Origin of the sequence: Asticcacaulis sp. AC402, assembly GCF_000495835.1 — a bacterium.
Classification (GTDB): Bacteria; Pseudomonadota; Alphaproteobacteria; order Caulobacterales; family Caulobacteraceae; genus Asticcacaulis.
In genome coordinates, this window is record NZ_AWGC01000012.1 from 55,634 (window position 1) to 169,745 (window position 114,112).

Below are 114,112 nucleotides of genomic sequence, written 5' to 3' on the forward strand. Positions count from 1 at the left end.
GGAAGGCCAGGCGGCCGCCGACAAACTGGCGCGCGACGCCATGGCAACGCTCTGCGCTGCCACCGTGGTGCTCACCATTGCCGCGCAACTGGCCATGCCGTGGCTGATGCACTTCATCAATCCAGGCTTCGCCGACACGCCGGACAAGTTCAAGCTGGCCGTCGTGCTGACCCAGATCGCCATGCCCTACCTGCCGTGCATGACCATCGTCGCCCTGCTGTCGGGCGTATTGAACGCGCGTGGCCGGTTTATCGTTTCCGCCGCTGCACCCACCCTGCTCAACCTGGTCATGCTGGCCATGGTCCTGCCGCAAAAGGACCCGATCCAGGGCGCCTGGTGGGCTTCGGCCGGCATCGTTGTCGCTGGTGTCGCCCAGGCGGGACTGTTGCTGTGGGCGGTGCGCAGGGTCGGCGCAAAGGTTGGCCTGGCCTTCCTGCCACGCTTCACACCCCAGATCCGCCAGTTGCTGTGGCTGGCCGTGCCGGGCGCTTTGGCGGCCTCCGCGACCCAGATCAATGTCTGGGTATCGGGCATATTCGCGTCTCAGGTCGACGGTGCCCGCACCTGGCTCACCGTGGCCGACCGCCTGTATCAGCTGCCATTGGGCCTCGTCGGCGTCGCCATCGGCGTGGCGCTGCTGCCAGCCCTGTCGCGCTCGGTCCAGTCGGGTGACCACGCCAAGGCCCAGCAGACCCTGGACGACGCCCTGATCTATTCCATGCTGTTCACCCTGCCCGCGACCGCCGCCCTGATCGCCATTCCCTTCTATCTGATCGACGGTCTCTACACCCGCGGCGAGTTCCTGATCCACGACGCCGAACAGACCGCCGCCGCCCTGCTGCACTACGGCTGGGGCGTGCCGGCTTTTGTGCTGACGCGCATCCTGAGCCCGGCCTTCTACGCCCGCAAGGATACTTTCGGACCGATGAAGTTCGCCCTGGTCAATGTGGCGGTCAATTTGGGTGTCGGGGTTGCTCTGTTCAACGGCGTCGTTATCGACGGCGTTCAGGTCGTACCCGAGGTCGGCGTACCCGGCCTGGCCATAGGCACCTCCGCAGGCGCCTGGGCCAATGTCGCCCTGATGTTGCTAACCCTTCTCAAACGCAAGGTCTGGCATTTGAGCCAACGATCCGGCTTGGCCCTGATCAAGATTGTCCTGTGCGGCGCCGTCATGGGTGTCGCCCTGGCCTTCTTTCAGGCCAACCGTGGCCTGATCGAGGCCCATATGGCGAAGGAATTCGCCATTGTGGGGGTTTGTTTTGCCGGCCTCTTCCTCTATATGGCCCTTCTCTTTGTCACCGGCGCGACCTCGGTTTCCGAACTGAAGGCCGTCATGCGCCGCCAGGGCTAGATCAGGGAATTAAGACGATATGCGTATTCTCTCCGGCATCCAGGCATCGGGATCGCTGCATCTGGGCAACTATCTCGGCGCGCTGAAAAAGTTCGCCGACATGCAGTCGCTTGACGCCACACGTTTCTACATGATTGCCGACCTGCACGCGATTACCGTCTGGCAGGACCCGGCCCTGTTGCTGTCGCAGACGCGAGAGATTGCCGCCTGTTATCTGGCTGCCGGGGTGGATCCAGCGTTGTCGACTATCTTTCCGCAATCGGCCGTTCCCCAGCATTCGGAACTCGCCTGGCTGTTCAACTGCGTGGCGCGTCTCGGCTGGCTCGACCGCATGACCCAGTTCAAGGACAAGGCCGGCAAGGACAAGGAACGCGCCTCGATCGGGCTCTACACCTATCCGGTCCTGCAGGCCGCCGACATCCTGCTATACCGCGCGACCCACGTCCCAGTCGGCGAAGACCAGCGCCAGCACCTGGAACTGACCCGCGACGTGGTCAAAAAGTTCAACCACGACTTCAAGACCGACTACTTCCCGGTGCCGGAAACCCTCTACCAGGGCCCGGGCGCGCGCATCATGAGCTTGCGCGACGGCACGGCCAAGATGTCGAAGTCAGACCCGTCCGACAATTCGCGCATCAACCTGACCGACGACGCCGACACCATTGCCGGCAAGATCAAGAAGGCCAAGTCCGACATGGACGCCCTGCCCTCCGAAGAAGCCGGCCTGGCCGAACGCCCGGAAGCGAAGAACCTGGTCGGCATCTATGCGGCGCTTTCCGGCATCACCAACCAGGCCGTTCTGGACGACTATGGCGGCAAGGGCTTTGGTGCGTTTAAACCCGCTCTGGCCGATGTGGTGGTCGACAAGATGGCGCCGATTTCGGAGAAGCTGCGCGCCCTGCTCAACGACCCGGCGCAAATTGACGCAGTCCTCGCCAGGGGCGCCGAAACCGCGCGCGAAGCCGCTGCCCCCGTGGTAAAGGACGTGAAGAAGATTTTCGGATTGTGGGGTTAAGTCATGAAAGCTGTCGCCGTACTCGCCCTATCCCTTATGGCCCTGGCCGCCTGCGGCAAGGTTGAGGAACAGACAAGCGTCGCAGCCTCGTCATCGAACGTCAACGGCATCATCACCAATACCAAGGTGCTGATGACGGACTACGCCATGCGAGCGGCCCTGGGTACCAATCCGAATACGGCAGCCTATGTCACCATCAAGAACGGCGGCGACAAGCCGGAGACGCTGCTGTCGGCGTCATGCGCCTGTGCGGCGAAGGCAAGCCTGCATGAGATGACCATGACGGACGGGGTCATGTCGATGGGCGAAAAGACCGGCGGTTTCGAGATCAAGCCAGGCGAGACTCTGGTGCTGGCGCCGGGCGGTAACCACATTATGCTCGAAGGCCTGACCGAACGCCCGGCGGAAGGCCAGACGGTGAACGTGACCCTGACCTTCGACGGCGCCGGCCCGATTACCTTAGGGATGCCGGTGTCGAACGCGCCGCTGGCCAAGACGGGAACGTCGGAAGAGCACGTGCATTAAAGCGCAATCCGATAAAGTGGACGCCACTCGCACGGGCGCTCCCGTTTTCGGGAAAATTGCGCGACAAAACAAAAAGTTAGAGCGGGATTTTGATTCCATCAAAACTCATCCCGCTCTAGGCGATTTACGCATCGGTGGAAGTCGGTGACAACGTTCAGCCCGACTTGAAGGAAATTGCCACAGCTGGCACGCGACTTGCGACCTGAGTCCGTACACAGGGGCGTCCCCGCCCGCGGAATCGTTCAACCCTATGAAACCCCTAGGTTTTTCAAAGTCAGCCCGCCCGAGCACCCGGCAAATTCCGCCGGGTAATGTGAATCCCTTGCCTAGACACGGCGGGTTTGCATGTCTCTGACCTCGATCATGAATATCGGCGTGTCCGGCCTGATGACGGCCCAGGACCAGCTGCGTGTCACGTCCGACAATATCTCCAACGTCAATACGCCGGGCTATATCCGTAAAGTGGCCCACCAGACCGCCGTCAATATCGGCGGCAAGGGCATGGGCGTCACGTCCGGCCAGGTCACCCTGGCCGCCGACCGCTACCTTCAGGCCGCTGCCATGAAGGCGTCCTCGACCGCCGCCGCCGCCGATGTCACCTATGAACTGCTCGACCAGATTCAGGCGCAGTTCGGTGACATCACCGACAGCAGCAACCTGTTCAACCAGGCGGCAACCGCCCTGTCTTCGATGGCCGAGGCGGCGGAAGATCCGACTTCCAACGCCAGCCGCCAGCAAACCCTCAGCAATCTGTCGAGCTTCCTCGCCGAGGGCGGGCGCATCTCGGCGCGCATCCAGACCATCCGCAGCGACGCCGACGCCCGCATTTCGTCATCGGTCAAGTCGGTCAACGACCTGCTCAAGAACATCAGCGACCTGAATGCCACCATTTCGGCCGCGACCGTGGCCGGTGACGACGCCACCGGCGCCCAGACCACCCAGACCCGGTACATCAACGAGCTATCCAAACTGGTGGATGTCAATGTCAGCCAGAACGAAAACGGCGGCGTCACCGTGCGCACCAATTCAGGCATGTACCTGGCCGGCGACAAGTACGCCACGCTGAGCTACCAGCCGACTTCGGGGGTCGATGCCACGACCAGCTTCGGCGCCATCGTCGTTACCGGGATCAACGGCGAAAAGCGCGACCTGGCCGACAACCTACAGTCCGGCGAGATCAAGGGCCTGATGGACCTGCGCGACAAATCGTCCGTGGCCGTCAACGGTCAGCTCAACGAGTATATGACCCAGTTCGCCGAACAGCTGAACGCCGCCCACAACCAGGGAACCTCCGTCCCGGCATCGGCCGTCCTGACCGGCAAAAAGCTGAGCCTCACGCAGGAAGAGGCCATGTCCGGCTTTGCCGGCCAGACCAACCTGGTGACTCTGGATGCGTCGGGCAACATCACGCACCGAATGGCGATCGATTTCACAGCCGGCACCTGGTCGATGGATAACGGCGCCACGACCGGCAGTTTCACGCCGGGCAGCTTCGCCAGCGATATGACTTCAGCCTTTGGCGGACACGCTACCATAGGCTTTGCCAATGGCCGCATGACCCTGAACGCCAGCGGCCTCAACGGCAATGCCGGCATTGCCATCGTCGATCCGGCCGCCGCCGGCACGACGTCGCCCTCCAACAAGCAGGGCCAGGGCTTTTCGCACTATTTCGGGCTCAATGACCTGGTCACGACACAGGTGCCGACCACCTACCGCACCGGCCTGGCCGCCACGTCCGACAGCGGCTTTTCCACCGGCACAGTCAGCTTTCAGCTGAAGTCCCCCAAAGGCGCTTCCCTGGCCAGTATTGATTTTTCGCCCGCCGCCGGCCAGACCATGGCCGACATGGTCAATGCGCTGAACAACAGCACGACCGGTGTCGGCCGCTATGGCACCTTCTCGCTGGACACCAACGGCCAGTTGAGTTTTCAGGGCTTCGGCACGCCCGCCAATACCCTGGCGATTAAATCGGACTCGACCTCGCGGCTGGGCACCGGCGCGACGTTTGGCCAGTTCTTCGGCGTCGGCGGCACATCGGCGACGGTTGCGTCCGGACTGGAGATACGCGCCGCTGTCTACAATGAGCCAAGGAACCTGGCCCTGGCTCAGGTCAACCTCAACACCACGGGGGGGCTGGGCGCCCTGGTTACGGGTGATGGCTCCAACGGTCTGAACATTTCCGACATCGCGTCGAAATCCACCCTCTTTGCCAGGAACGGACTGAACAGCGGCGGTGCCTCGACCCTGGAGCGCTACGGTTCGGACCTGGCCGGCCAGGTTGGCAATCTCGCTGCCAACGCCAAAAGCCAGAAGGAAAGCAACGAATCGCTGTTGGCCGAAGCTCAGTCGCGCCGCGACGCCTATGAAGGTGTCAATCTCGACGAAGAACTGGTCAACCTCACCATTTATCAGCAGGGCTACAGTGCCGCAGGCCGACTCATCCAGACGGCCAAGGACTTGTACGATGTCCTGCTTAACATGATTTAGGGCGCTTCCAAATGCGTGTCTCTACTTCTGCCACCTGGTCCAACGCCCTGAACAACCTGATGAAGGCTCAGGAGCGCCAGAACGCCGCCAATGACCGGGTGTCGACTCAAAAGGTCGCCACCGACCTGATGGGCTATGGACGGTCATCCGAAATCATCGCCGCCTACCAGGCGACGCTGGCCAAGACGAGCAGTTACATCGCCGTCAACAAGTCGGTGGCCGAGCGGTTGAACAGCCAGGACCTGGCGCTGAACACCACCAGCGAGGGCGCCAGCAACGCCAAGGAAGCCATCTTGAACGCCCTGGCATCGAACAGCGGCGCCTCGCTGATGGAAACCATACAGGGCGCTTTTTCGATCGCCCTGCAGGGTCTGAACTTCGAACACCACGGCCAGTACCTGTTCGCCGGCGGCAATGACAGCCAGGATCCGATCACGGTTGGCAGCCTGTCGGAACTGGCGCAGACCGATATCGACGACGTTTTCGCCAACGGCAATGTCAGGAAGACATCGCGCATCGACGCCAGCACAACCTTGCGCACCGGCATGTTAGCCTCGGAGCTGGGCGGCGACATGATGCAGTTGTTCAAGGATATCCAGGAATTCAACAGCGGTCCCGACGGTCCGTTCGGTACCCAGTTGACCGAAGCCCAGAAAGTCTTTCTCACTCAGAAATCTGGCCAGTTTTCCGCCGTCTACGACGAACTGGTTGAGCAGACCTCACTGAACGGCACACTGCAGAAACGCGTCGAAACCAGCCAGGGGGCGCTGGAAAGCCAGGCAAGTTCGCTGAACGAGCTGATCGGCTCGCGGACGGAAGCCGACATGGCCTCGGCCTACACCGCCCTGCAGCAGGCCCAGGTATCGGTCCAGGCGTCAGCCCAGGTCCTGTCCGACCTGCAGTCGTCGAGCCTGCTTAACCTGTTGCGGTAGTTTTTCTCCCTCCAACGGGAGGCGGAAGCGAAGGATCTATAGCGCAATCCGATAAGGTGGACACCACTCGCACGGGCGCTCCCGTTTTCGGAAAAATTGCGCGACAAAACAAAAGCTTATATCAAGCCTCATAAAGAATGACGCTTGATATTCGCATTTTTTCAGCTCAAGCGCCGCATGGCTCCTCGCAAAAGCTCGGGCGCCCCAGAAAGGTACGCTGGCGCGCTTGCCAACCCACGATGAGTCAAGGTCATCGTGGATTGGTATTGGAGCGAGATGGCGATTCCACCTGAAGTCATCCCGCTCTAAACAACCTTACCTAACAGGTTCAGAGCCTCGTCCCACAGCCATACCACGGCTGCGAGAGCATATTTGCCGCCGAAATAGACCCAGGTGCCGGCGCCGACGGCGACCGGAATCGACAACAGCATGAACAGTCCGTCGCGTTGCAAAACTGCCAGTCCGGTCAACACGACCGCGACGCCGGGAATGACATTGGCACCCGGCATCGGCAGGATCAGGATCAAGGCCATCACGAGGGTCTGGACGCCGGCATAGACCATGGCCGGTCGACGCGTCATCATGCGCATCCGAGGCTTGGCCAGGACTTCGATCTTGCGCAGCACCGCTCCGCAGGCGTTCAGGGCACCCCGCAGATGCTCGCCCTTGAAGCTCCATCTTTTGACGAAAGCCGGCATCCAGAGCGACCTCGCGCCGAAAATCATCTGCAGCGCCGGGCCGATCAGCAACAGGCCGAAAATGGTCGATATGCCTGGAATATTGGGAATGCAGATGGGCAGCGACAGGATCAGCAGGAGCAGGCCGACCGCCCGCCCTTCGAGCTGGCCCAGAAGCTCGCCCACGGATATGCGATCGCCGTCCAGCCGCGCCGCCAGATCGCAAATGATCCTGGACGCCGGAACATCGTCCGAACGCATCATGTGTTCCGTGAATCCCATGCCGCCGCATCTCCCGTGAGATTCCCCTCATAGGGTAAATGGTGCAACGGTTCGACTGATTTTTTGATTGTGTTCCGTCCCGAGGCTCCAGCACTGGCAATTTGCCGCCACTTCCCTTATTTACACGGCCATGAAGGCCTGCCCCATACCTCTGATCGAGTCCGCTGACCTGGATGCCGCCATCGCCGCGACGCGCGCAAGCGTCGGCCTTCCGGCCGGTGCGCGCGTGGTCGCTGCCATGTCCGGCGGGGTCGATTCGACCGTGGTTGCCGCCCTGCTCCATGTCGCTGGCTACGAAGTCATCGGCGTGACTCTGCAGCTCTACGACCATGGCGCGGCGCTGAAGAAGGCCGGTGCCTGCTGCGCCGGCCAGGACATCCACGACGCCCGCATGGCGGCCGAAAAGATCGGTATCGCCCATTATGTGCTGGACTACGAAAGCCGATTCCGCGAACAGGTTATAGAGGAATTCGCCGATTCCTACCTGCGCGGTGAAACCCCGGTGCCCTGCATCCGCTGCAACCAGAGTGTCAAGTTCAACGACCTCCTGCAAGTCGCCCGCGACCTGGGCGCCGAGGCCATGGCGACCGGCCACTATGTCGAGCGCAGCGACAAGGACGGCGTTGTGTCCCTGCGCCGCGCCAGCGACCAGAGCCGCGACCAGAGCTATTTCCTGTTCGCCACCACGCGCGACCAACTCGACTATCTTCGCTTTCCGCTAGCCGGCATCCCCAAGCCCCAGGTCCGCGACATCGCCGTCCAGCTGGGGTTGAAGGTGGCGCAAAAGCCCGACAGTCAGGACATCTGTTTCGTGCCGGAAGGCAAGTACACCAACCTGATCGACCGCCTGCGGCCACAGGGACGCGAAAAAGGCGCCATCCGTCATATCGACGGCCGGGTGCTGGGCAGCCATGACGGCATTACCGGCTATACGATCGGCCAGCGCCGCGGGCTGAATGTCGCGGTGGGTGAGCCGCTGTTCGTGGTCAGGATCGATCCCGACGCCAAGGAAATCCTGGTTGGCCCGCGTGAGGCCCTGCTGACGCGCGCTCTGACCTTGAAGGAAACCAACTGGCTGGGCAGCGAGGCCGACTTTGCCGCCGCCGCCGGATTGCGCAAGCCGGTGCTGGCGCGGGTGCGTTCGACCCGCCCCCCGGTCGCGGCGCGCCTGGTCCAGAGCTTAGCCGGTATAGAGGTCGAGTTCGACGACGCTGAAGAAGGCGTCGCGCCGGGCCAGGCCTGCGTGCTGTACGACGCCGACGACTCGGGGCGGGTGCTGGGCGGCGGCTTTATCGCCACCACGCGGGCAGCGACGATTTAGAGCGGGATGAGTTTTGATTGCATCAAAACACATTCCGCGCTGGCGCCTATTCCGCCACAGGCTCTCATGTGCGGTGGGACAACTGACCGATCGACAGCGCGCCGGAATTGACCTCGAGCGTGACATCACCGCGCTGCAGCACCGCCTGGCAGTGGGCGCAATGTACCACGGGCTGCAATTCATGACCGCAGGTGTGGATCAGGTCGGTCGACGGCACCGCATCCCCGTAGACGTTGCGCTTGCCCCAATCCATCATGTGCACAATAATCGGCCACAACTCATGGCCCTTGTCGGTGAGCAGATATTCATGCCGGCGCGGGCGGTCGCAATAGACTTGCATCTCGAAGACGCCATGCGCCACCAGGTGCTTTAGCCGGGCGGCCAGCACATTGCGCGCCATGCCCAGCGAGTCTTGCCACTGCTCGAATCGGGCGACGCCCCTGAATGCATCGCGAATAATCAACAGCGTCCACGGCTCGCCGACAATGTCGAGCGTGGCCGCAAGAGCGCAGTTTTGCTTGCTGTAGTCGGCGGAACGCCCCATGGTCAGTCGGTACTCATTTACTTTTGTGTTTATCTTGATCGAAGCTGTGCTCTGACGGCAGGCCTTGAACGCACGAGGGACTTCACTCCGTCGCTATGCCATAATAAGGTTATTGCGCGTTTCGGCTAGAAAAATCTTCCGTCTTCGGAACAAAAATCAGGACGTGAAAGCCAGCAGTCCGGCCAGGGCGCGTGCGGCCATGGCTTCGTCCGCGCGCACGAAATCCTGCTCGAAGGCGCCTTCGCGCCAATGGACCAGAACGCTGGCACCGCCTTGCAAACCCAAGATAAGGCTGTCGTGACGGGTAAGGATAGCGCCGGCGCAGTCGCTGGCATAGTCTCCGCAGTCTCTGTCGAACGTGCCGGGGGCGACGACCTGGAGATTCGGGGCGGTATTGGCCTGGGAGTCCAGGCTGGTGACGCGGATATCAAGCGCACCGTTGAGACGGACGTGGACGGCGACGCGGCCTGAGTCCTCCGCGACCAGATACAGGTCGTCGACCTGACCGTTGCCATCGAAATCTGCGGCACGCAGTTGGGCTTCGTGGGCGGCATTTCGCGGGCTGAGGTCGGGCGTAAAGGTCGCCGCCTGAGCCGAACCTGCGGCCAATGCCAAAACACACACCGCTGCGATGCTACGCACCATTCCGACACCTCACCTGTTGTACTTCCGGCGCCGAAATGTTCGTAAACGAGACATTAACGGCGTTCTCACCTGGTTCCCACGCAGGTTTGATGCCAGCCTTGCCACAGGTGAGGACGTGCGGCAATGAGAATCTGTTAACCATCTATACAGTTGATCGGATTGGAATTTCCATATTCGCCCCGGCCGGCGTCAGTCGACGGCGACCCCAAAAACAATCGGGACAGGTCGCCCCACTACTGCGCCCTACGGGACCAGCTTCACCGCGCCAATCAGGGCCGGCTCGGGTTCCGGCGTGATCGGATTGCCCTGGCTGTCGAGATTGTCCCACTGGCTGCGGGCGACAAATAGGAAGTAATCTCCGGTCACCAGGCCCTGCGTGGGTTGAGACAGCTGCTTCGACCGCAAGATCGTTTCGACCGCCAAAATTTGCGACCAGTCCTCACTCATGCGCAGCCGGACGATGCGGTTGGGCTGGAAGCCGTTCTGAATGGCAATGATGTCGCTGCCGTAGCGTGTGATGGCCGAAAAGCCCAGGGTCGAACCGCCTTCGGGCGGCAACAGGCGCACCAGGCTGCCCAGGGTCAGGTCAACTCGATACAGACCCGAGATAAAGTCGGCGACGATCAGCACAGTGGCGTCTTGGTTTTCCGTTAGCCCCGTGGGCGAGTCCATGTAGCCTTCGGGGATCAGCACCTCAAGCTCGCCCTGATAGGCGTTGAGCCGCAGGATTTCACCATGGCTGGTATCGGCGACATAGAGATCGTCGCGCCCCATCAAAAGGTGGCCGAACCGGCGGTCGGTCCCGTGGGTAAAGCTCTGCAGGATCTGGCCGTTGGCGGGATCGACGAGGACCACCTTCGACGAAATATTTAGCTTGGGGTCATAGCCCTTGGTCTGGCGCGTCGCGGCGGTCGTCGCCCAAAGCCGGTTGTCGCGCAGGCCCAGCCCGTAGGCGGCTACGCCAGGACGAAACGTTACCACATCGCGACTGCCGGCAGCGGTGAGGGCCGTCACCTTGCCGGTGTGGACGTGGCTGAGGAACATCTGTTCGCTGGCCGGCGCATAGGCCATGCTATCGGTCAGGCCAAATCCCGGAAGAGTCGCGGTGACACGCATCTCACCGACAGGACTTTGGTTGCTGACCAACTGGTCTTCCATGTCAGCATCCCAGAGGGCGTTGAATTCCGGGTGGCGGGCCAAGTCCAGGACGTAGCCGCGCCCGAGGTAATCGACCATCGTCGCCCTCGCCTCGGCTTTGCGCTTCTGTTGCAGCGACACCTGGGTCTGCAGCAGCAGAATCGAGGGCGAGTCGGGCAGGATGGCGGCGGCACCGCCAAAGCGTCGGGCGGCACCGGCCAGGTCACCGGCCTCCAGCGCCCTCATGCCGGCGATACGATGGTCGCGGAACTGGCCCAGTTCGGAATTGGGATCGACATTCTGCGCTGCCGCGCCGTTAACCATGGCAGCCAGCCACAGGCCGGCCCCCAATCCAAAAACCCTCCCCCAACGAACCTTCATAATCTGCCCTCTCATCTTACGCACCCAGTCTTCTTACGCACCCAGTCTTCTTACGCACCCTGTCTTCCGCCGTCTCTGGCGATCAGCTTGGGCGTCTCCTTGCTCTCGCCGTGCATGGTCAGCCGGATGGGAACCGCTGTTGTCGAACGCACGGTGCGCATCACAATGCGCGACTCGACGCCCGACACAAGGTCCGAGGCCAGCAACTTGTCGCGAAGAAAATCGTCATAGGCATGCATGTCGCTGGTCATAACGCGCAGCACATAGTCTTCGTGGCCGGTGACAGTGGCACAGGCTACGACCTCTGGCCAGTTTGTAAGGCAGGCTTCGAAAGCTTCGAGATTGGTCCGCGACGGCAGGCTAAGCTTGACCGAAACATAGACTTCGAACCCCAGGCCCAACTTGTCGGCGTCGAGCAGGGTGACGCGCTTCCTGATGACGCCCAGATCCTCCAGCCGCTTGATGCGGCGCCAGCATGGCGACGGCGACAGACCAACACGTTCGGCCAGGTCGGCTACGGAAAGAGAGGCGTCCTCCTGGATCAGGTCGAGAATACGCGCATCCAGTTCATCAATCAGGTCAGACAAAATTTACCCCAGCTACGCGATACACCAGCACCGATGACCACTATAGACCGCTTTTTTTGGAAATTTCTACCCCGTTAAGAAAATTTGGCGCGACGTGATCTATCCGTTGCAACCGCGGTGCAAATTCGTGAGCATGAGGGCTTGAACCGTTGGGGCTTATTGGTTATACGCGGTCCCCTTCGCGCAGGCGTTACTGACGCAGCGACAGACGGTTGGGTAGCTCAGATGGTTAGAGCGGTGGATTCATAACCCACAGGTCGGCGGTTCGATCCCGCCTCCAACCACCAAACTTCTTATAATGTAATCAATTTCTTAACCCCGTAGGGCACGAGATTAGGCACTGTCCAGAGCGGTTTGAGCGGGCCTTTGGTTAGAAGACTGACTTTCTCGGCTCTCCGCAATCTCCAGAGTGGGTATGGCAAACGCGACGTGCTGGGCCCGGAATTGGGCACTTGCTTTGCTCCCGGACTGTCAGGAATTCACCATTGCCCAGAGCTTGGTTACACCAAGCGAAGGAACGCGCTCATTCTGGACGCAGACTTCGCGTCAACGCGTGAAAAAAGGCAGCCTTTGTGGCATCCGCTGCCTGCTTACGGTTGAGTTAACCCTACCAGACTCACTTGGCCTTGGCAACGCGCGCCGGGACTTCAGCGGCCGGATGAGACTTGAAAAAGTCGCGCAGGGACTGGGCCGCTTCGGGCTGGTTCTCGGTGCAATCTTCCAGCAAAAAACCCATCAATTCGGAAAAGTGTGAAAAATTAGCGCGGTAGATAATCGAGCGGCCGTCGCGGTAGGCAGAGAGCAGCCCCGCCCCCGTCAGAATGCTGAGGTGGGTCGATGCTGTATTGGCCGGAATCCCATTGCTCCCGGCGATTTTCCCCGCCGCCATGCCATCAGGACCAGCACGGACAATTGTGCGGAAAACGTTCAACCGCCCAGGGTGCGCCAGGGCAAAAAGGTTAACCACCGCGTCATCGCTCGTCATAATTCTACCTAACAGGAACCGACCTCAAATCTTAATTTTTTACTATTACAAAACTGTGGAAACATAAAGGCGCCAGAAGAAATAACGTTGGTTCATCCCCATGTTAATCGATTGTTAAACCCAAAAAGAGCGTGACCCGCGGACCCGCGGAACACGCTCAGGTTTTGCCCTCACTTTATTGGGGTACGCAACACTTATACCAAGCCTCATAAAGAATGACGCTTGGCATTCGCATTTTTTCAGCTCAAGCGCCGGACTAGAGCAGGATGGCTTTAGGTAGAATCGCCATCTCTCTCTAGGTTTTTGTTTTGTCGCGCAATTTTCCCGAAAAGTGGCGTCCACTTTATCGGATTGCGCTATAGGCGTCCCCCATGGCTCCTCGCAGAAGCTCGGGCGCCCGAAGTACGTTCTCTGGCGCGCTTGCCAGTCCGCGATGAGTCAAGGTCATCGCGGGCTGGTATAAATGAAGCTACGACGCCAGACGCAGATGGTTCTCACCCATCCGTTCGAGGCGCAGGCCGATGCCTTCGCTTTCCAGAGCGGCGACTGAAAGATTGGCCAGGACATCAATGCGACCGGCCAGAACGTCGAAGACATCGGCATAGGCGGCGGCGATCGTCGCCGAAGACCCCATGACGTCGCACGGATCGGGCAGATGCCAGTCGACAATAACCGGGTTGTCCTTGAACTGAGGCGTACGCGAGCTGCCCCGGCGGTCCGGGCTCAGGCGGATAACAAAATCGAAAGCCGGATCGTGCTTGCCCATAATGGCCGTGATCGGCTTCGTCGCCAGGCGTGAAGCGTTGTAATTGATCTTGTGCAGCAGGGCCAGCGCATAGGGACTGATGGCCGCCACGGGATTGTAACCCGCGGACCACGCCTCAAATCGCCCGGCACCCAACCGGTTCAGGAGCGCTTCGGCCAGGATCGATCGCGCGGAATTATGTGTACACAGAAACAGGACATTAAACGTCCGCAAGCCACTTGTCGTCATATGCAACCACCCCTTGCCAGAAAAACTCTACAAGAACGAAGTTACCGATAAACTGTGAGGATCGCGTTGCGAAAGGCGGTTAATTTGACCTGAACGTCAAAATTTGTCCTGCGCCGCCTACCTGCCCGCGGGGGCAAAAAAGCCTGCCGCGAGAGGACGGCAGGCTTTGTTTCGATGCAGGTAGCCAGCGTGCCTTACGCGGCGACGGTGCCCGACTGATCGTGCGGGTCGCGCAGCACGTAGCCGCGGCCCCAGACGGTTTCGATGTAGTGATTGCCGTCGGCAGCGACGGCCAGTTTCTTGCGCAGCTTGCAGATAAAGACGTCGATGATCTTCAGTTCCGGCTCGTCCATGCCGCCGTACAGATGGTTCAGGAACATTTCCTTGGTCAGGGTCGTGCCCTTGCGCAGGGACAACAGTTCCAGCATCTCGTATTCCTTGCCGGTCAGGTGCACGCGGTTGCCCGAGACTTCGACCGTCTTGGCGTCAAGGTTGACGACGATGTCGCCGGTGCGGATGATCGACTGAGCGTGCCCCTTGGAACGGCGAACAACCGCGTGAATGCGGGCGATCAGTTCATCCTTGTGGAAAGGCTTGGTCATATAGTCATCGGCGCCGCCGCCGAGCGTTTTGACCTTGGTTTCGATCTCAGACGTGCCCGACAGGATCATGACCGGGGTATTGACCTTGCCCACGCGCAGTTGCCGCAGAACTTCGAGGCCCGACATGTCAGGCAGCGAAAGATCAAGCAAAATGAGATCGTAGTCGTAGATCTTGCCCAGATCGACGCCTTCTTCACCCAGGTCCGTCGTATAGACGTTAAAGCCTTCGGACTTAAGCATCAATTCGATGCTTTGCGCTGTGGCGCTATCGTCTTCAATCAGTAGTACGCGCATTTAAGCCCCTCCCGGCTTCGGTGGCAAAACAGGATTGCGGAGGCACATGCGTCCGCCCATAACGCATGCTAGACAGCAAATCCCTTAAGATTGGTTAAGCTTAACAATTCAAATTACGGCGTAGGGTGATTTGCGAATCGGCGGCAAGAGTCGCGAGTCAAGGTTTCTCTTTATTCACAGGATTGTTTGCGGCCGTTTTGGCCCCAGATCGGGTACTGAGTCTTTTGAATCACACACTGTGTTCGCAAAGACTCAATTACCGACGATGCGAGCGAAGCCTTCGCCAGTTGGCCGCGATGACTTTTGACTGCCAGGAAAAAGATCTGGGCACCAGACTCAGCTAAGTGCTGGCAAGCCGCAACTCAGCAAAAAATTATAGGTGCCGTCGTAAAAGGCACTCGGCCGGGTCTGGTCGGCATTGTCACCACGCGGCACGAAAATAACCATGCCCTGGCGAGCCCGGGTCAGGATAACACGGTAGGCATTTTTCAGGTAAAAGCGGCGGAAGCGGTCGTTGATTGACTGCCAGCGCGTGCCCTTGAAGGTCTGGCCGTGCCAGTTACCGAGGTAACGCAGGTCGGCGTCCCAACACACGGCCGTCCAATCCAGTTCCAGACCCTGGACATCGAACTCGGTGGCGACCTCTTCGAGGTAGAAGGACGAGCGAACGTCACTGCGGTCGTTGAGGAACCACACCGGCGGGTCGATGCCGGCCTTGATGTGGAGGCCTTCCGGCCGCAGGCGGTGGGCGCCAGACGAGGCGACGAGGCCGTAGCGCTCCGAACCGCGGGCCTGATCGCGCAGCCATTGTTTTGCCCGGTCGAGATCGCGGGTAAGTACCAGGGGGTATTTGTCGAGCCGGGCATGGGCAATGCGGGCGGCTTCGGCATCGCCATTAAGGAGATGAGAGATGAAGTCCGACAGGGTCTCGGCGCGAAAGGAGCGCATGGAGACGCCCAGGTGCAGGTCGTCGTGCAGGGTGACCTGACCTGAGGCGATAAAGGCGCGGGCATCGTTGTTGAGATCGTAGTCGGGCTGGACGATCTGGGCTGAGGCATGGACCTGCCAGTCGGGGAAGCGGTCGCGGATGGCGGCCATCCATTCCGACAGGCCGGCCTCACCGACATTGATCTCCTGACCGCCGCCGACCAGACAGATGACGGTGCACCAGTCGACGTGGCGGTCCATTACCTCCAGCAGGAATTCCGGCTCGGACATGTCGAAATCGGCAACGGCGCGTTTGGCCTGCATGAACTTGGAGGCCTGGGCGCGGGTCCAGGCGCGCTGGGCTTCGTCGAAAATGACGACGTGGTCCGACGGAACGTCTTCGTTGTGAACGTAGGCGTCGCGGAAATGGTGGATGTTCTGGATAAAGGCGTGGACGTTGCGGTGGGCGTCGGTCTTTCTGGCATGGGTGCGCGCTGCGTAGTCGCGGGCCAGGGCCTCACGCAGCACATCGACCAGGGGACCGTTGCCCGACAGAAAGGTGGCGTGCTGGTCGTCGAGACTTGCGCTGCGTTGGGTCGCAATGTTCAGGCCGGCCAGGGTTTTGCCAGCGCCCGGCACGCCGGTGACAAAACAGACGGCCTTTTTGCCTTGGGCCCGGCAGGTGTCGATGACATGGTTGAGCACCGTCTGGGTGCGACCCAGATTGATGGCGTCGGCGTCGCTGCGGGTAATGTCGGTGACGGCGTGGCTGGCATAGAGGCGGGTGGCGGCCTGGATGATGGTTGGGGTCGGCCGGTAGCCGCTGCTGAGCCATTGGGCGCTATCTATGTCGCTTTGGCGGCCGCGGCTGATCAGGCGGATGACGTCGGCAAGGTCGCTCACGGCGATCAGCAGAGGTTTGGCGACCTGGTCCAGCGCCAGTTCCAGTTGGTAGGGTTTCGACTCGGTCACCCAGGTGGGGATGAGGATGGGCACGATCGACAGGTGGTGGCTGCCTTCGTGGAAGTTCTTCAGGTCCAGGGCGTAGTCTTCGACCTGTTCGATGGCGTAGCGGTCGAATTGGTCGGAGCCGACCTTGAATTCGATGACGAAGACGCAGCCGCGCACGATCAGGACGACATCGGCGCGTTTGCCCATGCGTGGAATGGCAAACTCGAAATGGACGGTGAAGTCGGCCTCGTCGAGCAGGGCGGTGCGCAGGACGGTGACTTGTTGCAGCCAGGCGCGTTTCTGTTCCAGGTCGAGCGCGAAGTTATGGCCACGCGCCAGCTCACCCAGAATATGGTCGGCGGTGTCGGCGTAGAATTTGTCACGATCGGCGGAGTAGTAAGCGCGCATCCAACCCCCTGGGTTGCCGCCGGTTAAACCAGGTCAGGCGGGCCTTGCCAAGCTGTATCGGCGCCCCAATGTAGGAACCGGAGTCTGGCATGCCCGTCGAAACCACTCTGAACGGCTTTAATCCGCCGCGACCTGAAACTGGACGGACCCGTGCAGATCTGCATCAAGCCGCCGTTCGATTCCATGCCGTAGGCGCAGACGCCGCCGAACCACGGCAGCGCTGTGAGCATCGGGTGGGCGTGTTTGTGATGGGATAACCTTTCTTCTTCGCGTCTTCGCGTCTTCGCGTGAAACCTCTGCCCTGTCGGCAAAAGACCGAGCGGCTGAACCTTATCGAAGAAGTTTTCACGCGAAGACGCGAAGACGCGAAAAAGAAAAAGAAGGGATGACTTGCCCTTCGAATTTTATCTGACTAAAGTCAGAGAATGTTTAGCCAGATCGATCAGGTCCGCCGCTTCAACCGCGTCGTCTCGCAGCGGGCGGGGACGCTCGACCAGAGTTATCTCGGGCAGGGACGACCTCTGGGCGAGGCGCGGCTGTTGTTCGAGATCGGCCATGACGGCGGCAATGCGCGTGAGCTACGCGACCGGCTGGGGTTGGATTCGGGGTATCTCAGCCGGTTGCTGCGGGCTCTGGAAAGCCAGGGGATGATTGTGGTGACGCCGTCGGAGACCGATCGGCGCGTGCGCGATATCCAGCTGACCGATGCAGGGCGGGCACAAGTCGAGACCTATGACCGGCTGTCAGACGATCTGGCGTCGTCGATCCTGGCGCCGTTGGATGAGCGCCAGAAGGCGAAGCTGGTCGAGGCGATGGCACAGGTCGAGCGGCTGTATCGGGCGGCGGCCGTGACGGTGTCAGCGGAGTCGCCGGCCACGGTCGATGCAAGGGCGTGTGTCGATCAGTATATCCGCGAACTGAACCAGAGGTTCGATACGGGTTATGATCCGGATACGGCCGGACCCTTGGATGACAGCGAGTTTTTGCCGCCGGACGGGGTGTTCGTGGTAGCGCGGCTGGACGGCAAGGCCATCGGGTGTGGTGGACTGAAGCGGCTGGATGCAGAGACCGGCGAGATCAAGCGACTCTGGGTGTCGCCGGATACGCGCGGGTTGGGTTTGGGCCGGCGGTTGTTGGTTGAGTTGGAGGCGTTGGCGCAGCAGAGGGGGATGGCCAGGGTTTGTCTTGATACCAACGGAACGCTAGTAGAAGCGCAGGCCCTGTATCATGCGCAAGGTTATGTTGAGGTGGCGCCGTATAACGATAATCCGTACGCACAGCACTGGTTTGAAAAGCGGTTGTAGCTGGCCGCTGAGAGGACCCCTCCGTCTCGACGCGCTTGCCAATGGCCTTCGGCCTGGCTTCGCTTGCTCGCCACCTCCCCATTGAAGAAATGGGGAGGAGAAGGAAGTAAGAATTTCACTTAAATTCTCGACTGCCAATCAGCCTTGGAAGCGGTAGGGATTCTTATTCGCGCTTATTCGCGTTCATTCGCGGTTCCAAAATCTTAACGCCGTTAACCAATCTTAAGGCGTCGTTCACTATAATTGCCGGCATGTTGGATCTCGTTCAGATCGCCAGGACCGTCGAACCGATGCGCGTCTATGGCCGCGTTGCCGTCGTCAATGGTCTCCTCATCGAAGCCAAGGGCGGCCTGTCCTACATGCAGGTCGGGGCACGCTGCGAAATCATTCGCCGTAATGAAGACCCCCTCCCCGTCGAGGTCGTCGGCTTCCGCGAAGACCGCGCCCTCATGATGCCCTTCGGTCCCGTCGAAGGCGTCACCCCCGGCGCCGAAATCCGTATCTCCGCCGAAGGCTCCAAGGTGTTTCCGACCACCGCCTGGCTGGGGCGGATCGTCGACAGCTTCGGCACCGCCATCGACAGCCATGGCCCCCTCCCCCAAGGCCCGGACGGCTATCTGCTCAAGGCCGCGCCGCCCGCCGCCCATACCCGCGCCCGGGTCGGTGAGCGTTTGAATCTCGGTGTGCGCGCCATGGACGTCTTCACTACCTGCTGCCGTGGCCAGCGTCTGGGCGTGTTCGCCGGCTCCGGCGTCGGCAAGTCGGTGCTTTTGTCGATGCTGGCGCGCGAAGCCACCTGTGACGCCGTCGTCGTCGGTCTGATCGGCGAACGTGGCCGCGAAGTGCGCGAATTTATCGAAGAGACATTGGGGCCTGAGGGCCTGAAGCGTGCCATCGTCGTCGTCGCTACCTCGGACGAACCGGCGCTGAAACGGCGCCAGGCCGCCTACATGACCCTGGCCCTGGCTGAGTTCCTGCGCGATCAGGGGCTTGAAGTTCTATGCCTGATGGACTCGGTGACGCGCTTTGCCATGGCCCAGCGCGAGATCGGCCTGGCCACCGGCGAGCCACCGACGACCAAGGGCTATACCCCCACCTGTTTCGCCGAACTGCCCAAACTGCTCGAGCGCGCCGGACCGGGGCCGGTGCTGGCGGACGGCACCCAGACCGGGCCGATCACCGCCTTGTTCACTGTCCTGGTCGACGGTGACGACCACAATGAACCGATCGCCGATGCGGTGCGCGGTATTCTGGATGGTCACATCGTGATGAGCCGCAATATCGCAGAACGCGGACGTTTCCCGGCCATAGACGTGCTGAAGTCGATTTCTCGGACCATGCCCGACTGCCAGACTATTCCCGAACGCGAGGTTGTCCGCCAGGCACGCAAGGTGTTGTCGTCCTACACCAATATGGAAGAGCTGATCCGCATCGGCGCCTATCGCACCGGCGCCGACCCCGATGTCGACCGGGCCATCCTGCTGAATCCGGCCGTTGAGGACTTTCTGCGTCAGGGCAAGGATGAATATACACCTCTTGACGAGTCCTTTACCCTTTTGGCGGAAATTTTAAGCCAGGCTTGATTATAGGCGCGAACCGCCTCAAGTCGGGCAGCGAACCGATTTTCGCAGGAGCGTAGACCATGACGAAGTGGGCCAAATCCCTTATCCGTATTTCCACCTTCGAAGTCGAAACGCTCCAGAAACGCCTGGCCGAGGTGGTCACGCGCCGCACCCATGTCGAGATGAAGGTCGCGACGCTGGACGCCGAGTTCGAGCTGGAATGCGTCAAGGCCGGCAACGATGTCGGCATGGCCTACAGTCTGAACGCCTACAAGCGCGGCTTCAAGTTGCGCCGCGACGCCGCCATCGCCGATCTGGAACTGCTGGCCCGTGAAGAAGATGGCGTCCGCGACCAACTGGGTATGGCGTTCGAAGACCTGAAGAAGTTCGAACATGTCGCCGAGGTCACCAAGCTCCGCCGTGAGGCCGCCTTCAAGAAGGCCGAAAACGCCGCCCTCGACGAAGCCGCCCTGCGTATCAAGAGAGCTTAACATGGACCGGCGCGCGCTGATCGCAGGCGCCGCCGCCCTGACTCTGTCGACTCCGGCCTGCGCGGCTTATCCGCCCGGCCTGCCGCCCCTCAAATCGGTGTCAACCTACCCGCTCGGCGTCGCCGTGCGCCATCTTCATCTGTCCGATCCGGATTGGGCCAGGCTGGCTGTTACCAATTTCTCCCAGCTCACGGCCGAGTGGGAAATGAAGATGGAATACATGCTGCGCGATGATGGGTCACTGCAGTTCGATCGCGCCGACGCCCTGGCCGCTTTTGCGCGCACTTACGGGATGAAGGTCCATGGCCATACCCTGGTATGGTACGCTCAGGACGGGCTGCACTTCCAGAAGCTGAAGGGCACTCCGGACGCCTTCCTCAACGCCTATGTGGCCTATATCCAGAAGGTCACGGGTCGCTATGGTGGAATCGTCCGCGGCTGGGATGTGGTCAACGAGCCCATTTGGAACGACGGCCGTGGCCTGCGGCCATGCCTGTGGCGCGAGGTCCTTGGTGACGACTACATTGGGTTGGCTTTCGAAGCGGCGCATCAGGCCGACCCAGCCGCCGTGCTGTTTCTCAACGACTACAATCTCGAACTGACGCCCGCCAAGCGCACGACTTTCCTGAAGCTGTGCGAACGCCTGCTTAAGGAAGGCGCGCCATTACACGGCATCGGCACCCAGGCCCACATCAGCGCCGATCTGAACCCGGCCGCGATGATCGTCGCCATCCGCGACATCGCTTCACTGGGTCTGCAGGTGCATATATCAGAGCTCGATATTTCCCTGCGTGGGGACCGGCTGACCAATGTCGTCAAACCGCGCCTGGACCAGCTCAAGGTCTTCGAAGCGGTGATCAGGGCTTATAACGACGTACCGGCGCGCCAGCGCTACGGCCTGACGGTATGGAGCCTGCGCGACAAGGATTCGTGGTTGAATTCGAAGCGCGAACGCAAGGGGCCAATTGCCGACGCGCCGGTCCTGTTCGATGATCGCGGCCGCCCCAAGGCCATGGCCGAGCGGTTTGTAGAGATGGTGCGGTAATCAGATATCCCGGCGTTCGAAGCGCGGACGGAAGAATGGATCTTCCAGAATATTGGGCTCGCCACTTTCGACGGTCGAAGCCCGCGTCGGCGACGCGGCAGCTTCGGTTTCCGGCAGGGGCACGTCGTACTCGGCCTGGGCACGCGGTTGCGACGCCGGCGCCGTAACAGCCTGTGGCGTTTCCAGCTTTTCCTGGAACTGGCGCAGGAAGCTGAGATCTTCCGCGATGCTCATGATCGCCAGGAAAAACTCGCACGCCGCACGCCACAACATGACGCAAACCAGGATCGAAAGCCAGCCGACGATCAGCATCGGCAGGGCCAGGACCCAGCCCATGACGGAGCCGTCCTTCATCGCTTGACCGATCGCCACGCCCAGGACGGCGCAGGCGGAAATCAGCAGAATCCCCAGGCCACACCAGTAGATTATATGAACGATCGGCTTGGACAGCAGGCGGTTGAAGGTGAACAGGTCCAGCCAGATGTCGCGCGGCCGGGTCGAGCCGAAAACCTGACGGATAACCTGTTTCATATGCCTGGCCTTTTACGCGAATTGGGCGAACTATATTCGTCTAGAAGGCGCTTTTGCCCTGAATTGTCAAGGGGTTTGCAGGCGTCGAACTGAATGTTGGCATTTGTCCTTTCTTCGCGTCTTCGCGTCTTCGCGTGAAAAACTTCTCAGGTTCACGCGAAGGCGCGAAGGCGCGAAGACGCGAAGACGGCATGACGCCGCAGCCGTCTCATAGCCGCGAAATCAGTGCCCCTTGCGTCGCCCACGCTTCCGAGTGGAGGGCAATTTTTCACTATCATCAAGGGTCAGAATGGAGGCTGGGGTGAGCGATTCAGCAAAGCGTTGAAAGTCATCCAATCGTCCTAAAACCAGGGCCAATCGTAGCAGGCTTTCAAAACTGATCTGCCCGGTCCTTTCAAAGCGTTTCAACGAACCCAGGCTGACGCCTGAACGGAGACCAAGTTCGTCCTGCGTCAACGCTTTCGATAAGCGCAGTGCGCGAAGGCGAAGCCGCATTTCATCAAGAACATCGCTCGGGACAGATAACGAAAGCGCCAATAAACTATCTCTTAAAGCCAAATTTGGCGCTTAATAGATAATATAGTATCTGTTAAATGAAAAGCGTCAGACCTGTCCGACGGTTTTCAGGCGCACCTTGGGGTGGATTTCGTTCTGGCTCATCACCACCGTGTTGGCGCGGAAGCGTTCGATGATCGAGCGCACGAACGGGCGGATCTGGGGCGAGGTCAACAACACCGCCACCTCGCCGTTCATCGATACGCGCTCAAACACATCACGCACCGAGCGGATGAATTCCTGCAGGTGCGACGGCGCCATGGTCAGCTGGCGGTCCTCGCCCTGGCCGACCAGCGACGCTGAAAAGGCGTTCTCCCAATCGTGTGACAAGGTGACGATCGGCAGTGCGCCATCGTCGCCGCGGTTTTGCCAGCACAGCTGCCGCGACAGGCGCGAGCGGACGTGTTCGACAATCTGGCCGATCGACTTGGTGTGCGAGGCGATCTCGCCCATGGCCTCCAGGATAGCCGGCAGATCGCGGATCGACACCCGCTCCTTCAGCAAGGCTTGCAGCACCCGCTGGACCGTCGCGGTCGACACGACGGTCGGGATCAGATCGTCGACCAGCTTCTTGTCGTCGCCCGGGATGTCGCGCAGCAGCTTGGTCAGTTCCGAGTAGGAGAGAAGTTCGGACATATTGTCCTTGAGGATTTCGGTCAGGTGGGTGGTAATGACGGTCGCCGGGTCGACGATGGTGTAACCCAGGAAGGTCGCCTCTTCGCGCAGGGCATTGTCGATCCAGGTCGCTGGCAGGCCGAACGCCGGCTCCTTCATGTGCTCCCCTGGCAGTTCGACCTGGCGGCCGGAGGGATCCATGGCCATCAGCGCGCCGATGCGAACTTCGCCGGCGCCGGCCTCCATCTCCTTGATGCGGACGCAATAGCCCTGGTAGTTCAGGCGCATATTGTCGAGGATGCGCACCGATGGCATGATGAAGCCGTACTCCTGGGCCAGGGTACGGCGCAAAGCCTTGATCTGATCGGTCAGCTTTCGCCCGTCCAGGTCGTTGATCAGGCCCAGAAGACCCAGACCCAACTCGATCTTGACGTCATCGATAGCCAAGGCGGCCGAAATCGGTTCCTCTTCCGGCGGCAGGTGGCTTTGCTCGGTTGCGGCGATTTCCTGGGGCGTTGGCGGTTTCGGCGCCCGGCCAACCTTCCAGGCCAGCAAACCGGTCGCGATGGCGATCGCCGCAAAGAAGAAAATCGGCATGCCCGGGATCAAACCCATGACGCCCGACGCCGCCGATACCATGCCCAGCGCCACCGGGTTCATAGCCAGCTGGGTGACCAGGGCCTTGTCGGCCGAACCGTCGACCCCGGCCTTCGACACGAGAAAACCGGCGGCGATGGAGATGATCAGGGCAGGAATCTGGGTGACCAGACCGTCACCGATGGTCAACAGCAAATAGGTCTGGGCGGCTTCCCCGGCGTCCAAACCATGCTGCAGTATGCCGATCAACATACCGCCGATGATGTTGACCAGGGTGATGACGATGCCGGCGACGGCATCACCGCGGACGAACTTGGAGGCACCGTCCATGGCGCCGAAAAAGCCCGATTCCTGTTCGACCTCCTTGCGCCGCCGCTTGGCTTCGTCGCTGTCGATAAGACCCGAAGACAGGTCGGCATCGATGGCCATCTGCTTGCCGGGCATGGAGTCGAGGGTAAAGCGAGCGGCGACTTCGGCGATACGGCCCGAGCCCTTGGTGATGACGACGAAATTGACCAGCACCAGGATGGCGAACAGAATGCCCCCGATGATGTAATTGCCCTGGGTCATCATACTGCCGAAGGCATGGATGACGGCGCCGGCGGCTTCTTCACCTTCGTGGCCGTGCGAAAGAATGATCCGCATGGAGGTGATGTTCAGCGCCAGGCGAAACAGGGTCGTGACCAGCAGCACGGTCGGGAAGGAACTGAAATCGAGCGGCTTCTTGATGAACAGGCCGGTCATCAGGATCAGGATGGACGACGTGATCGAAAGCGCCAGCAGGATATCAAGGATCAGCGGCGGCATCGGCAGGATCAGGATCACAATGATCGAGATCACGCCAACGGCCATGATGATGTCGCCGCGTTTTATCCACCCGAGGATTTCGGAGAACTTGAACGGCACGGCCGCAGCGTTTGCCACTTAAGAACTCCAGACGCTTTACGAAGGGTTGGCTGATCGCGCGCCCGCAGGCGGGCGCTAGGCAAAACTTACCCGGTCGATGGTGAACAACGGGTTAAAGACCGGCGGTAAGGGCCTGTTGGAACAGCGGAATTGCAGGAGGCCAGGGAATTCTAAAACGCCATCCGGGCGCCGGCGACGACCGAGAAACCGGTCAGATCCTCGCCGATACGGGCCTCGCCGCGGAGATAGGCCTCAGCGCCATTGCCGAAGCGGGCTTCGACGCCCGAGGCGATGCGGGTATAGCTGCCCGACGCCTGGGTGGTCAGGGTGACCGGATCGGCGCCACCTGCCGGCATGAAGGCGGTAACCGCTGGATCGCCCTGGTCTTCGGCCAGGCCCAGCAGCACAAACGGCCGCAGCCGGACGACGCCGCGCATGTCCTCGGTGCTGAGGCGCACGCCGAGCCCAGCCGTTGTCACCGTCAGCGGCCGGCTGTCGAGCGACCCCAGACCGGAATCCAGGCCCACCACGTCGGTCTTGACCCGCGACGAGCTATAGGCGGCATAGGGTTCGACCGTGTACTCGCCCACGGGGAAGAGCGCCGCCAGCGATGCCGCCAGCGTGTCGACGGTGCCGTCGACGGGCCGGGCCGACAGAAAATCATCCGGCGTCATTTCCAGCTCGCCGCTGTAGGCCTGGAGGCTGGCCAGGATATGTTCGCCCGACGCCACGGCATAGACGCCGTAAAACGGCATGTCGTAACGGCTGCGGTAGAGTTCGTCCTTGGCGCGGCCATGGACCTGGCCGCCGGTCACGCCCAGTTGCAGGCTGCCCCAGCCGCCGGAGCGCTGGACGTCGCCACCGCCCTGGAAGCCGTCAAAGGCGAGGCGCACGGTCTGTTCCGCCGCCGGGGAATAGGCATCCGACGCTGTCGTGGTCATGTCGAAACGATTGCCGCCCCTCACCGCCCGGCCCCAGATCCGGCCTGACCAGCCGTCGCCCTCGGCTTCCGCCGCCAGATCGTGGGCGTCGGGGTAGAAATCCGTCAGGGAGACGGCAAAGGCACGGGTGTGGGCCGGAACGGTTGCCACCGCGCCGGTGTTCAGCGCAGCCACCACACCCCAGTCATTGCCGCCGACGATCTGACGGAAGCTGTAGTCGACGACATTGTTGGAGCTCAGCGCCGCCTGGGTTTGCGCATCGGCAGCGGCCGTGAAGGTCCCGCCGCCGCTGCCACCGGAAATGAGTACGATCGGAGCCGAGAAATAGATCCGGCTGGCGGCGGTGTTGCGGATGCTGACACGGGTCTGGCCCGAGGTCGAGCCTGCAGACAGGCGGTCGGACAGGTTGCCGTTGGAACCGAGATTGGCGTCGAAGCTGAGGCTGGAGCCGGCCGTGCCGGTATAGGCGCCGCTGAGGACAACCCGGTCGCCGGTCAGGCCATTGGCCATGGCGACGGAGCCGCTGTTGCTGAAGCTGGCTGCCCCAAGGGTGCCGGTGGCCGAGCCGGTGCCGATAGAAATGGCGGCGCGATTGTCGGCCGCGCCCAGACCGGTATAGCTGTTGCCGCCCACGGTGAGGGTGCTGCGGTTGAGGAAGCCCGCGCCGTTGCCGGTCAGGGCACCGGTCACGACGAACTGGCCGCTGTTGTCGACGGCGCCATTGACCTGGCCCCGGGCCCAGACCTGGCCGGTATTGAACAGAGGCCCGTTCAGGGTGCCGGTCGAGGTCAGGCCGCCGGCATTGTCGAAAAGGCTGGTCACCGTCACCGTGCCGGCATTGGTGACCTGCGATGCGGCGCCGTTGGCGATCTGGCCGGCCGAGAGGGTGGCGCCGCCGGCGATGGTGACACTCTGGGTCTGGGTCGAGATGTTGGTCAGGCCGGCAAGACCGGTGAAATTGCCTTTGACCGTCAGGACGCCGCGGTTCACGAAGCCGTCGCCGTTGTTGGTCAGAGCACCGGTGACCTCGAACACGCCGCTGTTGTCGACGGGTCCGAATACCTGGCCCTGGGCCCAGACCTGCCCGCCGGCAGCATTGAACAGCGGCCCGTTCAGCACTCCGGTCGTGACGACACTGCCGGCATTGTCAAAGCGGGTCGCCGCCGTCAGGGTGCCGGCATTGTCGATCCGCGACCCGGCCGCATTGGTGATCAGGTCGGCCGACAAGGTGGTGCCGGCGGCTGTGGTCACGCCCTGGGTATGGGTCGAGCTGTTGTTCAGGCTGGCCAGGCCGGTAAGGCTGCCGCCGGTGACCCGAAGTTGCGCCGTATTGCGGTTGGTGAAACTGCCGGCTCCCGTCACCGCACCGGCAATGGTCACCGTGCCGGCGTCATGGTTGTCGACCCCGCCGGTCACCGCACCGCCGGTCGCCATAACGGTCCCGATATTGTCGAACCAGCCGGAGACGGTGCCCGCCGAGTTCAGACTGGCGCTGTTGCTCACCGGACCACTCAAGGTTCCGGCCGCCAGATTGCTCACCAGGCCGGTATTTACCAGACTGCCGGACCACAGGCCGGCATTGGTGATGTTGCCGGCATTGCTGCCGGCAGCGGCGACACTGCCATTATTGCTGACCGTGGCGGACGCCTGGTTGACCAGGCTGCCGGCGTTCAAGGCCGCGCCGGACTGGACGAGCACCTCGTCGCCGTTGGTCAGTGCGCCGGTCAATCCGTAGCTGCCGCTGGTGACGGTCAGATCGCCGGCATTGGCGAAGGTCGAATCCGAGGTCACCGTGCCCGCGATGTCGAAGTCGCCACCCGCCAGGTTGGAAATGGCGCCATTGACCTGGCCGCCATTGGCGGTAAAGGCTGCCGAATTGATCACCCCACCACCTACCGTGCCGGTCGAGGTGAAGTCGCCGTCATTGACCACGCCGCCGGCCAGGGTGCCGGCATTGCTGACCGTTCCGGCGTTGCTCAGCGCCGCCAAGACCGTGCCGCCGTTCGCTACGCTCAGGGTGCCGTTATTGACCACCTGCTGGGCATGGATCTGGCCCGTCGCGCCGACCGTCAGGGAGGTATGGTTGGTCACTGTGCCCAGAGCATCCCCGACCGAGCCCCAGGCGGCCTCAACCACGACCTGGCCACCGCCGACGCTGTCGCTCAGCGTTATGGAACCCGGCACACCCGTTGTGGCGTTGCTGAAATTACCGGTGAAGGTGGCAGTGTGACCGAACGCGTCGATAGTGTTGCCTGCTGAGGCACTCACCGTGAAATTCTGGCCGTAGACTCCGCCCACCTGATCCATGCGCAAGGTGCCGCCTTCGAAGTCGGGCGTGACCCATTGCCCCAGTTCGCTGGCCAGGTAATAGGGCTCGGCGGTGTCGATCGGGCTTATGTTCAGAGCATACCAGAAGCCGTCGACACTGACCGAGTCGTCGCTGGGCGGGGCATAGAGGGTAATGGAGGTGAAGGGCGTGGCAGCGATCAGGCCGAGGTAGGACTGTTCGTTGGCGTCGGGCGTGGTGCGGATGCCGAACTGCTGCACCGGACCGCCGTCCAGCGAATAGTTCATGACGCTGGGCAGGCAGCAGGTCGCCCAATTGTTCACCAGGAACTGGAAGGCGCGGGTCTTGCGGGTGAAATTGACGGTGAAATAGGGGCTGCCCGGCGGCGTGGTGTGCAGGTGAAGATCACCGGACGTGCTGGCGATATATTGGTAGCCCGGCTGTACCGTCAGTCCGGCGGCGCCGACCTGGCCGGCCCAGACATTGGGATCGTCACTGTCGCTGAGCTGCTGGGCGTGGACTGGTGTCGCGGCCAGAAGCCCGGCTGCCAGGGCGGCCATCGACACCGATACCAGGCTGTACGTTTTCATCCGAAGGCTCCCCGTGCCGTGGTTTGTTAACCTTGGGTTAACCCTATCACGACATTGGAAAACGGACAATCATCAACTGTTGATGGTAAGGACTGACCGCCGAGTAACCTACAGGTCGTTCCGCAGTTTCGGACGCGGCCCGGTCAGACCGTCAATCTTCAGGTAGAATTTTCCGCGTTCAAACCGCGCCGGGGCGCGGGGTTGCGCGTCGATGATAACACTGACCGGCGGGATAAGTTGCGGATCTTCATCCCGGGTGATCTGTGTCGTGACGTCCAACTTGCTGGCGCGCGCGGACAGACCTTTGGCGAGCAAGACCGAAGCCGGACTGGTGGACCGTTGCCTCATGGAGTGGCCTTTCGCCTGTACGCGAGGCTGCGTGACAGTCACGTAGCTCACGACATCGCCGTTTATGGGGACGAACGGGCCCGATTGATAGGGCCACGGCCTCCGATAGTTTTACCGCTAGGCCCGCGCCGGCAGAAAGCGGCTGTTGCGCAGCAGGGCCGCGGTGATCAGCGACACCAGGACGCCGACCGAAAAGATTTCCACGAAGGTCAGTGGCAGGCGGATCAGGGGGTTGGCGTAGCTGGCCTTGAACGCCTCCATTTCGGCGGCATAGGCCGACAGCTTGTCGGCGGCGGCGCCGTCGGCCCGCATGCGTTCCAGCTCCATACGCGCCATGTCACCGATATAGTCGACGTCGGCGACCATTTGCGCCACTTCCCAGGCGAACACATAGAACAGGCCGGCGACCACAGAGATGCCGAGGCCAAGGCCCAGAGCCGGCCAGAATTTGATCACCCCGCCCAGTTCGACATCGCGGTGCCGTTTGACGGCGATGAAGACCGCCGACAGGGCGATCAGCATGGTCAGATAGCCGATAACCATGCCCCAGGGGTGGGGCAAGGGGGCCTTTAGGGTGACCGTCATCAGGAACAGCGGCGTACCGACGATGACACCGGCGATGGCGCCGTAGGTCAGGATTTTCTTGAGCATTTTGGATCTCCCTTGAGCAGCAGGTTGCGCGCGCAGGAGACAATGTGCAAGGGGCGCCGGCAATCGCCCGAAAGGGGGAATGGGATGAACGGCGGTGTTTGCGCGCCTGTAAATGGCAGGCCGGTGGAATCAAACGACGGAACACACGGACAGAAGCGGAAAGAAGCGGAATTCCGGGCGAACGATCTTCCGCGCGAAGCGCCTCCATGTCTGAATCGCGGCGCTGTCAGGAAGGTGTGAACGTGCCCGTTCGGAAAGCGCGAAAATCTTGAAGGCGCTTCGCGCGGGAGGTGCCGTTACCAAAATTCAGTTTCTTTCCGCTTCTGTCCGTGTGTTCCGTCGTTTGATTCCACGAACATCTGGAAAGTTTGTATCTATGGCAGGATACCGAGTTCCCGAGCTTTGTTGATGGCGTCCGTCCGACGCTTGGCTTCCAGCTTTTCGAAGAGCCGCGCGACGTGAGTTTTGACCGTATCGGGCGCAATATGCAGCCGTTCGGCAATCTCCTTGTTCGAGCGCCCGGCCGCCAGTTCCTGCAACACGGTCAGCTCGCGCGGACTGATGCCAAGGGTTTCAATCGCCTTCGGATTGCCATCGAACGTCACAGGTTTGGGCCGCGACAGGAGGCGTATGCCGACAAAGACGCCAAGCGCCAGAAAACCAAGTGCGATCAGGCCGATATAGATATCGCCGGCGTGCGACCGCACCAGGCGCTGATAATCGAGCCATTGCAGCGCCAGCGTTCCCGCCGCCAGCAAGAGGCCGTAGATGACCACGCGTTTCCACATGGCATGAGGAATAGGATGTGAAGGGCAGAGGTGCAAGCCGTCATCGGAAGGCCCCTCACCCGATCGCCCACGCTTTGCTCGGCTCTCGTCCTCTCCCCGCAAGCGGGGAGAGGTAAGTTTATCAAGCGCTACGCCGCACTGGCGCCCGATTGCGGCGCCGGAACAGAGATTCCCGCCGCGGAATATTCGTTTAGCTTGTTGCGCAGGGTCCGGATCGAGATCCCCAGGATGTTGGCGGCATGCGTCCGGTTCCCCAGGCAATGGGTCAGGGTCTCGATGATCAGCTTCTGCTCGACCTCGGCGACAGTCGAGCCGACAAAGGTCCGTGCCGCGCTCTCCGCGGCCAGGCTGACCCGGCCGACATAGTCAGAACCGACCGGCGCCACAGGGTTCAGCGGCTGACCGTCCGGCAGACGGATGGCCTCGGCGTCGATCTCCGAACCCGACGACAGCAGTACCGCGCGGTGCATGGCGTTTTCCAGCTCGCGGACATTGCCCGGCCAAGGATGGGCCTGCAGGCGGCGCCGGGCTTCCAGCCCGATTGGCTTCAACCCGATGGCATTGGCCTCGGAATATTTCTTGGCGAAATAGTCCGACAGGGCGACGATATCGGCCGGCCGCTCCCGCAAGGGCGGAATCGCCAGGTTGATAACGTTCAGTCGGTACAGCAGATCTTCGCGGAAGCTGCCGTCCTTCACCGCCGCCGTCAGATTGCGGTTTGAGGTAGCCAGGACGCGGATATTGACCGGCACCGGCTTGGCGCCGCCGACGCGATCGATGACCCGCTCCTGCAAGGCGCGCAGCAGCTTGGCCTGGAGCCGGGCGTCCATTTCGGAGATTTCGTCGAGCAGCAGCGTGCCACCGTCGGCCTCTTCGAACTTGCCGATGCGGCGCGCCATCGCGCCGGTGAAGGCGCCCTTTTCGTGGCCGAACAGTTCGGATTCGAGCAGGTTGTCGGGGATAGCAGCGCAGTTGACCGAGATGAACGGCCGGGTGGCGCGGCGCGACTTTTCGTGGACGTAGCGCGCCATGACCTCCTTACCGACCCCGCTTTCGCCGGTGATCAGGATCGAGGCGTCGGACGCCGCCACCTGGTCGGCCAGCTTAAGGACCGCCTGCATGGACGGATCATTGGTGACCAGCGGACGGCTGTCGTCTGACACAGCGGCCAGCACCGCTGCGATCAGCGCGGCGTCCGGCGGCAGGGGAATAAACTCCTTGGCGCCCGAGGTGATGGCGAAAGCCGCCTTGCGCGGGTCGGGATTGACGCCACAGGCGATCACGGTGATGAAGATGTGCTCGCGCTCATTGGCCTCGATCAGGCCCTTGATGTCGAGCTCATAATCGACCATCAGCAGGTCGGCGCCCTGGCCGCGACGCAGGGCGTCGGTTGCCTGGGCCGGGGTGTCGACATGGGCCACCTTGGCGCCGGTGTCCATGGCCATCTTGACCGCGACCGACAGCTGGCCGCTCAGCTTTCCAACGACTAACAGTCTCATGAGTTGGAGTCCTCGCTCTTGATGATTTCCGTCATGGTGACGCCCAGGCGGTCGTCGACAACGACCACTTCACCGCGCGCCACCAGGCGGTTGTTGACATAGATATCGATCGCCTCACCGACCTTGCGGTCCAGTTCCAGCACGCTACCGGCGCCCAGTTTCAACAGCTGTGACACCGACATGTAGGACTTGCCCAACACGGCGGAGATATTGACCGGGACATCGAAGACGGGCGCGAGATCGGCGGCTGCCTTATCGCCTTCGTCGTCGTGACCGCCGGATGGACCGGTATCCTCGAAATCTTCCAGACCCAGATCGGCCATGGGTTCTACACCTTGATGATGCGCGCCATGAGCACGCGATGAATGATTTTAGTGCCCGTCATGGCGGCCACGAGATTGATGGTATGCATCGGCTTCGAGCGCTTCGTGCAGCGCTTTTTCGAGCGCCTCGACGACCTGATGCGGATTGAATTCGGCGCGGCCGTCCGACCACACGATTTCGAAAGCGCCCTTCGGGAAGGACGGCTTGTCGCGGAATTGTATCTGGCCGGCGAAACCGGCATAGGCGCCGGCCTCCATGGCGGCAGCCTTCAGCTCCTCCGAAGGGGCATTGGCGTGGACGACCAGACGGGCGGTGGTTTCGATTTCCTGGCCCAGGGCTTCCAGGGTGGCGACGACCGGTGCTTCCGGAAAACGGTCGAGAGCCTCGGCGGCGATCTTTTGGGCGCAGATAAGAGCCAGGTCGACGCAGGCACGCTTGTAGTGGTTTACCATCTCATTGACGGTACCGAGCCCCTGATGGGCGGCATCAGCCAGGGCCTGTATGGCAGCGGCCTGGGCCATCTGGGCGCGGGCCATAGCCGAGGCCTCGCCGTCGGCATAGGCCTGAGCGCGAACGACTTCGACCTCGTCGGGGGTGAAGGCCTTTTTTTCGACGGCCTGACGCGCCAGCACCTTGCCGCCGTCACCAAAGACTGTGCCGAACTCGAACCTCTTATGGACGATCGGGGGGCTAGGGGACATGGTGGGTTCCGGCAGACATTCTTGTACCTCTCCGCGCTCTTCGCGTGGGGAGGGGGACCACGAGCCCGCGAAACGCAGTGAAACGCAGCGAGAGACGAGACTTGGTGGTGGGCCGACGTGCTATCGGACCTTGAGCCGATGGAGCTTCCGAAAGAAAGTCGCCCCACCACCAAGTCTCGTCTCTCGCTGCACTCTCTCCTCGTACGCTCCCCGCATGGCGGGGAGGCATAAGAGCAGAAGCGCCAGCGATCTCAATAAATAAGTTCATCATCGCCTCCCTGACCGGCCAGCATGATTTCGCCCTTGGCGGCAAGGTCCTTGGCGACCTGAACCATAGCCATCTGCGAGGCGTCGACGTCTTTCAAACGCACAGGCCCCATCGAATCCATATCGTCGCGCATGATCTTGGCAGCGCGTTCCGACATGTTGGACATGAACATGTCGCGCAAACTGTCCGAAGCGCCTTTCAACGCCAAAGCAAGCTGATCCTTCTCGACGGCCCGCAGCAAGGTCTGGACCCCACCCGGATCCAGCTTCGACAGGTCCTCGAAAACGAACATCAGGGCGCGGATACGTTCGGCCGACTCGCGGTTGCGTTCTTCCAGCGCGGCAACGAAGCGGCTTTCCGTCTGGCGGTCAAAATTGTTGAAGATTTCGGCCATCAATTCGTGGCTGTCGCGCTTCGACGTCCGCGCCAGGTTCGACATAAACTCAACTCTCAGGGTCTGTTCAATCTTGTCGAGGATTTCGCGCTGGACCGGCTCCATGCGCAGCATGCGCTGGACGCATTCGAGCGCGAAGTCTTCCGGCAGGGACGACAGAACGCGGGCGGCGTGGTCGGCCTTGATCTTGGACAGGACCACGGCGACAGTCTGGGGGTATTCGTTCTTGAGATAGTTGGCCAGGACGGCTTCGTTGACGTTACCCAGCTTGTCCCACATGGTGCGACCGGCCGGACCCCGGATTTCCTCCATCAGGGATTCGACTTTTTCCGGCGGCAGGAAGCTGCCCAGCAATCGCTGGGTCTGTTCGAAACTGCCCATGATGGTGCCGGACGACGACAGGCCGGCGACGAACTCGACCAGCAGTTCCTCAACCACGTTGGCGGCGACCGTGCCCAGCGACGACATAGCCTGGGAGATCTCCTTGATCTCCTCTTCGTCGAGTGCTTGCCACAGGGCAACGTGGTCTTCGCCAAGCGCAAGCAGTACTACGGCGGCCTTTTCGACCCCGCTTAAACGCTTGCTGTCATCAATGATATTCTTACGCATGCTGTTCAACTATCGTGCAGCCAGGCGCGCAGAATCGAGACCGACTGCTCGGGGTGACGGTCGACGAATTCCGAAACCTTCTTGACCGACGATGCCTTCACCTGACCTTCGATACGGGCGATGTCGATGCGTTGTTCCTGCTCCACGGTCGGAACCAGGCCGGTTGCGGCGATGTTATCGGCCGCCTGATAGCTGATCGACGGCCCCGTGACGGCCGCCCCAGCCAGAGCCGGCTGACCGGCGCCACTGGTGCCGGCCAACACGCCCGTGCCGCCGCCGTTGATGAACTTCAGCAGCGGGCGAGCGACCAGGAAGATAACCAGGATGGCGACCAGGAACAGCACGGCGACCTCTATCGCCCGCATGATGTCGTTCTTGTCGAAGTCGAACAAAGGTGCTTTTGCATCAGTGCCGGCGGCAAAGTCACCGCGGTTGAAGCGGATATTGCTGACGCGAACCTGATCGCCGCGAGTCTGGTCGTAACCGACGGCCGCCTGGACCAGTTCCTGGATGCGCTGCATGTCTTCGGCCGAGCGTGGCGCATAGGCGGGCGGCGTCTTTCCGTCGGCCGATGGTGTCTCGATACCATCGACGACGACCGCGACCGACAGTTTCCGGATCTCGCCCGGCCCCTTGACCTCGGTTGTCTTGGTGGTTGAGATTTCGAAGTTGGTGACTTCCGATTCCTGATTGCTGTTGTTGCCGCCAGTCGCAATCGTGGGCGCCTGCTGGCCTCCCGGCATATTGGCGGACACCGTCGTCTGGCCGGCAGAATTGGGATCGGAGGTGGTTTCGGTACCTGAATTGGTGCTCGTCGAGCGGACGACCTGGCCATCGGGGTTGTATTCGACCTGTTCGCGGGTGGTCGCGGTCTGGTCGATTTCGGCGGTGACCATGACGCGGGCAGCGCCTGGTCCAACCACGCCCTCGACAATATCCATGACGCGCTTGCGGACCGAATCCTCGATCTCCGACTTGCGCTGCGCCCCGGCGCCGCCTGTGGCGTTGTCGCCGTCACCGCCGGCGGCCAGCAAGTGGTTGCGGTCGTCCACGATGGTAACGTTGTCGGCCTTCAGGTTCGGAACCGCCGTGGCGACGACGTTGCGGATGGCTGCAACCGATTCACTGTTCAGTGTTCCCGCGGACAGGCCGAGAACGACCGAGGCGGTCGGTTCGTTGGCCGAATCCTCGAACAGTTCTCGCTTGGGCATCACGAGGTGGACACGGGCCGAGCTGATACCGCGCAGGGTGCGGATGGTGCGGGCCAACTCGCCTTCCAGGGCGCGCTGGTTGTTGATATTCTGGACCGCCTCGGTCTGGCCGAGCGCCGGCGCATTGTCAAAGATTTCATAGCCGACGCTGGCCTGGGTCGGCAGGCCCTTCGACGCCAGCATCATGCGGGCATCGGCGACCTGATCTCGGTTGACCATGATGGTCGAACCGTCGCCCCTGGCCTCGTACTTGATACCGGCCTGACCCAGGGCAGACGTAATCTCAGACGCTTCCTTGAGGTCGAGATTCGAATAAAGCAGGGACTGCGGCTGGGCGCTGATGTTCAGCACGATTGCCAGAATCACGGCTGCAATGCCGGCCGCAGCGCCCAGGATTGCCGTCAGCCGGCCAACACCGTACCTTTGCAAGCCGTTAAAAAAGGACTCCACGAGCAACCACCCTGTCACCAAATAAGCAGGGCGTCGTTGTTACGCGCCATGCTGACCTCGTGTCCTGAGTCTGAAATTCGCACGTATTTGATATCGGCCCCGGGACGAATTTCAGACTCAAAAGGGCACTCGGTGTTATTGGAACCGGGTGTCGTTCTTGATTTCGAAGTTCGTCTTGTGGGCCATATCGAAATCGCTGGTACTTCGAAATCACGACACTAGGCAGTAATTTCCCAGTGGCGGGTTAATGGCGGCTTAATAGGGTGCGTTAAGTTTTGGGAATTTTCCAATATCTTTGCGCGGCTTGCGTTATTTCTCTCACTGCAGACCGGTTTAGCTCACGTTAACGCCCGGGGCCTGACATCGTTGAGAGCGGGGCCACAACAGACGGTAGAAATTCGGCGGTATCTTTTAAGCCGCAGCGAAATCCGATCTCAAGCATCCAAACGATGGCCTATACCAAGCCTCATAAAGAATGACGCTTGGTATTCGCACTTTTTTCAGCTCAAGCGCCGCATGGCTCCTCGCAAAAGCTCGGGCGCCCGAAGTACGTTCTCTGGCGCGCTTGCCAACCCACGATGAGTCAAGGTCATCGAGGGTTGGTGTTACAATCCGACGCCCCTACCCGGGGGCGGATGCGGATGGCGGCCTTACGCAACCGAGCCACGTCCCGGTTTCGAGACGTGGCAATGATTTTCTTGCCTGAAACCGATGCCGGAGCCTGGAGCGCACTACGAAAAAGTGTCCAGCACGTTTCGGGATGCGCTCTAACGATATTGCTGAATGCGTGTGGTGCGCAGTCCTGCCATGCCATGGCTCTCGATGGCTTTTTGCCAGCACAGGAATTCTTCGGAAGTTATGTTGTAGCGGTCGCAGGCGTCGTCGAACGACAACAATCCACCCCTGACAGCCGCAACCACCTCGGCCTTGCGGCGGATGACCCAGCGTTCCGTGCCCGGAGGCGGCAGATCGTTGAGGGTCAATTTTGCACCCGTCGGACCAATCACGTACTTTTCGCCCTTTGCGTCGCGGCGTTGCTCTTGCAGCATGGCATTTTGCCTTGTGTTACCCATCACCAATTGAAGTGACTATAGACTGCCTGATTAAATATCCGCTTAATCGCCTTAGTAAATATGATACTAATGAGAAGCGTGGGCCGTCACTTGAATCCATTGATGATGACTAAATGGCAAAACTCCAAGATTAACGCGTGTTAACTGTATATATTTACTTTAGCTTTACCGCTTTAGAGCCAACAATTCCTGAAGCATCTCGTCCGACGTCGTTATAATTTTGGACGCCGCTGAATAGGCGCGCTGGGTGGTGATCAAGCCAGTGAACTCCTGTGCCAGGTCGACGGTCGACGCCTCCAGCGATGCCGGCGACAGGGTGCCGGAACCGCCCTCGCCCGGCTCGCGCAGGGTAAATCCACCTGACGCCGACGATACCGTGAAGGCATTGCCCGACACCGGGGTGAGACCGTTGGCATTTATAAAGGTGGCCAGGGCCACCTGGGCCAGCGGCCGTGTATTGCCGTTGTTGTAGATCGCCGTCACCACACCATCGACGCCGATCTCGACCTTGGTCAGCAAACCGAACTCAGTGCCGTTGGCGCTCATCTGCGAGGTCGTCGAGTCACCGGCCAGTTGGGTGATCTCCGAAACCGGACCCGTGCCGCTGAGGCCCAGGGCCAGGGTCTGGCCGGCGGCACCAAAGTCGGCGTCCCAGCGCGGGCTGGTCGTGCCGTTGGAGGCGGCGACGGTAAAGTCGGTCGAAAAGGCGGCGCCATTGGTCGAAGACAGCGCGGTATTGAGCGTGCCATTAGAGTTGAAAGCCAGTTCGCCCGTCGAAATCTGGTTAAGGCCGCCGGTGTCGGTAACGTCAGGCGACCAGACTTCATAGGCCCAGCGATGGGTGTTGGTGGCGGTGTCGACGCCGATCTTTAACAAAGACATGGTGACTGTATGCTGCTGACCCAGCGAGTCCGACACGGTCATGGAGATGGTCGAGTCGGGCTTGGTGCCGACATCGGCAGTGGCGTCATAGGTCGACATCGCGAAGTCTGCATCGGTTGCGTCATAGGTCGCCGCTGCGGCCGATACGGGTGTCGACGAATCCAGATTGGCATCGAAAGTGACCCGCGTCGTCGCTTCCGGCGTATTGGCAATGTTGGACACGTTGATCGGACCCAACTGGGTGATATCGGTCGAGGACGGATTGATATTGCCGCTGCTGTCGGCCGACCAGCCCTGCAGATAAAGTCCGGCTGCATTGCGCAGGAAGCCATTGGTATCGGTGGTGAATGAGCCGTCACGGGTGAACAGCATGGAACTGCCCTGGTCGATGGCGTCCGAGGTGTCGGAGGTGACGAAGAAGCCCTGGCCATCGATTCCCAGGCTGTAGCCCGACGAAGCCGCGTTCAGTTCGCCACGCGCCGTCATGTTTTGCTGGACTGCCGCCGTCACACCATTCGAGGCATAGGTTGCCGTGCCCGAGGTGCCGCTGACCAGGTTGGTAAAGGCGGTCGTGACGCGCTTGTAGCCGGTGGTGTTGGCATTGGCGATGTTGTTCGAAATGGTCGAGAGGGCCGCGGCGTTGGCGGCCAGGGCGGTAACGCCCGATTGCATGGCGCGAGTGACGGTCATGGCGCAAAAATCCTTCTAGAAATCAAGAAACCTTGGAGATGAGAGATAACGGCACATAGGTTCCGCCGACCTTCAGGACGACGGCGCCGTCCCGGACTTCGGCGGCGTTGGCAATGCCCGTGATTGAGACGGAAGCCGCGACGTCACCGGCGGCATTGGTCGCCTTGACCTTCAGCGTGTAATCGCCGGACGTGACCTTGTTACCGCTAGCCGTCTCGCCGTCCCAGGCGACGGTATGGGAACCCTTGCCGGTCTGGTCGGAAGTACCGGTCCAAACCACCGTGCCGTTCTTGTCGACGACGGTCAGATTGACCGCCGCGGCGTCGCCTTCCAAGCCATAGTCCCAGGCGGCCTGGCCATTGGCAAATGTGGCGGTGGCGGTGGCAGCGCTAACCGTCTTGCCGATATAGTTGACCGCAGCGTCCATCGAATTGCCCGCGGCGCCGGCGGCGGCGGCGATCTTTTCGAGATAGGCGTTGCCCTTAAGCTGTTGTTCAACCGAGGAATATTGTACCAGCTGGTTGGTCCACTCGGTAGTGTCCATCGGCGACAGGGGATCCTGGTTACGGATCTGGGCGGTCAGCAGGCTGAGGAAGGTTTCGTAGTTGGCGGCCAGGCTCTTGGTGTCCTTGGCGGCTGTGGTCTGGGTCTGGGGCTGGGCATTGGCGGTGACGGCGTCAACCATGGCGGGGTCCTAAACGGTAAGATCAAGCGCCAGACGTCCGATGCCCGGGCGATGACGGAGTTGGGCGAGTGCCGCATCGAGGTCGGCTTCGATGGTGGCTTGGTCGGACTGTTTCGCGGCGCGGTTGGTCTGTTGCGCATGTGGGCGGGCATTCTGGCGCGCCTGCTGTCCGGCTTGCTGGTCGCTGAAGGCGGTGTTTTGAGATGCGGGGGATTGCGACGGCGTGCTGTCGGCGGGCCGCGATGAAAAGGTCAGGGCGTCACCGTCCAGCTTCAGACCGGCAGCGGTCAGATGCTGGCGCAATTCGCTTTCGCGCGCGGCAAAGGTGGTAGCGGTGATAGGCGTGTCGAACTGCAGGTGAGCACTGACCCGCCCCTCGGACGTGATGGTCAGGGCGACGTCGACCCGGCCAAGATCGGCGGGCTTCAGTTCGAGCTGGAACTTGGTGGTGCCGTCGCTGAGGCGCTTCTGGATGGCGAGGCTGAGCTGGCTCAGCTGCTCGATCGCGGCGTGGGACAGGGCAGACGCCTGCGCAGCGATGGCAGGCGGCGGGGTATAGGGGGTCGCCGTTGTTTCGACAGCCACCTGCTGCAGTGAAAACGCAGGACGCGGGGTTTCCGCCGCGACCGGCTTGACCGCCTCGGCGATGTCGAGCTTGAGGGCGGCCGGTTCGGGCTTTACAGAGTCGATTTCGGCCGTGGGAACCGGGGCGTCGTCGGACCTGCCCTCGGGTTTGGTGTCAAGCGTTGGCAGCTGCGCTGGCAGATCTGATACCATGCGTTTTTCTGCCGAAAGATCCGCTATCTGCTGGGCCGGAACGGGTTCGGGGTTCGGCAAGGCGGCGCGGGGCTGAATCATGCCGGAAAGTTGTGCTTCGGCTGGCGCAACGTCGTCCTCAAGAGATTCGACGGACAGTTCGGTATCGGCCATTTCAGAAGCCATTTTCGGTACCAGACCAGCCTGGACCATGGCCGCAAGATTCGCGCCCACAGGCGTGAAGTTCGAGGCGTTTGTTGTCTCAAACGGTACCGCAGCGACGTTGGGATCGGCGGAAGTTCGCGTCGTCGCCAATTGCGGCAACATCTCGGCCTGGACCACGCCAGCGACCTGCGGATCGGCCGGCGCGGCGTCCGGAAGTATCGCCGGCTCGGCGGGTGCTTTTGTGGGTTCCTTCGCGGAGTCCTGAGAGGCCGTGGTGTTGGACGCGGTTTCCGCCGTCAGAAACCGCCCCACCAAGCCGGTGAACAGGGCGGCGGCGTTCGCGTCCTGGACTGGCGCAACGCTGGCCAGCGCCGTGGCGGTCGGCGCAAAGACAGTCTGACGAAGGGCAGGCGCTGAGGACATGAAACTCGCAAACGGTGAACGCCGCACCCAGGGGTGCGGGAGAATCTGGGTTCACGCATTTTGCGCAAAGGGGATCGTTCACAGAGTGCAAACCGCAGGCCAAGGTTAACATATTGTATTTGCTAATTTTAATCGATTGTTTAGATATGAAAACTTGCCCCGCAGGGTCAAATTTGCCTAACGCCGCGTGCTTTTTGCCGTGCGACCTGCGCAGATACCTTCGACGGCAAACGCCGCGACCACATCTGTCAAGCCTCCAGACGCGACAATTCCTCGGCCAGGAGATCATACACAAGACGTATCCGGCGGCTGGTCCGCAGTTCGCGATGGGTAACCAGCCACAGCGGCACTTCGATGGGCGGCATGTCCGGCAGGACATTGACCACGTCGGGAGTTCGCGCGGCGATCTCAGCGAGCATGGCGCCAACGCCAAGTCCGCGGCGAACCAACTCCCACACCACCACCGTGCTTTCCGAAATCAGTCGAAGATCGTGGCCCTCTACGGGTATGCCAACGCCGCGCATGTAGGCGGCAAACTGTGCGACATCGTCGAATCCGATCAGGTCGGCCGCGATATCGCCGGGCTTTTGCGGCATGCCATGCCTTTCCACCCAGCCACGGCTGGCGTAAAAACCAGCCTTCGATGTGCGGATCATCCGGCCGATCAGGTCAGGCTCGTCGGGGCGGACGTGGCGCAGGGCGATGTCGGCCTCGCGCCGGCGCAGGTCGCTAAGCTTGTTGGAGGAGATGACCACGATCGTGACCTGGGGCGCGTCACGCCGTACGCGCGCCAGGATGTCAGGCAACATATAGGCGGCATAGGAATCCGTCGCACTGATGCTGACCCGACCGCCTACGGCTTCGGAGTGGCCGGTGGCGGAAACCCGGGTCGCCAGGGCCGCCTCGCCCATGACGCGCGCGTGTTCCAGCAGGCCGTGACCCGTCTCCGTCAGAACCAGCCGCTTACCCACCCGCTCGAACAGAGTTACGCCCAGACTTGATTCAAGGGCCATGATCTGACGCGACAGGGTCGGCTGGGTCAGACCGATCTCGCGCGCCGCCGACGACAACGAGCCATGCACGGCGGTGGCGTAAAAGGCGCGAAGCTGGTTCCAGTCGGGAATACTCATGCACATACGTATAAGCGATGTGCATATTTCGGCAATATCATTCCTATCTGTATATGCTAAGCCTTAGGTCACCACAGGAGACACCATGCAGAACACTACCAAGGACGCCCGCTTCTGGGATCGTATCGCGCGCAAATACGCTGCCGACAAGATCGAGGATCAGGCCGGCTATGAGCGCACCCTTGAGCGGACCCGGCATTATCTCAAAGCAACCGATCGCGTGCTGGAATTCGGCTGCGGCACAGGCTCAACGGCGTTGAAGCTGGCGCCCCATAGCGGGTCTTATCTGGCGACCGATGTCTCCGGCGAGATGGTTACCATCGCCCGCGAGAAGCTGGCCGAAAACCCTGTTGCCGGGCTCGAGTTCGCGGCCACGACCCTGGACGATCTCAATGCCGCGCCCGACTCGTTTGATTCGGTCCTGGGCTTCAATATCCTGCATCTGGTCCCCAGCCTGTCGGATGCCGTGCGGCGCGCGCGCAGCTTCCTGAAGCCCGGCGGGTTGTTCATCACCAAGACTGCGTGCCTGAAAGATATGAACCCGCTGATCCAGCTGGCCATACCGGTGATGCAGGCTTTCGGTCAGGCGCCCAATGTCGTGATCTTCTCGGCGCGTCAGTTGGAAACGGTGATCATGTCGGCAGGGTTTGAGATTGTCGAAGTCGCTCGCCACGCTTCAAAGGGCAAGGACACCCGGCCGTTTATCGTCGCCAGGAAGGTCTGAACCGAACGGCATTTAACTGTGGGTGGCAAAAACCGGTCGAATATACCCTTCGACCCGATCGATGATTTCGCCTTGCTGCTCAGGTCGCCATCGCAAACGCACCCACTGGCATTCTGTTTCCGCGTTAACTCTGACGAAAAGGGTTAATCCGTCCTCATACGGCAGGAAGCCGTGTCCCATATATGTCCAACTCTCACCCGCGGGATGAAGTCTGCCGTCATAGTCAGTAAACTCCATCGCAATTTGATAGCGTTGATTGACCTCGAGATGTCTAATACCAGCCCGCGATGACCTTGACTCATCGCGGGCTGGCAAGCGCGACTGCGCGCCCGAGCTTATGCGAGGAGCCATGCGGCGCTTGAGCTGAAAAAATGCGAATACCAAGCGTCATTCTTTACGAGGCTTGGTATAAGCGGCTTTTCGTAGCCGTTTGTGTTGGCCATCAATCGCGACTAATTACAGCAACACCTGCTTTGTAAACGCGCCGAACGCATCCAGGGTCGATTGCAGCCCCGCTTCGTCGTAGCGCATGATCCTGGTCTTATCGATGCCCTCTTCGTCGAAGGCGTGAGTGGAATCCAGGGTCATGGTTTCGACCGATACACCTTGCGCTCGCAGGGCTTTGATCAGCTGAAGCGACTGCCTGTAGCTGGCCAGGTGATCCTTCAGGGTCAGCACGGTAAAAACCGGTGGCTTGTGGTGCCACGGTCGGGTCACCGACCGCGCCAGAAAGTTGATATAGGGATAGGCCAGGAACAATCCCCTCACCCCATCCAGTGGCTTTGGATCCGGATCGGCGAGGCGAGCCTCCCCTGGCCGCGCCAGTTCCTGAGTCATCAGATCCATGATCGCCCAGGCGCCGTGGCTCCACCCGGCCAGCATCAACCGCTTGGGGTCGACCTCATAGCGCCGGCTCAAGCCCCACAGCATGGCCAGGACATCGCCCGAGCGCTCGAAACCGCGCAGCTTGAAGCCCTTGCAGACGAAGTTTCCGCCAAATTTGCGGCTCCAGCCGCGCGGAGTATAGGAATCGACGATAAAGACACGCACGCCCTGGACCGCGGCGACCTGCGCATACATGGCCATGTTGCCAGCGATGCCGCCGCACCCATGGAAGACCAGCACAGCGGGACGCGGGTGCCCGTCGGGCGGCCCGTAGACCTGAACATGCGGCATAAGCCGCTCGAAGCGCTCCGCCATCGTGTCCATTACATTATTGCCTCTCGCGCCGGCTCCAGGGCGAAGGTGGTACGAATAAAGGCGATCATGGCGTCCATCGACCGGTGCATGGCTTCCTCGGAAAAACTCATCACCATACCCTGGTTTTCCTTTTCGTCGAAGGCGTGGCTGGCCTCAAGCGTCAGGAGATCGACCGACGCGCCGCCGGCCTTGATATTGTCAAACACCTTGCCGGCATGTTTAATCGGCGTCAGGTGATCCTTTTCGGCCAGGACGGCAAAAGTTTTAGGTGCACGAACCCACGGCTTGCGGTTCGAACGCGCCGGGAAGTTGATATAGGGATAGACCAGGAACACACCCGCTACGCCATCGGCCAGGGCGGAATCGGGATCCTTCACCTTGGCAGCACCGGTCTTGTCGAGCTTTTCGGTCATAAGGTCCATGATCGCCCAGCCGCCGTGGCTGAAACCGGCCAGGATGACTTTTGTCATGTCGACCCTGCCCGACTGTTTCAGCCCCCACAGCATGGCCAGGACGTCGCCCGAGCGTTCATAGCCCTGCATTACGGCGCCGGTGCAGATAAGAGAGACGGCGAAGTTGCGATCCCAGCCACGAGGTTTGAACGAGTCAACGACATAGGCGCGGACGCCGAGGTCTGCCGCCGCCTGGGCATAGGTGTGGATGTGCTCACGCATGCCGCCGCAGCCGTGAAACAGTATGACCGCCGGCCGCACGTCATCATCCTTCGGTCCATAGACCGTGACGTCCGGCGTCAGCAGGGCATAGCGCTCTTCAAGTGTATCCATGGATAGTCAGTCCCTCATTGCCTCAGAGCGCAACCCGAAAAGTGCAACACACTTTTCGGATAAAGATGCGCGTCAAAACAAAAGCTCAAAACAAGAGCTCAAAACAAAGCTCGGAGCGCCGATCCGGGTCTTTCGGATCGAAACGCGCTCCAGGCAAAATGAAAAGGGCTTGTCCACGTCCCCGCCCCGCCGCACACGCGGCATATTGTTACAAAACCGGCGTTTGCGCCAGTCCAAACGTCTCGGTCAAAAACGTACCCAGCGCTGCGCCCGTCGCCTGATGCGAAGCCTTATCATAGGTCATGAACGGCCCAAAATGAAGGGGGCTGTCTTCATCAAAACAATGAGTCGCGTTCAAGGTCAGGATATCGACCGGCAGGCCTTCGTCGGCCAGGTGGCGAAAGACGGTTTCCGAATGGCTGTGGGCGGTAAGAAAGTCCTGCCTCGGCAGGACGACCCTGGTCCTGGGCGTATAAAACCAGTGGTGGATGTTCGACCGCGCCGGGAAGTTGGCATAGGGATAAACCAGGAACACCCCCTTGACGCCAGCCAGGGGCGCGGGATCGGGGTCTTGCAGCCGGGCTTCGCCGTCGCGTGTCAGTTTCTGCGTCATCAGGTCCATGATCGCCCATCCGCCGTGGCTCCATCCAGCCAGGACCAGGCGATCGGCATCGACATCGCTGCGGCGGCCGATACCCCAGGCTGCCGCCAGGACGTCGCCCGAGCGCTCGTAGCCGTGCAAGGCCAGGCCGGAACAGACCAGGCTCATCCCCGCCGATTCATCCCAGCCGCGCGGACCAAAGGAATCGATGACAAAAGCGCGGTAGCCGGCCGCCTCTACCAGACGGGCATAGCCGTGAATGTGATCGCGCACCCCGTTGCAGGCATGGAACAACAGGACTGCGGGGCGAGCCAAGTCGTCTTGGGGCCCATAGACGGTGATGTACGGTTCCAGGCGTGCAAATCGACGTTCGACAGTATCCAGCACGCGCACACCTCTTGATTTTGGCCAGAACTGTCACAATAATAGTTACGAATTGACAGCTGATCCCTTGGGGGATCAATCAGAATTCGCCTGCAATTACCAGTTAAATCGGAGCCTCCCCATGGCCGATAGCCAGACAGACACGCGCCAAGCCACCCGCGACATCCTGCCCATGTTCACCCAGCGCTGGTCGCCGAGGGCCTTTACCGACCAGACGGTGACAGAGGATCAGATCCTGACCCTGCTGGAGGCCGCGCGCTGGGCACCGTCGGCGTCCAACCTTCAGCCGTGGCGATTTATCTATGGCCTCAAGGGCGAGCCGGAATTCGACAGCCTGCTAAGCCTTCTGATCCCCTTCAACGAAGACTGGGCCAAGCGCTCGGCGGCGTTGATCTTTGTCGTATCGGTCAAGTCGTTTGACGGAGTACGCCCGGTTGCCACCCACAGTTTCGACGCCGGCGCGGCATGGATGTCGCTGGCTTTACAGGCCAACAGCATGGGTCTGGTGGCGCACGGCATGGGCGGGCTGGAATTCGAAAAGGCGCCGCTGATCCTGGGGCTGAACGAGAACCTGAAGCTGGAGGCCGGGATTGCCATTGGCTACCAGGGTGATCCGGCAACCTTGTCGGAGTCGCTGCAAAGCCGCGAATCGCCATCGACCCGGCAACCTCTGTCCGACATGGCGTTCAAGGGGAAGATAGGCGGGTAGGCGGGCTATCTTTACGTCTCCCCGCCTGTGGAGAAAGGTTGAAAGCCGAGCGAAGCGTGGGCGATCGGAGCGGCGAGGCCGAGGGCTTTATACCAAGCCTCATAAAGAATGACGCTTGGTCTTCGCTTTTTTTTTGCTCAAGCGCCGGACTAGGCGCCCCCCATGGCGCCTCGCAAAAGCTCGGGCGCCCCAGAAACGTACGCTGGCGTGCTTGCCAACCCGCGATGAGTCAAGGTCATCGAGGGTTGGTATTGGAGCGCAATCCGATAAAGTGGAAGGCACTTTTGGGGTAAATTGCGCGATAAAACAAAAACCTAGCGCGGGATTTTGATTCCATCAAAACTCATCGCGCTCCAGCAGGACGATTGTGCACCGGACCGTTCCGATGCCCCTCACCTTAACCTTTCCCCGTGAAGAACGGAGAGAGGGGTTTCTACTGCGCTCCTGCCGAAAATTGACGCAACCACGACGAAAATCTCCTCACCCCAAGGAGGACCTCCATGCGCTTTGTCGATCGCTATCCCATCATCGTCACACCGAAGCTGTTCGCCTGCCGGGATTTCTGGCGAGACACCTTGGATTTCGAAGTTGTGTTCGAGGCGAGTTGGTTCGTACTCCTCCAGGCCGAAGAGGGTTCAGTCACCTTGGCCTTTATGCATCCCGATCACCCCTCGGCCCCTCCAGGTCCGGAACCTTTCAGCGGCAAGGGCATGTGTTTTGAATTACAGGTCGAGGACGCCACGAGCGCTTTGGCCGCCTTCAAGGGCACACCCGAGTACCCGCTGACGCGTGAGCCTTTTGGCCAATTGCGGTTCGGCTTCCACGATCCGTCCGGCCTGTGGGTCGATGTAGTCGAGCAAGTCGCGCCCACCGAAAGCTTTTGGGACCGCTATATCACCTGATGTCGCTCAGGCGAATCCCGAAGCTGTCCAGCGAATAACCGCACTCTCCATTGCCGTGGGTGAAGGCTCCGCTGATCGTCACCTTGTCGCCGATCAACAACCGCTCAACCGCTTCATGCAGGGAATTGTCGGCCTGGACGACCTGTTCCAGCTTGATGCCGTCACCAACATCGAAGGTGATCCCGATCGACCGGTTCAGGGTCGACGTCTGTGAGTCACGCACCGTCGCCACCCAGTCCGCGAACCCCGGCGTCGTCGTGAAAGCCGTACAGAAGCGGTCAACGCCGGCCGGATTTGAGGTCATCGCCAGGGCTGTCAGAAAATCCGTTTGCGTCCGAGGCAAAGCCGACACCTCGACCTTGGCGGCGGCAGCGGGTTCCGGCGCCTTTTCGCACGCCGCCATAGCCAAAAAGCAGATCAGGACGGCCGCGGATCTCACAGGTTCAGCGCCTGCTGGACCACGGCGACATCGTCGAAGGGCAGCACCTTGTCACCGACGATCTGGCCCTGCTCATGCCCCTTGCCAGCCACCACGAGGACATCTCCGGTCTTCAACCCTGAGACCGCTTCGAAGATGGCCTTCTTGCGGTCGCCAATCTCGATGGCACCCTCCTTCAAACCAAAACTCGACATGCCGGCCAGGACCTCGGCGCGGATGGTCGCCGGCGCTTCGCTGCGGGGATTGTCGTCGGTCACGATAGCCCGGTCGGCCAGTTTGTCGGCAATGGCGCCCATCTGCGGCCGCTTGCCCTTGTCGCGGTCGCCACCGCAGCCGAAGACCACGACCAGCTTGCCCTGGGTGTGAGGACGCAGTGCCTTGAGCACCGTCTCCAGCCCATCCGGCGTATGGGCATAGTCGACATAGACCTCGCCGGCATTGCGCTTGGCACCGACCCGCTCGAGCCTGCCACGCGCCCCTTTCAACTTTGACAATGCGTGGATGACAGCGGGCGCATCCTCGCCGGCGGCAATGCACAGGCCGGCGGCCACCAGGGCGTTCGAGGCCTGGAACAGGCCCGCCAGCGGTAGCTTTGTCTCGTACGACTTACCCTGATGCTCAATGAACAGGATCTGGCCGTCGACCGTCAGGTCGCGCCCGACCATGGCCAGTCCGCGGCCACGTTCGCCGACGCTGAGAACGCCGACACCGGACAACACACACATGGCGGCGAAACTGTTGTAGGCGTCGGAATCGGCGTTCAGAACGGCAGTGCGGCCCCGCGGCAGCAGGCTTTCGAATAGCCGCAGCTTGGCCGTCCGGTAGGCGTCCATGGTGGCGTGATAGTCGAGATGGTCCTGGGTGAGATTGGTGAAGCCGGCAGCCGTCAGCGATACACCATCAAGGCGGCGCTGGTCGATACCGTGCGACGAGGCTTCCAGCGCCAGGTGAGAAACGCCGTCGGCGGCCAGTTCGCAGAGGTGACGCGCCATGTCGGCCGCGTCCGGTGTAGTCAGGCCCGGGCCGGTGACCGCTGTTTCGGTGCCGTCGAGATCGGACTTGACGACGCCCAGGGTGCCCATGCTGGCTGACTTATGCCCCAGGGTGGCGAATATCTGACGGCAAAAGGTCGCGACGCTGGTCTTGCCGTTGGTGCCTGTGACAGCAACACAGGTCTTGGGCTGAGAACCGTAAAAAGCCTTGGCGGCCAGAGCGTAGGCCCGGCGGACATCTGCCACCTTGACCAGAGGGGATTCGGCCGAGTCGAAGGCGGCGGTATCGTCGGGCGCCAGAACGGCCGCCGCCCCCTTGGCCAGGGCCTGGGGGATGAAGTCGCGCCCATCGATTGCCGTTCCGGGCAGGGCGCAGAACAGCGTCCCCTTGTCGACCTTGCGGCTGTCCGCCGTCACCCCGGTGACCAGCGGATCGTGATCAAGATCCCGACGCAGGATTTCCGACAAACGCACTGTACTCATTACTCTTCCCCTGTGACGTCTTCTGGCGCGACCGGGGCCATATCCCACTGCGCCATGGTGAACTTATCCTCTTTTCGTTGGACGCCGAGGAAAGGCGCTACGCGGTCGATGACGCGGCCGACAACCGGGGCGGCGACCATTCCGCCCATTTTCGATCCGTTGCTCATAGACCCACCTTGGGGCGAGTCGACGATGACCAGAACCAGATAACGATCGCCGTCGAGCGCGCCGTCCGTCGGAAAAACGCCCGCAAAGGACGAGACGCGGTTATTGAGGTAGCGGCCGTTCTCGGGCTTTTGCGCCGTGCCGGTCTTGCCGCCGACGCGAAGACCCGGCGCATTGGCGCGCCCGCCTGTGCCTTTGACAACATTCGACCGCATGAGGTCCAGCATTGTCCGTGACGTGGCGGCGGAGAAGACGCGCGTACCACCGATTGGCGAAGTGCCGTCGTATTTGCGGATGGTCAGCGGCCGGCGGTAGCCGCCATTCAGCAAGGGGCCGATAGCCTCGGCAAAACTGAGCGGCGTAATGGCCATACCCTGGCCGAAAGCCGTCTGGACAAGGGACAGGTCGGTCCATTTCTTCGGGTATAGCGGTGCCGCGGGCTCCGTCAGCTCGGTATCGGCCGAACGGAACAAGCCCAAGGCCTCGTAATAGCGGGTGAAGTTGCCAGCGCCCGACGCCAGAGCCAACTGGCCGGTGCCGATATTGGACGACTTGATGAAGACGTCCTCCAACCCGATGATGGCGTTGGCGGCGTGGTCGTCGTGAATCTTGCGACCGCCGACCACCAGGGGCTGGCGGACATCGTAGATCGAATTCATCGAGGCCGTGCCGGTATCCAGGCCGATGCCGACCGAGACCGCCTTGAAGATCGAGCCCAGTTCGTAGCGGTCGACGGCAGCATGGTTGCGCTTGGCCTGCTCGTCATAGGATCCCGGCTTGTTGAGGTCGAATTCCGGCCACGACGCCATAGCCAGAATTTCGCCGGTGCGGACATTGGTCACGATGCCGATGGCGTCTTCGGCTTTTTGATCGACCGCCATGGCACGCAATTCGTTTTCCAACGCGCCCTGGATACGCAGGTCCATGGCGAGGACCACCGGCTGGTTGTTCAGTGCGGCCTGACGAATATCGTGCTGAAGCGCTTTTTCGGCTCCGGACAGGCCGTCGCCCCCGCGCTGGGTCATGCCGATATAGGCCGCGCCGGTTTCGGCAAGGGGATAATCGCGCACCAGCTGGCCTTCGAAGCTGACGCCGGGAAGGCCGTAGTTCAAAATGCGCTCGCGTTCGGAGGCCTTGAGGTTCGTGGTCAGCAGCATGCGCTTGCCGCTGGTGAAAACCCTGGCGATATCCTCTCGCGGCAGGTTGGGGAATATCTGCATCAAGGCCTGGCGGACCAGGACCCGGTCCTCGGCGGTCATGTCTGTCGGGTCGACAAACAGGTTATAGTCTTTGACATCGGTGGCGAGCAGTTGACCGTTGCGGTCGACCAGAGAGGCACGCGCATTGGGGGCACCGGTCAGGGCTGCCATATTACCGGGCGAACCGGACAGGGAGGCACGCGCGGCAAACAGCATCAGAATGACGTAGGCAAACGCCAGACCACACAGCACAGCAAATATCCGCATGCGTGTCGAGGTTGCCTTCTTGTTGGCGGCGTTGGCGCGCTCAAAGGCGTGCTCCACCTTCCATACGCGGTCGGCCACCCATTGAAAACCCGATTGCGTCGATTCGAACAGCGAAACTCGCATCAATGGCCTCCGTTCGGTGACTTGCCAGTGATGACCTTGCCAGTGATGATCTTGCCAGTGGTGATCAGGTCGGGCTCTTGCGGCGTATCCGGGGCAGCAGGGGTTAACGGAGGTGTTTGCGCTGCGGGTGCCGGTCCGGGCTGGGTCACTGGCCGGGAGGTGGCACGCGAAATGTCACCCAGGGAGTCAATATCGGCCTCATGGGCGGCCGTCACGGGCTGCATGCCGAGATACTGCCTGGCCAGGGCTTCCAGGCGAGATGGCTTCTCCAGTTGGGCGACTTTTATCTTCAGGGTCTGGACGGCTCCCTGCTCAGCCGCGATCTGGGCGTCCAGTTCGTTCATGCGGCGGATATCCTCGCCTTCGCGCGCCTTTGACAGACAAACCCAAAAGATCATCGCCAGGGCCAGCAAAATGCCGACCAGCTCGATCAGCCGGATACCGCGAACACGTTGTTCGAAGAGGCGAAGGACGGCGTTCATGTCACAACTCCTGCGGGGGCCGAAATCCTGCGCACAGCACGCAGCTTGGCCGACCGCGAACGCGGATTGACGGCAATTTCGGCGTCGGACGCCTTGACCGCCTTCGGGGTAATGAGGGTATAGGGAGCGCGCGCGGCCATCTTCTGCGGCGCCAAATTCTGCGGCGAAAAGCGCGAACCACCGACCACCTTACCCGAACCTTCGTTAAAGAAGTTCTTAACGATACGATCCTCGAGCGAGTGAAATGTAACCACGGCGAGAACGCCGTCGGGCTTTAACAGAGTCTGCGCGATCTCGAGCACGCGTTCCAGCTCACCCAGTTCGTCATTGACCGCGATACGTAAAGCTTGAAACGTCCGCGTCGCCGGATGGACCGGAGCGCCTCGACGGCCGCCGAGGGCGCGCTCGACCACCTCAGCCAGGTCAAGTGTGCGCGCGAACGGCTGGGCTTCGCGCCGGCGGACGATGGCCGACGCGATGGCGCGCGACTTGTGCTCTTCCCCGTAAAGCCAAATGATGTGAGCGATGTCGTCCTTGTCGTCATCATTGACGATATCAGCGGCTGAACGGCCCTCGACGCTCATCCGCATGTCCAGCGGCCCGTCACGCATGAAGGAAAAGCCCCGCTCGGCCTCATCGAGTTGCATCGACGACACACCGATATCGAGCACGATGGCGTCGCACGAGGCGTGGCCCAACTCGGCAAGGCCCTCGGCCATTTCGGAGAAGCACCGGTTCACCCATTGGAAGCGGCCGGGGAACTCCTGGTTCAGCGCCTCGACGAATGGGCGCACCCGGGCATCGCGGTCGAAGGCCACGACATGGGCGCCGCCTCGCAGGAAGGCGCGTGAATAGCCGCCCGCGCCGAAGGTTCCATCGACGATCAGCTTACCGTCAAGGTTACCGAGTACGGTTAACACTTCGGGCAGCATGACGGAGAGGTGGGCGGGTGCTACGTCGCTCATTGATAAAGCGCCTCCCGCTTGGCGAACGCGTCCTCGACCAGCTTGTCTTGTTCGGCGGCCCAGGCGTCGTAGGCGCGCGGTTCCCATATCTGGAAGGATTCCCCCAGGCCGGCCAGAACGACGTCGCCAGTGAGATTGAACTGCGCGCACAGCTTTTCGGGCAGGGTGATACGGCCGGCAGTATCGAACGCCAGCCTGTTCATCGAGGCGTAAAAGCGGCGCTGCAGGGCGGTGCGCGTCGGCGACAGCTTGGGGTATTCGTCGATAACGTCGCGATAGGTGGCGAAAAAGGCAGCGCCACCGCATTCGAGGCAAGGGGCGTTGATGGCGGCGAAACAGTAGACGCCTTCAAAGGGTTCGACACCGTCGTGGGATTGAAGCGCAGAGCCGCGGTAGTCCGACGGCACCAGGAGCCGCCGCTTAACATCCAACTGCTTCTCGTGACTCGAGAGAAACACGCCCACGCCGGGCCAATCAGCCCGCTCCCTGGAATATAAAACTGACCCCGTAATAACCCAGCCTGGACGGCACCGGGGCGCCACACCACGCCTTCACGGTTAACATGGGATTAAATGGGATGCAATGACTCTGGGCCACACTTAAACCGGATTCTGAAGAGGAAAAGACAGCAATAACAGGAACATACATAGAACATATGAGAGAAAGTGCGCGGAACTTTGCGCCAAAAGGCTGATTCATATAATATTTTTGTAAAAGGTGGCGATCCATCCCGGATTTCACCGTGATGACGGGGGATGAAAAAGGCAGATGGCCCCTATCGTCCGAGATAAGGGCCTGCGCCCCTCAACTCACCGCACTTATACCAATCCACGATGACCTTGACTCATCCTGGATTGGCAAGGGCGCCAAAGAACGCTTCTTGCCCGCCCGAGCTTTTGCGAGGAGCCATGGGGGGCGCCTAGTCCGGCGTTTGAGCTGAAGAAATGCGAATACCAAGCGTCATTCTTTATGAGGCTTGGTATTATACCAACCCGCGAAAATCTTGACTCATCGTGGGTTGGCAAGCGCGACTGCGCGCCCGAGCTTTTGCGAGGAGCCATGCGGCGTTTGAGCTGAAAAAAAAGCGAATACCAAGCGTCATTCTTTATGAGGCTTTGTATTTGAGCGAATCCCAAAAAGTGCGTCACACTTTATCGGATTGCGCTTTAAGCGTCAGATCTTCAGGGCGTCGCGGACCCAGGTCTGGAAGGCGGCCACGGCGATTTCGTGCTTGGGCGACAGGCGGCCAGTGCGGTAAACGCCGGCATTGAGATTTTCCTGGACCCTTTCGGCAATCCACTTGTCCTCGGCCGTGACCTGATCGGACATGGCAAGCGTTTCAGCCGCCACGGTTTCGCCGCCCGGCGTCAGATAGGTGTAGTCCAGCCGCGTCTTATCATGGCCGACCGGCGACATGCGTTCGATCATCAGACCGCGCTGATAGACGTTGATGGCCACGTTCGGCCACAGCCACGCCCAAACGCCGTCATACACCGCATCATGGGAGCGCGGCGGTACCTCATGCAGCGCCACCTTGCCATCGACGGTGACCTTGTACTGGTCCGACAGGATTTCGGCATCGAGGCCCGGATGGACATTGGGGACGTGATAACCTTCGAGATAGTTCTCGACATAGGTCTTCCAGTTGCAGTCCAGCAGGTGCGAGCGGCGCAGACCGACCTTGAAACCTGACCAGTCGAGCACGCCAAGTCGCGCGTCCAGCGGCTTCAGATCTTCGTCAAGGTCAGGCAGAACCTCGTTCAGGCCGGCAAAGACCAGGCCGCGCCACACGGCCAGGCGGATGGGGAACAAACCGTAATCCCGCGGGTCGAAATCGGAGGCCGCACCGAAGTCGCGCGCCATGCGCAGCCGGCCGTCCAGCATGTACTTCCAGCCGTGGTACTCGCAGGTGAGATGGCCGTCGCAGGTGCCCGCCTCGTCCTTCACCAGCGGCCCGGCCCGATGGCGGCAGACATTGTGAAAGCCGCGCAAGATCCCGTCATCACCGCGCACGGCCACGACCGGGTAGCCAGCCAGGACATCGGCACGCCATTGCCGGGGCGCCGCGACATCGCTTTCGTGGCAAAGGAACTGCCAGTTGCCGCCGAAGACGTTGCGGCGCTCGACCTGCCAAAGGGCGGGGTCGACATACCAATCGGCCGGCGCGGTGACCACCGCGCTCATTTTTGGTGCAGTATCGTGGCTCATGACTTTGCTCTCATGGTTTGGGCCTGCGGATCAAGTACCAGCCATAGATCGCCGCGCCCGACAGGACCAGGACTGCCGCGGCGAACATAAGCTTGAAGGTCGTCGCCCAGTCGCCTTCCGACGGCACGAAGCTGCACAGGACACCGCTCAGAGCTACGATAAAGCCGAGAACGGCAATCCAGCGCGACCGTGGCCGCGGGTCAGCCACCCACCAGGCTCCGAACAGGAACAGGAACGGCAGGGTGTATGAAAAGGTGCTCATGGCGACGATGAAGTCGTAAACTCCGGCCAGGGTTTTGACCCCGGCCTGACTGAAGATCATGATGATCACCACCAGAGCGGTTTGCAGCCAAATGGCGACATAGGGCGCGCCGGTCTTCGGGTCCTGGCGGCCGATGGCCGGCGGCAGGACATGGTCGATCCCGGCGGCAAACGGCAGGCGCGCCGACACCCCGAACCAGGCATTCAGCCCGCCCAGCATCACCAGAGCGAGGCCGGCCGTCAACCACGGTCCAGCAGCGGCCAGGCCTATCTTCTCAGCCGCGACGCCCAGGGCGCCCGGCAAACCATCCAGTCGCGATGCCATGTCCTGCGGCAGGATCATCAGCATGGCCGCGGTCCCCAGGGCATAGGCGATGGCCAAACCGACACCGACCATGATCAAGGCGGTGACGATGGTCTTGACGCCGCCCCTGGCTTCGCTGCGCAACAGGGCCACCCCTTCGGCACCGCCATAGGCAAAGACCATGGTTGCCCACAGGATAGCGGCATTGGCGTCCAACTCCGGCAGGTAATCGGCCGCGGCAAAATCGGTCGCCGGACCGGTGGTCGCGGCAAGCCAGAAGCCTGTTCCGATCAGGAACACCAGCAGCAGGATCGACACCACAGCGCCGGCTGACGACAGCCATTTGCCGATACCGATACCGCGGCTGTGCAGCCAGCCGATGACGACGATGGTGACGGTCGAGGCAATGAGGACGCCGGTCGGCTGAGTCAGGGCAGCGCCGGCCTCACCGCCGATGGCGCGGCCGACCAGGTTTACGACGAAGACCAGCAGGGCGGCGAAGAACGGCAGGTTGCAGGCCCAGTAGATCCAGCCGCACAGGAAGCCGGCGAACGGTCCCATGGTATCGCGCGTCCAGGCATAGATGGCGCCTTCGCCGGGGAATTTCTCCGACAGCGCCATGGTGGCCAGGGATAACGGGACCAGAAACAGGATGGCGGCTGCGATCCAGATGGGAATCGCGACGGGGCCAGTCGCAGCGCCCGTGGCCAGCCAGCGGATGCCGAAATTCATCGCGGTGGCGTATAGGACGATGTCCCACAGGCCGACTTTTTTCGCTGAGTCCATACGCGCCTCCCAAACCGCGTAGACTGCGCCCGGCTTACGCCCGCGTCAAGAGTGGTCGTTTCGGCGGCAACAGCATCCGCCACGGGGCCTTCCATCGCGGCACCAACGCGCAGGGTCAAGATAACGAAGCTGATGGGCCAGATGACCTGTAAGCCGGGTTCTGTACGACGTTGCCGTCGTGGCGATCATTCCTCTTGGCCGCCCGTCGCCGGACGGCTCACGCAACCTACCCGAACGGTCCGGGGCGGTAATGCCCTGTCCGATGTTGCCACCGAACGCGCCGTTCCTATTTGGTCTTGCTCCTGACGGGGCTTGCCATGCCGCTTCCGTTACCGGCCGCGCGGTGCGCTCTTACCGCACCCTTTCACCCTTGCCTTATCGGAATAAGGCGGTTTGCTTTCTGTGGCGCTATCCCTAAGGTCACCCTTGGCGGGCGTTACCCGCCGTCATATTACCGTGGAGCCCGGACTTTCCTCGAAACACCCCTGGTGGGGAAGTTCCGCGACCGCCCGGTCATCTGGCCCGACGCCTGTGTGCGCCGGTTTCGCACCGGAATCAAGTCTTCTGCGTTCTGATGGCGCCAATGGCCACGCACAGCCAGCCAAGGATGGTTGCACCGCCACCGATCGGCGCCAGCAGCGGCACCTGCGTCCCCGTCGAGGCGTGTATGGCAATTTCCGCAGCGAACATCGCGGGTCCGACCAGCAACAAGGCCAGGGCCGCGCGTTTATAGATACCGCCGAAAGCGCGCTGGTTTGCCACGGCCATGACGGCGGCGGCGTGAAACAGCAGTAACTGGCCGCCGGTCGCCAGGATACCCTGCGCCGGTGGGTGCGACCCCATGGCCAGCATGATCACGCCAGCCAGGCCCCACAGTCCGGCAAAGAAATAAGGCAGGACCGAATCCCGCTCAGGTGCATTCGCCATGTCAGGCCTCCATCAGGGTTACGTGTCGCAGCACGGCCATCAACCGCACGCGGGTCAGGGCGTCCGCACGGCACTCGTCTGGTGTGCCGATAACAGCTGGCACCCAGTGGCGTTGAAAGGCACGGACTATGGTCGCGGTCTCAACATCAAAGGGACCGCCGGGCAGGAGGTCGTAGCCCAGCTTGCCCAGAGCCCCCTGCAGGGCAAAGACACCCGGGCCCGTGTCACCGATTGTCAGGGGCGGGCCCATTACGCCTTCCGGCGGCAGGGTCGGGTTGACCCATACGCCGTGGCCATGATCGGCCAGAGTCTCCCAGGGAAAGCGCTCGCCGGGGTCTTGTTTACGTCCCGGCGCGACGTCGGAATGACCAAGGATACGCGAATCCGCGATGTCCCAGCGTGATCGGATGTCGTCCAGCAAGCCGATCGCGGCATCGACCTGAGCGCTGGGAAAATCGCGATAGCCGAATTCATGGCCAGGATTGACGATCTCGATACCGATGGACAGGCCGTTGATATCGGTCGCACCCTTCCAAAAAGAGACACCGGCATGCCAGGCGCGACGTTCTTCGGCGACGAGGCGATACACGCTGCCGTCTTCGTCGATACAGTAATGGGAGGAGACCTTGGCCACCGGATCACATAAGCGGTCCAGCGCGTCTTTCGCCGTGCGCATGCCGGTGTAATGCACCACTACCATGTCGGGCGGTGACGTACGTTCGTTGAAATTGGGTGACGGCAGTTCGATCAGGGCCATAGCCCTTCTTACGGTCAGTAAACCGTCCAGGTCGAGCCTTTTTTACGCGCTTCGATGACACCATCGGCGCGAGGTTGCTGGGTACGGACGAACACCTTCGAAGGTTTGCGCGTGAACAGCGCCGCTACGGCCATCAGGGCGAAGGCGACAACGCCAACGACCACAACCATGCCAGCCATAACAAGCAGAACGGCCAGCCCAGCCAGGACAGCGAGGCCGACAAGGGTCATGGCCATCGCGTAGAGGATACGCGAAATCAAGTTCTTGCGCCGCACCTGACCCCAGGGCCGATAGGTCCGCGAAAATACCGCAAAGCTTGTGTCTTGATCGGACATGAAACTGGAAACCTCACACGCTGGGACCTGGAGTTTGACCCGCACAGTACAGATTGGCACGAATTTGCCCGCCGTCAACCTCTGGCCAGTCTGCTACACCAGATTTTAACATTTTTTTAAACATGACTGGCAATTTGCCAACACTCACGATCTCGTTACAGTGTTGAGCTCAATCGCCGCCGCACGCTATTTAAGCGTCGAGTCACATCAAGGCCCGTTCGCGGCTGATCTGATCATAGGCGTCGTTGATCAGGGCTGCCTTGCGCGTGTACAACACCTCGAAATCCGCCGGCAACCCGCGGGCACGCACGGTATCGGGGTGATATTCGATCAGTCGCTTCCGGCGAGCCAGACGGATGTCCTCGTCCGACGCCTGGGGTGTCAGGCCCAGAATGTAATAGGGATCGTGTTCGTCGGGCGCGACATAGCCGGCGCGGACCTTGCGGTAAACCGTCCGCGACAGACCGAACAGGTCGGCGACGGTCTCGAGATAGGTTTCTTCCGGGTCGCTCAGCTGGCCATCCGCCACGGCGATATGGAACAGGCCTTCCAGGACATCTTCGAGAATCTGCGGGCAGTTGACATACCGCCTGGCCAGGCGGCGGGCGTAGGATTCAAAGCCAAGGCTGGTCTGGCGCGCCAGGTCATAAAGACGCAGTACGTCGCGTCGCGCCGCCGCGTCAGGTTGGAAGACGCTGAGGAAGGCTTGCTGTTCGACCTCTTGAGCCAGGCCGTCTGCCATAGCCAGCTTGGCGCCCAGGGCCGTTACCGCCGTTGCAAAGGCGGGATCGGCGCCAGGCGGCCCCTTGGGGCATTCCACACACTCGGCGGCGTCGAAGTGACGGACCGCCCGCTGCGCCAAACTTTTCCAAAACGACATGGAAACTCCCTTAAGGGGGGAGTGTAGCCGAATTTAGGCAAAACATGTCCTAAAGTTTTTGTAACGCATCCTGGTTGGGAAAAGCGGCAAAAAGTGCGCCGATTTTTTGCCTTTGTTGCTGTATAAGACGTGGTGATCGATTGTTCCGGAGTTTGTCCTTGCGCCTGTTGACCGCGACCGTTCTCAGCCTGACCGCCAGCCTGTTTGCCCTGAGTGCCGCCGTGGCGCCCGCCGATGCCAAGCCCAAACGCAAGCGGGCCACCGCTGCCAAGGTGGTAAAAACCGCCCCCGTTGTGGCACCGGTCGCCGTCAGCGCAGAGGTCAACACGGGTTTCAATCTGGACGGATCCATCCATGCCCCGGTCATAGCCGACGCTCCGACTGACGATTATCAGCGCGTCGCCTGGTGCCATGGCGTCCTGTCGGGTAACATGGAGCTGGCGCAACAGGTCGATTCCGTCCTGCCGGTCGACGAAACCCTGCTGACAATTGGCCGCTCCTATCTGCGCGCCTATGAGGCCGCACTGACCCTGTCGGGCAAGGGCGGAACCCCTGCCGGCCACGCGGAGGCGGAAACCGCACGCCAGTTAGGTTATGATGGCTGGAAGGGCGCTCGTGCCTCGGACCTGAAAAAGGCGGCCGGCGCTCATACAACCTGGCAATTGCCAGGTGATTGCGAACACGCCGCCGTGCGCCTGTCGGGCCATCCCAACCTGTTCGCCGAAATGTCGACCGATGCGGAGCTGGACGCCATCGAGAGGGTTCTGACCTCGGGCGGACCGCACGACTATAACGAACTGCCCAAGCCGATCCTGACGGCCCAGACCGCGGATTTATCCGACCCGGACGCGCCAATCGCTACAAACACGATTGGCCGCCGCGTCAACCAGGCCAAGGCACTGCCGAAACTGCCGGAAGCCGATTCTGGAACCAAGGCCGCCACTGAGAGCAAGCCCGAAAGCCGGTAACCCTGCGTTAAGCTCTTTTAACAACTGGTTGTTTAGCCGCGCGCGGTAGTTTTAACGTCTGATTACCCACCGGGAGGCGTAACAAGCGACGCGTAGCGGCCATGAGCGGACCCATCTTTACCCACGGAGCGGCGATCTTTCGCCCGCAGCTTCAGGACTATATCGGCAAGTACCAGCCGAAGGAGGCTGACTACGTCGGCAAATACGCCAGTCCAATGCCCAAGGCGCTGCCTGTTGTGAAGGATGCCCTGAACCGCAAATGGGATGTGGTCTCGCTGTCCGGCGAGGCTCAGGCTCTGTTGCAGGGCAAGGCGGGGCCACAAACGATCGCGCGTGGCTATGCCAAGGGCTGAACATCAGCTGTTAACGAGCTGTGGCCGCTTCTTGGTATAGACAGGTATACGCACTTTTCTCGAGTAATCCATCGCCTCGCACCCTGGGCCGCAATCTGGAGATCAGGGTATTGGCCGAAGGCATCGAGATGCGCAGCCAACTGGACCTTTTGAAGCTGGAAGGCTGCAAGGAGGCTCAGGGCTATGTGTTCGGCCGCCCTGACGCGATAGAAGTGGCGGAAGCACGTTTGCTGGAGCTGGGGTGATCAGCGGTCTTCGCGACCATGCCAGATACGGACGATCAGAAGTGAGTCGCCCTTGATTTCGTAGTGCAAATTGTAATCACCTATCATCAGCGAACGGATATCCCGGTCATCCTGGCCTTCGATTCGTGGCGCAAGTTCGGGAAAGTCGGCCAGCTTTTCGACGGCCGCGATGATATTGTGAACGACTTGCGCTGCTGCGCGCGGATTAACCGGCTTAAGAAAGTCCGCCAAGCGGACAAGATCTCTCTGCGCGGCCAAGGACCATTGAATCGTCATCAGTCACGGAGGGTCTTGGCCCAGGCGACGATCTCCGCGTGGTCGACGACACGGCCTTCGTCGATGTCCCTCAGCCCTTCGAGCATCATCTGATGCCGGCGCTCTTCCAGGAAGACCCAGTTCTGCAAGGCTTGTTTGACGATCCAGCCGCGCGGACGCTCAAGCTTGTTGGCATAGGCATCGACCTGCTCGGCCAATTCGACGGGGATATGGGCGGTGACAGTACGGGTTTGCATGAACCGAGAGTGCGCTTCTAATCAATTTTCGTCAACCTGATTAAATTCGACTAATTCCAATCCACGATGACCTTGACTCATCGTGGATTGGCAAGCGCGCCAAAGAACGCTTCTTGGCCGCCCGAGCTTACGCGAGGAGCCATGGGGGGCGCCTAGTCCGGCGCTTGAGCTGAAAAAAACGAATACCAAGCGTCATTCTTTATGAGGCTTGGTATAATACCAACCCGCGAAAATCTTGACTCATCGTGGGTTGGCAAGCGCGACTGCGCGCCCGAGCTTTTGCGAGGAGCCATGCGGCGCTTGAGCTGAAAAAAACGAATACCAAGCCTCATTCTTTATGAGGCTTGGTATAAAGCGTCCTGAGCCGCTGTGAGCCGGCGAAAACGCTTGGCTTCGGAGCACCGGAGCGCAGCAGGACGCGTATTTGCAGCCGCTCACAGCGGCTCAGGTGGGGATGTAGTTGAGGATCGGAGATAACCACCGCTCCGCCTCGTCGACTGCCCACCCCTTGCGGCGGGCATAGTCCTCGACCTGATCCTTTTCGATCTTACCAACACCGAAATAGTGCGCCTTCGGATGGGCGAAATACATACCCGACACCGAGGCCGGTGGGGTCATGGCCAGGCTCTCGGTCAGTTCCATCCCGGCGCGCGACCGTGCATCCAGCAGATCGAACAGGGTCCACTTCTCGGTGTGATCGGGCTGGGCCGGATAGCCGGGTGCCGGACGGATTCCCTTGTATTTCTCGGCAATCAGGCCGTCGATATCGAGGTCTTCGTCGGCGGCATAGGCCCATAGCTCGCGCCGCACCTTCTTATGAAGGGCTTCGGCAAAGGCCTCGGCCAAGCGGTCGGCCAAGGCGGTCGCCAGGATGGCGTTATAGTCGTCGCCAGCAGCCTTGAACTTGCGGGCGATCTCCATCTCGCCGTGCCCGGCGGTAACGGCAAAGCCACCGATCCAGTCGGACGTGCCTTTCGGGGCGACAAAGTCCGCCAGCGCCAGATTGCTCTGGTCTTCGCGGGTCTTCTTCATTTGCTGACGCAGGGTATGGAAGGTCGCCAGGACCTCCGTCCGGTCCTCGTCAGCATAGAGCTCGACGTCGTCACCGACGGCATTGGCCGGCCAGAAGCCGACGACGCCGCGGGCTTCGAACCACTTTTCGGCGATGATCTGATCGAGCATCTGCAAGGCGTCCTGGTACAGCGGCAGGGCGGCGTGACCGACCACCTCATCATCCAGAATGTAGGGAAACTTGCCGGCCAGTTCCCAGGTGGCAAAGAAGGGCGTCCAGTCGATATGGTCGCGCAGGTCAGCCAGGTCGTAGGGCGAAAAGGTCTTCACCCCGAGGAAGGCCGGCTTGACCGGCGGTTCGGCAGCGAAATCTATCTTGAAGCGATTGGCGCGCGCCTCTTCCAGGGACGAGCGCGGCTGCGACTTGCCGCTGCCATAGGCCAGGCGGACCTTGTCGTAGTCGGCCTTGGTCTGGGCGATGAAGGTGTCGCGTTCATCGCCCAGCAGGTTCGACACCACGCCGACAGCGCGCGATGCGTCCAGGACGTAGATGACCTGGTTGTTATGATAGCCCGGTTCGATCTTCACCGCTGTGTGGGTCTTGGACGTCGTCGCTCCGCCGATCAGCAGCGGAATGTCAAAGCCGGTACGCTGCATTTCGCGCGCAACGAAGACCATCTCATCAAGGCTGGGAGTGATCAGGCCCGACAAGCCGATCATGTCAACCTTGTGCTCGCGTGCTGCGGCCAGGATGCGGTCAGCCGGCACCATGACACCCAGGTCGATCACCTCGTAATTGTTACATTGGAGCACGACGCCGACGATGTTCTTGCCGATGTCGTGGACGTCGCCCTTGACGGTGGCCATCAGAATCTTACCGGCCGCCTGGTAGGTGCCGCCGGCCGCGACGTGCGCTTCTTTTTCCGCCTCCATATAGGGCATCAGGTAGGCGACGGATTGCTTCATGACGCGGGCGGACTTCACCACCTGCGGCAGGAACATCTTGCCCGAGCCGAACAGGTCGCCGACGACATTCATCCCGGCCATCAACGGCCCCTCGATGACGTGCAACGGACGCTCGGCCTGCTGGCGCGCCTCTTCGGTATCGGCATCGATGAACTCGGTGATGCCGTGGACCAGGGCGTGCTTCAGGCGCTCCTCTACGGAACCTTCGCGCCAGGCCAGGTTGGCGACCTGGACCTGGCCCTTTTCGCCTTTGTACTTGGGCGCGATCTCGACCAGGTATTCGGTATTGCTGATGTATTCCGTTGCGCTACCGCTTCGCTGCTTGAGCGCAGTGTGCCGTGGCGGCCGGTTGAGGATGACGTCCTCGACCGCCTGACGCAGTTCGGCATCGATGTTATCATAAACCGGCAGGTCACCGGCATTGACGATACCCATGTCCATGCCGGCCTGGATAGCATAGTACAAAAACACGCTGTGGATCGCCCGGCGTACCGGTTCATTGCCGCGGAACGAGAACGACACGTTCGATACACCGCCCGAGATGCGCGCGTACGGCAGGGTCTGTTTGATTACCCGAGTGGCTTCGATGAAGTCGACGGCGTAGTTGTTGTGCTCATCGATACCGGTGGCGACGGCAAAGATATTCGGGTCGAAGATGATGTCTTCCGGCGGGAAGCCGACCTCGTCGACCAGGATACGGTACGCGCGAGTGCAGATCTCGATCTTGCGCGCGGCGGTATCGGCCTGGCCAACCTCGTCGAAGGCCATGACCACGACGGCCGCGCCGTAGCGCAGGCACTTGGTCGCATCGGCGCGGAACTTCTCCTCGCCCTCCTTCATTGAAATCGAGTTGACGATGGCCTTGCCCTGGACGCATTTCAGGCCAGCCTCGATGACCTCCCACTTCGACGAGTCGATCATCACCGGGACGCGGGCGATATCGGGCTCGGCCGCCAGCAGATTCAAAAACGTTCGCATGGCGGCGACCGAATCGAGCAGGCCTTCGTCCATATTGATGTCGATGAGGGCGGCACCGGCCTCGACCTGCTGGCGCGCGACGTCGAGCGCGGCCGCATAGTCGCCTTCGACGATCAGCTTGCGGAACTTGGCCGAGCCGGTGACATTGGTGCGTTCGCCGATATTGATAAAGGTGGGGGTCATGGATCTTTACGGATTAAGCGCGGCATCGACGGCCGCCACAGTGTCCAGCCAGTTGTTGTAACTGCCGCTGTCGAGGAAAAGTTCGCGGATTTCGGAGTCGCCACGGGTGATCTGGCGCAGGGCGCGTTTTGCTACGGTGACCAGGCCCTCCGGCGGCGGCCCCATGGCGTCGAGGGTCATATAGATGTCCTGAGCCGAGATGTCACTGTTGCCGGTGGCGACGGTCACCAGCGCGGCTGCAGCATAGGCGCGCGCCCCGTCAGGAAGCTCAACATAGTCGCCATGGGACAAGACCGCGTCGAAGATGGCGCGCACCGTCTCCCACGACGGTACGTTTTCCAGTGCCATCAGGAAGTCGACAGCGTCGTCATTGTCGAACGGACCGGAAGACCAGGCGCCCATCAGCGCCCTGCCCGTTTTACCGCCAGCCCGATCTGGCCGTTCAGGAAGTCAACGAACCCAATCCCTTGCGCCTTGAGCGACTTCGGATACAGCGACGCCTTGGTCAGGCCCGGCAAGGTATTGGTTTCAAGGTAGATAGGCCCCTTGTCCGAGATGATAAAGTCAGAACGCGAATAGCCGCGGCACGACATCGCCCGGTGCGCCTTAATGGACAGGTCCTGGAGTTGCGCCATGATCTCGGGTTCGAACCGCGCCGGACAGATTTCCTGGGTGGCGGCAGCGAGATACTTGCTCTTGTAATCAAAGGCGCCGTCGGCCGGCACGATCTCCACCGGTGGCAGGGCGATCAGCGAGCCGTCCGACTGTTCCAGCACGCCGCAGGTGGCTTCGGGCCCGGCGATGAAGGGCTCGATGACATAGGCGGTCGTCTTCGCTTCGCGCCGCACCGCCGCCAGGTCCTGGGACGAGTTGACATAGATCAGACCAAACGACGATCCGTCCTGGGCCGGCTTGGCGATCAGCTTGCCGTAGTGCGAAAACGCTTCATCAAGGTCGTCGAGAGAAACCGAAGATGGGGAATGGACCCCCGCGAGGCCGGCAAAGCGTTTGGCCGCTGTCTTGTCGAAGGCCAGGTGCGACGCCGCCGATCCGGAGCCGGTAAAGGGCACGCCGCGCGCCTCGGCCAGGACCTGGAACTCGCCGTTTTCGGCCGAGCCGCCGTGCAGACCCAGCACCAGGACGCGGTCTTCCCGCACCGCCAGGTCCAGGGCAATGGCGATATCACCGATCAGGATGCCGTCGGCGCGGAAGGGTAGTTCGAACGGACGGTCATGAGCGTCCAGTGCCGCGCGTGACGTGACATTGACCGTGCCGTCATGATCCCAGAACCAAAGGTCGGCGTCGGGCAGAGCATTCGCCAGGGCCTGGGCCGAAGCGACGGAGACAAGACGTTCGCGGCTGGTGCCGCCGAAGAGGATTGTGGTTTTCATGGGTGCGCCGGAAAGCAGGGTTTGAGGCGTCATAAGCCAAGCGCGCGAAGGCTTCAATTGCCGATGTTCTTACCTATCCCCGTTTACGGGGAGAGGACGAGAGCGGAACGAAGTGAACGCGATCGGGTGAGGGGCCTTGCTGATCGATCAGGTGCAGCGAAAGCAACAGAAAGAGCCCCTCACGCCGCCCCTCTCCCCGTAAACGGGGAGAGGGAGTTTTCTACGGCGCTTTCACCGCTGTAACCTCGATCTCAACCAGGAAAGCCGCATTGGCCAGCCCTGCGACTTCGACCGTCGTCCGGGTCGGCTTGTTCGGTTGCTGGGCCGTGCCGAAATACTTTGTGTAGGTCTTCATCATACCGCCAAAGTCCATCTTGCCGCCCATGGCCGGATCACCAACCAGATAGACCTTCATATTGACGATATCCCCAAAACCCAAACCTTCGGCCTGAAGCGCCGCATCTATTCGTTTCAGCACCGATTCGGTCTGGACCTCGGTATTGCCGAACTGGTCGGTCGTGCCGGCCACCGGTCCCGGAACCATGCCCGAGAGATAAACTGTCGAATAACCCGGCGGTACGGTGATCGACTGGGCTATCGGGAAAGACCCGGCGTAGGTGCGCTTGACATCAACGGCCGGCGCTACCCCTAGGTCTTTCAGCTGGGTGACTTTCGTCTCGCCCTCGCCTCCGCTGTAGATCAGGCAGCCCGACAGGAGCGGCGCCAGGGCCAGGGCGGGAATAAATTTCAACAGGGACATCTCAATCTCCTCAAGCGGTGAGTGCGCGCTGGCGCTCAGCGATCATATTAACAACACGGTGGGCGGAACAGAAGGCGCCTTGCTGCCAGGAACTGACAAAGCTCAAATGGTCGCCGGCAAAATAGATCGCGCCATCGGGTTGGGACAGCAGGTCGTAGGCGGCGCGATCCGTATCCGACAAGAAGCCCGCCAGACCCTGGGAATAGGGAATCTCGTGCCAGTTGACGATGGCCGGTGTCTTCATCGCACCGCCCATGCCGGGATGCAACCGGTCGACGGTTTCGCGGGCATAGGCGATCTGCTCCGTGAGACTGCGTTCGCCCATACGGCCGTTAAAGGCATAGCCGGCAATGATAACACCTTCCGGCGAATGGAAGCGGTCGGACGGGTACCAGGTGGCGAAGGTGTCACGGTCGGTAAAGCTGAGACCGCCGTAGATATGGTCGTTACTTTCCCAGAAGCGCGGCGACTGGAAGGCGATCTTGTAGCCGCCGACATTGATGCCCTTGTTTTTGTCGATCGCTGCCTTGACCGGCCTGGCGAAGTCGCTCTCGATCCCAGCCAGGACCGGCAGCGGCATCGTGCAGATGCAGTAGTCCGCCGACAGCACTTCAGCCTGGCCGGTGACCCGGTCAAAATAGAAGATGTCGACGCCCACCTTGCCCTTTTTGCTGGTTTTACGAATGCGCTTAACCTCGCAGCCCTTGCGGATGACATTGCCGAGCCGGGCTTCGAAAGCATCTGGAATCCGGTCCATACCGCCCACCGGCTGCTGCATGGTCGCCTGGAAGTCGGCAGCATCGGCGAAGGTCGAGACGGCCTGGACGAAGGGATCGCCGACCACATTCAGCGGGAGGGGCGGTTTCGGCTTGGGCGACTGCGCCCCGGCGGCCGGTTCGACCTCGTAGCCCGACGGATCGGCACCCTGATAGGTCAGTTGCTCGCTCAGATGGCCCCAGGTCGACAGACCCTCCATGAGCCGGTCCTTGTCGTCGCCGGTGAAGGTCTGATCCAGCGCTCCGGCCTTGCCAACCTTGGCCAGCAGTTCGGCCATGTGACCGCGATAGTCGAAGATGGCCTGGCGCATCTCGATGGGCTTGCCTTCGTTCAGCCGGTCGGCCTGGATGCGGGCACGGCCGGACCAGTTGACCTCTGTCTCCATGGTGACGCCGAACTCGCGGCAATAGCCCAGAGTCGCTTGGTGGTGGGCCGGAATACGGGCCGGTCCGGCATTGAAATACTGGCCTTCGTCGAAGGCGCAGATCTGTTTGGAGCCGTTGAGATATTCGATCTGAGTGCCACGGCGCACCGTCCAATTACGCCCGCCAGCGCGGTCGCGCGCTTCCAGGAGGGTACAGTGATATCCAGCCTTGCCCAGTTCGTAGGCGGCGGCCAGTCCGGCCGGTCCGGCGCCGATAATGGCAACTCTCACGCCAGCTCCGGAACCGGGCTTCAGGTCGGGCATACCGGCCCAGGCTTCGCTACCTGTCAGACCCAGGGCGTGGAGCGCCGCATAGCCGCCGGCAAAACCTGCAACAGCGGTGAAACGCGCCAATATTTGCCGTCGTGTCGTCATGTCGAGCCCCGTCGTTGCAATCGAAACGGCACGCTATCGCAGGTGCACGAGTCTGGCTACTGCAAACCTGTGCCGAATTTCGGCAGGATCATGCCAATTCGAACGGCTCCAGCCCGGCCAGGCGCAGCGCCTTGGGCCGTTCCGGTATCTGGCGCGGGGTGACGCCCTTAACTTCATCGGCGACATGCTGGATGTGGTCCGGCGTGGTGCCGCAGCAACCACCCAGGATGTTGACGATGCCATCCCTGGCCCATTCGTGCAGTTCGTGCGCCGTCTCGTGCGGCTGCTCGTCATACTGGCCCATGGCGTTGGGCAGGCCAGCATTGGGATAGGCCGCGACCAGGCAATCGGCGACCCGCGCCAGTTCAGCGATGTAGGGGCGCATCAGGTCGGCACCCAGGGCGCAGTTGAAGCCAATGGCAAACGGCTTGGCATGCCTGACGCTGTTCCAGAAGGCTTCTGCCGTCTGGCCACTCAGAGTCCGGCCCGACCGGTCGGTGATGGTGCCCGAAATCCAGATCGGCAGGGCCTCCTGGCCTTCGTCTTCCAGATCGAGGATGGCCTTGATCGCCGCCTTGCAGTTCAGCGTGTCGGTGATGGTTTCGATCAGATAGAGATCAACCCCACCTTCGTACAACGCCTGGACCTGTTCGCGATAAGCCTGATAGACTTCATCGAAGGTGACCAGGCGCGCACCGGGGTCGTTAACATCCGAGGACATGCTGAGCATCTTGTTCAGCGGTCCGATCGAGCCGGCGACAAAGCGCGGCTTATCCGGTTCCTTCGCCGTCCATTCATCGGCTACTCGGCGGGCGATGCGCGCCCCTTCCCGGTTGATATCTATGCAATCCCGAAGCGACAGGCGGTAATCGTCCTGGGCGATGGTGGTGGCGGAGAAGGTATTGGTTTCTGAGATATCGGCGCCGGCGGCAAAATACTGGTCATGCAGGTCGGCAATGATGTCCGGCCGCGTGAGGCACAGGATATCGTTATTGCCCTTCAGCTGACCATTGTGCCCAGCGAAGCGGTCGCCGCGAAAGTCAGCCTCGTCCAGGCTGCGACGCTGGATCATCACCCCCCATGATCCATCGAGGATCAGGATGCGCTCTTTTGCCGCCTGTTTCAAGGCGGCGATTCGGTTGGCTCGCGTGGTCATGGTCTTACTTCCTTGCGGACTCCTGACGCGCCAGTTCGGCTTCAAAAGCGGCCCTGGACTGGGCAACGAACCGGGGGAATTCTGTCGGATCGACAAAGGGCTGGGCCTTGTCTTCCGGGTATTTGATCGTCTTTTGTTTCAGATATTTGGCTTCCATATTGGCCACGGATGGATGACTGGTCAGCAAGATATCGACGTCAATGGTTTCCAGGCGATCAAAGGCGATGCGATAATCACGGACGATATGGGGATAGGCCTTGTTGTCGACCAGGACATTGCCCGCCACGGTCATCGAACTGACAAACATCACGCGCCGCGGCTGGCCGTTGTCCAGTACCGTCATGGTCCAGCTCGTGGCGCCCTTGGTATGTCCGGGCGTCAGGCGGGCCATCAGGGTCGAGTCGGCCAGGGTGATTGTGCCACCTTCGCCGACGATGCGATCGACCTTGACCGCCGGGAAGGTAGCCGGACCATTGGTATTGTCGCCGTCATGGGCGCCGGCCTCCAGGGCCGGCCGGTCGGGAATGCTGGCGACCAGTTCGGCGCCGGTACTGGCTTTCAGCCGGGCCAGCCCGCCGACATGGTCATAATGGGCATGGGTTTCGACGATGTATTTGATATCTTTCAGATCGAAACCGAGTGTTTTGATATTGGCCTCGACCACGGCTGCGCCATCTTCCGTGGCACCGTCAATCAGCATATGGCCCTGATTGGTTGTGATCAGATAGACGCCGATGCCTTGCGTGCCGACATACCAGATGTTGTCAACAATACGGTAGGGCTCATGCGGGGCGCTCCACGAGGGGTCTTCGTCAGCCTGGGCGGCGGGCGACAAAAAGCTCAGACCGAAGGCGGCAAGGGCGAAGAATGCGGATTTCATTTTGGCTCGGCCTTTATTGAGTGGCAGCTTTTAATCCAAGGATGCGACATATGGCAAAAACAAGGTCAGCACGGTTAAGCGTGTAAAAATGAAAGTTTTCGACACCCTCGCGTTCCAACTCCAAGCATAGCTCAACCGCTACCGCCGACGCCAGCAGCTTCCGCGTTTCGGCGTCGTCATCGAGGCCGTCGAACAGCGATTCCAGCCATTGCGGGACCTGCGCCTCGCACGCTGCTGCCATGCGGCGCAGGCCCTTGAAGTTGGTCACCGGCATGATTCCCGGAGTCAGAACGATGTCAATACCGGCGTCGAATACCGCATCGCGATAACGCAGATAGGTCTCCGGCTCAAAGAAGAACTGGCTGATGCCGCGCGTTGCGCCGGCATCGACCTTGGCGCGCAGAACGTCGAGATCGAAGTCCCGGCTGGGCGATTGCGGGTGCTTTTCAGGATAGACGCCGATACTGACCTCAAAATCTCCTATGCGGCGAATTGCGGCGGTCAACTCAGTGGCGTTCTGGTAGCCGTCAGCTCGCGGCGCATAGTCGCCCCAACCGGACGGGGGGTCGCCGCGCAGAGCCACGATATGGCGGACCCCGGCGTCCCAGTACGCGTGGATAACTTCATCAACCTCATCGCGTGAAGCCTCGACACAGGTCAGGTGAGCGGCCGGCTTCAGACGCGTTTCGTCGAGTATGCGCTTGACAGTGCGGTGTGTGCGCTCACGTGTCGAACCGCCGGCGCCGTAGGTCACCGAGACGAAGTCAGGGTCGAGCGGTGCCAGGCGCGCGATCGAGGTCCACAGGGTCGATTCCATCTCCTCGTTCTTGGGCGGAAAGAATTCGAACGACACACGCATATGGCCGCTAGTCTGGCTGAGCGAGCGGGCAATGGGAGACAGTTTGGGGTTCAGGGCGGGGCTCATGGCGTTGCTATCTTCAGACAGGTCCAGATGGTGACGGTCAAACCGCCGGGCTTTTCAGGCTTCATATGGGAAATCGAACCGGCGATCAGGGCGGCGCTCTTTAACCAGGCATTCATGTCACTTTCGGCGATCCCGAGACGACGGTGGTTGTATTTTTCGCGCATGATTTCGAGCTCATGGTGGGCGAAGTCGACGATCAGCAACCGACCACCCGGTTTCAACAGCCTTGCCGCCTCGGCTACCGCCTGGCGCGGATCACCAAGGAAGTGCAGCACCTGGTGGACGACGATCAGGTCGGCACAGGCCGCCGGCAGGCGCGTGTCGCCGATATCGCCGTGGCGGAACTCGACCGATTCAAGCCCGGCCTCGTGGGTGCGCGCCCGGGCCAGGTTCAGCATATGCTGCGACAGGTCGACCCCGATGGCGGTCCTGGCCTGTGCGGCCAGCAAGGTCAGCATGCGGCCTGAACCCGTCCCCAGATCGACCAGATGTTGGTAGGGTTGTTGACGCGCCAGCTCGACGACGACGGCCTCGACATCGGACTCGGCGATATAGTGGCTGCGTATCTCGTCCCATTGTGGCGCAATCGTCTCAAAGTAGCTTTCAGCTGACGCCCGACGCGCACCTCGTACGGCTTCCAGTTGGCGCAGGTCGCCGGCATGGGCGTCCCCCATCAGGCGCAGTATGGTCTCGACCAGCGGCTGCACCGCCGGCGCAGACGACAAGCGATAAAACACCCAGGCGCCGTCGGGGAAACGTTCGATAAGTCCGGCTTCTGTCATCAGCTTAAGGTGACGCGAAATGCGCGGCTGGCTCTGGCCCAGGATGGAGACCAACTCCATCACGGACAGCTCTTCGCGCGCCAGCAACCGCAACAGGCGCAGACGAGTCGCCTCACCCGCCGCCTTAAGTGCGTCGAGCAAGCCGTCAAAATCAGCCAGAAGAGGGTATGCGCTGCTCATATAATCATATAAAGATATCTTTATATGATTTTGCAAGCGCTTTTATCAAGAACAGCGATGTTTGGCCAGGCGATGTATCGACGGGCCACCTGCGTCAGCATAACACATGGAAGTCAGGCGTCCTCGCGCGTATGATCATTCGGGGATAAAAAAGAACGGATTGAGGTATGGCAAGGAACGGCATCAAACTGGGCACCGCCCTGTTGCGCGGCCTGAGCCGCAAATGTCCAAGCTGCGGCGAAGCTTGTGCTTTTCGTGGCTATCTCAAGGTGGTTGACACCTGCCCCCGTTGCGATACCCCCTTGAGCCTCTATCCGACCGATGACGGTCCAGCCTATTTGACCATGCTGATGGTCGGTCACCTCGTCATCGCGCCCGCCTTCATGCTCGGGATCATCGACCTGTACTCGCCATCCGAACTGGCCATTGCCGGCGTCATATCCATGGGTGTCCTGACCCTGGCGCTGCTTCCGATCGTCAAAGGCGTCTTCCTGGGCCTGCTCTGGTATCTGGGCCTGAAACACGCGCGGTAATGGCTTGACTTGGTTCGCCAACAGGGCGAAATCAGACATCCGTTTCACGCAGTTCAAGGAATCGTGCCATGGCCCACAAGTTTGAAATCCGTAAAAACAAGGCTGGCGAGTTCGTCGCCTATTTCGTTTACAACAGCGAAACTATCTTCTGGACCGAAGGCTATGCGTCCAAGGCGTCCGCCAAGAACGCCATCGAGTCGATCAAGAAGAACGGCCCCCCGGCCGAGACCGAAGACAAGACGGTTGACTGAGCTATTGAAAAGGCGCTCCTTCGGAGCGCCTTTTCATCTTGTCTGCCTGGACAAGTCTCAGGCCATGTTGATTGCGTCCTGGATAAGCGCGATAGTGCCTTGCGACTCTTCGGTGCAGTCCATCGAAAGCCGATCGATTTCTTCCTGAGCGAAGCTGCGCATGAGCAGCGCCGCCTGGGGCGACAGGGCCATCAGGGTCCGGGTCGAAGCGCGGGCCAGCGCCAGGGCGGCATCGCCGTCAACAAGATTGGCCGTGTCGCGTGCGACCGCCAATGCATACAGACGCGAGGCCACATTCGGGGAGGAATTAGCCATCATTCTCTTTTTGCGCATGGGTTGAAAAACGAACTCGATACTCGAAAACGTCCCGGCACAATCGGCAAAAACACACGCCGGCCAAGAACAGAACGCTACGCTGGGTCTTATGTGTCTGGTATTATAGCTACGATTGTGACGAAACGGGGTCGATACCCGGTTACCGGTTTTTTGCAAAAAATTGTCATCTATTTGTAATTTCAGCATTAAGCGCGTCGGCGCCGCCAAATTCTATTAGAAATTTCGAATTTTCTGAATTTATTCTCATGACACCGCTATCAAAGCGGAAAAAATATCAGCTTTATGGAGAATTTATACAGTCAATCGAACCTTTGTTAGGTCAATAATGGCGAAATTACGGCGAAAACCGTACGCTCGCGTGACGATCGCAAAATGTAAACGCTTACAGCCGACCCGGTTTGCAAAAGCCTGTCATGTTCTGAACAAGCCGCCAATCAGCCCGCCCAATCCGTCCTTGCCACCCAGCACATCGCCCAGATTGTCGGGCAATTGCCCATTCGGCGTTAAACGGTTGATCACTTCCGGCAACAGGGCCGGCAGTTGCGCGGCATCAATGCCGAACCGGCCCGCCAGGTCCTGCACAGCGTCCGACCCCAGTACCGCCTGGAGCTGGTCTGCCGATACCGGGAGGTTCGCACCGGTGCTGATCCACGACTGGACAAGATCTCCGGCACCGCTTTGCTGGAACTTCGCCACCATATCCTGGAGGCCGCCATTGCCGAGGGCACCCGCTGCCTGATTCAGCAGATCGCCGGCATTACCGCCCTGAAGCGCGCCCATTGCGTCGTCGAAAAGTCCCATAGCCCTATCCCATTGCTGTCCACTGTGCGCAGTTAAAGACCAGAACCGGCGCCAAAACAACCAAAAGCCCGGCCGCTCGGGCCGGGCTTGCATCAAGATAAATTGATTGCGTTGTCAGCCGATCTTCTGGGCCAGTCTTTCCTGGCCATCGCGGATCAGCTGCGCCGCGGCATCGGGTTCGACCCAGCCAATGACCTTGGTTGATTTGTTCTTTTCCAGGTCTTTGTAGTGGGCAAAAAAGTGCGTGATGGTTTCAATCAGGATCGTCGGCATCTGGCGATAGCTGGCAACATTAGTATAGTAGGGGTGCAGCTTGTCGACCGGCACCGCCAGGATCTTCTCGTCGCGGCCGGCTTCATCTTCCATGACAAGGGCGCCTATCGGTCGCGAACGGATGACTACGCCCGGATAGACTGGCGTTGGACCGACGACCAGGATATCGCACGGATCGCCGTCATCGGCGAGCGTGTGAGGAATAAAGCCGTAATTGCCGGGATAGTACATCGAGGTATAAAGGAAACGATCGACGAACAGAGCGCCGGAGTCCTTGTCCATTTCGTACTTCACCGGCATACCGCCTTGCGGAATCTCGATAACGGCGTGGACGTCCCAGGGCGCATTCGGGCCCACGGAAATTTTGTCGATATTCATTTTACTCACATGTGAGGAAGCAAAGTAGTGGGGAGGAAAGCGAAAAGTTGCGCTTTCATAAGAGGTTGAAACCTTTCGCACAAGCGAAGAAACCAGCCAAACCGGAACCTTCGTCACATTTTGCGTAACAGTCCGTTACAGGGGGACAGGCGACTCACCCTATGCATGAATTTCCAATGTTAACGAGAGCACCATGTCCGTCCTGACCGCCCTGCTGCACGCCATCAGCGAAAATCCGCTGGACACCTTCGCCCTGATTGTCTTCTTCTTTTTCTGGCTGGGCTATGAACCCTTCCTGCAGAAGATTTCCAAAAAGTCGGGCTTTATCATCAAGGACCTGAGCATCGTTCGCGCCGCCTGGATGCGCGAAGCGACCCTGCGTGAGATCAAGTTGTTCGACTCCAACCTGATGGCCCACGCCGTGAATTCTGCCGCCAACTTCTCGTCGGCCAACCTTCTGCTGATTGCCGCCGTCGGTGGTGTCCTGTTCAGCGGCCAGATTCCGCTGACCACCGTGAAGAACTTCGGCTTTGATGTCTCGACCATGCTGCTGTTCCAGATGAAACTGGGCTTGATCGTCACCTGCCTGGTCCGCGGCCTGCTCGATTTTATCTGGGCAACACGTCAGATGAACTACACCGCGGCCGCCTTCGGCTCCCTGCCCGAAAACATGGACGAAGGTACCGCGCGCGAGTTTGCCGCCGCGCTCAGCAATATCGTCGAACCGGCCATGTCGAGCTTTTCTCAGGGGGTGCGCGGTTACTACTTCGCCCTGGCCTCGGCCGCCTGGCTTTTCGGGCCGATACCCCTGTTGCTGTCGGGCCTGGGCGCAATCATCTTGCTGGGTTGGCGCCAGTCGCGATCACAGTCGGCGCGCGGAATCCGGCGCCTTCGCGAACTGCTGGAGGCGCATCCCTATCCGACCATGCCACGCGAGTTCAATGCTGCGCCTGCGCAAAATTTGGATAAAAATGCCGCGCCGCACAATACGCAAGCGTGAGTGTTCGGAAGCACGTCATAGAAAAGCCCTGATCTTTTCCGCGATTGTAACGATACGTGATCATGCGAATTCTATTTTCGACTTGCTTTATTTTGCACCGCAACCTATTTTGCAGGTGTTCGGTGCTCCGGCATCGATGCCCTTCCTGGGCGTTTCCTCCCTGTAAACTTGGCCGCGCTGTTAAGCGCGGCCTTTTTTTTCGTGATCCCGGCGTCAAAATTGTAATCGATTTCAATTGGTTTCAGAGTTTTTCAGCCAGCACGGGACGCTGTGCCCTATATCAACCCTATGCCGGTGCCCAGGATTGCAATCTTTCCTGCACATCGCGCAGTTGCTTGGGGGTCCAGGTTTCCTCCAACCGCTCCATCTTGCGTTGGGCCGCACCACGTCCCCTTCGGGCGGCGCTGGCGTACCAGAAATAGGCCTGCTCGCGTGACGCCAGTTCACCGGTGGCGCTGAGAAAATTGTCGCCGACCCGCTCCAGGGCCTCGGGATCGCCGGCAGTGGCGGCGGCCCGGAACAGCCGGGCGGCCGTGACCGGATCGGGCTTGCCGCGGATACCCGACAGGTACAGTTCGGCCAGGAACTTGATCGACGGAGCGTGGCCGCGATTGGCGGCGGCTTCGAGATAGTCCATCGCCGTGTGCAGATCGGTGATACAGCCCAGGCCGAACCGCAGCTGATAACCGGCAAAGGCCAGGCCGTTGAGGTCCCCGGCACTGGCTGCGGCGAGATTGTAACGGAAGGCGTTGTGATAGGCGCGATCGGCCGTTTGCGGTATGTTGAGGGGATGGTGGCCGCGGCTGTGGATTTCGGCGATCTTCAGCCAGGCATAACCGTCGCCGCGCGTGGCATCGCGTCGATAGATGTACAGTGCCGCGTCGAGAAACGACAGCGCCACTTCCCGATTGTACGGCGCGCCGCCAGTGCCTTTTTCCAGCATGTCGGCGCAGGCGACACAGGCCCTGGCGTCACCGCGACGGGCCAGACGGCGCTTGTACTGAAACGGAGTCAGAGGGCGCGACCAGTCGAGCTGGTGGCCGATCAGGTCGCGGGCCATGAACCACACGACGGCTGTGGTTATGACCACGAGGCCGACCAACAGGTAGATCGGTTTCATATCGGAAAAGACAGCCGCCGGATCTTGCATGTCCTACCGGTTAGGCTGAGCGATGAAAAGTTTCGCGACGGAACTTCCCCAAACCTGGTAAAAAAGGCCTAAATCGCGCCGCAAAGCGGGTCTAGCGTCAGGATAACGGAGGGGAAATGGGGTTACCGGCAAAACTGGCGATGGTGACGGCGGGGTCGGCGGTGATCGACCAGGCGCTGGCGGCTTTGCCCCAGAGCTTGAAAACCCTGGCCGAGGCCGATATGTCCTTCAGCAAGGGCACGCGACCGGCTACATTCCACACCAATTGTATACGGATGCCCAAGACCAAAGACAGTTCCGGCTATGTGATGCCGGTGACCACCGCCACCTGTAGCGACAGCCCGACCTGGCGGACAGGCTGGCCCGGTGTGTCTGTGGTGGCGAAACCAGTTACCGCCGGCTGAAAGGCCAGTGGCACCGTACCGGTACCTACGAACGAATTGATGGGAGGACTTTATGAACAAGCTTTTGATCCTGGCCGCGGCAGGCCTTTTCTCCGCAACGGGGCTTTTCGCCGCATCTGGCGCCATGGCGCAGACCGCGCAGCCGAATGCAGCCTATACCTACGACAAGTCGCCGTGGTGGATGAAGGAAAGCGTCATCACGCAGACCGGCTTTGTCTTTGCCGAGGTGCCGGCCAACCGCGCCACCTTCTCGGCCAACTTCCTAAGCGTCGATGACACGGTCGAAAAGGCCCAGGCCAGGTCGGTCGATAAAACCCGCGCCCTGCAAGAAGTTCTGGCCCGTCTGGGCAAGGATGACGTGCGGGTTACGACCAGCTTCGCCATGCGAACCCTGTACGAACAGTACCGCGACAAGGATGGCAATCGCATCGAGAACCAGCGCGCCGACAAGATCAACGGCTATGAGGTCTCGGTCCAGATCTCGGTCGAGGTGCGCGACATCGCCCTGCTGGAAAAGGCCTATGCCCTGGTGCTCGCGGCATCGCCGACCTCGACCAATACCATTTATTTCAGCCTCCAGCCGACCAACGAGCTGAACACCTGGATGTATAACGAAGCCGTCAAGGACGCGCGCAAGCGGGCCGGCGACGCCGTTACCGCCGCCGGCGGGACCCTGGGCAAGGTGCGGGTGATCGACCCGACTGGCCGGGCGTGCGAAACCGACATCCTGGCCCGCGGTGGCGACGGCAGCAGCGATGACACCGAAGCGACCGAGGTGATGGCGCGTGGCTACTTAGCCGAAGCGGTGGCGCCGCCACCTCCGCCGCCAGCCCCGGCGATGGCGCCGGCACCGGGAACGGCGGACTACCTTGAGGCCCAGGCCCTTAAAAATCCCTTCATCCAGACTCCGCCGCTGCGCCGGATCGATGCCCGCGCCTGTGTCGTCTACGCGGTGAACTAACCATGAAGCCGCTTCTCAGCCTGATAGCGGCGCTGGCGCTGGCGGCCACATCGGCCGCCGCCCAGACCGCGCCACCGGCCAGCTACGACCGTGCTCCGTGGTGGATGAAGGACCGCGTCATCACCCAGACCGGCTTCGCCTATACCGAGGTTCCGGCCAATCGCGCCGCCTTTTCGGCCACCTTCCTGAGCCATGCCAAGACCGTCGAGGCCGCCCAGGCCCAGGCCATCGAGCGCACGCGCGGCCTGCAGAAATCCCTGCTCGGCCTGGGTAAAGACAAGGTCGTGGTCAGCACCGACTTTACCATGCGCTCCCTGTACGAACAGTACCGCGACAAGGACGGCAACCGCATCGACAATGTCCGCGGCGACAAGATCACCGGCTACGAAGTGTCGGTGACCATCGGCGTCGAGATCCGCGATGTCAGCCAGCTTCAGGCCGCCTACGGCCGGGTCGTGGCGGCGACGCCGACCTCGGCCAGTGAGGTCAGCTTTTCACTTCAGCCCGACAACGCGATGATCGCCTCGCTGGATAGGGAATCGATCAAGGATGCCCGCGTCCGTGCCCAGGGCGCGGCTGCCGCCTCCGGCGCAACGCTGGGCAAGATCCTGACCGTCGATCCCACAGGCCGGGCGTGCCGGGCCAATATCCTCGCGCCGGTACCAACGGAAAATTACGAAGGAGGGTATAGGGACTACGCCATCGCCTCCGAAGACAGTGGGTCGTTTCCGGACGCCAGTTTCGGCGTCGCGATGCAAAGGGCGCCCGGCGTCCAGATCCATCGTTTCTCGGCCGAACAAATCGAAGCCACGGCCCTGAAAAATCCGTTCCTTCAGACGCCGCCGATGATCGCCAAGGTAGCCACGGCCTGCGTCGTCTACGCCCTCAACTGACGGCTTGATCCCGCCATAGTGCGATGCAATATGAAGCCCGGCGCATGTCCTGCGCCGGGCTTTTCTTGTCAGGTGATCCCATGTCGTTGGAGCAGGATGACGTTGCCATGCCGAAACTGACCCTGCCCTACGATCAGACGGTTCTGGTCCTGCAGGGCGGTGGTGCGCTCGGCTCCTATCAGGGCGGGGCCTATGAGGTCCTGCACAGCCATGGCGTTGAGCCGGACTGGATCGCCGGTATATCCATCGGCGCCATCAATGCCGCCATCATCGCCGGCAACGCGCCGCAAGACCGCATCGGCCATCTGCGCGAATTCTGGAACGAGATGAGCACGGACATACCAGGTGGACGTTTGGCGGGCGACCTGTCCAGTCAGTCCTTGCGCCAATTCAGCGGATTTCTGAGCCTTGCCGCCGGGGTCAAGGCCATGTTCCGGCCCTGGTTCATGCTGCCCTGGTTCAACCGGCCCGGCACGCCTGAAGCGACCAGTTTCTACGACACAAGGCCATTGCGTGAGACCCTGCTGCGTCACGTTGATTTCGACCGCATCAATGCAGGCAGGTTGCGGCTCAGCCTGGGGGCGGTGAATGTCCGCACCGGCAATTTCGCTTACTTTGACAACCGCGACCCTGGTCACAAGATCAAACCTGAGCACATCATGGCCTCGGCCGCCCTGCCCCCGGGATTCCCGGCGGTCGAGATCGACGGCGAAGCCTACTGGGACGGTGGTCTGGTATCGAACACGCCCTTGTCCTATGTCCTGGATTCCGGCGTAGCGAAGGCTACCCTGGTGTTTCAGATCGACCTGTTCAGCGCCGTTGGCCCCTTACCGCAAACCATGGATGAGGTCCAGGAGCGGGTGAAGGACATCACCTATTCGTCACGCACACGGATGAATACCGACGCTTTCCTGGAAAAGTACCGCCTGCGCCATGCCATTCGCGCCCTGGCTGAGCATGTGTCGGACGCCGATCGCAAGCGCCTGTGCGAGCATAAATTGCCGGCCGATTTCTTTAGTGACACCAACGTTTCGCTGACTGAGGGCGCCAACGGCCGTGTCAGTCTGGTACACATAATCAACCGCTCCAACCGCCATGAGATCCAATCGAAGGATTTCGACTTCTGGCGCGAGTCGGTGCGCGAGCACTGGCGCGATGGCATGGCCGATGCGCGTGAAGCCATGCAAGCCAAGGCGTGGCGGGGTTTTGCTGATCCCGACTCCGGTCTGGCCGTCTATGACTATATCCGTCCCGATCCGTCACGTCCCTGAGGACAAGAGCTTGGCCTAGGATTTGCCAGAAAGAGGGGGTAAAGTGTTCGGAAGATTATCGGAATCGGCTGCAACGGCGATGTTAGTACGTAACGCCGTCCTTACCGTAAACTGAAGCCGAGAATCGCCCGCATTCAAAGGAACGCCGTCAGGATGAAGCGCCATAGAGTTGCCGCACTGATCGGGGGACTGGCCCTGCTATGTGGCGTGCCGGCGCTGGCCCAAACCTCGGCTCCGGCGCCCGATCTCAGCTTCGCCCAGGCTCAGCAGGCCGCCAAGAGCGGCGACGCGCTGGCTCAGTACCGTCTCGGGGTCATGTACGATTCCGGCGACGGCGTGCCCGCCGATCCGCACAAGGCCTTCGACTGGTTCCAGCGCGCCGCCATGCAGGGACTTGCTGAGGCTCAGTACAATGTCGCCGTCATGTACGACGAGGGCCAGGGGGTGCAGCAGAGCTACGTCCTGGCCGCCAACTGGTACAATGCTGCGGCAGAACAGGGCGTCGTCGAGGCACAGTACAATCTTGGCATGATGTATTCACAGGGGCAGGGGCAGCCTCAGGATGACGCCACGGCGGCCTACTGGCTGTATAAGGCGGCCAACCAGAACTATGCGCCGGCGCAATACAATATCGGCCTGGCCTATCTCAACGGCGCTGGGGTGTCGCCTGATCCGCTGACGGCGTGCCACTGGTTCCTTACGGCGGCCAGACAGGGCGACGGCGACGCCCAGATGGAAGTCGCCAAATGCTATGAGAATGGCCGTGGCGGATCGCGTGACGCGGTCAAGGCCTATGCCTGGGCGCTGGTGGCGGCGCAAGCCGGTCAGGAGGGCGCGGCCGCCTATCTCGATCGTCTTGGCGCGGGCGTGAACGACAGCCAGAAGACTGTCGCGATCAGTATGGCCAGCGGTTTGGTTAACCCGGCGTCCTGAAGGGACGTCGCAGCCTGTATTCGCTACTGTGGCATTCCTGTTGCGATTGCGAAAGAAACTACCCGTACAACCCTACAGCCACTGGCAGAAATTGACCGCCATCGTCATATCCTCGTCTGAGCTTCGGGAGCAGGGTGATGCAGCGGGTGCTGGCGAGTATAGTTTTGGCCGTGAGTTTAGCGGCAGGCGCGACTGCGGCGCAGCCGGTGACCGGCCGTGACGACACCGTGCGTGCCGCCGAAACTTTGGACATCGGCGTTCTGACGGCAAAGGCCCAAGCCGGTGACGCCGAGGCGCAACTTCGCCTGGCCGATGATTACTTTTCAGGCAACGGCGTCGACCAGAACTATGGCATGGCCCTGCTCTGGTACGAAAAAGCCGCCTTGCAAGGCAATGTCGTCGCCCAGACGGAACTGGGCGTGCTCTATTGCAAGGGGTTGGGCGTCGCGCTCGACTACGATAAGGCGCTGTACTGGACGCGTATGGCCGCAGACCAGAACTATGCCGATGCCCTGTATAATCTCGGCGTCGCCTATGACTACGGCCTGGGTGTTCCGCGCGACATCCCCACGGCCTTCGCCTGGTACCTGAAGGCGGCGGATCGTGGTAACGACATTGCCCAGTTCAATGCGGGCAGCATGTACGAGAATGGCGAAGGCGCGGCGCAGGACTACGCACAGGCTTTGGCGTGGTATGCCAGGTCAGCAGATCAAGGCTATGCCCCGGCACAGTACAATCTCGGCATTCTGTATCTGGACGGCAAGGGGGTGACAGTCGACACGGCGCGGGGCCTGACCCTGGTCGAACTGGCGGCGAAGCAGGGCTTTGCCCTGGCCCAGGACCGGATGGCTGGCGCCTACTATGCCGGGTCAGGCGTGCCTGTTGACAAGGTCCGCGCCTATGCCTGGGCGCTGCTGGCAGCCTACGGCGGCGACCGCAACGCCGAGACCTTACTCAACCAGATGGATGTCAGCCAGGACCTGAGCGAAGCGCAATATGTCGAGGCTTCGAAACTGGCCGAAAGCCTGTTGCCGCCGGCAGTGTGATGATTTTCGGTGAAAAAACGTCTGGCGGCGCTTGCCAAGCCGTATAGCCGTGGCTATACACCGCTCCTCCATCGGAAATGGGCGCTTAGCTCAGCGGGAGAGCACTACCTTGACATGGTAGGGGTCACAGGTTCAATCCCTGTAGCGCCCACCATTTCCGAACAAAAAAGCGCCGGACCTTAGGGATCCGGCGCTTTTTGTTTTCGGTTTGCGGGATTAAGCGGCGATCAGGCGCTCGCCCTCGGTCACGATTTCGCGCAGACAGCGCTCAAGCAGCGAAGCGGTAGCGTACCGGAAAAAGCATCTGCGTGCCGTCGTGTTCTGACAGGTTCAAGCCGCGATGAGGCGCTCGACCTCGGTCACGATTTCGCGCAGACAGCGCTCAAGCAGCGAAGCGGTAGCGTACCGGAAAAAGCATCTGCGCGCCGTTGTGTTCTGACAGGTTCAAGCGGCAATAAGGCGCTCGACCTCGGTCACGATTTCGCGCAGATGAACCGGCTTTTCCAACACCTTGGCATTGGGCGATGCCTTTTGAGCGTTCAGCGCCACAGCGGCGAAGCCGGTGATGAACATGATCTTGAGGTCGGGCTGGACGAGAGCCGCCCTCTTGGCGACCTCGATGCCGTCAGCGCCCGGCATGACGATGTCGGTCAGCAGCAGGTCATAGGGTCCATGGTCCAGGGCTTCGATGGCGCTATCGCCATCGGCACAGGCCGTTACATCGTAGCCCGCCCTTTGCAAAGCACGTGACAGAAAGCTGCGGACGGAATCTTCGTCTTCGGCGAGCAGTATCTTTTTCATGTGACCTCTATGCGTCCCCAGTACCTGAACTGAACCTGAAACCTGACCCTTGGCCGAAGGCTACACCGGCACGGAACAGAATTCATCAAGATTGGCGGGGTTAAGTAAATTTGGGATGAAGACGTGACAGGAATGTCCTACTAGACGCTTAATATGGATGAAACCGTCCCCACACCCTGGCACCTTCTGCACACCCCTGACATTGCTATGGATGTGGTGCGCCCGCACACGCCGCGAACCGCCGTCGTCTACAGCCTGCCGCACAGCGGACGCTATTACCCCGACAGTTTCGTGGCCGAGGCGCGCCAGAAGGGAAGCGCCCTGCGCTCCAGCGAGGATGCCTTCGTCGACGATATGGTCGGCTGCACACCGGATCTGGGCGTCTACGGCCTGTCCTGTCGCTACGCCCGCGCCTTCTGCGACGTCAACCGGTCACCGCTGGAGCTGGACGCGCGGCTGATCCGCGGTGAATTGCCCAAGGCTGCTCTGGCACTCAGTGCCCGCGTCAAGGCCGGGTTCGGCGTCATCGCCCGCCGGCTCAGCGCCGACCAGGAAATCTATCGCGCGTCACTCGACATGGCGGAGGTCAACCGGCGGCTCGATATGATCCACCGGCCCTATCATGAAATGTTGCAAGGTTTGTTGACCGAGGCCGGGCAATTGGGGCGCCCGGTTGTGCTGGTCGATTGGCACTCCATGCCCAGTTCTGCGCTAAGCGCGATCGCCGGCCCCAAGCCCGACATTGTGCTGGGCAACCGCCACGGCGACGCCTGCGGCGATTGGCTGGTGCGCAAGGTCCGCGGTGTGCTGGAAGCGGGCGGTTTGCGCGTCGGACTGAACAAGCCGTTCGCCGGCGGTTACATCGTCGAGAGCTACGGCCAGCCTCAGGCAGGGATTGAAGCTTTGCAAATCGAAATCAATCGGACGATTTATATGAACGAGGCGACCCTGGAACCGCATGGCGGGCTGGAGCGGCTGCGTGCGGTGTTTCGCCATTTGACGCGCACCTTGGTGGCGCAAAACCCTTAACTTCCCGCCGGTTTGGGTACCTTGCGCGGATTGGCGGCCTTCCAGGCATCGGCGCGTTTTTTGCCCTCGGCCATTTCCGCCGGCGACAGCCTGGGCTCAAGATAGGCCATGGCACTGCGCGTCTTCTGCGATTTGGACTCGTCGGCAATCAGCAGCCACTTATAGGCTTCCGCCTTGTCGGCCTTGGTCGAACGACCGGTCAGGAACATGAAACTGTAAAGTAGCTGCGCCTCGACCTCGCCACCTTCGGCGCCCCTGGCGAAATAGCCGAAGGCCCGCTCCTGATCCTTTTTGACGTTGCGCGCCTGGTAATACATATCGCCCAGGACGTACCACGCCCGCACCTGGCCCGTTTCGCCGGCCCTGGTCAGCCACGTCACACCCTCATCGACACGTTTCGTCGTCACCAGCATCCGGCCAAGATGAAGCTTCGCCTCGTCGTCGCCTGCCCTGGCCGCGGTTTCGAACAGGGGCAGGGCCTTGTCTGGGGCAGGCTCGTTGCGCCCGCGACCGATGGCATAGGCAATACCCAGCTTGCGCATCGCTTCGATATTGCCGGCCTTGGCCGCCTTGTCGTACCAGGCTACCGCCGCATCGCCGTCAGCCTCGCTGGAGCCGGCATTGCGAATATCGCCGAGCTTCAGCATGGCGGGGACATGGCCGCCTCCGGCCGCCTTTTCCAGCCATTCCGTCGCCTGGCGATCGGCGCCGATGACGCCATGCTGGTTCAGCAGGCTGATGGCTTTGCGATACTGGGCTTCGGGGTCGCCGGTCTGGGCCTTGAGGCCTTCCACGAGGCTGTTTTGGCCTGTCTTCCAGTCCTGGGTGATTGCGACGGTCGCACCGGCCACCACCACGAGCGCGATGATAACGGCAAACCCCAGACCGGCGCTCTGTTTGCTTTTGGCCATGAAGCCCTCCCCTGCTGGTAATATTCATAGCCCAACTGGCCCGCAGCGCAATCCGATAAGTGGCCACGACGTTTCTCAGGCAATGCGCGACCAAACCAAACCCTGCAACGCGATCACGGCTTGCGACGCAGGTCCAGGGTATGAGGATAATCCGGATTGGGCTCGGCCTGAGGGATTTTCACCCTGCCGGGCGTATGAGTCGGCGCCTCGAACCGTGAAAGGCGGCGGCCTTCCGCCTCGTTGTCATTGAGCGGCAGGACATCGTAATTGCGCCCGCCCGGATGCATGACGTGATAGCGGCAGCCGCCCAGCGACCGTTCGAGCCGCGTATCCAGCACGTCGAAAACCAGGGGCGTGTCGACCGGCAGGTTGGGATGCAGGCTGGACCACGGCGCCCACGCCTTGTAGCGTACGCCAGCCACCTGGACATCGCTGTCGCGCGTACGACTCAACGGCAGACGACGGCCGTTACAGGTGACGACATGCTGCGAGCCGATGCCGCCGGTCAGCCGGACCTCCATGCGTTCAACCGAGGAGTCGACGCCGCGCGACGTGCCGCCGGCCGCCTGTTCCTCGCCCATCACCGGCCACGGTTCCAGGGCATTTTTCAGCTCCAGGGTGACACCGCCTATCTGGACGGTTCCGACCGTCGGGAAACGGAAGTCAAAGAAGGGGATGAACCAGTCGCGGCCGAACTTGAAGCCGGCGGCGGCGAGATAGTCGAGCACCTCCATCATATCCTCGTGGACATAGTGGCCCAGCATGTAGCGGTCGTGCAGTTGCGTGCCCCAGCGCACCAGTGGGGCGCGGTACGGCTTTTTCCAGAATGCGGCCACCAGGGCGCGAATCAGCAGCGACTGGATCAGGTTCATCTGCGGGTGCGGCGACATCTCGAAGCCGCGCATTTCGAGCAGGCCCAGGCGCCCACGGTCGGAATCGGGGCTGTACAGCTTGTCGATGCAGAACTCGGCGCGGTGGGTATTGCCGGTCAGGTCGACCAGCAGGTTGCGCAACAGCCGGTCGACCAGCCAGGGCGCGCTTTCCGCTTCGCCGTCGGGCAGGTTGCGCAGGGCGATTTCGAGTTCGTACAGGGCCTCATGGCGGGCTTCGTCGATGCGCGGCGCCTGGGACGTCGGTCCGATATAGAGGCCCGAGAACAGGTAGCTGAGCGCCGGATGGTGCTGCCAGAAGGTGATCATTGAACCCAGCACGTCCGGCCGGCGCAGGAACGGCGAGTCCTCGGGCTTGGAGGCGCCCATGACGATATGGTTGCCGCCGCCGGTGCCGATGCGCTTGCCGTCGATCATGAATTTGTCGGCGACGAGCCGTGCCTGGCGCGCCTCGCCGTAAACGGTTTCGATGATGAATTTCAGCTCGTCCCAGTTTCGCGCCGGCTGGATATTGACCTCGATGACGCCCGGGTCGGGGGTGACCGACATACTTTCAATGCGGTGATCGCGCGGCGGCCCGTAGCCTTCGATCACGACCGGTAGGTTCTGCTTTGCCGCCACGGCTTCGATAGCGTGGATCAGGTCGAAATAGTGCTCGGCATAGGTCAGGGGCGGCAGGAACAGGAACAACTGGCCATCGCGGATTTCCGCACAGAGGGCGGATCGGACCAGTCCGTTCGGACCACTTTCCTCCCCATGACGATGGGGAGGTGTCGGCGAAGCCGACGAAGCGGTCTGGTTCAGCCTGGCGCTGTAGGTCTTCATGGCTTCGGCTGCGTCGGGAAGCGGATCGACCGCAGCAAAAGGCGAGCGCGGCGGGACGTAGTGCACCTCTGCCAGGTCGGCGTCGACCACCGGCAGAGCGCCCAGGGGCAGGCGCAGGCCCACCGGCGAATCGCCCGGAATCAGCATCATCCGGCCGGCCTTAAACGCCCAGGCATTGGACAGCCAGCCATTGGTCTTCGCCGAGAAGGTCAGCGGCAGGACGTAGCCGGTCGGCTTGCCGACATTCTCGTCCAGCTTGGCCTGCAGGCGTTTGCGTTCCGTGGCTTCGAACAGGTCGGCGGTCAGCAACTCGCCTTCCAGCGGGATGCGCTGTTCCTTCCAAAGCAGGTATGGCAGGTCCTCATAGGCGGGCACGACATGCGCCGCATCCACGCCCAGGACATCGGCCAGGGCCGACAGAAACGTGTTGGCGGCTTCGGGCTTAAGCTTGCCCCAAGAGTCAGAATTATGGCCCTCCGGATCGGCCAGCAGCTTTGCGTCCAGCCACACCGGCTTGCCGTCGGCGCGCCAGTACATGTTCATCGCCCAGCGCGGCAGGATTTCGCCCGGATACCACTTGCCCTGAGCATGCTGGGCCAGAGGAGCATTGGCAAACTTAGCCGCCAGGCGCTGGAACAGGTCATAGCCCAGCTTCTTCTTCTCGGGTGACAGAGCGGTAAAATGCCATTCATCGCCGGTGCGGTCGTCCAGACTTACGAAGGTCGGCTCGCCACCCATGGTCAGGCGGACATCCTGCTTGTCAAGCGCGGCATCGACCTTGTGGCCCAGGGCATCGATCGCCTGCCATTCGCTGTCGGCGAACGGTTTGGTGACGCGGCGGCTTTCATAGACCCGCTCAACTGTCATCTCGTGGCTGAAGATCGATTGCGCCGCCTCATGGGCCCCGCTGATCGGAGCCGCCGAGGTCGGGTTAGGCGCGCAGCACAAGGGAATATGGCCCTCGCCGGTGAACATGCCGGAGGTTGGGTCCAGCCCGATCCAGCCGGCGCCGGGCAGGTAGACTTCATACCAGGCGTGCAGGTCGGTGACGTCCCGGGACACGCCCGACGGCCCGTCGAGGGATTCGATATCTGCCTTGAGCTGAATCGAGTAGCCCGAGACAAACCGCGTCGCTAAACCTTTGTGTCGCAGGATCTGGACCGCCAGCCAGGCCATGTCGCGGCACGACCCTTGCAGCTTGTTAAGCGTCTCAGCCGAGGTCTGGATGCCCGGTTCCATGCGCAGGGTATAGCCCAGATCGACATTGAGTTTCTGATTGAAGGCAACCAGAAAATCGACCGTTTTCCAGGCCTCGCCAGACGGTGCCAGATCGGGAACCGAGCGGACATAGTCCATCAGGACGTCATCGTCTTCCTTGATTTCGAGATAGGGTGCCAGTTCTTCCTGCAGGTCGTCGGCATAGCGCAAGGGAACTGTACTTGCGGAGTCTTCAAGGAAAAAATCGAACGGATTGAAGACCTTTATCTCCAGGACCAGGTCGACCTCGACGCGAAAGTAGTTGGTCTTTTCCGGAAAGATGATGCGCGCCAGCCAGTTGCCGAAGGGGTCTTGCTGCCAGTTTATGAAGTGGTTTTCCGGCGATACCTTAAGGGCATAGGACTGGACATGAGCACGGGTGTGCGGCGCGGGACGCAGGCGTATCACCTGCGGGCCTAAGGAGATCGGACGGTCGTAACGGTAATCGCTGACGTGATGCTGCGCCGCCAATATGCTCATGCCGTGCCGAACCTTCTCGAAAACCGATGCGCCGCAACGAAGCGTTTACGGAATCGCAAAAAAAGTGTCATTTGACGCCAAACCCCACTAGACAACTGCTTTGTAACAAAGTCTAGTTGCATTGCAACAAAGAGGATAAGTTCCTTGAGTGCCATTTCGAGTGATATTTTAGCCTTCAGCTTCGACGGTCTGAGTTCGCCGTCGATCGACCTCAAGTTCCGTAAGGGTCCCCAGAAAGGCGAACATACGCTCGGCTGGGGCCTCACCTGGTACCCTGGTGACAACAAGGGTGCGGTCGTCGCCAAGGACCCGTCAGCGCGCGACACCGGCTCGCTGCGCGGTGCCATGCACGACTGGGACTCCTTCCGGTCAACCGTTTTTTTCTGCAAGGTCCGCGGCGCTGCCACTGGCTATACCCATCTCGAGACCCAGCCGTTCTCACGGGCGTTTGCCGGCCAGGACTGGGTGTTCATGCACAATGGCGACCTCGACAAGACAGCGCTGAACAAGCTGCATTTCAACAAATCCATCTTTCTGGAACCCATGGGGCGCACCGACTCGGAAGCAGCCTTCTGTTTCCTGTTGGGCAAGGTCCAGGATTATGGCGCGCGGACGCTCGCCGAAGTCGACCATCAGGTGCTGTTGAGCTGGTTTCTGCAACTGGATGACCTCGGTTCGGCCGACATGGTCATTTCCGATGGCATCACGGTGGCGGCCTTTTACGGCTCCCAGTCGGAGACCCGGCTGTACTATTCGCGCCTCAAGCCTCCGCATTCTGAGGCCGGTTATCACAGCGATTCCGCCACCTTCACGCTGAACAATCCGCGCGACACCTTCCGTACCGCCCTGATCTTTAGTTCGACGCCCTTCGATCGCGGCGACTGGAAGCCGATGCAGAAGGGCCAACTGATCATCGCCCGCCGCGGCGCCATCTTGTGGACCAACAAGAAGGATGACGTACAGCCCGCCCACCCGCAGCAGGTCGTCCACGACAAGGATGGCCACCTGCAGGGCGTGGTCGTGTCCCCCAAGCCCACCCGCCATCCGCCCAGCCGCGCCTTTACCTCCCAGCAGGCTCAGGCCCAACAGCTTAGCATCGTCCAGTCGCTGCAGCAGATGAAGGCCGTGAGCCACAACATTCTCAATCCGCGCGCCATCACCCATGCGCCCGATGGATCGCCCTTGACCTATCGGCTGTACGATGTCGTTCACTCGACCGAATACGGCTACGAAAACGAAGTTGAGCACTCGACCCACAGCTTCCGGCTGATGCCGGCCGAGGACCTGATCCAGGAGGTAATGAACTGCACCCTGTCGCTGTCATCGGAAGGTGAGGATGTCCGCTTCGAGGACGTCTTCGGCAACCAGACCATCCACTACAGCATCATCAAGCCGTACAAGAAGCTGACCGTCTCTTGCCGGTCGCTGGTCAAGGTCTATGGGCAGGCGCCCGACGACTACTCGCTGGGTCAGCGCCAGGCCTTCATCCCCATGACCATGATGCCGTGGCAGCAGATCATGATGGAGCCCTATCTGCGGCCGCCGGAACTGCCCGAGACCCAGATCCGCGAGCTGATCGTCTATGCCATGAGCTTCGCCGACCGCAACGGCAAGCACCTGATGGACACGTTGAACGACATCAATCAGACCATCTATCGCGATTTTCGTTATGTGCCAGGGGCGACGTCCCTGCGTTCGACGGCGTTCGATGTCTACGCTTCACGCGAAGGCGTGTGCCAGGACTTCGCCAACCTGTTCATCTGTCTCGCGCGCCTGCTGGGCGTGCCGGCGCGTTACCGGGTAGGCTATATCTTCACCGGCGCCAATTACGAAAACAAGATCCAGTCGGATGCCTCCCACGCCTGGGCGGAGATTTACATACCTTATCTCGGCTGGCGCGGTTTCGATCCGACCAATGGCTGCCGCGTCACCCAGGACCATGTCCGTGTCGCCGCAGGCCGCAACTATGTCGACGCTACGCCGACGTCCGGCACCATTTATCGCGGTGGCGGCAAGGAAGCGCTGCGGGTTCAGGTCACCATGAATGAGGTCTTTAACTAACCGCTTCTCCCGAGGATACATCGCTTGACGCTTGAGACCTACCAGACCAACGGCTTCTACGACGAGTTGTTCGAGCGCGACGGCAAACCCCATGCCGCGGCCAAACCCCTGACCGACTGGATCGACACCCTGAGCCGGCCCGAGATTGGCCGGCGCCAGGCTGCCGCCGAAAGCGCGCTTTATCAATCCGGGAACACTTTCAACGTCTATGGCGACAAGAAGGGTGCGGAGAAGATCCTGCCGTTTGACATCATCCCGCGCATCGTCACGGCGCGCGAGTGGGATAAGCTGGAACGGGGCATCGCCCAGCGCATACTGGCGCTGAACCTGTTCATTCAGGACATCTACAACGACCAGAAAATCCTGAAGGACGGCATCATCCCGGCCGAGATGATTTTTTCGTCCAACTGCTATCTGAAACCGTGCGAAGGCCTGAAACCACCCAAGGGCGTGTGGACCCATATTTCCGGCACCGACTTCGTACGCGATGCCGATGGCGAGTTCTATGTGCTGGAGGACAATCTGCGCTGTCCGTCAGGTATTTCCTACGTTTTGGAAAACCGGGCGGTGTTGAAGCAGATCACCCCGCAGGCCTTCCATACCATGAAAGTCCGGCCGGTTTCCAACTATGGCGATCAGTTGTACCGAGCGCTGAAATACATCGCGCCGGACGGTCGCGGCGCGGACGCTATCGTTGTGGTGCTAACGCCCGGGATCTACAATTCCGCCTACTTCGAACATGCCTACCTGGCCCAGCAAATGGGCGTGCCCCTGTGCCAGAACTCCGACCTGGTGGTCGAGGACGACAAGGTGTTCATGCGCACCACCGGCGGCCTGGTCCGGGTCGACGTAATCTACCGCCGCATCGATGACGAGTTTATCGACCCCGAGGTCTTCCGCAAGGATTCGCTGCTCGGGGTGCCGGGGATCATGCGTGCCTATATGAAGGGTAATGTGTCACTGGCCAATGCGCCCGGCACCGGCATTGCCGACGACAAGGCCATCTATGCCTATGTTCCGAAAATTGTGAAGTACTACCTGGGCGAGGAGGCCATAGCCCAGAATGTCCGCACCTATATTTGCGAGGACGATGCCGAGCGCAGCTATGTTCTGGCCAATCTCGACAAGCTGGTGGTCAAGGCGGTCAATCTGTCGGGCGGCTACGGCATGCTGATCGGACCAAAATCGACCAAGGCCGAGCAGAAGGAATTTGCCGAGAAGATCAAGGCCAAACCGCGCGAGTACATCGCCCAGCCAACCCTGGCGCTGTCGCGGGCGCCGACCCTGTGCGGCAGTTCCATCGAAGGCCGCCACGTCGATTTTCGGCCTTATTCGCTGTATTCAGACGGAATTTTTACCTTGCCGGGCGGGTTGACTCGGGTGGCTTTGAAAAAGGGATCTCTCGTGGTCAATTCGTCTCAGGGCGGTGGGTCGAAGGATACCTGGGTGCTGGGTGAAGATGACCATATCCTGGAGGGCGGGGCATGATGCTGAGCCGTGTCGCCAATTCCATCTACTGGATGGCCCGCTATATGGAGCGCGCCGACAATGTCGCCCGCTTCATCGACGTCAATACCCACCTGATGCTCGACATGACGCTCGACCGCCAGGCGACCCAGTGGTACCCGCTGGTCGCCACCTCTGGCGACGACGAAACCTTCGGTAAGCGCTACCAGATCGCCGATGAAAAGAACGTTCTCAAGTTCCTGACCTTCGACCAGAAGAACCCCAACTCGATCCTGCAGTGTATTTTTCGGGCACGCGAAAACGCTCGCACCGTGCGCGAAGTGTTGCCCGTCGATGTTTGGGAAAAGATCAATGAACTTTACCACCTGACCCAGGCCCATTCACGCAAACGGTCCGTCGCCGACCTGATGGACTACTACACCCAGGTCCGCCGCACCGGACACCTGATGACCGGGCTGATGTACAACACCATGTCGCGCAGCCAGGGCTGGCAGTTCGCCCACCTGGGCCAGATGCTGGAACGCGCCGACAAGACCGCGCGGCTCCTGGACGTTAAATACTTCCTGCTGCTACCGGAACGCTCGCTGGTCGATACACCGGCCGACGCGGTCCAGTGGGGGGCAGTGCTGAAGTCGGTTCATGCGGTGGAAATGTACCGGCAGCAGTTCCACACCATCAACTACAAGAACGTCACGCAGTTCCTGCTGTTCGAAAAAGCGTTCCCGCGCTCGGTTGCCTTTTGTCTGGACGAGGCGGCGCACACCATGTCCAACCTGTCACGGGGTTTCGAGCGGCCAAACAAGGCGATCATCGAGATGGCCATCCTGACTCAGACGATCGCCGCATCAGAAGCGACCCAGATTATCGCGACCGGACTGCACGAGTTCATCGACGTATTGCAGTACAACATGAACCTGGTCGATGAGGCGATCTATGAGAGCTTCTTCAAGGATTAGAGCAAATGGGCGGGGAAACCGGGTGCAAGACCATGTTTCAATCCGGCAAGCGTTGCGACACGGCTTCTGGCACGTTAATTTCCCGGTGATGTTGATCATAATGGGAACATTGGGGTTGTTTGCCACGGTGCAATCTTTCGACATTGAAATTCGGGCGTTCGTGTCTGCGGCGATCTATGATCCTGCATATGTGATGCTGGCCTGCCTGGCGGCCCTCGGCATACCCTCAGGCTGGATATGGTGGTCACTTGCCGTACCGAAATGGAAACTTTGGGCGTACAGTCGAGTCGAGAATATTAAGCAACTCAAGCGAGAGGCCGTATCCGAGGGGCTGATCTGGCCGGACGGCCATATCCTGGAAAAGACTGAAATCTGTTCGAAAGCTATGCGCCGGGAAATTCTCCGGCTTGAAGGCCGTTTATGAGATCCTTCGTCGGTTTGCGCAGCACATATTCAACTCGCTGAGTTCCGAGTATAGCCTGCAGCGTTGAGGTGGCCGCAAGCTAGATCGTTATGATTTTAGCTCGAAACATCTTCGCCTCCCCCGTAAATGGGACGGGCGGTTCCACCAAAACTCATCCCGCGCTCGTCCCGCGCTTCTTCGCGGTAAAGCGCGAAGTCACGCACAAACTGTGTTTCTGATCCGTTCGTACCTTACAAGCTTTGTAACTGGCACTGACTTGAAACTTTTGAATAGTTTGGAGGAAACAACGAGGACTCTTCCATGCGCACCCTCCTTTTCGCCCTGTCCGGTCTCCTGCTGCTGCCGACGGTCGCGACAGCCCAGAGCGCCGAATTCACCTACAACAGCTATAAACGGGACATAAAGAAGCAGCTCGACTACGGCTGGGAAGAACTTCAGGCCGCTGACGCCAGTTCGACGCAGGAAGCGCGCTGCCGGCACGCCAGCTCGGCGGTCTATAGCTACAAACAGGCCGCCCAGATCAGCGAGACCATGACCCAGATCCTGTCCCACAGCGGCGGGGAATATCACGACGCCGCCGTGGCGATGCGGGATGCTGCGCGCGATGTCGCGCAGACGGTCGAGAACCTGTATAACCAGAAGTGCGGCTGATGGCTGGCAGGCGTCCGAAAGCGCTCTACTGACTCACCCGATCATCATCGACGCAAAGAGCTAAATTGTCTCGTTCCCTTTGTCCTGCGCGAGTTCTGGAAGAAGCGCCTGTCGCGTCGGGTGTTTAACTTCGCGGCTATGGCTGTGACTTGCTGCCGAAGAGCTGCCGTTTCCGCCATCAGCGTTTCGATGTTAACCTGCTCCAGCGACGTGTTGGGCATGGTGGGCGAGGCATTGACCCGCTGCATGGCATCCAGCATGACGCTGATGAACAGGTTGAGGACTGTAAAGGTTGCTACCACGATAAAGACGACCATGAACGGGATGGCCAGGCTATGGGTTTGCGCCAGTTCACGTGTCATGTCCGCCCATCCCTCGAGCGTCATGATCTGGAACAGGCTGAACAGCGACGCCTCAAGGCTGCCGAACCAATGGGGGTAGGTTGCGCCAAACAGCTTTGTCGCCATAACCGCCGAAACGTAGTAAAATATAAAGAGAATAGCGGCAATTGAGCCGATCCCTGGCAGAGCTGCCACGATACCGCCGATCACTCGGCGCAGGCTTGGGAAAACAGAAATCAGTCGCAGGACACGCAAAACCCTCAGGGCGCGCAGCACGCTAAAGGCAGCCGATGCTGGCAGCAAAGCAACGGCGACGACGATGGTATCGAACAGGTTCCATGGATCACGCAGAAAGCGGGGACCTTGTGCCAGCAAACGCAGCGCCAGTTCAATCACGAACACGCTCAAAAGGGCCTGGTCGAGGGCCATTAACTGCGGTCCGAACAGGCGCATCACTGACGGATAGGTTTCTAGCCCCAGCACCATGGCATTGACAATGATCAGGACGACAATGGCTAGGGTGCAGACCGGATGCTCCAAACCTGCCCGGAGTTTCTCACGCAGAGCCTTAATCTTTGCCATGGTCGTTCTCAGATTTCGGACCGGATGTTTTGATGAGTGAAACAATGATGCCGATGGCGATCAGACCCAATGTCACCGAGAGCGAAATGCTGGCCGGGAATTTTTCCAGGCCCAAGGCATCGGCAATGAAGATTTTCGAGCCGATAAAGATGAGGACAACCGCCAGGGCAGGCTTTAGGTATCTGAAGCGATGAATGATCGCCGCCAGCGCAAAGTACAGGGCCCGCAAGCCCAGAATGGCAAAGATATTGCTGGTGAAAACGATGAACGGGTCCAGCGTAATGGTAAAGATCGCCGGCACGCTGTCGACCGCAAAAACAAGATCGACGAACTCGATCATTAACAGCGCCACCAGCAAGGGTGTTGCGTAGACGCGCCACTTTCCGGTTTTGGGATCGGGCTGGCGTGTCAGGAACTTCTGGCCATCAAGTTGGTCGCTGATGGGGAAAATGCGTCGCATCAGCTTTAACAGCGGATTGCTGGCAATGTCCGGATGCTTGTCACCCATGAACAGCATCTTCACGCCGGTAAAGATCAGGAAGACGGCAAAGACATACAGGATCCAGCCATATTGTGAGACCAGTGTGGCCCCCAGCGCGATCATGATACCGCGCAAAACAATGACGCCCAGAATCCCCCAGAACAACACCCTGTGCTGGTACAAGGGCGGGATAGCAAAGTAGGTAAATATCAAGGAGATGAGAAAGACGTTATCCATCGCCAGCGTTTTTTCAACGATGAAGCCCGTCAGATATTCCTTGCCTGCCTGATCTCCGAGCGACCACCAGACCCAGCCGCCAAACGCGAGGGCAATCGCGATGTAGAAAGCCGACATCCACAAGCTCTCGCGGATGCCGATCTCGTGGGTTTTGCGATGCAGGATACCCAGATCGAAAGACAACAGCGTTACGACAATGGCCAGAAACGTACCCCACATCCATAGGGGCTTGCCCATTACGAGCTCAAACAAGATTTCCATTCGATGGGCTCCCCAAGAGGTGTACTCCTGAAGCAAACGGCGTTTTTCGAGGAGCAAGTTGAAACAGTAAGCGGTGCCATAAGCAGCTGTCACATTCGCGCGCTTCTGAATCCGAATATGCGCGTCGAGCCGCCTCGACCTTAGGGTCTGTCGCCGCTTGAAAGCTGTCTGGTTTTGGCGCGAATTCCGCTGTTTCCGTGCTGATAAATGTTTACGGAATGGCTACAGTTCCCCAGCACAAAGACAGCGCGATCACACACTTATCTGCACAGACTTTTGGCGGTTGGGACGGCTAGTGTTGTCTCGTGTCGAAGCGGCAAGCAGCCTGAACAGCACCCGCTCAACACGTCTGCAGGGAAGGGTCGAGTAAACGACGTTCCGCAGGTTGAAGTGGATTTGGATGAACTCACGTGCCGGACAAGACGCGGCATGTTTTTTGGAAAGGAACACAGTCGTGCGTGCTGAAGACTACCCAGTCATCGAAGGTCGCTATCGTTATCCTGCGCAACGTGGCGCGAGCCGGCGGCCCGGTGACGATGAGCTTGCCGATGAAAGGATGGATTTCAAATCCTTACGCCGTGAGATCCGTAAACGCAGCCTTCGCCAGAAACCCAGTATGATGCGCTGATCCGCTCCGATCCCGCCGACCTCCCCATCACGCCGGGATCGTTTGTTCCCTGTGGTTTCGCCCCCCTCCAGTGGAAACCCAGGGAAGACTGCAGCAACGCCTGCGGTCAGACTGGCTGCCAAGGCACACAGGCCTTGGCAGCTTCTTTCTTTTGTGAGCAGCTTGTCCCCAATGCACCCACCAAGATTTGACGCGCACGCGACTCCTGGTTCAAGATTTTTTGCCTATGCCACGTGGTGGCAGGCGCTCCTGAGTCTTGCCTCCGTGCTGACCGTTGCGGGATTGAGTTACGGCCTTATTGCTGCAGGATTTCCTTCACCGGAATCCCTCGGGATCTTGTTCGTACTTCCGGTCTTGTGCGCGGCCGCTTTTTTTGAATTGAGGCTGGCCCTTTTTACAGTTGTTCTGAGTGTCGCCGCTTACAATCTGGTCCTTATTCCTCCCCTTTGGACGTTTAATCTCAACAATCCGCAAGCCTTGGCCAAGGTTGTCGTCCTGCTCATCGTTACGCTGGTTGTGAGTGCTCTTGCGTCCAGACTCAAGCGCATGACCCGTGAAGGTCAGGCGCGCGAGGACATATTGACGGATTTGTACCTTCTTAATCAGGATCTTGTAGGAAAAACATCCGTCAAGGACGTCTGTGAAGCGGCCGAGCAACGGCTTGGCGTCATCACCAGGATGCCGTGCCGGATCTTTCTTGAAAGTGAGATGAGTGACATTCGCTCCAAGACAGAGTTTACACCGCATTTTCAGGAGCGCCCTGGTCAATGGTCGGCTGGCGTTGATCCCCGTCTGATTCTGCAGTTGGGGGAGGCCGATAGTCGACTGGGGACCTTGGTCTTCACGCCCCAGGAGGGAGAACGGATCGTTGCAGAGAGTTTTCCCTTCCGTTTTCTTCCCACGCTTGCCGGGCAGGTGGCCCTGGCCATCAGCCGCGCCATGATCACAGAAGCGCATGCCGCGCAAACCCGTCAGGCCGATCGTGAACGTTTCATGAGCGCAATGCTGTCGTCACTGTCTCATGATTTCAAGACTCCCCTGGTCGGCATCATCGGCGCCCTTGAAACGCTGCAATCACGCGTGGACGCTGATGCGCGTGATCTTGTAAGCGATGGCCTCACTGAGGCGCAAAGGCTGAACCGGTTTGTCGTCAACCTGGTGGAGGTCAGCCGTCTCGAGGCAGGTGTCAGGCCAAAATGCGAACCCGTACATATCCGTGATGCCGTATCCGGCGTATTACGCACGTTACGCCCCTTGATCGGCATGCAAACCTTCCGGATCATCATTGAGCCAGGTTTTCCCCTCCTCAATGTGAACCCGTCCCTGTTCGATCTCGTGCTGCTCAATCTTATTGAGAATGCCATAAAATATGGTCCGCTTGAGGGTGACATCACGATCGAAGCGCGAGTCACGCCGGACGGAGTCCTTATCGACATTGATGATGATGGCGACGGCATTCCAACACCGCTTCGTGAACAGGTCTTTACGAAATTTTACCGGGCAGCGGAGGGCGACCGTAAGATCGCAGGTACCGGTCTTGGCCTGTATATCTGCCGCGAGATCATGAATGTATACGCAGGTACTGTAGCCGCCATCGATCCTCCGGACGGGACCGGAGCCTGCATGCGCCTGAGTTTGCCGTCAGACATTACACTGCCAGTTCTTGTACCGCAGGAGGAAGCCGAATGAGCGGATTGCAGCCCAAGATACTCGTCATCGAAGACGACCCGCAGATCCGCAAGTTTCTTACCATCACACTGACCTCGCACGACTATACGGTCATTCCGGCGGAGACAGGGCGTGAAGGTGTCAGGCTTGCAACGTCCGTCAAACCTGATGCCGTTTTGCTTGATCTTGGTCTTCCCGATATAGATGGCGCCGAGGTCATTTCTGTGTTGCGCACCTGGTCGAAAATGCCGATTCTCATTGTGTCGGCGCGTGATCATGAAGACGAGAAAATCAAAGCTTTCGATCTGGGCGCCAATGACTTCGTGACCAAACCGTTTGGGACAGGCGAATTATTGGCCCGCCTGCGCGCCGCCCTGCGCGACGCCATCGTTACCATAGCAGAGGACACCGTAGTGAAGGTCGGGGACCTCTGTATCGATCTGTCAGCTCACAAGGTTACGGTTCGAGATAATCCCGTCAAGCTTTCGCCAAAGGAGTTTGCGCTTCTAAAGGTACTTGCGTCCCATGCAGGCAAGCTCCTGACCCACAAATACCTGATGCAGAAGGTTTGGGGTGACGCCCACGTCGAGGACAATCAGTACCTTCGTATCTACATTGCACAACTGAGACAAAAGCTTGAACTTGACCCGGCCAGGGACCAGTTCATCGTCAATGAGCCCGGCATAGGATACCGCCTGGAAGCGGCCGGAGGCAGCGAATAGCGGGTTTGAGGCATCACCGACCATCATGTCGTCCAGGCCATCACCAATGTCCCGCTTCGGTTCAAGATGCGCAAAGAAAGCTTAAAGCGCAATCCGACAAGGTGTGCAGCGATTTCCGGAAAAATTGCTCGACAAATTAAAAATTTAGAGCGGCGTTTTGATTCCATCAAAACTCATCCCGCTCTAGACTCTCAACTTAAATGTGTCTTTCGTTCGGACCGGAGAAAGGCGACGAGCCTGTCGCGCCAGACTCGATACCCCGCTTCATTGGGATGCAGGCCGTCATTGAAATAGCTTTCAATTTGGTTTCCGGTTGAATCCAAGAAGCTTGGATAGAGGTCAAGATGGCGGACGTACGGCGAAAAACTGGGGCTTTCAGAGAGCTCCAGAAGGCGCTGGTTGACCGGAATCACCACTTCGCGATTTTTGATCGGGTCGCTTGTCGGCAGTAATGACTGCAAAACAATTTTAGCGTGTGGCTTTCGCTCGTGTGCCGCGATGACAATTGCCTTGATACCTTCATAGACGCTGTCTGCGACAGGGTCCTCGCCGGCCCAAGTATTGTTAATTCCGGCGAGAAGGATAATGTAATCAGGGTGAAGCTCTGGTCGATCCAGTTGCCCCAATCCTCCGGATGACTTTGGAAGCAGCCGAAAGAGTATGTGTTCTGTGCGGTCTCCGGATATGCCAAGATTCAAAGCCAGGTTTTCAGGCTCCACTCCGGAAAAACTTTCAGCCCAGATATTCCCGCCGCACATTTGACCCTTGACCCAAGGGTTCTCTTTTAGCGTCCAAAAATCGGTAATCGAGTCTCCCAGAAATACGAGCTTTATGGCCGACAGGTTATTGTCTGCGGCGACAAAGGCGTCGATATACGATTGGCGCTTTTGCCAATATTCGACGCGTTCCTGGGCCTTTCCAGACTGGAAATCCTGCGAAGACCCCGTCTGTGGCGCTACGACAATGCCAAGCACAAAAATGGACGTGCATGCCAACCGCATGAGGCCCGCACTACGTTTGAAATCAGCTTCTTTACCGGAGAAGATGTTCTGAAGTTGATTCATTTAAAGTCAATCCTTTCGAGCCCCTCATCACAATTCAATCTTGAGGGGCAAATCGACCCCAAATCTGACCTTGTTGCCAGTGCAGAATATCGGTTGAACGGGGGCTGAGACATGCCTGCCCGATTAAGCCACGTAAACTTCATTTTTGTCAAAACACGGCCCGACCCGCCACCCAGACCCGGACAATGTTGGCCTTGTTCGCCGTGTACAGTACCTTCTGCAAACCTTCGACGACCGTGTCATATCCGTCCATCAGGTTCACACTGCCGCCTACGGCATGCGGATCGATCAGCACCGCGTCGAACTGGCGGCCCACCTCAAAACTGCCAACGGGCAGGTCCAGGGCATCGGCGCCGCCCCGCGTGGCCAGGTAAAATGCTGTCCGCCAGTCAATCTGCGTGTCGCGAACACCGCGGTCGTCGTAAGGCTTTTCGCAGTCAACGCCGTCATTGAGCAATCGCGAGGCGAGCACCGCCGCCCGCAGACTGTCCGGCAGGAAGGACGACGGCCCGCCGGAAATATCGCTGCCCAGACCGACACGCACGCCTTTTTCCAGAGCGCGCTTCAACGGAAAGACCCCGTTGGAGAAATAGGCGTTCGACAACGGACAATGCGCAACCCCGCAACCGCGTGCTGCCAGAGTATCCATATTGCTCGCACTGAGGAAGTTGCCATGGGCCAGGACAGTATGGCGCGTCAAAAGCCCGAAACGATCCAGGCTCTCGGTATCGCTCATGCCGTGACGCTCCAGGACGTAGCGGTGCTGCCAGTCACTTTCCGAACAATGGGTCTGGACGTGGCAGGCAAATGACCTGGCGATGTGACCCAGGCCGTCCAGCGCGGCGTCGGTGCACGATGGGATGAATCGCGGCGTCACAACCGGCTTGATACGATCGCTGTTCAGGCTGCGGACATAGGTTATGAAATCGTCGGTGCCGCGTAGGGCTGCGTCGGTGGATCGGTCGCGATAGATGTCGGGACACTGGTCCGGATTGTCCATGACCACCTTGCCGATCAGGGCGCGCTGGCCTTTCTCCAGGCAGATATCGGCCAGTAACCGCGAGGCATCCTGGTGGATGGTGGCGAAGTAGAGCGCCGTGGTGGTGCCGTTGGACAGCAGGTCAGCGACGAGGCCGCCATAGGCAGTCCGGGCAAAACCCAGATCGCAATAGCGCGCTTCGAGCGGAAAGGTGTAGCGTTGCAGCCAGACCTCGAGCGGCACATCCAGCGCCTTGCCAATCTGTGGCCACTGCGGGGCGTGAACGTGGAGGTCGCAAAACCCCGGCAGGACATAGGCATCCTTGGGCATCGATTCGACCGGACCTTCGCTGAGAAGGCGGTTGTAACCGTCGTCGGAGGGTTGCAGGACGGAAACGATGCATCCGTCTTCGTCGACCGACACCAGGGCGTCTTCCAGACATTCGACCTGCCCCTGAACCGGTGCGTGACAAAAACGACCGAGATAGCTGCGTGGCCTCTGCATGGCGAGTCTCTCACAGTTGAAGTTCCTGCTTCCTTCTCCTCCAAGTTTCTCCAGAACAGGATGAGTTTTGATGGAATCAAAACCCCGCTCTAGACGTGCACGCCGGGCCGGCAGGCTTGGCACAAATCCAGCCCAAAGGCCTTGGCGGTTTCAGTAATGCCGTCGTGTTCCGGTTCCTGGATTGGGCAAGAGTGAAACGCCTTACGTCGGTTTGCAAGTGCGAATACGTTAACGCGCCGCCTTGAGCGCGGCGATGCCCTTGGCGAGGCTTTCCGGCGCCTTGGCGAAGCACAGCCGAAGGACGGGAAGATTGCGGCCGGATTCGCAGAAGGCCTGCAGGGGTATAGTCGCCAGGGCATGATTGTTCAGCAGGTGGAAGGCGAATTCGAGGCCGGGCATGGTGACGCCGGAGGCTTCGAGGTCGATGTTAACGAAGTAGGTGCCCTGCGATGGCAGGACGGTGAAACCGGCATCGCTGAGGCCCCGGCACAGGTCATCGCGCTGCGCCCGAAAGCCCTCGAGCGCCTCGGTGAAGCGTTCGGCCGGCAGGTTGAGGCCATAGGCGACAGCATGTTGCAGGCCCGGCGGGGTCGAGAAGGTGATGTACTGGTGGGCACGGGCGACCTGATCGACCAGTTCGGCCGGGCCACAGACAAATCCAACCTTCCAGCCGGTAAGGGAAAAGATTTTCCCGGCCGAGCCGATTTTCAAAGCACGCCGGGAAAGTCCCGGCAGGTGCAGTACGCTGAGGTGCGGATCGTCGAAGACCAGTTGTTCCCAGACCTCATCGCTGACGACGTAGGCGTTGTGGCGTTCAGCATAGTGCTCGATCAGCCGCAGTTCCGCCTGGCCCAGGGCGTGGGTGGTCGGGTTGTTGGGCGTGGTCAGCAGGACCAGTTTCGTGCGCGCATTGAAGGCAGCGTGCAGGTCGGCCTGGCTGAAGCGCCAATGCGGCGGCGACAACTGCACGATGCGCGCAATACCGCCGGCGCGGCGGATCAGCGGCACATAGGCGTCATACATTGGCTCGAACACCACCACTTCGTCGCCCGGAGAGACCAGGGCAAGGATAGCAGCGCAGATGGCTTCGGTGGCGCCGGAGGTGATCATGACCTGACGGTCGGGATCGAGTTCGATGTCCTGATGTTTTTGATAAAAGTCCGACACCGCCTGGCGCAGAACGGCTAAGCCGCGCATCGGGGCATACTGGTTCGATTGGGTCATCAGGGCTCCGCCGGCCGCCAGACGGACATCGGGGAAGCCGTCGCTTTCGGGGAAACCCTGGCCCAGATTGACCGCACCCAGCCGGCGGGCTTCGCCCGACATGATCTCGAAAATCGAGGTCTTCAGATCGCGGAAAACAGGGTTCATGCGCAGGTCATACGCCAGCGGGTTGGAAAATCAAGGTGCCGGGCGAGGTCACCTGGAGCGCAATCCGATAAAGTGGACGCCGTTTTTCGGACCAATTGCGCTGCAAAACAAAAACTTAGAGTGGCAACGTCAATGGGCCAGGAGCAGCGGCAGGTGAGCGTGCTTGAGGATATGGTTGCTGACACTGCCCAGAGTGAGCTCACCAATGTGACCCCAGCCATAGGCGCCGGCCACCAGAAGGTCAGCCTTCAGGTCACCGGCCTTTTCCAGCAGGATATGTCCGATACTGTGCGCCACGCGTTCGGCACGGATGAACTCGGCAGATATGCCGTGACAGGCAAGATAGGCCAGGACTGTGGCTTCACCGGTCGCGTCATAGGGGTCGCCCATGCCCTCGACGCTGACCAGATAAACGCTGTCGGCGTGCGACAAATGCGGCAAGGCGGACCGCAGGGCGCGCGAAGCCGTAAGGCTTCCGTCCCAGGCCACCACGACCTTACCGGCGTATCCTCTTGCTGACAGCGGCGAGTCGCAGACCCAGGGAACGACCATCACCGGACTTCCGGTATTGAACAAAGCGGTCAGCACCGTTTCCGTGTGGCCGCCACGGCCACCGTCCTGGCCAACGACGATCAGGTCGACGCAGCGGGCGGCGGCGGGCAGACATCGGTCGACGGGCCCCATGAGGGAGCAAAAGGTTGCAAGCGCGTGGTCTGAGGCGGCCGGGTGGTGAATGGCAACCAGGGGGACGCTATGGTAAGCAGACCTCTCCGTCACGTAGGCCAACGCTATATCTGCCGGCTCGCGGGCATCCTCTTCGCATTCGTCGATCACGCCTGGCCCTGCTGCGTGGGACATCGCTCCGCGCGACACTTCGTACAGAACTGATGGCGGGGCCACATGGATGATCTGCAACCGACCCCCACAGGCGCGCGCCAGATTGAAGGCGGTATCGAGGGCATTACGTTCGTAGGTCTTGCCCCCGAACAAGCACATAAGGGATCGAATCGACATGATTTCACTCCGGGCGAGCGCACTCCGATACAGTGGACACCACTTTTCGGATAAATTGCGCGATGAAACAAAAACTTAGGGATGAGTTTTGATTCCATCAAAACTCATCCCTCGCTAGATGTTGCGCATCCCGCCTGCGGCACGTGGCGACGACAGCCATCTGCGCCATAAGGGTTTCAGGCCCTCCAGGCAGAGCAAGGTGATGACTCCGGCACCCAGGCACAGCACCAGGCCGTATCCGTTCAGCGGGCCAAAGCGGAAGAGGTCACGCGCCCACGGCCACAGCAAGATCACGGCCAGCATGACCACGACGCCTGACAGTACATAGCCCATTGCCGTATTTCGCCCCTTCAACGCCGTCAACAACGAGGCGCTGTAAGAGCGGTTGACGAAGATCAGCGCGACGATGCTCAGGATCAGCGACACGAACGCCAGGGCGCGAACTTCGTTCTCGACCACGCCGAGGCGCAGGCTCACGATAAAAATCGCCGCCACCAGCGACAGCGCCAATGCCCCCTGCAAGACGCTCCAGGCAATTAGTTCCTTTGAAAACAAGGGCGCCTGCGGGGCTCGGGGCGGACGGTTCATGACGTCGTCCTCCTCGCTTTCGGCTTCGAAGACCAGCGAACAGACCGGATCGATCACCATCTCCAGGAAGGCGATATGCATCGGGCCGAACAGAATCGGCAGACCAAAGACCAGTGGCAGGAGTGCAAGGCCGGCAATCGGAACGTGGACAGCGAAGATAAAGGCGATGGCCTTGCGCAGATTGTCATAGATGCGCCGGCCCAGCCGCACGGCCTTGACGATAGAGCCAAAATCGTCGTCCAGCAGCACGATGGAGGCGGCCTCGCGGGCCACGTCTGTGCCGCGACCACCCATCGCGATGCCAATATGAGCTGCCTTGATCGACGGCGCGTCATTGACGCCGTCGCCGGTCATGGCGACGATCTCGCCATTCACCTTCAGGGCTTGAACCAGGCGCAGCTTCTGCTCCGGCTGGATGCGGGCGAAGACGCTCACGCGTGTAAGCATCTCCGCCAGAGCGGCGTCGTCCATGGCGGCAAGGGCGTCGCCGCTGACCACCTCGTCGCTGGCAGCTCCGTCAAAAAGCCCAGCCTGGCGCGCGATGGATTGGGCTGTGACGGGATAGTCGCCGGTAATCATGATGACGCGGATACCCGCCCTGCGACATTCCTTTATGGCCTCCGGGACGCTGGCACGCAACGGATCCGCCAGGCCGACCAGGCCCAGATATTCGAACGCGAAATCGCGCTGGCTGGCGGGAAACCCTGCCCCGTCATGGTGCGCCCTGGCAATACCAAGGACACGCAGGCCCTGCCCGGCCATAGCTGCTACCGATAGTTTTACCGCCGCGACTTCGTCAGCGCCAAGCCGGCACAGTTCAGCTATGGCCTCCGGCGCACCCTTGGCCGCCACGATCATCGCCAGGCCGGCGTCGTCTGGCTGCCAGACCTGGGACATGACGAGAAAGTCGGGCCGCAAGCCATAGGATTTGACGAGTTTCCCGGAGACGATTCGTGACGCACCCGGCTTCGGCGCGAAGGCGTGAAACGCCTTTTCCATCGGGTCGTAAGGCTCGGCCTCACTGGCCAACCGGCCAAACTCGGCCAGGTCCAGAAAGTCCGTCACGAGGGGTGCATCGGCGCGCGCCACCTGGCCATTGCTGAGCCGCAACTCGGCCAGAGACATCTTGTTTTCAGTCAGAGTCCCGGTCTTGTCCGTGCACAGGACGGTCGCTGACCCCAGAATTTCTATAGCGGAGGCCTTTCGCGTCAGGACCCGGGCCTGCGAAATCCGCCACGCCCCCATGGCCTTAAAAACCGTCAGGACAACAGGGAACTCTGCCGGCAGCATTGACATGCCCAAGGCAATGCCAGCGAGAACTGCCTGGAGCCAGCCTTCGCGGAAAAGTCCATAGAGGATGACAACAATCGCGCAGACCACGCCGCCGACGCTGGCAAACATCAAGACCAGCTTGCGTGTTTCGGTCTGAAGTCTCGAAACTTCTGGCTTAAGGCTTTTGAGCGAATGACCGATCCGGCCGATCCTGCTGTGGACGCCTGTGGCCACGACTTCTGCCAAGCCGGTGCCGCGAATGATCAAGGCGCCGGAGAAGACCTGTCCCCTGTCATCCTTCGCCTTGGCTTTGTGCACAGGAAGCGACTCGCCGGTCAGAAGAGATTCATCGACCTGGAGGTCATGGGTGGTCAAAAGCAGGGCGTCGGCAGGCACCCGGTCACCTTCGGCCAGCACGATAACGTCATCGCGCACGACCTCACGGCCTGCGATTCGGCCGCGTTGGCCATCGCGAATAACCAGAGCCCGCGGACTGGTCAGGTCACGCAGGGCCTCGAGCACCTTCTCGGTGCGCGCCTCCTGAATTACGGTGATTAGCACCGATATGATGGCAAAGCACAACAGGACCAAGGCATCCTTAAGGTCACCGATCACCAGATAGATGCCGCCGCCGGCCAGAAGCAAAACCAGCATCGGTTCACGCAGCACCTCGAGCACAATCCGCAGAGGCGTGCGCTTTTCGGCAGCGGGCAATTCGTTGAAACCCTCAGAACGCAAGCGCGCCTGCGCTTCAGCCGTCGTCAGCCCACCGGAGATGCTCTCACCCTTCACTTAGTTCCCAATCCGTCATGGCCGCTCGTGGATAATGTCGCTCTCTTGCGCCGGATGCCCGGCGGCTGCCATGCGCTGGATCAATCCGTTGGCGACCCGGCCTGATCCGGGCCTCATGGCGAGGACTCAGGGATGCCGCGGCCGCGCTTAAAGCTAAGCGCCAGATACATCATCGCTACGGGAAAGGTGATCAGCCAAAGGGCGCCGGCCCGGATCAGGCCGGGCCAAACCAGTTGACCAAGCAGAACCGGCGCCAGAGCTCCGTTGGCGGCGAGCCAAAGCCGGACGGGGCGTTGCGGGCCTTTGGCTACAAAAACCAACGCTGCGAAGAGCGTTGATAAGCTCATCAAGGTGTAGCCCAGAAGGTCAAGCCCCGTCATAAACTGGTGCTGGCCGCAACAGGCGAGGTAGGCGACGCTGGGACCGACCCCTTGCAGGTCGCGCGGTATGACCACGCCGAGCTGGGTGATATAGACGATGCTGACAAGCACACCATACATGATGGCCAGGGCCACGGCAGACAGGCTATAAACGCGTTTGTGCGATGGCGTGTTTTCGTGAACCGCGGCCATGGTTAGCACAAAAGCAGGCGCTAGAGCGGGATGAGTTTTGATGGAATCAAAACCCCGCTCTAAGTTTTTGTTTTGTCGCGCAATTTTTCCGAAAAATGGTGCCCACTTTATCGGATTGCGCTTTAGCACCAATGACGGCGCAAATATCAGAATGCGATCCCACGGGTCGGGCAGCACGTGTAACACCTGAAGGATCTGCAGGATACCATAGGCAACACTCGCCGCGAAGGCAGAAAAGGCGGCCCAAAAGCCAAAACGGCTGGTCATCGCAGGTCACCTTAACCAACCACAAAAATCGGGCCGATATCAGGTAGGCGTTATTTTGTAAGGATCCTACACGAGTTGTTGCTGTCTCAATGCGTCTACAGGGCCGGCACTTCGACGATGCCGCTGTATCGTTGGCACATGAGTGGAGCACAAGCCGACAAAGTGGCGTCCACTTTATCGGATTGTGCTCTACCAAACTTTCGGCCGGCCGAGCCAAGGTGATCAGAATCGGTAGTTTACCGATCCAGCCTAAAGGACGCCGTCCTTTAGCAACTGCGCCGCGTGATTAGCGGCGCGTGCCGTCAGCGCCATATAGGTCAGGGATGGGTTCTGCACTGCTGAACTGGCCATGCAACTGCCGTCAGTAATAAACAGATTTGGGACGTCGTGGGACTGACACCATCCGTTGAGTACCGAAGTCCTTGGATCGCGCCCCATCCGCGCCGTGCCCATCTCGTGGATCTTGTTGCCGGGTGAGGTCAGCGACTCCATCGTGACGCCCCTGTCTTCGGTAGAATGGATGTTTACGCAACCGGCAGCGGTCAGCATGTCAAAGGCATCCTTCGATGCCGCCTGCATCAGTTTCAGTTCGTTGTCACCCAGGCGGCAGTCGATAACGGCAACGGGCATGCCCCATTTGTCCGTCTTGGTCTCGTGCAGGCGGATGTGGTTGCGATAATTGGGCAGCATGTCGCCGAAGGCCGAAATCCCGATATTCCAACTCCCGGGCGTGCGGTTAGCCTGCTTGAAATCCGCGCCGAGGCCCGGCCGGTTACCTGTCCAGCCGCGACGCCCGGAGGACCCCTGGAAACCATAACCGCGCAGGAACGGTTTGTCGTGTTCGGTGATGTTGGCGTAGTTGGCGACATAGATGCCGCCGGGACGCCGGCCAGCATAGTAATAGGCGTCGAACTCCGGCATGTCTCCGCTGGCGCCCGCGCCACCGAAATGGTCCATCAGATTACGGCCCAGTTGCCCGGAACTGTTGGCCAGGCCGCCCGGAAAGGCCTGAGACCGCGAATTCAGCATGATCAGGGTCGACGCGACGGTCGAGGCATTCAGGAAGATCAAACGGGCGCTGTAGGTCTTGGTCTCACGCGTATTGGCGTCCATCACCCGCACACCGGACGCGCGCTTCGTTGCCGGATCGTAATCGATCGCCTGCACGATGGCGTAGCTGACCAGGGTCATGTTGCCGGTGCGCCGCGCCGCCGGCAGGGTGGCTGATACCGACGAGAAATAGGCCCCGTAAGAACAACCACGGTGGCAGTGATTGCGCACCTGGCACGGACCGCGCCCCAGGTCCATCTGTTCCTGGGTCGGCGCCGTCAGATGGGCGACGCGCGCAGCGATCACGCGGCGCGACGGGAAGGTCTTGTTGACTCGCTCGGCGAACGCCTTTTCCGGCAGGGTCAGCTCGAAGGCCGGTTGGAAGACGCCGTCGGGCAGGCTTGCGATTCCGTCGCGGTCACCTGAAATGCCAGCGAAGCGCTCGACATGGTCGTACCACGGCGCCAGGTCGTCGTAGCGGATCGGCCAGTCGACGCCGTGCCCGTCCTTCTTGTTGGACTCGAAGTCCTGCGGGCCAAAGCGATAGGACTGCCGCGACCACATCAGGGACTTGCCGCCGCTGTGATAGCCGCGCACCCACTCAAACGGGGCGTCCTGCGGCGTCTCATAGGGCTGCTCGTCCTCCTTGACCCAGAACTGCTTGGTGGTTTCGTGCAGGGCGTAGCCGACGGACTTCGACTGCATGGGATAGTGGGTCTTGAGTTCGTCTTCCGCGATACGGTCGAGATTGGGCAACTCCCACGGCGACAGCATGTCGGAATAGTCTTTCTCAACACTCAGTTCGCGACCGCGTTCCAGGACCAGCACCTTGAGGCCCTTTTCGCACAGTTCCTTGGCAGCCCAGCCGCCGCTCATCCCCGAACCTATGACAATGGCATCGAATTCGTTGTTCATCACGCTCACCTGTAATTGTCTTTGTTATTGCCGCAACGCCCCAGGATCCATAGGGCCCGAACCTTAGGAGGCCCGAACCTTAGGAGGCCCCAACCTTAAAAGGCCCCAACTTTACAACGCCCATGTCCGGCCAATTTCGCCGATTGGCGCCGAAGCGATCCATCGTCCGGGGACCGGTTCGTACTGAAGCTCCTGAGTTGCGCCGGGCTCAGACAGGTAATAGACCGTGGCGATCAGCGATTTGACGGCGCGATACTCCCAATGGGTATTCTGGCTGAAGGCGGCGGCGTCGAGTTCGCTCAGCGCCTCGAGTTTCAGCCCTCCGGAACGGACCAACTGCGCCTTGATCGCCGCCAGTTGGGCGCGATGCCCGGCCTGCGTCTTTGCCGAGGCCCAGGTCTGGTGGAGATGGTCCATGGCTGCGGGAACGCCGGCATCGACAGCGCCCGGCGTGTCGGTACGCGGGACGATGGCATCCGCCAGAAAAGTGACCAGCGCCCGTTCATCCGGGGTGTAAAACCCGGGCCCATGGGGTTCTGCCGCCAGTGCTGGATTTGCCTGAGCCTTGTCGAAGGCTGACAGGGCCGCAGCCCCGCCAAGGCTGAAAATCAGTCCTTGCAGGACCTGCCGACGCGTATCCATGTTTCACTCCCGTCAGGTCGCACCGACCCGCTAACCTTTTTATTGTCCTACCATACTGACATGTTTCGAGTGAAGCTCAAGGCCAAGGATCAAGAACAAGCGCGCGAGTTTCATCATGCCCTCCCCGCCCTAACCTCCTGCGACGCTGCCTTGATCGCCGCCCGGATGCGCATATAGGTGCCGCAGCGACAGATGTTACCGTTCATCGCCAGGTCGATGTCGTTGTCCGAAGGGCGTGGAATTTCCTGAAGAAGGGCAACCGCACTCATGATCTGGCCCGATTGGCAGTAGCCGCACTGCGGCACGTCGCCGGCCACCCAGGCCGCCAGTATGGCTCTGGCCTCAGGGCCGGAAACGGCTTCGATGGTGGTGATTTTGCGGTCGCCGGCATCCGCGACCGCCAGGGTGCACGACCGCAGCGGCTGGCCATCGATATGGACCGTGCAGGCGCCGCACTGACCAACGCCACAGCCGAACTTGGTGCCGGTCAGGTGAAGGCTATCGCGCAACACCCACAACAAAGGCGTGTCGGCGTCAGCCTCGACGGTGTGAACAACGCCATTGACGGTAAGAGTGAAGCTCATGACACCACCTCTGCATCGATAAACGGCAGGCTGCGGGTCGCCCTACCCGTCAGAGCCAGGATGGCATTGGCTACTGCCGGAGCGATCACCGGCGTTCCCGGTTCGCCCATCCCTGAGGGCTTGTTGGTCGATGGCAGGATATGGGTTTCGACGATGGGCATTTCGTTGATCCTGAGGATGGGATAGCTATCGAAATTGGTGTTGGAGACCTGGCCGTCGCGCAGCAGAATCTGGCTGTAAAGTGCGGCACTCAACCCGAACGCCGTACCGCCTTCCATCTGGGCCGCAATCTGGTCGGGCGCCACGGCAAGCCCGCAATCGACGGCGCCGACGACGCGGCGGACCACGGGCCGGCCGTCGACAAGCCTGACCTCGGCAACCTGCGCCACCACCGTCCCAAAGCTTTCGCCGACAGCCAGGCCCCGCGCCCAGCCGGCCTCGAGCGGCTTGCCCCAGCCGGCTTTTTGGCAAGCCAGATCAAGCACGGCCAGTCGCCGGCTGTCGCCCATGCGGCGGTAGATTTCGCGGCGGTAGTCGGCCGGGTCCCTGCCTGCGCGTCGCGCCAGTTGATCGATGACATGCTCGGTCACCATGATGGTCTGGGTGGCGCCGACCGAACGCCAGAAGCTGACCGGCACAGGAAACCTGGGCGAATAAACCTGAATGTCGACGTCCGTCGCCATGGCAACGTATGGCACCTTGCCCAGCCCCTCAACCGCCGCGGTGTTCTTGCCAACAGGCATCAGGGCCTGCGCCACACCGATATGCCGCCATGCCTGTGGATAGCCGTCGGCATCGGTCTTTACCGACACCTGGTAGTGCGACAACGGTCGGTAGCAGCCTGCCGACATGTCATCTTCGCGCGTCCACACCAGCTTGACCGGGCGGTTGCCGCCAATCTTTTTGGCGATGTGGACGCATTCGACCGTGTAGTCGGAAGTAAGGCTGCCGCGCCGCCCAAAGGACCCGCCGGCCGACAGCGTCTCGATCTCGACCATGCCCGGCAGTGTTCCCACGGCAATGGCCGTGTTGACCTGGTCCACGGTCTGGATTTGCGAGGCGAAGGTCAGCTTGACCCTGGTTCCGTCGACCTGTGCGACGCAATTCATCGGTTCCATAGCGGCATGGGCCAGGTAGGGCAGATCAAAGCTGGTTTCAAAAACCTCGCCGGAAAAGGCCTTGTCCGGCTTTCCGCTTTTGTGAATCGTTTCAGGTTTCAGCTTGCCCTTACCGGTCGCGATCTCGCGATACCAGGCCAGCAGTTCGCCTGTCGACCGCTTTTCCGCCTTGTCGGTATTCCAGGTAACTTTGAGAGCGTCGCGACCCTTTTTGGCGGCGTAGGTATGGCTGGCCACCACGGCGATGCCACTGGGAATTTCGAACACATCGACGACGCCGGCCACCAGCCTGGCGGCGGCACCGTCAAAACTTTCGACCCTGGCGCCGAACTGCGGCGGATGGGCGACCATGGCGGTCAGCATATCCGGCAGCAAGACGTCCTGGGTGTAGCGCTCCTGACCGGTCGACTTGGCGAGACTGTCCTTGCGGCGAACGCGATCGGTGCCGATCAGGGTGAACTGGTCGGGCGACTTCAACTGTGGCGATTGCGGCGGCGCGATCTTGGCCGCGGCGTCCAGAAGTTGGGCAAACGGTGCGGTCCGACCGGAGCCCGGATGTGACACCACGCCATTCTTCACCTTGATTTCACTGGCGGCGACCTGCCACGTGCCGGCGGCCGCCGCCACCATCATGGCCCGGGCCGCAGCACCGGCGCGCCGGAACTGATCCCAGGCATTGGCTGTCGCCGTCGATCCGCCCGTCGCCTGCATACCCATGCTAAGGTTCTTGTACACGGCTGTATTGGCCGGCGCCGCCTCGACGCGCACCTTGTCCCAGTCGGCGTCCAGTTCTTCGGCGACCATGGCGGCCAGGGCGACGTGCGCCCCCTGGCCCATCTCCTGGTGCTTGTTGACGACCGTGACCCAGCCGTCGGGCGTGATCCTGACAAAGGGGCCAAAGGCGCTAAGGTCGGGCTTTTCCGCGCCGATGCTGATGATATTGGTCAGGTTGGCAGCGGCGACCCCGACAACCAGCGCCGTGCCGCCCCCTATGCCCCCAGCCACCAGAAGGCCGCGGCGGGTGATCAGGGAGCGGCGGGGTTTCCCTGCGATATCGTCCATATCAGGCTCCGTCCAAGGCTCACAATAAGACTGAAACCAGGAAAGTTCCCAAGTCGCGCTTTAATTCTAACACATCCTGACGCTGGAAATCCATTACTGTCGGTCACGCTTCAATAAACCATGAAGGGTATGCCGACGAGGTCCTTGCGGACCTTTGCAGGCGCACGCACCCACGGATCGTGAGAAATCCCGTCGATTTGATAGGTTTTCGCAAACATAAGGAAGGCGTATTTGGTAGATTTTTGGCAGCCCTGCAGGATGACTTTCCGATCCGCCACTCAGGCAGGGTCATAGACTCCGGATGCATCTCATGAGCCTTGAAACCCTTATCATCTGGCTCGTGGTGGGCGCGGTCGCAGGCTGGACCGCTGGCGCTATTGTCAAGGGGGGCGGATTCGGCCTGATCGGCGATATCGTCGTGGGCATTATTGGCGCCTTCGTCGGTGGCTGGTTGGCCGGCGCCCTGGGAATACATATCGGCAACGGAATACTGGCCGCGATCGTCACCGCGACCGCCGGCGCCGTCGTCCTGCTGTTGGTCGTCCGGCTGGTCCGGAGGGGTTGACCGATCGCCTTATACCAACCCGCGAAAATCTTGACTCGTCGTGGGTTGGTATTACGCCGCAGCGCGGTGCCCGGCAGCGCACGACGAGCGTAAAGACCCATTTCTTACACTCCCAATCATTTTTGAATGATGAGGCGACCCATGATCGGACGACGCGAAGTGCTTTTGGCCGGTGGGGCCGTTGCAATTGCCGGGGCAGGGGCGACCTGGATGGCCACCCGCAGGATGGGGTCGATGGCCGACTACAACGCCGCAGTCGCAGCCAGCCGTGCAGGGCTTACCCAGATGCCGCAAATGCGTGACTTCATCCGCTATGCCACGCTGGCCGCGAACAGCCACAACACGCAGCCCTGGCGTTTCCGAATCTCGGATCGTGGCCTGGCGATCGAGCCTGATGCCGTACGCCAAATCCCCGTCGTGGATCCGGACAACCACCATCTCTATGTCAGCCTGGGCTGCGCCGCCGAGAACCTGGCCATCGCCTGCGCCGAACGCGGAAAGTCAGGCCAGCTCGGCTTCGACCCGGCGCATAAGGGCGCCGTGACCTTTACGTTCGGCGGTGGCGAACCCGCCCGGCCCGATTTGTTCGATGCCATCACCAAACGGCAGTCGACGCGCGGCGACTATGATGGCCGAACCGTCAGCGCAAGGGATGTGACGGCGCTCGAGAAAGCGGCTGCGGTGCCGGGGGTCGACGTGGTCATCCTCACGCAGCGCGCGCAAATGCGCCGGGTGCGCGATCTGATCGTCGCTGGCAACAGCGCGCAGTTGGCGGACCCGGCCTTCCTGGCAGAGCTCAAGGCGTGGCTGCGTTTCAGTCCGAGGCGGGCGATGCAGACAGGCGATGGCCTGTTCAGTGCCTGCAGCGGCAGTCCCGTTCTGCCGGAAGGGTTGGGGCCGAACCTGTTTGACCAGACGTTCAAGGCCAAGGCCGAGAACGAAAAATACGCGCGTCAGATCGCCTCTTCCGCCGGCCTCGTGGTGTTTGTTGCGCACAAGGACGACCGTGAGCATTGGGTTCTGGCGGGCCGGGCCTGTCAACGCTTCGCCCTGCAGGCAACCGCGCTTGGGCTCAAACATGCCTTTGTTAACCAACCGGTCGAGGTGGCGCATCTTCGCCCGGACCTGGCGGCCCTGGTGGGTTTGCCGGAACGACGCCCCGATATTGTGATGCGTTTCGGCTACGGCGACGCTCTGCCCTATTCGGCGCGCCGGCCAGTCGACGCCGTATTGACGTAAACGCCATTCATCTCGGCAGCGAGGGATGTTCCCGACAGCCAGGCGGCCTCGACCCGCGGTCCGATGAGCCAGTCGCCACAGACACCGAGTCCCAGGCCGGCGTCCCAAATGCAGGCCTGGCCAAGGCTACCGGAACGAGCATAGAGCCAGCTATGGGCCTGAACAAACGCCGGCGTGGGCACGGGCACACGGCACGTTTCGGCGAACAGCCGCAACACGTCAGCGCAGACCTCTGCCGGGTCGGCGCCACGGTGAGCGCGTGACCAGACGGGTGAGGCCTGAATGACCCAGGCTTCCGGTCCGCTGCGGCCCGGTTTGGCGCTGTTGCGCGCTGCCCAGATGATGTCGCCGG

The 114,112-nt window shown here is 60.7% G+C and carries 109 protein-coding genes, 2 tRNA genes and 1 other RNA gene (2 of these 112 cut by a window edge); 38 read left to right on the forward strand and 74 right to left on the reverse strand.

What is annotated here, in order from left to right; all coding sequences use genetic code 11:
* From murJ to ABAC402_RS26645, 5 genes are all read left to right on the forward strand, one after another.
* A protein-coding gene (murJ, locus tag ABAC402_RS26625; RefSeq protein WP_023448750.1) for a murein biosynthesis integral membrane protein MurJ crosses the window boundary here: on the forward strand, positions 1–1,351 show its 3' portion. 266 nt of this gene lie to the left of the window's left edge; only the last 1,351 of its 1,617 coding nucleotides appear in the window; its start codon lies beyond the left edge, outside the window; the stop codon is at positions 1,349–1,351.
* Between the two features lie 19 nt (positions 1,352–1,370).
* Positions 1,371–2,366 (forward strand): tryptophan--tRNA ligase, encoded by a 996-nt coding sequence (gene trpS / locus ABAC402_RS26630; RefSeq protein WP_023448751.1) that lies wholly within the window; start codon positions 1,371–1,373, stop codon positions 2,364–2,366.
* 3 nt (positions 2,367–2,369) lie between these two features.
* Positions 2,370–2,891 carry a copper chaperone PCu(A)C gene (locus ABAC402_RS26635; RefSeq protein WP_031235320.1) on the forward strand — a complete coding sequence of 174 codons (522 nt, stop codon included), beginning with the start codon at positions 2,370–2,372 and terminating at the stop codon, positions 2,889–2,891.
* Positions 2,892–3,236: 345 nt separating this feature from the next.
* Positions 3,237–5,378 (forward strand): flagellar hook-associated protein FlgK, encoded by a 2,142-nt coding sequence (gene flgK / locus ABAC402_RS26640; RefSeq protein ID WP_023448753.1) that lies wholly within the window; start codon positions 3,237–3,239, stop codon positions 5,376–5,378.
* Between the two features lie 11 nt (positions 5,379–5,389).
* Entirely contained in the window at positions 5,390–6,310 is a 921-nt protein-coding gene (locus tag ABAC402_RS26645) for a flagellin (RefSeq protein WP_023448754.1), read from the forward strand.
* A 305-nt stretch (positions 6,311–6,615) separates the two neighbouring features.
* Here ABAC402_RS26645 and ABAC402_RS26650 read toward each other — a convergent pair whose 3' ends face one another.
* The gene (locus ABAC402_RS26650) at positions 6,616–7,269 is read right to left on the reverse strand and encodes an exopolysaccharide biosynthesis protein (RefSeq protein WP_023448755.1); all 654 of its coding nucleotides are present in this window, start codon (positions 7,267–7,269) and stop codon (positions 6,616–6,618) included.
* Between the two features lie 130 nt (positions 7,270–7,399).
* Here ABAC402_RS26650 and mnmA point away from each other — a divergent pair, with 130 nt between their 5' ends.
* Positions 7,400–8,590, forward strand: coding sequence for a tRNA 2-thiouridine(34) synthase MnmA (mnmA, locus tag ABAC402_RS26655; protein WP_023448756.1), 1,191 nt, complete (start codon positions 7,400–7,402; stop codon positions 8,588–8,590).
* Positions 8,591–8,654: 64 nt separating this feature from the next.
* Here mnmA and ABAC402_RS26660 read toward each other — a convergent pair whose 3' ends face one another.
* The 4 genes from ABAC402_RS26660 to ABAC402_RS26675 all read right to left on the reverse strand — a co-directional run bounded on the left by ABAC402_RS26660 (position 8,655) and on the right by ABAC402_RS26675 (position 11,884).
* Positions 8,655–9,134: a helix-turn-helix domain-containing protein gene (locus ABAC402_RS26660; protein WP_023448757.1), complete on the reverse strand. Its 480-nt coding sequence runs from the start codon at positions 9,132–9,134 to the stop codon at positions 8,655–8,657.
* A gap of 156 nt (positions 9,135–9,290) precedes the next feature.
* Complete coding sequence (locus tag ABAC402_RS26665; RefSeq protein ID WP_023448758.1) at positions 9,291–9,779, reverse strand: hypothetical protein; 489 nt, start codon at positions 9,777–9,779, stop codon at positions 9,291–9,293.
* Between the two features lie 243 nt (positions 9,780–10,022).
* Positions 10,023–11,297 carry a YncE family protein gene (locus ABAC402_RS26670; protein ID WP_031235321.1) on the reverse strand — a complete coding sequence of 425 codons (1,275 nt, stop codon included), beginning with the start codon at positions 11,295–11,297 and terminating at the stop codon, positions 10,023–10,025.
* A 50-nt stretch (positions 11,298–11,347) separates the two neighbouring features.
* The gene (locus tag ABAC402_RS26675) at positions 11,348–11,884 is read right to left on the reverse strand and encodes an Lrp/AsnC family transcriptional regulator (RefSeq protein ID WP_023448760.1); all 537 of its coding nucleotides are present in this window, start codon (positions 11,882–11,884) and stop codon (positions 11,348–11,350) included.
* Between the two features lie 210 nt (positions 11,885–12,094).
* Here ABAC402_RS26675 and ABAC402_RS26680 point away from each other — a divergent pair.
* Positions 12,095–12,171, forward strand: a tRNA-Met gene (locus tag ABAC402_RS26680).
* A gap of 329 nt (positions 12,172–12,500) precedes the next feature.
* Here ABAC402_RS26680 and ABAC402_RS26685 read toward each other — a convergent pair.
* The 4 genes from ABAC402_RS26685 to ABAC402_RS26700 all read right to left on the reverse strand — a co-directional run bounded on the left by ABAC402_RS26685 (position 12,501) and on the right by ABAC402_RS26700 (position 17,045).
* Complete coding sequence (locus ABAC402_RS26685; protein ID WP_023448761.1) at positions 12,501–12,869, reverse strand: helix-turn-helix transcriptional regulator; 369 nt, start codon at positions 12,867–12,869, stop codon at positions 12,501–12,503.
* A gap of 469 nt (positions 12,870–13,338) precedes the next feature.
* Positions 13,339–13,863 (reverse strand): arsenate reductase ArsC, encoded by a 525-nt coding sequence (locus tag ABAC402_RS26690; RefSeq protein WP_023448762.1) that lies wholly within the window; start codon positions 13,861–13,863, stop codon positions 13,339–13,341.
* A 194-nt stretch (positions 13,864–14,057) separates the two neighbouring features.
* Positions 14,058–14,759: a response regulator transcription factor CtrA gene (ctrA, locus tag ABAC402_RS26695; RefSeq protein ID WP_023448763.1), complete on the reverse strand. Its 702-nt coding sequence runs from the start codon at positions 14,757–14,759 to the stop codon at positions 14,058–14,060.
* Between the two features lie 336 nt (positions 14,760–15,095).
* Positions 15,096–17,045 carry a DUF2075 domain-containing protein gene (locus ABAC402_RS26700; RefSeq protein WP_023448764.1) on the reverse strand — a complete coding sequence of 650 codons (1,950 nt, stop codon included), beginning with the start codon at positions 17,043–17,045 and terminating at the stop codon, positions 15,096–15,098.
* 425 nt (positions 17,046–17,470) lie between these two features.
* Here ABAC402_RS26700 and ABAC402_RS26710 point away from each other — a divergent pair, with 425 nt between their 5' ends.
* The 4 genes from ABAC402_RS26710 (at position 17,471) to ABAC402_RS26725 (ending at position 21,447) form a co-directional block, all read left to right on the forward strand.
* A complete protein-coding gene (locus ABAC402_RS26710; RefSeq protein WP_023448766.1) occupies positions 17,471–18,349 on the forward strand; it encodes a helix-turn-helix domain-containing GNAT family N-acetyltransferase in 879 nt (292 codons plus the stop codon).
* 251 nt (positions 18,350–18,600) lie between these two features.
* Complete coding sequence (fliI, locus tag ABAC402_RS26715; RefSeq protein WP_023448767.1) at positions 18,601–19,932, forward strand: flagellar protein export ATPase FliI; 1,332 nt, start codon at positions 18,601–18,603, stop codon at positions 19,930–19,932.
* Between the two features lie 59 nt (positions 19,933–19,991).
* A complete protein-coding gene (locus ABAC402_RS26720; RefSeq protein WP_023448768.1) occupies positions 19,992–20,402 on the forward strand; it encodes a flagellar export protein FliJ in 411 nt (136 codons plus the stop codon).
* Between the two features lies 1 nt (position 20,403).
* Positions 20,404–21,447, forward strand: a complete 1,044-nt coding sequence (locus ABAC402_RS26725) for an endo-1,4-beta-xylanase (protein WP_023448769.1) — start codon at positions 20,404–20,406, stop codon at positions 21,445–21,447.
* Here ABAC402_RS26725 and ABAC402_RS26730 read toward each other — a convergent pair whose 3' ends face one another.
* The 17 genes from ABAC402_RS26730 to ABAC402_RS26805 all read right to left on the reverse strand — a co-directional run bounded on the left by ABAC402_RS26730 (position 21,448) and on the right by ABAC402_RS26805 (position 41,516).
* Complete coding sequence (locus tag ABAC402_RS26730) at positions 21,448–21,978, reverse strand: DUF4282 domain-containing protein (protein WP_023448770.1); 531 nt, start codon at positions 21,976–21,978, stop codon at positions 21,448–21,450. It abuts the gene before it with no gap.
* A gap of 222 nt (positions 21,979–22,200) precedes the next feature.
* A complete protein-coding gene (locus ABAC402_RS39680; RefSeq protein WP_200862123.1) occupies positions 22,201–22,536 on the reverse strand; it encodes a helix-turn-helix domain-containing protein in 336 nt (111 codons plus the stop codon).
* A gap of 45 nt (positions 22,537–22,581) precedes the next feature.
* Positions 22,582–24,651 carry a flagellar biosynthesis protein FlhA gene (flhA, locus tag ABAC402_RS26735; RefSeq protein WP_369751370.1) on the reverse strand — a complete coding sequence of 690 codons (2,070 nt, stop codon included), beginning with the start codon at positions 24,649–24,651 and terminating at the stop codon, positions 22,582–22,584.
* A gap of 170 nt (positions 24,652–24,821) precedes the next feature.
* Positions 24,822–28,469, reverse strand: coding sequence for a hypothetical protein (locus ABAC402_RS26740; protein ID WP_155847336.1), 3,648 nt, complete (start codon positions 28,467–28,469; stop codon positions 24,822–24,824).
* A gap of 108 nt (positions 28,470–28,577) precedes the next feature.
* Positions 28,578–28,817, reverse strand: coding sequence for a hypothetical protein (locus ABAC402_RS26745; RefSeq protein ID WP_023448773.1), 240 nt, complete (start codon positions 28,815–28,817; stop codon positions 28,578–28,580).
* 117 nt (positions 28,818–28,934) lie between these two features.
* Positions 28,935–29,468 (reverse strand): DUF4199 domain-containing protein, encoded by a 534-nt coding sequence (locus ABAC402_RS26750; protein WP_023448774.1) that lies wholly within the window; start codon positions 29,466–29,468, stop codon positions 28,935–28,937.
* Positions 29,469–29,842: 374 nt separating this feature from the next.
* Entirely contained in the window at positions 29,843–30,244 is a 402-nt protein-coding gene (locus ABAC402_RS26755) for a response regulator transcription factor (RefSeq protein WP_023448775.1), read from the reverse strand.
* Between the two features lie 140 nt (positions 30,245–30,384).
* Complete coding sequence (locus ABAC402_RS26760; protein WP_023448776.1) at positions 30,385–31,755, reverse strand: sigma-54-dependent Fis family transcriptional regulator; 1,371 nt, start codon at positions 31,753–31,755, stop codon at positions 30,385–30,387.
* Positions 31,752–32,078, reverse strand: a complete 327-nt coding sequence (gene fliN / locus ABAC402_RS26765; RefSeq protein ID WP_023448777.1) for a flagellar motor switch protein FliN — start codon at positions 32,076–32,078, stop codon at positions 31,752–31,754. Before fliN ends, ABAC402_RS26760 begins: the two co-directional genes overlap by 4 nt.
* 48 nt (positions 32,079–32,126) lie before the next feature.
* A complete protein-coding gene (locus ABAC402_RS26770; protein WP_023448778.1) occupies positions 32,127–32,780 on the reverse strand; it encodes a flagellar assembly protein FliH in 654 nt (217 codons plus the stop codon).
* 251 nt (positions 32,781–33,031) lie between these two features.
* Positions 33,032–34,051 carry a flagellar motor switch protein FliG gene (gene fliG / locus ABAC402_RS26775; protein ID WP_023448779.1) on the reverse strand — a complete coding sequence of 340 codons (1,020 nt, stop codon included), beginning with the start codon at positions 34,049–34,051 and terminating at the stop codon, positions 33,032–33,034.
* A gap of 5 nt (positions 34,052–34,056) precedes the next feature.
* Positions 34,057–35,712, reverse strand: a complete 1,656-nt coding sequence (gene fliF / locus ABAC402_RS26780) for a flagellar basal-body MS-ring/collar protein FliF (protein WP_023448780.1) — start codon at positions 35,710–35,712, stop codon at positions 34,057–34,059.
* Positions 35,713–36,479: 767 nt separating this feature from the next.
* Positions 36,480–36,761, reverse strand: a complete 282-nt coding sequence (locus ABAC402_RS26785; RefSeq protein ID WP_023448781.1) for a DUF1153 domain-containing protein — start codon at positions 36,759–36,761, stop codon at positions 36,480–36,482.
* Positions 36,762–36,950: 189 nt separating this feature from the next.
* Positions 36,951–38,357 carry a flagellar hook protein FlgE gene (locus ABAC402_RS26790; RefSeq protein WP_023448782.1) on the reverse strand — a complete coding sequence of 469 codons (1,407 nt, stop codon included), beginning with the start codon at positions 38,355–38,357 and terminating at the stop codon, positions 36,951–36,953.
* A gap of 22 nt (positions 38,358–38,379) precedes the next feature.
* On the reverse strand, positions 38,380–39,042 hold the full coding sequence (locus ABAC402_RS26795; protein WP_023448783.1) for a flagellar hook assembly protein FlgD: 663 nt from the start codon (positions 39,040–39,042) through the stop codon (positions 38,380–38,382).
* Between the two features lie 9 nt (positions 39,043–39,051).
* Positions 39,052–40,386 (reverse strand): flagellar hook-length control protein FliK, encoded by a 1,335-nt coding sequence (locus ABAC402_RS26800; RefSeq protein ID WP_023448784.1) that lies wholly within the window; start codon positions 40,384–40,386, stop codon positions 39,052–39,054.
* A 248-nt stretch (positions 40,387–40,634) separates the two neighbouring features.
* On the reverse strand, positions 40,635–41,516 hold the full coding sequence (locus ABAC402_RS26805) for a LysR family transcriptional regulator (protein WP_023448785.1): 882 nt from the start codon (positions 41,514–41,516) through the stop codon (positions 40,635–40,637).
* Between the two features lie 85 nt (positions 41,517–41,601).
* Between ABAC402_RS26805 and ABAC402_RS26810 the strand changes: the two genes are divergently transcribed.
* Complete coding sequence (locus tag ABAC402_RS26810) at positions 41,602–42,240, forward strand: class I SAM-dependent methyltransferase (protein WP_023448786.1); 639 nt, start codon at positions 41,602–41,604, stop codon at positions 42,238–42,240.
* 12 nt (positions 42,241–42,252) lie between these two features.
* On the opposite strand, the gene ABAC402_RS41225 is transcribed toward ABAC402_RS26810, so the two are convergent.
* The 4 genes from ABAC402_RS41225 to ABAC402_RS26825 form a co-directional block, all read right to left on the reverse strand.
* The gene (locus ABAC402_RS41225) at positions 42,253–42,591 is read right to left on the reverse strand and encodes a DUF3601 domain-containing protein (protein WP_369751372.1); all 339 of its coding nucleotides are present in this window, start codon (positions 42,589–42,591) and stop codon (positions 42,253–42,255) included.
* Positions 42,592–42,696: 105 nt separating this feature from the next.
* Complete coding sequence (locus tag ABAC402_RS26815) at positions 42,697–43,449, reverse strand: dienelactone hydrolase family protein (protein ID WP_023448787.1); 753 nt, start codon at positions 43,447–43,449, stop codon at positions 42,697–42,699.
* Positions 43,449–44,225, reverse strand: coding sequence for a dienelactone hydrolase family protein (locus ABAC402_RS26820; protein WP_023448788.1), 777 nt, complete (start codon positions 44,223–44,225; stop codon positions 43,449–43,451). Before ABAC402_RS26820 ends, ABAC402_RS26815 begins: the two co-directional genes overlap by 1 nt.
* A 208-nt stretch (positions 44,226–44,433) precedes the next feature.
* Positions 44,434–45,213 (reverse strand): dienelactone hydrolase family protein, encoded by a 780-nt coding sequence (locus ABAC402_RS26825; protein WP_023448789.1) that lies wholly within the window; start codon positions 45,211–45,213, stop codon positions 44,434–44,436.
* A 118-nt stretch (positions 45,214–45,331) separates the two neighbouring features.
* Between ABAC402_RS26825 and ABAC402_RS26830 the strand changes: the two genes are divergently transcribed.
* Entirely contained in the window at positions 45,332–45,919 is a 588-nt protein-coding gene (locus ABAC402_RS26830) for a nitroreductase family protein (protein ID WP_023448790.1), read from the forward strand.
* Positions 45,920–46,419: 500 nt separating this feature from the next.
* Positions 46,420–46,821 (forward strand): VOC family protein, encoded by a 402-nt coding sequence (locus tag ABAC402_RS26835; RefSeq protein WP_023448791.1) that lies wholly within the window; start codon positions 46,420–46,422, stop codon positions 46,819–46,821.
* Here the strand turns inward: ABAC402_RS26835 and ABAC402_RS26840 are convergent.
* From ABAC402_RS26840 to ABAC402_RS26895, 13 genes are all read right to left on the reverse strand, one after another.
* Positions 46,814–47,260 (reverse strand): hypothetical protein, encoded by a 447-nt coding sequence (locus ABAC402_RS26840; RefSeq protein WP_155847337.1) that lies wholly within the window; start codon positions 47,258–47,260, stop codon positions 46,814–46,816. The two genes, ABAC402_RS26835 and ABAC402_RS26840, sit on opposite strands and share 8 nt — an antisense overlap.
* On the reverse strand, positions 47,257–48,735 hold the full coding sequence (locus tag ABAC402_RS26845; RefSeq protein WP_023448793.1) for a UDP-N-acetylmuramoyl-L-alanyl-D-glutamate--2,6-diaminopimelate ligase: 1,479 nt from the start codon (positions 48,733–48,735) through the stop codon (positions 47,257–47,259). Before ABAC402_RS26845 ends, ABAC402_RS26840 begins: the two co-directional genes overlap by 4 nt.
* Complete coding sequence (locus ABAC402_RS26850; protein WP_023448794.1) at positions 48,735–50,489, reverse strand: penicillin-binding protein 2; 1,755 nt, start codon at positions 50,487–50,489, stop codon at positions 48,735–48,737. Before ABAC402_RS26850 ends, ABAC402_RS26845 begins: the two co-directional genes overlap by 1 nt.
* Complete coding sequence (locus ABAC402_RS26855; RefSeq protein ID WP_023448795.1) at positions 50,489–50,971, reverse strand: hypothetical protein; 483 nt, start codon at positions 50,969–50,971, stop codon at positions 50,489–50,491. Before ABAC402_RS26855 ends, ABAC402_RS26850 begins: the two co-directional genes overlap by 1 nt.
* Complete coding sequence (rsmH, locus tag ABAC402_RS26860; protein ID WP_023448796.1) at positions 50,968–51,936, reverse strand: 16S rRNA (cytosine(1402)-N(4))-methyltransferase RsmH; 969 nt, start codon at positions 51,934–51,936, stop codon at positions 50,968–50,970. The genes ABAC402_RS26855 and rsmH overlap by 4 nt, the downstream gene beginning before the upstream one ends.
* Entirely contained in the window at positions 51,933–52,394 is a 462-nt protein-coding gene (locus ABAC402_RS26865; protein ID WP_040409854.1) for a division/cell wall cluster transcriptional repressor MraZ, read from the reverse strand. The genes rsmH and ABAC402_RS26865 overlap by 4 nt, the downstream gene beginning before the upstream one ends.
* Before the next feature lie 715 nt (positions 52,395–53,109).
* Positions 53,110–54,144 carry an aromatic ring-hydroxylating dioxygenase subunit alpha gene (locus tag ABAC402_RS26870; RefSeq protein WP_031235329.1) on the reverse strand — a complete coding sequence of 345 codons (1,035 nt, stop codon included), beginning with the start codon at positions 54,142–54,144 and terminating at the stop codon, positions 53,110–53,112.
* A 10-nt stretch (positions 54,145–54,154) separates the two neighbouring features.
* On the reverse strand, positions 54,155–55,495 hold the full coding sequence (locus tag ABAC402_RS26875) for an APC family permease (protein WP_023448799.1): 1,341 nt from the start codon (positions 55,493–55,495) through the stop codon (positions 54,155–54,157).
* 133 nt (positions 55,496–55,628) lie between these two features.
* An RNA gene (rnpB, locus tag ABAC402_RS39175) (RNase P RNA component class A) lies at positions 55,629–56,016 on the reverse strand.
* A 34-nt stretch (positions 56,017–56,050) separates the two neighbouring features.
* Positions 56,051–56,422 carry a DUF423 domain-containing protein gene (locus ABAC402_RS26880; RefSeq protein WP_023448800.1) on the reverse strand — a complete coding sequence of 124 codons (372 nt, stop codon included), beginning with the start codon at positions 56,420–56,422 and terminating at the stop codon, positions 56,051–56,053.
* 1 nt (position 56,423) lies between these two features.
* Entirely contained in the window at positions 56,424–57,179 is a 756-nt protein-coding gene (locus tag ABAC402_RS26885) for an N-acetylmuramoyl-L-alanine amidase (RefSeq protein WP_023448801.1), read from the reverse strand.
* A gap of 14 nt (positions 57,180–57,193) precedes the next feature.
* Entirely contained in the window at positions 57,194–57,514 is a 321-nt protein-coding gene (locus ABAC402_RS26890; protein WP_023448802.1) for a hypothetical protein, read from the reverse strand.
* 202 nt (positions 57,515–57,716) lie between these two features.
* Positions 57,717–58,394, reverse strand: coding sequence for a molecular chaperone DjiA (locus tag ABAC402_RS26895; RefSeq protein ID WP_023448803.1), 678 nt, complete (start codon positions 58,392–58,394; stop codon positions 57,717–57,719).
* Positions 58,395–58,552: 158 nt separating this feature from the next.
* Here ABAC402_RS26895 and ABAC402_RS26900 point away from each other — a divergent pair, with 158 nt between their 5' ends.
* The 3 genes from ABAC402_RS26900 (at position 58,553) to ABAC402_RS41085 (ending at position 59,960) form a co-directional block, all read left to right on the forward strand.
* Positions 58,553–59,362 carry a hypothetical protein gene (locus ABAC402_RS26900; RefSeq protein ID WP_023448804.1) on the forward strand — a complete coding sequence of 270 codons (810 nt, stop codon included), beginning with the start codon at positions 58,553–58,555 and terminating at the stop codon, positions 59,360–59,362.
* A gap of 101 nt (positions 59,363–59,463) precedes the next feature.
* Positions 59,464–59,715, forward strand: a complete 252-nt coding sequence (locus ABAC402_RS26905; protein WP_023448805.1) for a hypothetical protein — start codon at positions 59,464–59,466, stop codon at positions 59,713–59,715.
* A gap of 20 nt (positions 59,716–59,735) precedes the next feature.
* Complete coding sequence (locus tag ABAC402_RS41085) at positions 59,736–59,960, forward strand: EAL domain-containing protein (protein ID WP_082179871.1); 225 nt, start codon at positions 59,736–59,738, stop codon at positions 59,958–59,960.
* Here ABAC402_RS41085 and ABAC402_RS26910 read toward each other — a convergent pair whose 3' ends face one another.
* The 11 genes from ABAC402_RS26910 to ABAC402_RS26960 form a co-directional block, all read right to left on the reverse strand.
* Complete coding sequence (locus ABAC402_RS26910; RefSeq protein WP_023448807.1) at positions 59,961–60,236, reverse strand: type II toxin-antitoxin system RelE/ParE family toxin; 276 nt, start codon at positions 60,234–60,236, stop codon at positions 59,961–59,963. It abuts the gene before it with no gap.
* Complete coding sequence (locus tag ABAC402_RS26915; RefSeq protein ID WP_023448808.1) at positions 60,236–60,472, reverse strand: CopG family ribbon-helix-helix protein; 237 nt, start codon at positions 60,470–60,472, stop codon at positions 60,236–60,238. The genes ABAC402_RS26910 and ABAC402_RS26915 overlap by 1 nt, the downstream gene beginning before the upstream one ends.
* Positions 60,473–60,916: 444 nt before the next feature.
* Positions 60,917–63,610, reverse strand: coding sequence for a methionine synthase (gene metH / locus ABAC402_RS26920; RefSeq protein ID WP_023448809.1), 2,694 nt, complete (start codon positions 63,608–63,610; stop codon positions 60,917–60,919).
* Positions 63,611–63,616: 6 nt separating this feature from the next.
* On the reverse strand, positions 63,617–64,012 hold the full coding sequence (locus ABAC402_RS26925) for a DUF4259 domain-containing protein (protein WP_023448810.1): 396 nt from the start codon (positions 64,010–64,012) through the stop codon (positions 63,617–63,619).
* Entirely contained in the window at positions 64,012–65,001 is a 990-nt protein-coding gene (locus tag ABAC402_RS26930; protein WP_031235333.1) for a D-alanine--D-alanine ligase, read from the reverse strand. The genes ABAC402_RS26925 and ABAC402_RS26930 overlap by 1 nt, the downstream gene beginning before the upstream one ends.
* Before the next feature lie 220 nt (positions 65,002–65,221).
* A complete protein-coding gene (locus tag ABAC402_RS26935) occupies positions 65,222–65,761 on the reverse strand; it encodes a RidA family protein (RefSeq protein ID WP_023448812.1) in 540 nt (179 codons plus the stop codon).
* A gap of 10 nt (positions 65,762–65,771) precedes the next feature.
* Positions 65,772–67,337, reverse strand: coding sequence for an FAD-dependent oxidoreductase (locus ABAC402_RS26940; RefSeq protein ID WP_031235334.1), 1,566 nt, complete (start codon positions 67,335–67,337; stop codon positions 65,772–65,774).
* Positions 67,338–67,425: 88 nt separating this feature from the next.
* The gene (locus ABAC402_RS26945; protein ID WP_023448814.1) at positions 67,426–68,493 is read right to left on the reverse strand and encodes a homocysteine S-methyltransferase family protein; all 1,068 of its coding nucleotides are present in this window, start codon (positions 68,491–68,493) and stop codon (positions 67,426–67,428) included.
* A 4-nt stretch (positions 68,494–68,497) separates the two neighbouring features.
* Complete coding sequence (gene bla / locus ABAC402_RS26950; protein ID WP_023448815.1) at positions 68,498–69,373, reverse strand: subclass B3 metallo-beta-lactamase; 876 nt, start codon at positions 69,371–69,373, stop codon at positions 68,498–68,500.
* Between the two features lie 13 nt (positions 69,374–69,386).
* Positions 69,387–70,298, reverse strand: a complete 912-nt coding sequence (gene metF / locus ABAC402_RS26955) for a methylenetetrahydrofolate reductase [NAD(P)H] (protein WP_023448816.1) — start codon at positions 70,296–70,298, stop codon at positions 69,387–69,389.
* On the reverse strand, positions 70,295–71,260 hold the full coding sequence (locus ABAC402_RS26960) for a metalloregulator ArsR/SmtB family transcription factor (RefSeq protein WP_023448817.1): 966 nt from the start codon (positions 71,258–71,260) through the stop codon (positions 70,295–70,297). Before ABAC402_RS26960 ends, metF begins: the two co-directional genes overlap by 4 nt.
* 167 nt (positions 71,261–71,427) lie before the next feature.
* Here ABAC402_RS26960 and ABAC402_RS26965 point away from each other — a divergent pair, with 167 nt between their 5' ends.
* On the forward strand, positions 71,428–71,793 hold the full coding sequence (locus tag ABAC402_RS26965; RefSeq protein WP_023448818.1) for a DUF983 domain-containing protein: 366 nt from the start codon (positions 71,428–71,430) through the stop codon (positions 71,791–71,793).
* A 68-nt stretch (positions 71,794–71,861) separates the two neighbouring features.
* On the forward strand, positions 71,862–72,044 hold the full coding sequence (locus ABAC402_RS26970) for a DUF1508 domain-containing protein (protein ID WP_006271970.1): 183 nt from the start codon (positions 71,862–71,864) through the stop codon (positions 72,042–72,044).
* 57 nt (positions 72,045–72,101) lie between these two features.
* Here ABAC402_RS26970 and ABAC402_RS26975 read toward each other — a convergent pair whose 3' ends face one another.
* From ABAC402_RS26975 to ppa, 3 genes are all read right to left on the reverse strand, one after another.
* The gene (locus ABAC402_RS26975) at positions 72,102–72,359 is read right to left on the reverse strand and encodes a hypothetical protein (RefSeq protein ID WP_235079919.1); all 258 of its coding nucleotides are present in this window, start codon (positions 72,357–72,359) and stop codon (positions 72,102–72,104) included.
* 432 nt (positions 72,360–72,791) lie between these two features.
* Complete coding sequence (locus ABAC402_RS26980; protein WP_023448820.1) at positions 72,792–73,181, reverse strand: YidB family protein; 390 nt, start codon at positions 73,179–73,181, stop codon at positions 72,792–72,794.
* 114 nt (positions 73,182–73,295) lie between these two features.
* Positions 73,296–73,832, reverse strand: coding sequence for an inorganic diphosphatase (gene ppa, locus ABAC402_RS26985; RefSeq protein ID WP_023448821.1), 537 nt, complete (start codon positions 73,830–73,832; stop codon positions 73,296–73,298).
* Positions 73,833–74,025: 193 nt separating this feature from the next.
* Here ppa and ABAC402_RS26990 point away from each other — a divergent pair, with 193 nt between their 5' ends.
* Entirely contained in the window at positions 74,026–74,832 is an 807-nt protein-coding gene (locus ABAC402_RS26990; protein WP_023448822.1) for a DUF599 domain-containing protein, read from the forward strand.
* Between the two features lie 286 nt (positions 74,833–75,118).
* On the opposite strand, the gene ABAC402_RS26995 is transcribed toward ABAC402_RS26990, so the two are convergent.
* Positions 75,119–75,952 (reverse strand): tetratricopeptide repeat protein, encoded by an 834-nt coding sequence (locus tag ABAC402_RS26995; protein WP_162148508.1) that lies wholly within the window; start codon positions 75,950–75,952, stop codon positions 75,119–75,121.
* A 146-nt stretch (positions 75,953–76,098) separates the two neighbouring features.
* Here ABAC402_RS26995 and ABAC402_RS27000 point away from each other — a divergent pair, with 146 nt between their 5' ends.
* The 7 genes from ABAC402_RS27000 to ABAC402_RS27030 all read left to right on the forward strand — a co-directional run bounded on the left by ABAC402_RS27000 (position 76,099) and on the right by ABAC402_RS27030 (position 81,644).
* Positions 76,099–76,386, forward strand: a complete 288-nt coding sequence (locus tag ABAC402_RS27000; protein ID WP_155847338.1) for a hypothetical protein — start codon at positions 76,099–76,101, stop codon at positions 76,384–76,386.
* Between the two features lie 52 nt (positions 76,387–76,438).
* Positions 76,439–77,347 carry an SIMPL domain-containing protein gene (locus tag ABAC402_RS27005; protein ID WP_023448825.1) on the forward strand — a complete coding sequence of 303 codons (909 nt, stop codon included), beginning with the start codon at positions 76,439–76,441 and terminating at the stop codon, positions 77,345–77,347.
* A gap of 2 nt (positions 77,348–77,349) precedes the next feature.
* Positions 77,350–78,240 carry an SIMPL domain-containing protein gene (locus ABAC402_RS27010; protein ID WP_023448826.1) on the forward strand — a complete coding sequence of 297 codons (891 nt, stop codon included), beginning with the start codon at positions 77,350–77,352 and terminating at the stop codon, positions 78,238–78,240.
* 80 nt (positions 78,241–78,320) lie between these two features.
* Positions 78,321–79,511 (forward strand): patatin-like phospholipase family protein, encoded by a 1,191-nt coding sequence (locus tag ABAC402_RS27015; RefSeq protein WP_031235336.1) that lies wholly within the window; start codon positions 78,321–78,323, stop codon positions 79,509–79,511.
* 153 nt (positions 79,512–79,664) lie between these two features.
* Positions 79,665–80,444 carry a tetratricopeptide repeat protein gene (locus ABAC402_RS27020; protein WP_023448828.1) on the forward strand — a complete coding sequence of 260 codons (780 nt, stop codon included), beginning with the start codon at positions 79,665–79,667 and terminating at the stop codon, positions 80,442–80,444.
* Between the two features lie 170 nt (positions 80,445–80,614).
* Positions 80,615–81,490 carry a tetratricopeptide repeat protein gene (locus tag ABAC402_RS27025; RefSeq protein WP_162148509.1) on the forward strand — a complete coding sequence of 292 codons (876 nt, stop codon included), beginning with the start codon at positions 80,615–80,617 and terminating at the stop codon, positions 81,488–81,490.
* 79 nt (positions 81,491–81,569) lie between these two features.
* Positions 81,570–81,644 (forward strand) — tRNA-Val (locus tag ABAC402_RS27030).
* Between the two features lie 290 nt (positions 81,645–81,934).
* Here the strand turns inward: ABAC402_RS27030 and cpdR are convergent.
* On the reverse strand, positions 81,935–82,291 hold the full coding sequence (cpdR, locus tag ABAC402_RS27035) for a cell cycle two-component system response regulator CpdR (RefSeq protein ID WP_023448830.1): 357 nt from the start codon (positions 82,289–82,291) through the stop codon (positions 81,935–81,937).
* A gap of 153 nt (positions 82,292–82,444) precedes the next feature.
* Here cpdR and ABAC402_RS27040 point away from each other — a divergent pair, with 153 nt between their 5' ends.
* On the forward strand, positions 82,445–83,320 hold the full coding sequence (locus ABAC402_RS27040) for an N-formylglutamate amidohydrolase (RefSeq protein WP_023448831.1): 876 nt from the start codon (positions 82,445–82,447) through the stop codon (positions 83,318–83,320).
* Here ABAC402_RS27040 and ABAC402_RS27045 read toward each other — a convergent pair.
* The gene (locus tag ABAC402_RS27045) at positions 83,317–84,231 is read right to left on the reverse strand and encodes a tetratricopeptide repeat protein (RefSeq protein WP_023448832.1); all 915 of its coding nucleotides are present in this window, start codon (positions 84,229–84,231) and stop codon (positions 83,317–83,319) included. The two genes, ABAC402_RS27040 and ABAC402_RS27045, sit on opposite strands and share 4 nt — an antisense overlap.
* A gap of 113 nt (positions 84,232–84,344) precedes the next feature.
* Positions 84,345–87,683 carry a DUF2126 domain-containing protein gene (locus ABAC402_RS27050; RefSeq protein ID WP_023448833.1) on the reverse strand — a complete coding sequence of 1,113 codons (3,339 nt, stop codon included), beginning with the start codon at positions 87,681–87,683 and terminating at the stop codon, positions 84,345–84,347.
* A gap of 144 nt (positions 87,684–87,827) precedes the next feature.
* On the opposite strand from ABAC402_RS27050, the gene ABAC402_RS27055 reads away from it, so the two are divergent.
* From ABAC402_RS27055 to ABAC402_RS27075, 5 genes are all read left to right on the forward strand, one after another.
* Positions 87,828–89,744 (forward strand): class II glutamine amidotransferase, encoded by a 1,917-nt coding sequence (locus tag ABAC402_RS27055; RefSeq protein WP_023448835.1) that lies wholly within the window; start codon positions 87,828–87,830, stop codon positions 89,742–89,744.
* A 24-nt stretch (positions 89,745–89,768) separates the two neighbouring features.
* Positions 89,769–91,232, forward strand: a complete 1,464-nt coding sequence (locus ABAC402_RS27060) for a circularly permuted type 2 ATP-grasp protein (protein ID WP_023448836.1) — start codon at positions 89,769–89,771, stop codon at positions 91,230–91,232.
* A complete protein-coding gene (locus ABAC402_RS27065; protein ID WP_023448837.1) occupies positions 91,229–92,167 on the forward strand; it encodes an alpha-E domain-containing protein in 939 nt (312 codons plus the stop codon). The genes ABAC402_RS27060 and ABAC402_RS27065 overlap by 4 nt, the downstream gene beginning before the upstream one ends.
* A 22-nt stretch (positions 92,168–92,189) precedes the next feature.
* Positions 92,190–92,591: a hypothetical protein gene (locus tag ABAC402_RS27070; protein ID WP_031235342.1), complete on the forward strand. Its 402-nt coding sequence runs from the start codon at positions 92,190–92,192 to the stop codon at positions 92,589–92,591.
* A 300-nt stretch (positions 92,592–92,891) separates the two neighbouring features.
* Positions 92,892–93,242, forward strand: a complete 351-nt coding sequence (locus ABAC402_RS27075) for a hypothetical protein (RefSeq protein ID WP_023448839.1) — start codon at positions 92,892–92,894, stop codon at positions 93,240–93,242.
* Positions 93,243–93,286: 44 nt separating this feature from the next.
* On the opposite strand, the gene ABAC402_RS27080 is transcribed toward ABAC402_RS27075, so the two are convergent.
* On the reverse strand, positions 93,287–94,165 hold the full coding sequence (locus ABAC402_RS27080) for an ion transporter (RefSeq protein WP_023448840.1): 879 nt from the start codon (positions 94,163–94,165) through the stop codon (positions 93,287–93,289).
* Entirely contained in the window at positions 94,152–95,144 is a 993-nt protein-coding gene (locus tag ABAC402_RS27085; protein ID WP_031235344.1) for a TerC family protein, read from the reverse strand. Before ABAC402_RS27085 ends, ABAC402_RS27080 begins: the two co-directional genes overlap by 14 nt.
* A gap of 454 nt (positions 95,145–95,598) precedes the next feature.
* On the opposite strand from ABAC402_RS27085, the gene ABAC402_RS40140 reads away from it, so the two are divergent.
* The 3 genes from ABAC402_RS40140 (at position 95,599) to ABAC402_RS27095 (ending at position 98,162) form a co-directional block, all read left to right on the forward strand.
* The gene (locus ABAC402_RS40140) at positions 95,599–95,772 is read left to right on the forward strand and encodes a hypothetical protein (protein ID WP_155847339.1); all 174 of its coding nucleotides are present in this window, start codon (positions 95,599–95,601) and stop codon (positions 95,770–95,772) included.
* A gap of 171 nt (positions 95,773–95,943) precedes the next feature.
* Positions 95,944–97,461 (forward strand): ATP-binding protein, encoded by a 1,518-nt coding sequence (locus tag ABAC402_RS27090; RefSeq protein WP_023448842.1) that lies wholly within the window; start codon positions 95,944–95,946, stop codon positions 97,459–97,461.
* Positions 97,458–98,162: a response regulator gene (locus ABAC402_RS27095; protein ID WP_023448843.1), complete on the forward strand. Its 705-nt coding sequence runs from the start codon at positions 97,458–97,460 to the stop codon at positions 98,160–98,162. The genes ABAC402_RS27090 and ABAC402_RS27095 overlap by 4 nt, the downstream gene beginning before the upstream one ends.
* Positions 98,163–98,353: 191 nt before the next feature.
* Here the strand turns inward: ABAC402_RS27095 and ABAC402_RS27100 are convergent, their stop codons facing one another.
* The 10 genes from ABAC402_RS27100 to ABAC402_RS27140 all read right to left on the reverse strand — a co-directional run bounded on the left by ABAC402_RS27100 (position 98,354) and on the right by ABAC402_RS27140 (position 111,956).
* Complete coding sequence (locus ABAC402_RS27100; protein ID WP_023448844.1) at positions 98,354–99,226, reverse strand: GDSL-type esterase/lipase family protein; 873 nt, start codon at positions 99,224–99,226, stop codon at positions 98,354–98,356.
* A 148-nt stretch (positions 99,227–99,374) separates the two neighbouring features.
* Positions 99,375–100,709, reverse strand: coding sequence for a guanine deaminase (gene guaD, locus ABAC402_RS27105; protein ID WP_023448845.1), 1,335 nt, complete (start codon positions 100,707–100,709; stop codon positions 99,375–99,377).
* A gap of 228 nt (positions 100,710–100,937) precedes the next feature.
* Positions 100,938–102,080 (reverse strand): aminotransferase, encoded by a 1,143-nt coding sequence (locus ABAC402_RS27110; RefSeq protein WP_023448846.1) that lies wholly within the window; start codon positions 102,078–102,080, stop codon positions 100,938–100,940.
* Positions 102,081–102,209: 129 nt separating this feature from the next.
* On the reverse strand, positions 102,210–103,094 hold the full coding sequence (locus ABAC402_RS27115) for a universal stress protein (protein ID WP_235079921.1): 885 nt from the start codon (positions 103,092–103,094) through the stop codon (positions 102,210–102,212).
* Between the two features lie 114 nt (positions 103,095–103,208).
* Positions 103,209–105,746 (reverse strand): cation-translocating P-type ATPase, encoded by a 2,538-nt coding sequence (locus tag ABAC402_RS27120; protein WP_023448848.1) that lies wholly within the window; start codon positions 105,744–105,746, stop codon positions 103,209–103,211.
* Positions 105,747–105,859: 113 nt separating this feature from the next.
* On the reverse strand, positions 105,860–106,585 hold the full coding sequence (locus ABAC402_RS0119935; RefSeq protein ID WP_023448849.1) for a hypothetical protein: 726 nt from the start codon (positions 106,583–106,585) through the stop codon (positions 105,860–105,862).
* 249 nt (positions 106,586–106,834) lie between these two features.
* Complete coding sequence (locus tag ABAC402_RS27125) at positions 106,835–108,550, reverse strand: GMC oxidoreductase (protein ID WP_023448850.1); 1,716 nt, start codon at positions 108,548–108,550, stop codon at positions 106,835–106,837.
* Between the two features lie 111 nt (positions 108,551–108,661).
* Positions 108,662–109,192 (reverse strand): gluconate 2-dehydrogenase subunit 3 family protein, encoded by a 531-nt coding sequence (locus ABAC402_RS27130; protein ID WP_023448851.1) that lies wholly within the window; start codon positions 109,190–109,192, stop codon positions 108,662–108,664.
* Between the two features lie 113 nt (positions 109,193–109,305).
* Complete coding sequence (locus ABAC402_RS27135; protein WP_023448852.1) at positions 109,306–109,776, reverse strand: (2Fe-2S)-binding protein; 471 nt, start codon at positions 109,774–109,776, stop codon at positions 109,306–109,308.
* Entirely contained in the window at positions 109,773–111,956 is a 2,184-nt protein-coding gene (locus ABAC402_RS27140; RefSeq protein WP_023448853.1) for a xanthine dehydrogenase family protein molybdopterin-binding subunit, read from the reverse strand. The genes ABAC402_RS27135 and ABAC402_RS27140 overlap by 4 nt, the downstream gene beginning before the upstream one ends.
* 310 nt (positions 111,957–112,266) lie before the next feature.
* On the opposite strand from ABAC402_RS27140, the gene ABAC402_RS27145 reads away from it, so the two are divergent.
* Together ABAC402_RS27145 and ABAC402_RS27150 are read left to right on the forward strand one after the other, a co-directional pair.
* Positions 112,267–112,521: a GlsB/YeaQ/YmgE family stress response membrane protein gene (locus ABAC402_RS27145; RefSeq protein ID WP_031235347.1), complete on the forward strand. Its 255-nt coding sequence runs from the start codon at positions 112,267–112,269 to the stop codon at positions 112,519–112,521.
* Between the two features lie 141 nt (positions 112,522–112,662).
* Positions 112,663–113,760, forward strand: a complete 1,098-nt coding sequence (locus ABAC402_RS27150) for a nitroreductase family protein (RefSeq protein WP_235079922.1) — start codon at positions 112,663–112,665, stop codon at positions 113,758–113,760.
* Here ABAC402_RS27150 and ABAC402_RS27155 read toward each other — a convergent pair.
* On the reverse strand, positions 113,721–114,112 hold the final stretch of the coding sequence (locus ABAC402_RS27155; RefSeq protein WP_023448857.1) for an NAD(P)/FAD-dependent oxidoreductase. 622 nt of this gene lie beyond the right edge of the window; the window shows 392 of its 1,014 coding nt (coding positions 623–1,014); its start codon lies beyond the right edge, outside the window — the gene reads right to left on this strand; the stop codon is at positions 113,721–113,723. The genes ABAC402_RS27150 and ABAC402_RS27155 overlap by 40 nt on opposite strands.

Excerpts from the sequence above, each read along its gene's own strand:
- ABAC402_RS26975 (WP_235079919.1), bottom strand. The coding sequence starts at position 72,359 with ATGGCTAATTCCTCCCCGAATGTGGCCTCGCGTCTGTATGCATTGGCG.
- ABAC402_RS27110 (WP_023448846.1), bottom strand. The coding sequence starts at position 102,080 with ATGAACCCTGTTTTCCGCGATCTGAAGACCTCGATTTTCGAGATCATG.
- ABAC402_RS26770 (WP_023448778.1), bottom strand. The coding sequence starts at position 32,780 with ATGTCCCCTAGCCCCCCGATCGTCCATAAGAGGTTCGAGTTCGGCACA.
- ABAC402_RS27075 (WP_023448839.1), top strand. The coding sequence starts at position 92,892 with ATGCGCACCCTCCTTTTCGCCCTGTCCGGTCTCCTGCTGCTGCCGACG.
- ABAC402_RS26805 (WP_023448785.1), bottom strand. The coding sequence starts at position 41,516 with ATGAGTATTCCCGACTGGAACCAGCTTCGCGCCTTTTACGCCACCGCC.
- ABAC402_RS27090 (WP_023448842.1), top strand. The coding sequence starts at position 95,944 with ATGCACCCACCAAGATTTGACGCGCACGCGACTCCTGGTTCAAGATTT.
- ABAC402_RS27010 (WP_023448826.1), top strand. The coding sequence starts at position 77,350 with ATGAAGCCGCTTCTCAGCCTGATAGCGGCGCTGGCGCTGGCGGCCACA.
- ABAC402_RS26940 (WP_031235334.1), bottom strand. The coding sequence starts at position 67,337 with ATGACGACACGACGGCAAATATTGGCGCGTTTCACCGCTGTTGCAGGT.
- ABAC402_RS27080 (WP_023448840.1), bottom strand. The coding sequence starts at position 94,165 with ATGGCAAAGATTAAGGCTCTGCGTGAGAAACTCCGGGCAGGTTTGGAG.
- ABAC402_RS26815 (WP_023448787.1), bottom strand. The coding sequence starts at position 43,449 with ATGGACACGATGGCGGAGCGCTTCGAGCGGCTTATGCCGCATGTTCAG.
- ABAC402_RS26795 (WP_023448783.1), bottom strand. The coding sequence starts at position 39,042 with ATGGTTGACGCCGTCACCGCCAATGCCCAGCCCCAGACCCAGACCACA.
- ABAC402_RS26760 (WP_023448776.1), bottom strand. The coding sequence starts at position 31,755 with ATGAGACTGTTAGTCGTTGGAAAGCTGAGCGGCCAGCTGTCGGTCGCG.
- ABAC402_RS26690 (WP_023448762.1), bottom strand. The coding sequence starts at position 13,863 with ATGACGACAAGTGGCTTGCGGACGTTTAATGTCCTGTTTCTGTGTACA.
- ABAC402_RS26830 (WP_023448790.1), top strand. The coding sequence starts at position 45,332 with ATGGCCGATAGCCAGACAGACACGCGCCAAGCCACCCGCGACATCCTG.
- ABAC402_RS26785 (WP_023448781.1), bottom strand. The coding sequence starts at position 36,761 with ATGCTGCAAGAGCAACGCCGCGACGCAAAGGGCGAAAAGTACGTGATT.
- ABAC402_RS27065 (WP_023448837.1), top strand. The coding sequence starts at position 91,229 with ATGATGCTGAGCCGTGTCGCCAATTCCATCTACTGGATGGCCCGCTAT.
- ABAC402_RS26875 (WP_023448799.1), bottom strand. The coding sequence starts at position 55,495 with ATGGACTCAGCGAAAAAAGTCGGCCTGTGGGACATCGTCCTATACGCC.
- ppa (WP_023448821.1), bottom strand. The coding sequence starts at position 73,832 with ATGAATATCGACAAAATTTCCGTGGGCCCGAATGCGCCCTGGGACGTC.
- mnmA (WP_023448756.1), top strand. The coding sequence starts at position 7,400 with ATGAAGGCCTGCCCCATACCTCTGATCGAGTCCGCTGACCTGGATGCC.
- flgK (WP_023448753.1), top strand. The coding sequence starts at position 3,237 with ATGTCTCTGACCTCGATCATGAATATCGGCGTGTCCGGCCTGATGACG.
- ABAC402_RS27150 (WP_235079922.1), top strand. The coding sequence starts at position 112,663 with ATGATCGGACGACGCGAAGTGCTTTTGGCCGGTGGGGCCGTTGCAATT.
- ABAC402_RS27000 (WP_155847338.1), top strand. The coding sequence starts at position 76,099 with ATGGGGTTACCGGCAAAACTGGCGATGGTGACGGCGGGGTCGGCGGTG.
- ABAC402_RS27045 (WP_023448832.1), bottom strand. The coding sequence starts at position 84,231 with ATGGCCAAAAGCAAACAGAGCGCCGGTCTGGGGTTTGCCGTTATCATC.
- ABAC402_RS26960 (WP_023448817.1), bottom strand. The coding sequence starts at position 71,260 with ATGAGCAGCGCATACCCTCTTCTGGCTGATTTTGACGGCTTGCTCGAC.
- ABAC402_RS26915 (WP_023448808.1), bottom strand. The coding sequence starts at position 60,472 with ATGCAAACCCGTACTGTCACCGCCCATATCCCCGTCGAATTGGCCGAG.
- ABAC402_RS27095 (WP_023448843.1), top strand. The coding sequence starts at position 97,458 with ATGAGCGGATTGCAGCCCAAGATACTCGTCATCGAAGACGACCCGCAG.
- ABAC402_RS27145 (WP_031235347.1), top strand. The coding sequence starts at position 112,267 with ATGAGCCTTGAAACCCTTATCATCTGGCTCGTGGTGGGCGCGGTCGCA.
- ABAC402_RS27130 (WP_023448851.1), bottom strand. The coding sequence starts at position 109,192 with ATGGATACGCGTCGGCAGGTCCTGCAAGGACTGATTTTCAGCCTTGGC.
- ABAC402_RS26995 (WP_162148508.1), bottom strand. The coding sequence starts at position 75,952 with ATGAAACCGATCTACCTGTTGGTCGGCCTCGTGGTCATAACCACAGCC.
- ABAC402_RS26650 (WP_023448755.1), bottom strand. The coding sequence starts at position 7,269 with ATGGGATTCACGGAACACATGATGCGTTCGGACGATGTTCCGGCGTCC.
- ABAC402_RS26745 (WP_023448773.1), bottom strand. The coding sequence starts at position 28,817 with ATGAGGCAACGGTCCACCAGTCCGGCTTCGGTCTTGCTCGCCAAAGGT.
- ABAC402_RS26945 (WP_023448814.1), bottom strand. The coding sequence starts at position 68,493 with ATGACCACGCGAGCCAACCGAATCGCCGCCTTGAAACAGGCGGCAAAA.
- ABAC402_RS26685 (WP_023448761.1), bottom strand. The coding sequence starts at position 12,869 with ATGACGAGCGATGACGCGGTGGTTAACCTTTTTGCCCTGGCGCACCCT.
- cpdR (WP_023448830.1), bottom strand. The coding sequence starts at position 82,291 with ATGAAAAAGATACTGCTCGCCGAAGACGAAGATTCCGTCCGCAGCTTT.
- ABAC402_RS27085 (WP_031235344.1), bottom strand. The coding sequence starts at position 95,144 with ATGGAAATCTTGTTTGAGCTCGTAATGGGCAAGCCCCTATGGATGTGG.
- ABAC402_RS26725 (WP_023448769.1), top strand. The coding sequence starts at position 20,404 with ATGGACCGGCGCGCGCTGATCGCAGGCGCCGCCGCCCTGACTCTGTCG.
- ABAC402_RS26665 (WP_023448758.1), bottom strand. The coding sequence starts at position 9,779 with ATGGTGCGTAGCATCGCAGCGGTGTGTGTTTTGGCATTGGCCGCAGGT.
- ABAC402_RS27015 (WP_031235336.1), top strand. The coding sequence starts at position 78,321 with ATGTCGTTGGAGCAGGATGACGTTGCCATGCCGAAACTGACCCTGCCC.
- ctrA (WP_023448763.1), bottom strand. The coding sequence starts at position 14,759 with ATGCGCGTACTACTGATTGAAGACGATAGCGCCACAGCGCAAAGCATC.
- ABAC402_RS26935 (WP_023448812.1), bottom strand. The coding sequence starts at position 65,761 with ATGTCCCTGTTGAAATTTATTCCCGCCCTGGCCCTGGCGCCGCTCCTG.
- ABAC402_RS27040 (WP_023448831.1), top strand. The coding sequence starts at position 82,445 with ATGGATGAAACCGTCCCCACACCCTGGCACCTTCTGCACACCCCTGAC.
- ABAC402_RS27050 (WP_023448833.1), bottom strand. The coding sequence starts at position 87,683 with ATGAGCATATTGGCGGCGCAGCATCACGTCAGCGATTACCGTTACGAC.
- ABAC402_RS26645 (WP_023448754.1), top strand. The coding sequence starts at position 5,390 with ATGCGTGTCTCTACTTCTGCCACCTGGTCCAACGCCCTGAACAACCTG.
- ABAC402_RS26885 (WP_023448801.1), bottom strand. The coding sequence starts at position 57,179 with ATGGCCCTGATCGAACTGCCGTCACCCAATTTCAACGAACGTACGTCA.
- ABAC402_RS26800 (WP_023448784.1), bottom strand. The coding sequence starts at position 40,386 with ATGTCCTCAGCGCCTGCCCTTCGTCAGACTGTCTTTGCGCCGACCGCC.
- ABAC402_RS26740 (WP_155847336.1), bottom strand. The coding sequence starts at position 28,469 with ATGAAAACGTACAGCCTGGTATCGGTGTCGATGGCCGCCCTGGCAGCC.
- ABAC402_RS27100 (WP_023448844.1), bottom strand. The coding sequence starts at position 99,226 with ATGAATCAACTTCAGAACATCTTCTCCGGTAAAGAAGCTGATTTCAAA.
- fliG (WP_023448779.1), bottom strand. The coding sequence starts at position 34,051 with ATGCGTAAGAATATCATTGATGACAGCAAGCGTTTAAGCGGGGTCGAA.
- ABAC402_RS26855 (WP_023448795.1), bottom strand. The coding sequence starts at position 50,971 with ATGAACGCCGTCCTTCGCCTCTTCGAACAACGTGTTCGCGGTATCCGG.
- trpS (WP_023448751.1), top strand. The coding sequence starts at position 1,371 with ATGCGTATTCTCTCCGGCATCCAGGCATCGGGATCGCTGCATCTGGGC.
- ABAC402_RS26910 (WP_023448807.1), bottom strand. The coding sequence starts at position 60,236 with ATGACGATTCAATGGTCCTTGGCCGCGCAGAGAGATCTTGTCCGCTTG.
- ABAC402_RS0119935 (WP_023448849.1), bottom strand. The coding sequence starts at position 106,585 with ATGACCAGCCGTTTTGGCTTTTGGGCCGCCTTTTCTGCCTTCGCGGCG.
- ABAC402_RS27135 (WP_023448852.1), bottom strand. The coding sequence starts at position 109,776 with ATGAGCTTCACTCTTACCGTCAATGGCGTTGTTCACACCGTCGAGGCT.
- ABAC402_RS27020 (WP_023448828.1), top strand. The coding sequence starts at position 79,665 with ATGAAGCGCCATAGAGTTGCCGCACTGATCGGGGGACTGGCCCTGCTA.
- ABAC402_RS26980 (WP_023448820.1), bottom strand. The coding sequence starts at position 73,181 with ATGGGACTTTTCGACGACGCAATGGGCGCGCTTCAGGGCGGTAATGCC.
- guaD (WP_023448845.1), bottom strand. The coding sequence starts at position 100,709 with ATGCAGAGGCCACGCAGCTATCTCGGTCGTTTTTGTCACGCACCGGTT.
- ABAC402_RS26890 (WP_023448802.1), bottom strand. The coding sequence starts at position 57,514 with ATGTCCGATCAAGACACAAGCTTTGCGGTATTTTCGCGGACCTATCGG.
- ABAC402_RS27005 (WP_023448825.1), top strand. The coding sequence starts at position 76,439 with ATGAACAAGCTTTTGATCCTGGCCGCGGCAGGCCTTTTCTCCGCAACG.
- ABAC402_RS26820 (WP_023448788.1), bottom strand. The coding sequence starts at position 44,225 with ATGGATACACTTGAAGAGCGCTATGCCCTGCTGACGCCGGACGTCACG.
- ABAC402_RS26930 (WP_031235333.1), bottom strand. The coding sequence starts at position 65,001 with ATGAAAACCACAATCCTCTTCGGCGGCACCAGCCGCGAACGTCTTGTC.
- ABAC402_RS26635 (WP_031235320.1), top strand. The coding sequence starts at position 2,370 with ATGAAAGCTGTCGCCGTACTCGCCCTATCCCTTATGGCCCTGGCCGCC.
- ABAC402_RS26880 (WP_023448800.1), bottom strand. The coding sequence starts at position 56,422 with ATGGCGAATGCACCTGAGCGGGATTCGGTCCTGCCTTATTTCTTTGCC.
- ABAC402_RS26670 (WP_031235321.1), bottom strand. The coding sequence starts at position 11,297 with ATGAAGGTTCGTTGGGGGAGGGTTTTTGGATTGGGGGCCGGCCTGTGG.
- ABAC402_RS26925 (WP_023448810.1), bottom strand. The coding sequence starts at position 64,012 with ATGGGCGCCTGGTCTTCCGGTCCGTTCGACAATGACGACGCTGTCGAC.
- fliN (WP_023448777.1), bottom strand. The coding sequence starts at position 32,078 with ATGGCCGATCTGGGTCTGGAAGATTTCGAGGATACCGGTCCATCCGGC.
- ABAC402_RS26730 (WP_023448770.1), bottom strand. The coding sequence starts at position 21,978 with ATGAAACAGGTTATCCGTCAGGTTTTCGGCTCGACCCGGCCGCGCGAC.
- ABAC402_RS26905 (WP_023448805.1), top strand. The coding sequence starts at position 59,464 with ATGAGCGGACCCATCTTTACCCACGGAGCGGCGATCTTTCGCCCGCAG.
- ABAC402_RS26790 (WP_023448782.1), bottom strand. The coding sequence starts at position 38,357 with ATGACCGTCACTCGCGCCATGCAATCGGGCGTTACCGCCCTGGCCGCC.
- ABAC402_RS26990 (WP_023448822.1), top strand. The coding sequence starts at position 74,026 with ATGTCCGTCCTGACCGCCCTGCTGCACGCCATCAGCGAAAATCCGCTG.
- ABAC402_RS27115 (WP_235079921.1), bottom strand. The coding sequence starts at position 103,094 with ATGTCGATTCGATCCCTTATGTGCTTGTTCGGGGGCAAGACCTACGAA.
- ABAC402_RS26835 (WP_023448791.1), top strand. The coding sequence starts at position 46,420 with ATGCGCTTTGTCGATCGCTATCCCATCATCGTCACACCGAAGCTGTTC.
- ABAC402_RS26700 (WP_023448764.1), bottom strand. The coding sequence starts at position 17,045 with ATGCGCGCTTACTACTCCGCCGATCGTGACAAATTCTACGCCGACACC.
- ABAC402_RS26660 (WP_023448757.1), bottom strand. The coding sequence starts at position 9,134 with ATGGGGCGTTCCGCCGACTACAGCAAGCAAAACTGCGCTCTTGCGGCC.
- ABAC402_RS26850 (WP_023448794.1), bottom strand. The coding sequence starts at position 50,489 with ATGCGAGTTTCGCTGTTCGAATCGACGCAATCGGGTTTTCAATGGGTG.
- rsmH (WP_023448796.1), bottom strand. The coding sequence starts at position 51,936 with ATGAGCGACGTAGCACCCGCCCACCTCTCCGTCATGCTGCCCGAAGTG.
- ABAC402_RS26895 (WP_023448803.1), bottom strand. The coding sequence starts at position 58,394 with ATGTCGTTTTGGAAAAGTTTGGCGCAGCGGGCGGTCCGTCACTTCGAC.
- fliI (WP_023448767.1), top strand. The coding sequence starts at position 18,601 with ATGTTGGATCTCGTTCAGATCGCCAGGACCGTCGAACCGATGCGCGTC.
- ABAC402_RS26720 (WP_023448768.1), top strand. The coding sequence starts at position 19,992 with ATGACGAAGTGGGCCAAATCCCTTATCCGTATTTCCACCTTCGAAGTC.
- ABAC402_RS26810 (WP_023448786.1), top strand. The coding sequence starts at position 41,602 with ATGCAGAACACTACCAAGGACGCCCGCTTCTGGGATCGTATCGCGCGC.
- ABAC402_RS26970 (WP_006271970.1), top strand. The coding sequence starts at position 71,862 with ATGGCCCACAAGTTTGAAATCCGTAAAAACAAGGCTGGCGAGTTCGTC.
- ABAC402_RS26870 (WP_031235329.1), bottom strand. The coding sequence starts at position 54,144 with ATGAGCCACGATACTGCACCAAAAATGAGCGCGGTGGTCACCGCGCCG.
- ABAC402_RS26965 (WP_023448818.1), top strand. The coding sequence starts at position 71,428 with ATGGCAAGGAACGGCATCAAACTGGGCACCGCCCTGTTGCGCGGCCTG.
- ABAC402_RS26845 (WP_023448793.1), bottom strand. The coding sequence starts at position 48,735 with ATGAGTACAGTGCGTTTGTCGGAAATCCTGCGTCGGGATCTTGATCAC.
- ABAC402_RS27140 (WP_023448853.1), bottom strand. The coding sequence starts at position 111,956 with ATGGACGATATCGCAGGGAAACCCCGCCGCTCCCTGATCACCCGCCGC.
- ABAC402_RS26750 (WP_023448774.1), bottom strand. The coding sequence starts at position 29,468 with ATGCTCAAGAAAATCCTGACCTACGGCGCCATCGCCGGTGTCATCGTC.
- ABAC402_RS41225 (WP_369751372.1), bottom strand. The coding sequence starts at position 42,591 with ATGGCTCCTCGCATAAGCTCGGGCGCGCAGTCGCGCTTGCCAGCCCGC.
- metF (WP_023448816.1), bottom strand. The coding sequence starts at position 70,298 with ATGAGCCCCGCCCTGAACCCCAAACTGTCTCCCATTGCCCGCTCGCTC.
- metH (WP_023448809.1), bottom strand. The coding sequence starts at position 63,610 with ATGACCCCCACCTTTATCAATATCGGCGAACGCACCAATGTCACCGGC.
- ABAC402_RS27125 (WP_023448850.1), bottom strand. The coding sequence starts at position 108,550 with ATGAACAACGAATTCGATGCCATTGTCATAGGTTCGGGGATGAGCGGC.
- ABAC402_RS26710 (WP_023448766.1), top strand. The coding sequence starts at position 17,471 with ATGTTTAGCCAGATCGATCAGGTCCGCCGCTTCAACCGCGTCGTCTCG.
- bla (WP_023448815.1), bottom strand. The coding sequence starts at position 69,373 with ATGAAATCCGCATTCTTCGCCCTTGCCGCCTTCGGTCTGAGCTTTTTG.